At 71.2% G+C, this 115,343-nt stretch carries 97 protein-coding genes, 4 pseudogenes and 2 riboswitches (1 of these 103 running past the window's edge); of the genes and pseudogenes, 68 read left to right on the top strand and 33 right to left on the bottom strand.

Annotated elements, in window-relative coordinates:
* On the bottom strand, positions 1-497 hold the start of the coding sequence (locus ABTY98_RS24150) for a THUMP-like domain-containing protein (RefSeq protein WP_352223036.1). Its footprint begins 694 nt before the window's first position; the window shows 497 of its 1,191 coding nt (coding positions 1-497); the start codon lies at positions 495-497; its stop codon lies off the left edge, out of view.
* Positions 498-632: 135 nt separating this feature from the next.
* On the opposite strand from ABTY98_RS24150, the gene ABTY98_RS24145 reads away from it, so the two are divergent.
* From ABTY98_RS24145 to groL, 4 genes are all read left to right on the top strand, one after another.
* Positions 633-1,478, top strand: coding sequence for a polysaccharide deacetylase family protein (locus ABTY98_RS24145; RefSeq protein WP_352223035.1), 846 nt, complete (start codon positions 633-635; stop codon positions 1,476-1,478).
* Positions 1,475-2,278, top strand: a complete 804-nt coding sequence (locus ABTY98_RS24140; protein ID WP_352223034.1) for a polysaccharide deacetylase family protein — start codon at positions 1,475-1,477, stop codon at positions 2,276-2,278. The genes ABTY98_RS24145 and ABTY98_RS24140 overlap by 4 nt, the downstream gene beginning before the upstream one ends.
* A gap of 283 nt (positions 2,279-2,561) precedes the next feature.
* Entirely contained in the window at positions 2,562-2,870 is a 309-nt protein-coding gene (groES, locus tag ABTY98_RS24135; protein WP_330459340.1) for a co-chaperone GroES, read from the top strand.
* A 118-nt stretch (positions 2,871-2,988) separates the two neighbouring features.
* A complete protein-coding gene (gene groL, locus ABTY98_RS24130) occupies positions 2,989-4,614 on the top strand; it encodes a chaperonin GroEL (protein WP_352223033.1) in 1,626 nt (541 codons plus the stop codon).
* A gap of 845 nt (positions 4,615-5,459) precedes the next feature.
* Here the strand turns inward: groL and ABTY98_RS24125 are convergent.
* The 3 genes from ABTY98_RS24125 to ABTY98_RS24115 all read right to left on the bottom strand — a co-directional run bounded on the left by ABTY98_RS24125 (position 5,460) and on the right by ABTY98_RS24115 (position 7,805).
* Complete coding sequence (locus ABTY98_RS24125; RefSeq protein ID WP_352223032.1) at positions 5,460-6,167, bottom strand: ester cyclase; 708 nt, start codon at positions 6,165-6,167, stop codon at positions 5,460-5,462.
* Between the two features lie 75 nt (positions 6,168-6,242).
* Positions 6,243-7,016: an SDR family NAD(P)-dependent oxidoreductase gene (locus ABTY98_RS24120; RefSeq protein ID WP_352223031.1), complete on the bottom strand. Its 774-nt coding sequence runs from the start codon at positions 7,014-7,016 to the stop codon at positions 6,243-6,245.
* A 120-nt stretch (positions 7,017-7,136) separates the two neighbouring features.
* On the bottom strand, positions 7,137-7,805 hold the full coding sequence (locus tag ABTY98_RS24115; RefSeq protein ID WP_352223030.1) for an MOSC domain-containing protein: 669 nt from the start codon (positions 7,803-7,805) through the stop codon (positions 7,137-7,139).
* Between the two features lie 79 nt (positions 7,806-7,884).
* Here ABTY98_RS24115 and ABTY98_RS24110 point away from each other — a divergent pair, with 79 nt between their 5' ends.
* Entirely contained in the window at positions 7,885-8,784 is a 900-nt protein-coding gene (locus ABTY98_RS24110; protein ID WP_352223029.1) for a LysR family transcriptional regulator, read from the top strand.
* Positions 8,785-8,855: 71 nt separating this feature from the next.
* Here the strand turns inward: ABTY98_RS24110 and ABTY98_RS24105 are convergent, their stop codons facing one another.
* Positions 8,856-9,185: a WhiB family transcriptional regulator gene (locus ABTY98_RS24105; RefSeq protein ID WP_352223028.1), complete on the bottom strand. Its 330-nt coding sequence runs from the start codon at positions 9,183-9,185 to the stop codon at positions 8,856-8,858.
* Positions 9,186-9,566: 381 nt separating this feature from the next.
* Here ABTY98_RS24105 and ABTY98_RS24100 point away from each other — a divergent pair, with 381 nt between their 5' ends.
* The 4 genes from ABTY98_RS24100 (at position 9,567) to ABTY98_RS24085 (ending at position 13,929) form a co-directional block, all read left to right on the top strand.
* On the top strand, positions 9,567-10,178 hold the full coding sequence (locus ABTY98_RS24100) for a response regulator transcription factor (protein ID WP_003948568.1): 612 nt from the start codon (positions 9,567-9,569) through the stop codon (positions 10,176-10,178).
* A 277-nt stretch (positions 10,179-10,455) separates the two neighbouring features.
* On the top strand, positions 10,456-11,043 hold the full coding sequence (locus ABTY98_RS24095; RefSeq protein WP_089099378.1) for a sigma-70 family RNA polymerase sigma factor: 588 nt from the start codon (positions 10,456-10,458) through the stop codon (positions 11,041-11,043).
* A 153-nt stretch (positions 11,044-11,196) separates the two neighbouring features.
* The gene (gene guaB / locus ABTY98_RS24090) at positions 11,197-12,699 is read left to right on the top strand and encodes an IMP dehydrogenase (RefSeq protein WP_352223027.1); all 1,503 of its coding nucleotides are present in this window, start codon (positions 11,197-11,199) and stop codon (positions 12,697-12,699) included.
* Positions 12,700-12,804: 105 nt separating this feature from the next.
* Positions 12,805-13,929 carry a GuaB3 family IMP dehydrogenase-related protein gene (locus ABTY98_RS24085; RefSeq protein ID WP_352223026.1) on the top strand — a complete coding sequence of 375 codons (1,125 nt, stop codon included), beginning with the start codon at positions 12,805-12,807 and terminating at the stop codon, positions 13,927-13,929.
* Between the two features lie 198 nt (positions 13,930-14,127).
* Here the strand turns inward: ABTY98_RS24085 and ABTY98_RS24080 are convergent, their stop codons facing one another.
* Complete coding sequence (locus ABTY98_RS24080; RefSeq protein WP_352223025.1) at positions 14,128-15,336, bottom strand: nucleotide sugar dehydrogenase; 1,209 nt, start codon at positions 15,334-15,336, stop codon at positions 14,128-14,130.
* A gap of 290 nt (positions 15,337-15,626) precedes the next feature.
* On the opposite strand from ABTY98_RS24080, the gene ABTY98_RS24075 reads away from it, so the two are divergent.
* Positions 15,627-17,333: a glycerol-3-phosphate dehydrogenase/oxidase gene (locus tag ABTY98_RS24075; RefSeq protein WP_352223024.1), complete on the top strand. Its 1,707-nt coding sequence runs from the start codon at positions 15,627-15,629 to the stop codon at positions 17,331-17,333.
* A gap of 67 nt (positions 17,334-17,400) precedes the next feature.
* Here the strand turns inward: ABTY98_RS24075 and ABTY98_RS24070 are convergent.
* Positions 17,401-18,443 (bottom strand): annotated as a pseudogene (locus ABTY98_RS24070) (serine hydrolase domain-containing protein).
* A gap of 180 nt (positions 18,444-18,623) precedes the next feature.
* Here ABTY98_RS24070 and ABTY98_RS24065 point away from each other — a divergent pair.
* The 4 genes from ABTY98_RS24065 to ABTY98_RS24050 all read left to right on the top strand — a co-directional run bounded on the left by ABTY98_RS24065 (position 18,624) and on the right by ABTY98_RS24050 (position 27,179).
* Positions 18,624-20,726 (top strand): serine/threonine-protein kinase, encoded by a 2,103-nt coding sequence (locus ABTY98_RS24065; RefSeq protein ID WP_352223103.1) that lies wholly within the window; start codon positions 18,624-18,626, stop codon positions 20,724-20,726.
* A gap of 136 nt (positions 20,727-20,862) precedes the next feature.
* Positions 20,863-23,574 carry a serine/threonine kinase C-terminal domain-containing protein gene (locus ABTY98_RS24060; RefSeq protein WP_352223023.1) on the top strand — a complete coding sequence of 904 codons (2,712 nt, stop codon included), beginning with the start codon at positions 20,863-20,865 and terminating at the stop codon, positions 23,572-23,574.
* Positions 23,575-23,752: 178 nt separating this feature from the next.
* Positions 23,753-25,474, top strand: a complete 1,722-nt coding sequence (locus ABTY98_RS24055; protein WP_352223022.1) for a serine/threonine-protein kinase — start codon at positions 23,753-23,755, stop codon at positions 25,472-25,474.
* An 88-nt stretch (positions 25,475-25,562) separates the two neighbouring features.
* Positions 25,563-27,179: a serine/threonine-protein kinase gene (locus tag ABTY98_RS24050; protein WP_352223021.1), complete on the top strand. Its 1,617-nt coding sequence runs from the start codon at positions 25,563-25,565 to the stop codon at positions 27,177-27,179.
* Between the two features lie 57 nt (positions 27,180-27,236).
* Here ABTY98_RS24050 and ABTY98_RS24045 read toward each other — a convergent pair whose 3' ends face one another.
* Entirely contained in the window at positions 27,237-29,123 is a 1,887-nt protein-coding gene (locus tag ABTY98_RS24045) for a glycosyltransferase family 2 protein (RefSeq protein WP_352223020.1), read from the bottom strand.
* A gap of 137 nt (positions 29,124-29,260) precedes the next feature.
* On the opposite strand from ABTY98_RS24045, the gene ABTY98_RS24040 reads away from it, so the two are divergent.
* From ABTY98_RS24040 to ABTY98_RS24030, 3 genes are all read left to right on the top strand, one after another.
* The gene (locus ABTY98_RS24040; protein WP_352223019.1) at positions 29,261-30,145 is read left to right on the top strand and encodes a serine/threonine-protein kinase; all 885 of its coding nucleotides are present in this window, start codon (positions 29,261-29,263) and stop codon (positions 30,143-30,145) included.
* 124 nt (positions 30,146-30,269) lie between these two features.
* Entirely contained in the window at positions 30,270-31,895 is a 1,626-nt protein-coding gene (locus tag ABTY98_RS24035; RefSeq protein ID WP_352223018.1) for a succinic semialdehyde dehydrogenase, read from the top strand.
* A gap of 96 nt (positions 31,896-31,991) precedes the next feature.
* Positions 31,992-33,767 (top strand): GMC family oxidoreductase N-terminal domain-containing protein, encoded by a 1,776-nt coding sequence (locus ABTY98_RS24030; protein WP_352223017.1) that lies wholly within the window; start codon positions 31,992-31,994, stop codon positions 33,765-33,767.
* Between the two features lie 123 nt (positions 33,768-33,890).
* Here ABTY98_RS24030 and ABTY98_RS24025 read toward each other — a convergent pair whose 3' ends face one another.
* The gene (locus tag ABTY98_RS24025; protein WP_352223016.1) at positions 33,891-34,910 is read right to left on the bottom strand and encodes an LAETG motif-containing sortase-dependent surface protein; all 1,020 of its coding nucleotides are present in this window, start codon (positions 34,908-34,910) and stop codon (positions 33,891-33,893) included.
* A gap of 284 nt (positions 34,911-35,194) precedes the next feature.
* Between ABTY98_RS24025 and ABTY98_RS24020 the strand changes: the two genes are divergently transcribed.
* Positions 35,195-36,352: a hypothetical protein gene (locus ABTY98_RS24020; RefSeq protein WP_352223015.1), complete on the top strand. Its 1,158-nt coding sequence runs from the start codon at positions 35,195-35,197 to the stop codon at positions 36,350-36,352.
* 652 nt (positions 36,353-37,004) lie between these two features.
* Here the strand turns inward: ABTY98_RS24020 and ABTY98_RS24015 are convergent.
* Positions 37,005-37,292 (bottom strand): chorismate mutase, encoded by a 288-nt coding sequence (locus ABTY98_RS24015; protein WP_352223014.1) that lies wholly within the window; start codon positions 37,290-37,292, stop codon positions 37,005-37,007.
* Between the two features lie 287 nt (positions 37,293-37,579).
* Between ABTY98_RS24015 and guaA the strand changes: the two genes are divergently transcribed.
* The gene (guaA, locus tag ABTY98_RS24010; protein WP_352223013.1) at positions 37,580-39,160 is read left to right on the top strand and encodes a glutamine-hydrolyzing GMP synthase; all 1,581 of its coding nucleotides are present in this window, start codon (positions 37,580-37,582) and stop codon (positions 39,158-39,160) included.
* Between the two features lie 12 nt (positions 39,161-39,172).
* Here guaA and ABTY98_RS24005 read toward each other — a convergent pair whose 3' ends face one another.
* Positions 39,173-39,676 (bottom strand): pyridoxamine 5'-phosphate oxidase family protein, encoded by a 504-nt coding sequence (locus tag ABTY98_RS24005; protein ID WP_352223012.1) that lies wholly within the window; start codon positions 39,674-39,676, stop codon positions 39,173-39,175.
* 139 nt (positions 39,677-39,815) lie between these two features.
* Between ABTY98_RS24005 and ABTY98_RS24000 the strand changes: the two genes are divergently transcribed.
* On the top strand, positions 39,816-40,610 hold the full coding sequence (locus ABTY98_RS24000; RefSeq protein WP_352223011.1) for a class II aldolase/adducin family protein: 795 nt from the start codon (positions 39,816-39,818) through the stop codon (positions 40,608-40,610).
* A 5-nt stretch (positions 40,611-40,615) separates the two neighbouring features.
* Here ABTY98_RS24000 and ABTY98_RS23995 read toward each other — a convergent pair whose 3' ends face one another.
* Complete coding sequence (locus ABTY98_RS23995) at positions 40,616-41,503, bottom strand: DUF4429 domain-containing protein (protein ID WP_352223010.1); 888 nt, start codon at positions 41,501-41,503, stop codon at positions 40,616-40,618.
* Between the two features lie 188 nt (positions 41,504-41,691).
* Here ABTY98_RS23995 and ABTY98_RS23990 point away from each other — a divergent pair, with 188 nt between their 5' ends.
* Both ABTY98_RS23990 and ABTY98_RS23985 read left to right on the top strand, forming a co-directional pair.
* The gene (locus ABTY98_RS23990) at positions 41,692-42,969 is read left to right on the top strand and encodes a hypothetical protein (RefSeq protein WP_352223009.1); all 1,278 of its coding nucleotides are present in this window, start codon (positions 41,692-41,694) and stop codon (positions 42,967-42,969) included.
* 153 nt (positions 42,970-43,122) lie between these two features.
* Positions 43,123-43,653 (top strand): DoxX family protein, encoded by a 531-nt coding sequence (locus ABTY98_RS23985; protein WP_352223008.1) that lies wholly within the window; start codon positions 43,123-43,125, stop codon positions 43,651-43,653.
* Positions 43,654-43,672: 19 nt separating this feature from the next.
* Here the strand turns inward: ABTY98_RS23985 and ABTY98_RS23980 are convergent, their stop codons facing one another.
* Both ABTY98_RS23980 and ABTY98_RS23975 read right to left on the bottom strand, forming a co-directional pair.
* Entirely contained in the window at positions 43,673-43,882 is a 210-nt protein-coding gene (locus ABTY98_RS23980; protein WP_352223007.1) for a hypothetical protein, read from the bottom strand.
* Positions 43,869-45,293, bottom strand: a complete 1,425-nt coding sequence (locus ABTY98_RS23975; RefSeq protein WP_352223006.1) for a PspC domain-containing protein — start codon at positions 45,291-45,293, stop codon at positions 43,869-43,871. Before ABTY98_RS23975 ends, ABTY98_RS23980 begins: the two co-directional genes overlap by 14 nt.
* Positions 45,294-45,556: 263 nt before the next feature.
* Between ABTY98_RS23975 and ABTY98_RS23970 the strand changes: the two genes are divergently transcribed.
* From ABTY98_RS23970 to ABTY98_RS23960, 3 genes are all read left to right on the top strand, one after another.
* A complete protein-coding gene (locus ABTY98_RS23970; protein WP_352223005.1) occupies positions 45,557-46,849 on the top strand; it encodes an ATP-binding protein in 1,293 nt (430 codons plus the stop codon).
* Positions 46,846-47,559: a LuxR C-terminal-related transcriptional regulator gene (locus ABTY98_RS23965; RefSeq protein WP_352223004.1), complete on the top strand. Its 714-nt coding sequence runs from the start codon at positions 46,846-46,848 to the stop codon at positions 47,557-47,559. Before ABTY98_RS23970 ends, ABTY98_RS23965 begins: the two co-directional genes overlap by 4 nt.
* Before the next feature lie 62 nt (positions 47,560-47,621).
* Positions 47,622-48,494, top strand: coding sequence for an AAA family ATPase (locus ABTY98_RS23960; protein WP_352223003.1), 873 nt, complete (start codon positions 47,622-47,624; stop codon positions 48,492-48,494).
* A 20-nt stretch (positions 48,495-48,514) separates the two neighbouring features.
* Here the strand turns inward: ABTY98_RS23960 and ABTY98_RS23955 are convergent, their stop codons facing one another.
* Complete coding sequence (locus ABTY98_RS23955) at positions 48,515-48,964, bottom strand: ATP-binding protein (protein ID WP_352223002.1); 450 nt, start codon at positions 48,962-48,964, stop codon at positions 48,515-48,517.
* 131 nt (positions 48,965-49,095) lie between these two features.
* Here ABTY98_RS23955 and ABTY98_RS23950 point away from each other — a divergent pair, with 131 nt between their 5' ends.
* Both ABTY98_RS23950 and ABTY98_RS23945 read left to right on the top strand, forming a co-directional pair.
* Entirely contained in the window at positions 49,096-49,908 is an 813-nt protein-coding gene (locus ABTY98_RS23950; RefSeq protein WP_352223001.1) for a helix-turn-helix domain-containing protein, read from the top strand.
* Positions 49,905-50,135, top strand: coding sequence for a DUF397 domain-containing protein (locus ABTY98_RS23945; RefSeq protein ID WP_352223000.1), 231 nt, complete (start codon positions 49,905-49,907; stop codon positions 50,133-50,135). Before ABTY98_RS23950 ends, ABTY98_RS23945 begins: the two co-directional genes overlap by 4 nt.
* A 510-nt stretch (positions 50,136-50,645) precedes the next feature.
* Here ABTY98_RS23945 and ABTY98_RS23940 read toward each other — a convergent pair.
* Positions 50,646-51,704 carry a C40 family peptidase gene (locus tag ABTY98_RS23940; RefSeq protein ID WP_352222999.1) on the bottom strand — a complete coding sequence of 353 codons (1,059 nt, stop codon included), beginning with the start codon at positions 51,702-51,704 and terminating at the stop codon, positions 50,646-50,648.
* Positions 51,705-52,177: 473 nt separating this feature from the next.
* Between ABTY98_RS23940 and ABTY98_RS23935 the strand changes: the two genes are divergently transcribed.
* Positions 52,178-52,531, top strand: coding sequence for a hypothetical protein (locus ABTY98_RS23935; RefSeq protein WP_352222998.1), 354 nt, complete (start codon positions 52,178-52,180; stop codon positions 52,529-52,531).
* A gap of 3 nt (positions 52,532-52,534) precedes the next feature.
* Here the strand turns inward: ABTY98_RS23935 and ABTY98_RS23930 are convergent, their stop codons facing one another.
* Both ABTY98_RS23930 and ABTY98_RS23925 read right to left on the bottom strand, forming a co-directional pair.
* Positions 52,535-53,503 carry a tellurite resistance/C4-dicarboxylate transporter family protein gene (locus ABTY98_RS23930; RefSeq protein ID WP_352222997.1) on the bottom strand — a complete coding sequence of 323 codons (969 nt, stop codon included), beginning with the start codon at positions 53,501-53,503 and terminating at the stop codon, positions 52,535-52,537.
* A 248-nt stretch (positions 53,504-53,751) separates the two neighbouring features.
* Entirely contained in the window at positions 53,752-54,909 is a 1,158-nt protein-coding gene (locus tag ABTY98_RS23925; RefSeq protein WP_352222996.1) for a C40 family peptidase, read from the bottom strand.
* An 8-nt stretch (positions 54,910-54,917) separates the two neighbouring features.
* Positions 54,918-55,089: riboswitch (cyclic di-AMP (ydaO/yuaA leader) on the bottom strand.
* Between the two features lie 322 nt (positions 55,090-55,411).
* Here ABTY98_RS23925 and pcrA point away from each other — a divergent pair.
* Positions 55,412-57,898, top strand: a complete 2,487-nt coding sequence (pcrA, locus tag ABTY98_RS23920) for a DNA helicase PcrA (RefSeq protein ID WP_352222995.1) — start codon at positions 55,412-55,414, stop codon at positions 57,896-57,898.
* Between the two features lie 52 nt (positions 57,899-57,950).
* Here the strand turns inward: pcrA and ABTY98_RS23915 are convergent, their stop codons facing one another.
* Both ABTY98_RS23915 and ABTY98_RS23910 read right to left on the bottom strand, forming a co-directional pair.
* Positions 57,951-59,423 carry a M23 family metallopeptidase gene (locus ABTY98_RS23915; protein WP_352222994.1) on the bottom strand — a complete coding sequence of 491 codons (1,473 nt, stop codon included), beginning with the start codon at positions 59,421-59,423 and terminating at the stop codon, positions 57,951-57,953.
* Between the two features lie 267 nt (positions 59,424-59,690).
* A complete protein-coding gene (locus ABTY98_RS23910) occupies positions 59,691-60,545 on the bottom strand; it encodes an esterase/lipase family protein (protein WP_352222993.1) in 855 nt (284 codons plus the stop codon).
* A gap of 316 nt (positions 60,546-60,861) precedes the next feature.
* Between ABTY98_RS23910 and icmB the strand changes: the two genes are divergently transcribed.
* Positions 60,862-61,278, top strand: a complete 417-nt coding sequence (gene icmB / locus ABTY98_RS23905; RefSeq protein ID WP_352222992.1) for a coenzyme B12-dependent isobutyryl CoA mutase small subunit — start codon at positions 60,862-60,864, stop codon at positions 61,276-61,278.
* Between the two features lie 169 nt (positions 61,279-61,447).
* On the opposite strand, the gene ABTY98_RS23900 is transcribed toward icmB, so the two are convergent.
* Both ABTY98_RS23900 and ABTY98_RS23895 read right to left on the bottom strand, forming a co-directional pair.
* Entirely contained in the window at positions 61,448-63,040 is a 1,593-nt protein-coding gene (locus ABTY98_RS23900) for a DUF5691 domain-containing protein (RefSeq protein WP_352222991.1), read from the bottom strand.
* Positions 63,041-63,212: 172 nt separating this feature from the next.
* Positions 63,213-64,568: an SWIM zinc finger family protein gene (locus ABTY98_RS23895; RefSeq protein ID WP_352222990.1), complete on the bottom strand. Its 1,356-nt coding sequence runs from the start codon at positions 64,566-64,568 to the stop codon at positions 63,213-63,215.
* 132 nt (positions 64,569-64,700) lie between these two features.
* Between ABTY98_RS23895 and ABTY98_RS23890 the strand changes: the two genes are divergently transcribed.
* The 7 genes from ABTY98_RS23890 to sucD all read left to right on the top strand — a co-directional run bounded on the left by ABTY98_RS23890 (position 64,701) and on the right by sucD (position 73,838).
* Entirely contained in the window at positions 64,701-65,882 is a 1,182-nt protein-coding gene (locus ABTY98_RS23890; protein WP_352222989.1) for an ATP-binding protein, read from the top strand.
* Complete coding sequence (locus ABTY98_RS23885; protein ID WP_352222987.1) at positions 65,879-68,440, top strand: DUF5682 family protein; 2,562 nt, start codon at positions 65,879-65,881, stop codon at positions 68,438-68,440. The genes ABTY98_RS23890 and ABTY98_RS23885 overlap by 4 nt, the downstream gene beginning before the upstream one ends.
* Entirely contained in the window at positions 68,437-69,630 is a 1,194-nt protein-coding gene (locus ABTY98_RS23880; protein WP_352222986.1) for a VWA domain-containing protein, read from the top strand. The genes ABTY98_RS23885 and ABTY98_RS23880 overlap by 4 nt, the downstream gene beginning before the upstream one ends.
* Before the next feature lie 158 nt (positions 69,631-69,788).
* Positions 69,789-70,769: a hypothetical protein gene (locus ABTY98_RS23875; RefSeq protein ID WP_352222984.1), complete on the top strand. Its 981-nt coding sequence runs from the start codon at positions 69,789-69,791 to the stop codon at positions 70,767-70,769.
* 256 nt (positions 70,770-71,025) lie between these two features.
* Positions 71,026-71,331 carry a hypothetical protein gene (locus ABTY98_RS23870; RefSeq protein ID WP_352222982.1) on the top strand — a complete coding sequence of 102 codons (306 nt, stop codon included), beginning with the start codon at positions 71,026-71,028 and terminating at the stop codon, positions 71,329-71,331.
* A gap of 416 nt (positions 71,332-71,747) precedes the next feature.
* Positions 71,748-72,926 (top strand): ADP-forming succinate--CoA ligase subunit beta, encoded by a 1,179-nt coding sequence (gene sucC / locus ABTY98_RS23865; protein WP_352222981.1) that lies wholly within the window; start codon positions 71,748-71,750, stop codon positions 72,924-72,926.
* Positions 72,927-72,953: 27 nt separating this feature from the next.
* A complete protein-coding gene (sucD, locus tag ABTY98_RS23860; protein ID WP_352222980.1) occupies positions 72,954-73,838 on the top strand; it encodes a succinate--CoA ligase subunit alpha in 885 nt (294 codons plus the stop codon).
* A 111-nt stretch (positions 73,839-73,949) separates the two neighbouring features.
* Here sucD and ABTY98_RS23855 read toward each other — a convergent pair whose 3' ends face one another.
* Positions 73,950-74,801 carry an RNA polymerase sigma factor gene (locus tag ABTY98_RS23855; protein ID WP_502994331.1) on the bottom strand — a complete coding sequence of 284 codons (852 nt, stop codon included), beginning with the start codon at positions 74,799-74,801 and terminating at the stop codon, positions 73,950-73,952.
* Positions 74,802-74,888: 87 nt separating this feature from the next.
* On the opposite strand from ABTY98_RS23855, the gene ABTY98_RS23850 reads away from it, so the two are divergent.
* A complete protein-coding gene (locus ABTY98_RS23850) occupies positions 74,889-76,502 on the top strand; it encodes a cell division protein PerM (RefSeq protein WP_502994330.1) in 1,614 nt (537 codons plus the stop codon).
* Positions 76,503-76,532: 30 nt separating this feature from the next.
* Here the strand turns inward: ABTY98_RS23850 and ABTY98_RS23845 are convergent, their stop codons facing one another.
* Complete coding sequence (locus ABTY98_RS23845) at positions 76,533-77,273, bottom strand: hypothetical protein (protein WP_352222978.1); 741 nt, start codon at positions 77,271-77,273, stop codon at positions 76,533-76,535.
* A 371-nt stretch (positions 77,274-77,644) separates the two neighbouring features.
* Here ABTY98_RS23845 and purN point away from each other — a divergent pair, with 371 nt between their 5' ends.
* Together purN and purH are read left to right on the top strand one after the other, a co-directional pair.
* Positions 77,645-78,274 carry a phosphoribosylglycinamide formyltransferase gene (gene purN, locus ABTY98_RS23840; RefSeq protein WP_352222977.1) on the top strand — a complete coding sequence of 210 codons (630 nt, stop codon included), beginning with the start codon at positions 77,645-77,647 and terminating at the stop codon, positions 78,272-78,274.
* Positions 78,271-79,836 carry a bifunctional phosphoribosylaminoimidazolecarboxamide formyltransferase/IMP cyclohydrolase gene (gene purH, locus ABTY98_RS23835; RefSeq protein WP_352222976.1) on the top strand — a complete coding sequence of 522 codons (1,566 nt, stop codon included), beginning with the start codon at positions 78,271-78,273 and terminating at the stop codon, positions 79,834-79,836. Before purN ends, purH begins: the two co-directional genes overlap by 4 nt.
* A gap of 82 nt (positions 79,837-79,918) precedes the next feature.
* On the opposite strand, the gene ABTY98_RS23830 is transcribed toward purH, so the two are convergent.
* Positions 79,919-80,521, bottom strand: coding sequence for an RDD family protein (locus ABTY98_RS23830; RefSeq protein ID WP_352222975.1), 603 nt, complete (start codon positions 80,519-80,521; stop codon positions 79,919-79,921).
* A 230-nt stretch (positions 80,522-80,751) separates the two neighbouring features.
* Between ABTY98_RS23830 and ABTY98_RS23825 the strand changes: the two genes are divergently transcribed.
* The 5 genes and pseudogenes from ABTY98_RS23825 (at position 80,752) to ABTY98_RS23805 (ending at position 85,563) form a co-directional block, all read left to right on the top strand.
* On the top strand, positions 80,752-81,606 hold the full coding sequence (locus ABTY98_RS23825) for a bifunctional methylenetetrahydrofolate dehydrogenase/methenyltetrahydrofolate cyclohydrolase (protein WP_352222973.1): 855 nt from the start codon (positions 80,752-80,754) through the stop codon (positions 81,604-81,606).
* Positions 81,596-82,024: a DUF3017 domain-containing protein gene (locus tag ABTY98_RS23820; protein ID WP_352222972.1), complete on the top strand. Its 429-nt coding sequence runs from the start codon at positions 81,596-81,598 to the stop codon at positions 82,022-82,024. The genes ABTY98_RS23825 and ABTY98_RS23820 overlap by 11 nt, the downstream gene beginning before the upstream one ends.
* A 378-nt stretch (positions 82,025-82,402) precedes the next feature.
* Positions 82,403-82,851 (top strand): annotated as a pseudogene (locus tag ABTY98_RS23815) (helix-turn-helix domain-containing protein).
* A gap of 346 nt (positions 82,852-83,197) precedes the next feature.
* Positions 83,198-84,247: a helix-turn-helix domain-containing protein gene (locus tag ABTY98_RS23810; protein WP_352222971.1), complete on the top strand. Its 1,050-nt coding sequence runs from the start codon at positions 83,198-83,200 to the stop codon at positions 84,245-84,247.
* A gap of 326 nt (positions 84,248-84,573) precedes the next feature.
* Positions 84,574-85,563, top strand: a complete 990-nt coding sequence (locus ABTY98_RS23805) for a malate dehydrogenase (protein WP_352222970.1) — start codon at positions 84,574-84,576, stop codon at positions 85,561-85,563.
* Between the two features lie 65 nt (positions 85,564-85,628).
* On the opposite strand, the gene ABTY98_RS23800 is transcribed toward ABTY98_RS23805, so the two are convergent.
* Both ABTY98_RS23800 and ABTY98_RS23795 read right to left on the bottom strand, forming a co-directional pair.
* Entirely contained in the window at positions 85,629-85,985 is a 357-nt protein-coding gene (locus ABTY98_RS23800; RefSeq protein WP_352222969.1) for a hypothetical protein, read from the bottom strand.
* A 140-nt stretch (positions 85,986-86,125) separates the two neighbouring features.
* On the bottom strand, positions 86,126-86,812 hold the full coding sequence (locus tag ABTY98_RS23795; protein WP_352222968.1) for a siderophore-interacting protein: 687 nt from the start codon (positions 86,810-86,812) through the stop codon (positions 86,126-86,128).
* 92 nt (positions 86,813-86,904) lie between these two features.
* Here ABTY98_RS23795 and ABTY98_RS23790 point away from each other — a divergent pair.
* The 16 genes and pseudogenes from ABTY98_RS23790 to ABTY98_RS23715 all read left to right on the top strand — a co-directional run.
* Positions 86,905-87,396 (top strand): annotated as a pseudogene (locus tag ABTY98_RS23790) (LysR substrate-binding domain-containing protein); the annotation flags it as partial.
* Positions 87,397-87,574: 178 nt separating this feature from the next.
* Positions 87,575-89,334, top strand: a pseudogene (locus tag ABTY98_RS23785) (AbeC-like domain-containing protein).
* A complete protein-coding gene (locus ABTY98_RS23780; protein WP_352222967.1) occupies positions 89,324-89,674 on the top strand; it encodes a hypothetical protein in 351 nt (116 codons plus the stop codon). The pseudogene ABTY98_RS23785 and the gene ABTY98_RS23780 overlap by 11 nt, the downstream one beginning before the upstream one ends.
* A gap of 394 nt (positions 89,675-90,068) precedes the next feature.
* Positions 90,069-91,250: a serine/threonine kinase C-terminal domain-containing protein gene (locus ABTY98_RS23775; protein ID WP_352222966.1), complete on the top strand. Its 1,182-nt coding sequence runs from the start codon at positions 90,069-90,071 to the stop codon at positions 91,248-91,250.
* 201 nt (positions 91,251-91,451) lie between these two features.
* Positions 91,452-91,616, top strand: coding sequence for a hypothetical protein (locus tag ABTY98_RS23770; protein ID WP_352222965.1), 165 nt, complete (start codon positions 91,452-91,454; stop codon positions 91,614-91,616).
* Between the two features lie 23 nt (positions 91,617-91,639).
* On the top strand, positions 91,640-92,362 hold the full coding sequence (locus ABTY98_RS23765) for a DUF2637 domain-containing protein (RefSeq protein WP_352222964.1): 723 nt from the start codon (positions 91,640-91,642) through the stop codon (positions 92,360-92,362).
* 163 nt (positions 92,363-92,525) lie between these two features.
* The gene (locus tag ABTY98_RS23760; protein ID WP_352222963.1) at positions 92,526-94,037 is read left to right on the top strand and encodes an aldehyde dehydrogenase family protein; all 1,512 of its coding nucleotides are present in this window, start codon (positions 92,526-92,528) and stop codon (positions 94,035-94,037) included.
* Between the two features lie 84 nt (positions 94,038-94,121).
* Positions 94,122-95,648, top strand: a complete 1,527-nt coding sequence (locus tag ABTY98_RS23755) for a GMC family oxidoreductase (RefSeq protein ID WP_352222961.1) — start codon at positions 94,122-94,124, stop codon at positions 95,646-95,648.
* Positions 95,648-96,847 carry a quaternary amine ABC transporter ATP-binding protein gene (locus ABTY98_RS23750; protein WP_352222960.1) on the top strand — a complete coding sequence of 400 codons (1,200 nt, stop codon included), beginning with the start codon at positions 95,648-95,650 and terminating at the stop codon, positions 96,845-96,847. Before ABTY98_RS23755 ends, ABTY98_RS23750 begins: the two co-directional genes overlap by 1 nt.
* Positions 96,847-98,781, top strand: coding sequence for an ABC transporter permease (locus ABTY98_RS23745; protein WP_352222959.1), 1,935 nt, complete (start codon positions 96,847-96,849; stop codon positions 98,779-98,781). Before ABTY98_RS23750 ends, ABTY98_RS23745 begins: the two co-directional genes overlap by 1 nt.
* Before the next feature lie 2 nt (positions 98,782-98,783).
* Positions 98,784-99,734, top strand: a complete 951-nt coding sequence (locus tag ABTY98_RS23740) for an ABC transporter substrate-binding protein (protein WP_352223101.1) — start codon at positions 98,784-98,786, stop codon at positions 99,732-99,734.
* A gap of 124 nt (positions 99,735-99,858) precedes the next feature.
* On the top strand, positions 99,859-101,271 hold the full coding sequence (locus tag ABTY98_RS23735) for a condensation domain-containing protein (protein WP_352222958.1): 1,413 nt from the start codon (positions 99,859-99,861) through the stop codon (positions 101,269-101,271).
* Between the two features lie 229 nt (positions 101,272-101,500).
* Positions 101,501-101,749 (top strand): hypothetical protein, encoded by a 249-nt coding sequence (locus ABTY98_RS23730; RefSeq protein WP_352222957.1) that lies wholly within the window; start codon positions 101,501-101,503, stop codon positions 101,747-101,749.
* 7 nt (positions 101,750-101,756) lie between these two features.
* Positions 101,757-102,116 (top strand): hypothetical protein, encoded by a 360-nt coding sequence (locus ABTY98_RS23725; RefSeq protein ID WP_352222956.1) that lies wholly within the window; start codon positions 101,757-101,759, stop codon positions 102,114-102,116.
* 96 nt (positions 102,117-102,212) lie between these two features.
* Positions 102,213-102,530 carry a hypothetical protein gene (locus ABTY98_RS23720; protein ID WP_352222955.1) on the top strand — a complete coding sequence of 106 codons (318 nt, stop codon included), beginning with the start codon at positions 102,213-102,215 and terminating at the stop codon, positions 102,528-102,530.
* Positions 102,531-102,827: 297 nt separating this feature from the next.
* On the top strand, positions 102,828-103,175 hold the full coding sequence (locus ABTY98_RS23715) for a hypothetical protein (protein ID WP_352222954.1): 348 nt from the start codon (positions 102,828-102,830) through the stop codon (positions 103,173-103,175).
* 65 nt (positions 103,176-103,240) lie between these two features.
* Here the strand turns inward: ABTY98_RS23715 and ABTY98_RS23710 are convergent, their stop codons facing one another.
* From ABTY98_RS23710 to ABTY98_RS23700, 3 genes are all read right to left on the bottom strand, one after another.
* Positions 103,241-103,522 (bottom strand): hypothetical protein, encoded by a 282-nt coding sequence (locus ABTY98_RS23710; RefSeq protein WP_352222953.1) that lies wholly within the window; start codon positions 103,520-103,522, stop codon positions 103,241-103,243.
* Positions 103,523-103,742: 220 nt separating this feature from the next.
* Positions 103,743-104,033 carry a hypothetical protein gene (locus tag ABTY98_RS23705; RefSeq protein ID WP_352222952.1) on the bottom strand — a complete coding sequence of 97 codons (291 nt, stop codon included), beginning with the start codon at positions 104,031-104,033 and terminating at the stop codon, positions 103,743-103,745.
* A gap of 206 nt (positions 104,034-104,239) precedes the next feature.
* Complete coding sequence (locus ABTY98_RS23700) at positions 104,240-104,725, bottom strand: hypothetical protein (protein WP_352222951.1); 486 nt, start codon at positions 104,723-104,725, stop codon at positions 104,240-104,242.
* 464 nt (positions 104,726-105,189) lie between these two features.
* Between ABTY98_RS23700 and ABTY98_RS23695 the strand changes: the two genes are divergently transcribed.
* The 3 genes from ABTY98_RS23695 (at position 105,190) to ABTY98_RS23685 (ending at position 107,037) form a co-directional block, all read left to right on the top strand.
* The gene (locus ABTY98_RS23695) at positions 105,190-105,855 is read left to right on the top strand and encodes a hypothetical protein (RefSeq protein ID WP_352222950.1); all 666 of its coding nucleotides are present in this window, start codon (positions 105,190-105,192) and stop codon (positions 105,853-105,855) included.
* A gap of 82 nt (positions 105,856-105,937) precedes the next feature.
* Entirely contained in the window at positions 105,938-106,213 is a 276-nt protein-coding gene (locus ABTY98_RS23690) for a hypothetical protein (protein WP_352222949.1), read from the top strand.
* A gap of 170 nt (positions 106,214-106,383) precedes the next feature.
* Positions 106,384-107,037, top strand: a complete 654-nt coding sequence (locus ABTY98_RS23685; protein ID WP_502994329.1) for a chaplin — start codon at positions 106,384-106,386, stop codon at positions 107,035-107,037.
* Positions 107,038-107,134: 97 nt separating this feature from the next.
* Here ABTY98_RS23685 and ABTY98_RS23680 read toward each other — a convergent pair whose 3' ends face one another.
* Entirely contained in the window at positions 107,135-107,632 is a 498-nt protein-coding gene (locus ABTY98_RS23680; RefSeq protein WP_352222947.1) for a carboxymuconolactone decarboxylase family protein, read from the bottom strand.
* A gap of 46 nt (positions 107,633-107,678) precedes the next feature.
* Here ABTY98_RS23680 and pdxR point away from each other — a divergent pair, with 46 nt between their 5' ends.
* Positions 107,679-109,106 carry a MocR-like pyridoxine biosynthesis transcription factor PdxR gene (gene pdxR / locus ABTY98_RS23675; RefSeq protein WP_352222946.1) on the top strand — a complete coding sequence of 476 codons (1,428 nt, stop codon included), beginning with the start codon at positions 107,679-107,681 and terminating at the stop codon, positions 109,104-109,106.
* A gap of 208 nt (positions 109,107-109,314) precedes the next feature.
* Here the strand turns inward: pdxR and ABTY98_RS23670 are convergent, their stop codons facing one another.
* Both ABTY98_RS23670 and rocD read right to left on the bottom strand, forming a co-directional pair.
* Positions 109,315-110,181: a DMT family transporter gene (locus ABTY98_RS23670; RefSeq protein ID WP_352223100.1), complete on the bottom strand. Its 867-nt coding sequence runs from the start codon at positions 110,179-110,181 to the stop codon at positions 109,315-109,317.
* 101 nt (positions 110,182-110,282) lie between these two features.
* Entirely contained in the window at positions 110,283-111,488 is a 1,206-nt protein-coding gene (rocD, locus tag ABTY98_RS23665) for an ornithine--oxo-acid transaminase (RefSeq protein WP_352222945.1), read from the bottom strand.
* A 103-nt stretch (positions 111,489-111,591) separates the two neighbouring features.
* Positions 111,592-111,681, top strand: a riboswitch (ZMP/ZTP riboswitch).
* On the opposite strand from rocD, the gene ABTY98_RS23660 reads away from it, so the two are divergent.
* The 3 genes from ABTY98_RS23660 to ABTY98_RS23650 all read left to right on the top strand — a co-directional run bounded on the left by ABTY98_RS23660 (position 111,663) and on the right by ABTY98_RS23650 (position 115,072).
* The gene (locus tag ABTY98_RS23660; RefSeq protein ID WP_502994328.1) at positions 111,663-113,159 is read left to right on the top strand and encodes a glycine hydroxymethyltransferase; all 1,497 of its coding nucleotides are present in this window, start codon (positions 111,663-111,665) and stop codon (positions 113,157-113,159) included. It overlaps the preceding riboswitch by 19 nt.
* A 143-nt stretch (positions 113,160-113,302) precedes the next feature.
* The gene (gene trpS / locus ABTY98_RS23655) at positions 113,303-114,316 is read left to right on the top strand and encodes a tryptophan--tRNA ligase (RefSeq protein WP_352222943.1); all 1,014 of its coding nucleotides are present in this window, start codon (positions 113,303-113,305) and stop codon (positions 114,314-114,316) included.
* A gap of 177 nt (positions 114,317-114,493) precedes the next feature.
* Positions 114,494-115,072 (top strand): 2'-5' RNA ligase family protein, encoded by a 579-nt coding sequence (locus ABTY98_RS23650; protein ID WP_352222942.1) that lies wholly within the window; start codon positions 114,494-114,496, stop codon positions 115,070-115,072.
* Positions 115,073-115,343: the final 271 nt, after the last annotated feature.

Raw genomic sequence — 115,343 nt, 5'->3', positions numbered from 1 at the left:
AACACGGCGTCGAAGCCGTCCGTGTCCACCTCCGTCACGTCCGCCTCCCGTACCTCGATCAGGCCGGCGAGCCCCAGCGCGTCGGCGTTCGCCCGCGCCGCGGCCGCCGTCACCGGGTCCCGGTCCACGGCCAGCACCCGGATCCCCGCCCGTGCGAGGGCGATCGCGTCGCCCCCGATCCCGCAGCACAGGTCGGCGACCGAGGTCACCCCGAGCGCCTTCAGCCGCTGAGCCCGGTACGAGGCGACGCTCGCCCGCGTCGACTGCTCGACCCCGTTCGGCGTGAAGAACATGCGGTCCGCGTCCGCGTCCCCGAACTTCGCCGCCGCCCGCTGCCGCAGCCGGGCCTGGGCGAGCGCCGCCGACACCAGCTCGGCGGGGTGCTCGCGGCGCAACCGGGTGGCCACGGCGAGTTCGTCGGCGGGCGCGGTGCCGCGCACCTCGGCGAGGAGGGCGCGGCCTTCGGGGCTGAGGAGGGGGGCGAGGAGGTCGTTCACCGGGTCATTGTCGGCCAGTCGGTGGATGGTTCGCCTCCGGCGGCGGTGTCGGCGCCGGTTCCGGGGCCGGGCCTGGAAGGATCCGACGCCATGCGAGTAGTCGTACAAAATGACAAAAAAGGGTTGAAGGTGGGCATGACGGGCCTGCTGGCCGTGGCCGCCCTGATGTCCGGCTGCGCGGGGCCGGACTCCGGCTCCACCGCCCCTCCCGCCGCCGGCCAGCAGCCGCACCGGGCGGCGGCCCCCGCCCCCGGCTCCCACGCGGCCCTGGTCGCCGCCGCCAGGCGCTGGGGCCTGGACGCGGTCCCGCTGCGGCCCCCGGCCCCGCCGAAGGTGAAGCCGAGGATCACCGCGCGCGACGGCTTCGAGGTGGACGGGCAGGAGGAGGACGACCTCCCCCCGGTCTTCACCACGATCCCGACCAAGCAACGGGTCGTCTTCCTCACCATCGACGACGGCTGGAACAAGGACCCCCGGTTCCTCCGGATGATGAGCGACCTGCGAATCCCCTACACCGCGTTCCTCAGCAACTACCTGATCAAGGACGACTACGGCTTCTTCCGCACGATGCAGTCCGAGGGCCACACCCTCAACAACCACACCCTGACCCACCCCTATCTGCCGGGCCTGTCCTACGACGAGCAGAAGGACGAGATCTGCGGCATGCAGGCGATCATGAAGAAGCAGTTCGGCAAGGCGCCGACGGTCTTCCGGCCGCCCTACGGCAACTACAACGGCGACACCCTGCGCGCCGCCAAGGCCTGCGGCATCAAGTACGCGCCGATCTGGGACGAGGAGGTGTTCGTCGACCACTGGGAGTACCGCGAGTGGGACCGCGGCCTGCACCCCGGTGACATCGTGCTCACGCACTTCCGCGGTCGGGACGACTGGGACGGCACGATGATCGACGACATGCGGCGCTTTCTGAACAAGGTCACGCGCGAGGGCTATGCGGTGGCGCGCCTGGAGGACTACCTGTGAGCCGGCCGAGGGCGACGGCCGCGCTGCTGGCCGCCGCCCTCCTCCTGTCGGGCTGCGCCCAGTCCGTCGACCCGATCGAACGACTGGGCAAGAAGGCGGCCGACCGGGTACGACCGCACGGCCCGGCCGCCGAACAGCCGTACCGCCACTGGGGCCTGAACGCGCCCCTGCTCCCGGCGCCGCACCCCCCATCCCACCCGCTCTCCCTCCGTGCGACCCTCCCCCCGGTCGTCGACCACATCCCCACCGCCGACAAGGTCGTCTTCCTCACCTACGACGACGGCGCCGAGAAGGACCCCCGGTTCGTGGACATGGTCCGGGAACTGCGGCTCCCGGTGACCATGTTCCTCACGGACAGCGTCGTCGGCCCCGGCTACGGCCACTTCGCCCGCCTCCAGGAGGTCGGTGCGAGCGTCCAGAACCACACCCTCGACCACCCGGCCATGTCCGGCCTGCCGTACGCCGGCCAGCGCGCCGAGATCTGCGGCCAGCAGGACAAACTGAAGTCCCGCTTCGGCATCCGCCCCCGCCTCTTCAGCCCGCCCTACGGCAGGTACGACACCACCACCCTCCGCGCGGCGGCCGACTGCGGAGTGACGGCGGTGGTCCTGTGGCGCGCGGCGATGACCCCGGACGGCATCACCTACCGAAACGGCGAGAAGCAACTCCTCCCCGGCGACATCGTCCTGGTCGGCCTGGACGAGGCCACCGGCCCGACCCTGAGAGAACGCACGGCCCGCCTCCTCCGCCGCGTCCAGAAGAGCGGCCTGACGGTGGGCCGCCTGGAGGACTACCTGTAGCCGAAGGCCGACCGGACCGGGAACCAGCGCGCCGGCCGTTCGGGAGCGGCAGCCCCGCGGGGGCGGTCACCGGCTCCGGGCAACCATTTTCCACGCCGCGCCGCGGGTAATTGGCACTCCGCTTGACCGAGTGCTAATCGCGGTCATAGTCTCGGGTCTGGCACTCACCACAGGAGAGTGCCAACAACGCGACGGGCAGGTCCGGCACCCGCGACGACGGATCCACCTGGTCGCCACCTCAGACAGTTAACCCCGTGAGATCTCCGAAGGGGGAGGTCGGATCGTGACGACCACCAGCTCCAAGGTTGCCATCAAGCCGCTTGAGGACCGCATCGTGGTCCAGCCGCTCGACGCAGAGCAGACCACCGCCTCTGGCCTGGTCATCCCGGACACCGCGAAGGAGAAGCCCCAGGAGGGCGCCGTCCTCGCCGTGGGTCCGGGCCGTTTCGAGAACGGCGAGCGCCTGCCGCTCGACGTCAAGGTCGGCGACATCGTGCTGTACAGCAAGTACGGCGGCACCGAGGTGAAGTACAACGGCGACGAGTACCTCGTCCTCTCGGCTCGCGACGTGCTCGCGATCATCGAGAAGTAGTTCACCCGAAGCACAATCTGCTTTGAGCTGCGCCCCTGGCCCCCGCGATCTTATGAAGCCGGGCGTCGGGGGCGCGGTTCGTTTCACTCACGTTTTCCGAGAGGGCTGAACCGCTCCCATGGCGAAGATCCTGAAGTTCGACGAGGACGCCCGTCGCGCCCTTGAGCGCGGCGTCAACAAGCTTGCCGACACCGTCAAGGTGACGATCGGCCCCAAGGGCCGCAACGTCGTCATCGACAAGAAGTTCGGCGCCCCCACCATCACCAACGACGGTGTCACGATCGCCCGCGAGGTCGAGATCGAGGACCCGTACGAGAACCTCGGCGCCCAGTTGGTGAAGGAGGTGGCGACCAAGACCAACGACATCGCGGGTGACGGTACGACCACCGCCACCGTGCTGGCCCAGGCGCTCGTCCGCGAGGGCCTCAAGAACGTCGCCGCCGGCGCCTCCCCGGCCGCCCTGAAGAAGGGCATCGACGCCGCGGTCGCCGCAGTCTCCGAGGAACTCCTCGCGTCGGCCCGCCCGATCGACGAGAAGTCCGACATCGCCGCCGTCGCCGCGCTGTCCGCCCAGGACCAGCAGGTCGGCGAGCTCATCGCCGAGGCGATGGACAAGGTCGGCAAGGACGGTGTCATCACCGTCGAGGAGTCCAACACCTTCGGTCTGGAGCTGGACTTCACCGAGGGCATGGCCTTCGACAAGGGCTACCTGTCGCCGTACTTCGTGACGGACCAGGAGCGCATGGAGGCCGTCCTGGAGGACCCCTACATCCTCATCAACCAGGGCAAGATCTCCTCCATCGCGGACCTGCTCCCGCTGCTCGAGAAGATCATCCAGACCAACTCGTCCAAGCCGCTGCTGATCATCGCCGAGGACGTCGAGGGCGAGGCCCTCTCCACCCTCGTCGTCAACAAGATCCGCGGCACCTTCAACGCGGTCGCGGTCAAGGCCCCCGGCTTCGGCGACCGCCGCAAGGCGATGCTGGAGGACCTGGCGATCCTCACCGGCGCCACGGTCATCTCCGAGGAGGTCGGTCTCAAGCTCGACCAGGTCGGCCTGGACGTACTGGGCTCCGCCCGCCGTGTCACGGTCACCAAGGACGACACCACGGTCGTCGACGGCGCCGGTGACTCCGGTGCCGTCACCGGTCGCGTCGCCCAGATCAAGGCCGAGATCGAGAACACCGACTCCGACTGGGACCGCGAGAAGCTCCAGGAGCGCCTCGCGAAGCTGGCCGGCGGCGTGTGCGTGATCAAGGTCGGCGCCGCCACCGAGGTGGAGCTGAAGGAGAAGAAGCACCGTCTGGAGGACGCCATCTCCGCGACCCGCGCCGCGGTCGAGGAGGGCATCGTCTCCGGCGGTGGCTCCGCGCTCGTCCACGCCGCGAAGGTCCTCGAGGGCGGCCTCGGCAAGACCGGCGACGAGGCCACCGGTGTCGCCGTGGTCCGCCGCGCGGTCGTCGAGCCGCTGCGCTGGATCGCCGAGAACGCCGGCCTGGAGGGCTACGTCATCACCTCCAAGGTCGCCGAGCTCGAGAAGGGCCAGGGCTTCAACGCCGCGACCGGCGAGTACGGCGACCTGGTGAAGGCCGGCGTCATCGACCCGGTCAAGGTCACCCGCTCCGCCCTGGAGAACGCCGCCTCCATCGCCTCCCTGCTCCTGACGACCGAGACCCTGGTCGTCGAGAAGAAGGAAGAGGAAGAGCCGGCGGCCGCTGGTCACTCCCACGGCCACTCCCACTGAGGCACGCCGGCAACGCCGGTAAGCAGGAGGGTGCTTTGCCCCGCCGCTCTGCGGCGGGGCAAAGCACCCTCACAGCGCTGCTGGGGCGTGTCCGGGACCCAGCAGCCCTGTGAGGGTGGGCGGTGATCCGGACGGTTCCGAAGGACGCCGTGGTCATGCCCTTGGGGAGCGTCTCGCCCGCCGTCAGGTGTCCTGCCACACCAGGAACCGGACGGGCCCCGCGAGCGCGACCAGCGCCCCCCTCCTTGTCTGCCATCCGCGCGGCGAGAGTGGCCTGAGCAGGCCGCTGCGGCAGTGCCTCCGCGAACTTCAGGCCACGCACGGCACCGGCGTCCACCTCGGGCAGTGTCAGGCCTGCCCCCGCATCCGCCACCGCCGCCCGCCACGATTGAGGGGACTGCGGAGCGTTCGCACACGGTAGCCGTGGAAACTGCACCAGGTGTCACCATGGTTCACGACCCGGCCGGGGTGCCCCTTCAGTTCCAGCAGATAGAGGCCGCCAGGCACGGCGATCAGCACATCGCACTCGTTGGTCCGGCCGGATGCTGCGGTGAACTGGAACGTCGCCCATGGTCGAGCCCCTTCTGTTCCCAGCGAAACCCGGATCGCCGCGGTTGGAACCAACGTTCCCGCGGGGCGGGAGCCGTCGGCTTGGGGGGCAGCGGGCACCGAGCACCTCCGGAACGGCGGACCTTCTGGCAGCGTTCCCGCGACCGTTGGCTGAGGGAAGGAATACGACGGGTGCTGATGCTCCTGCTCGGAGACCAGCGACAGAAGAAGCCCCCGTCCCCGGTCGTCCGCCGGGAACGGGGGCTTCGCCCCTCGCGGGTACTTCGATCGTCTGCCTAGTTCTCCAGCTCGTCCAGCGCTCCGAGCCGGTCCATCAGCCCGAGCCGGTCGTACTGCCACCAGGCCTCGGCGATCTTCCCGTCGCCGTCGAAGCGGTGGATCGTCGTCCCGGTCGTGGTGGCCTGCCGTCCGGTGTTCGGCAGCCCCAGGAACTCCGCCTTCTGCACCCCCGTCCAGGTCCATCTGGTGCACACCCGGTCGCCCTGGGCGATCTGGTCCTCGACGAGGAACGTGAAGTCGAAGGCGGCCCGCCACATCCCGATCTCGCGCCGTATCGCGTCCATGCCGATGGTGGCCTGCTCGTTGCCCGGATCGTGGTCGTGGCAGTCCTCGGCGATCAGGCCGTCCAGCGGAGCCAGCGGGCCAGGCGCGGCGATCGTCTCGAAGAACCGCCGCGCGGTGTCGGCGTAGAACCGCTCGTCGCGTTCCACGTCCAGATCGGTGAACGTCGGCATACCGTCGCAGAGGGCCAGCATCTCGTGGAGGACCTGGTCGGTCTCCGGCAGGTTCGAGTTCCGCATCGCCTCCTCGTACGACGGGAACTCCACGATCTCGACGACGTGCGACGCGTCGGAGCGGTCCTTTCCGACCACCGCGTGCGTCGCCGTCCGCTTTCCCTTGGTCTGCTCGACCCACCTGTCCATCAGCCGGTCCATCTCGTCCAGCCGGCTGGTCCTGCACTCGATGAGCTGTACGAACGTCATGCCGCCGCCTCCGGCCCCCCTGGGTCCGGTACCGTCACGCCCATTTTCCCACCGGGGGAAGCGGCACCACAGCCGTCACTGCGGCCCGTACCTGCGTCCCGTCTTCGAGCTGATGCCGCCCACCAGCCCGCGCGGGGCCACCTTCGCCAGGCCCGTCAGCACCTTGTAGCGGGGATCCGGGATCGACAGCGTCTTCCCACGCGCGAGGTCGGCGAGCGCCGCCGCGACCAGCTTGTCGGCGTCCAGCCACATCCAGTCCGGGATGTTGTCCGTGCCCATCCCGGCCCGCTGGTGGAACTCGGTGCGGACGAAACCGGGCGCCAGCGCCATGAGACGGACGCCGGTCCCGGCCAGATCGCGCGCCGCCCCCTGGGTGAACTGCACGACCCACGCCTTCGACGCGCCGTAGGTGCCCCGGGGCACGAAGGCCGCCACCGAGGCCACGTTGACGACACCGCCGCGCCCGCGCTCCCGCATCGCCTCGGCCGCCGCCGAGGTCAGCCGCAGCACAGCCTCGCAGTGGACCTTGAGCATCCTCAGCTCGTCGGCCATCGAGACGTCCAGATAGCGGCCCTTGTTGCCGAAGCCGGCGTTGTTGATCAGCAGGTCGACCGGGTTCTTGCGGTCGCCGAGGCGGGCGGCGACCGACTCGATGCCGGTGTCCTCGGCGAGGTCGGCGGTGAGCACCTCCGCCTCGATGCCGTGCCGGTCGTGCAACTCGGTCGCCTGCTCGCGCAGCCGTTTGGTGTCCCGCGCCACCAGGACGAGGTTGTGCCCGTCAGCCGCCAGGCGCCGCGCGAACGCGGCGCCGATCCCCGCGGTCGATCCCGTAATCAGAGCCGTTGTCATGGCCCAAGGGTAGTTACCCGGACTGACAGCGTCCGCTGCGTGCACCAGCTCTCCCCAAGCGTGCGCACCAGCTCTCCGGAAGGGTGAAGCGCCGGTGAACGGCTCGCGGGTGACGGCCGTTCAGTCCTGCCGCGCCGCCACGTACTTCCGGGCCTGCGCCAGCGCCTCCGGGTGCAGCGCCTCGCCCGCCGCCAGAATCCGCGGCAGCAGCTCCCGCTCGGTGGTGACCGCGCGGAACTGCATCGCCGCCGTCACCCCGTGCGCCGGCCGGTGCACGATCTCGATCGGGTCACCGGCCCTGATCTCACCCGGTTCGATCACCCGGAGGTAGGCACCGGTCGCACCCTTCCGCGTGAACCTCTTCACCCATCCCCGCTCGCCCAGATGGCCCTGAAAGGTGCGGCACGGGATGCGCCCGGAGGTGACCTCCAGTACGACCCCGGAACCGATCCGCCAGCGCTCGCCGATCAGCGCATCCGACACGTTCAGCCCGTTTGTCGTGAGGTTCTCACCGAAACAGCCGTTCGGCAGCGGCTGGCCGAGCTCCTTCTCCCAGACGTCGAGGTCCTCGCGCGCGTAGGCGTACACCGCCTGGTCGTCGCCGCCGTGGTGGCGCAGCTCGCACACCGCGTCCCCGGCGAGACCGCTGCCCGCGACCCCCTTCGGCCCGGGCGCCTGCACCCGCACCAGGCCGTCCGCGGGCCGCTTGTCGATGGCGGTCACGCCGTCCTTCTGGTCCGTGTGGGGCGACGGCGTCGGGCGTCCGAGGTTCACCGAGAGAAGCTCCATGCCCCGACGGTACGGGACCAGACCCAAAGCGGCGACGCATTATTGGGTCTCCTGCCCAAGTCAGCCTTATGCTCGAAGGGTGATAGAGGCCCGCCATCTCCGCGTCCTGCGCGCCGTCGCCACCACCGGCTCCTTCTCGGCGGCGGGGCGCGAACTGGGCTGCACCCAGCCCGCCGTCAGCCAGCAGATGAAGGCCCTGGAGACCTCCGTCGGCACGCCGCTGCTGGTGCGCAACGGCCGGGAGATGCGCCTGACCCAGGCCGGCGAGGCCCTCGTGCGGCACGCCTCCGGGATCCTCGCCGGGCTCACCGCCGCCGAGGAGGAGGTCGCCGCGATCGCCGGCCTGCGCGCCGGCCGGGTCCGTCTGGTCTCCTTCCCGAGCGGCAGCTCCACCCTGGTCCCGACGGCACTGGCCGCCCTGCGCGCGGCCCACCCCGGCACCCGGGTCTCCCTGGAGGAGGCGGAGCCACCGAAGTCCGTGGAACTGCTGCGCGCGGGCGACTGCGACATCGCGCTGGCCTTCCGCTACGAGGGCGCGGCGGGCGCCGAGGAGTGGGACGACCTGGTGGTACGACCGCTGCTGACCGACCGTCTCGTCGGCCTGCTGCCCGAACGGCACCGGCTCGCGCGCGCGGAGTCGGTCGCCCTCGGGGAACTCGCCGACGAACCGTGGATCGCGGGCTGCCCGCGCTGCCGGGGACAGCTCATCCAGGCGTGTGAGAACGCGGGCTTCACGCCCCGCATCGACTTCGCCACCGACGACTACCCGGCCGTGGTCGGCCTGGTCGGCGCGGGTCTCGGCGTGGCCGTTCTGCCCCAGCTGGCGATCGAGTCGGTACGCCCGAGAGGCGCGCGCACGGTGGCGCTGGAACCCGCGGTGGTGCGGGAGATCGTCGCCCTCACCCTGCCCGACCTGGCACAGGTACCGGCCGTGGCGGCGACGCTGGAACAGCTGGGCCGGACGGCCCGGCGGGCCTAGGGCGACGGGCGGCCCGCTCGGAAGTGCTTTGAAGAAACGTTCTTTCAGATGGGCCGGAGGAATCGGCTCTTTCAGGTGTGCGGGAGGGAGTCGCCGCTGGTCGTCGATGCCGACACCAGCCTGTTGCGCGCCCGCCCCATGAGCTCTTCGCGCTCGTCCTCGGTCAGGCCGCCCCACACGCCGTACGGCTCGCGGACCGCCAGCGCGTGCGCCGCGCACTCCGCGCGGACCGGGCACCTCATGCAGACTTCCTTGGCCGAGTTCTCACGGGCACTCCGAGCCGCCCCGCGCTCGCCCTCGGGATGGAAGAAGAGCGAGCTGTCGACCCCACGGCAGGCAGCCAGGAGCTGCCAGTCCCACAGGTCCGCGTTCGGTCCGGGAAGGCGGGAGAAATCTGCCATTACGTGACCCCTTGTAGCCGTGCTGGGCGGATACGGTGCCAACGACCGTACATCTCCGGTCTAGAGAGATGAAAATATGACTCATTGCGAATCTAGCCCCAGACACCGTGAAACGGGAAGAAAAAGGTCTAAATGGGGCATTGGATGTGATGAAAAGTTGAGAGTCTGACGTTCATGTCTGCACCGTGTCCGCGCCCTCACGTAGAGTGCCGAAGACGGCACGCAGCCCCGTAACTCTTTCGAGTGACCGTCGTTGAGAGTGCGGAGGCGGTTGAAACAACAAGCGCTCGGGCAGGCGTCCGAGACGGTCGACCGCACAGGTGACGATTCCGTACCAGCCTGGAGGCTCAAGGTGACGCGCATCAGCTGCGGAGGGCGGTCATGACATCCGTCCTCGTCTGCGACGACTCCCCGCTTGCCCGAGAGGCGCTGCGCCGCGCGGTCGCGACCGTGCCCGGCGTCGAGCGTGTGACGACGGCGGCCAACGGCGAGGAAGTCCTCCGCCGCTGGGGCGCCGACCGCTCCGACCTGATTCTGATGGACGTGCGCATGCCCGGACTGGGCGGTGTCGAGACCGTGCGCCGGCTGCTGTCGGCCGACCCCGGCGCGCGCATCATCATGCTCACGGTCGCCGAGGACCTGGACGGCGTGGCCCTGGCCGTCGCCGCCGGTGCCCGCGGCTACCTGCACAAGGACGCCTCGCGCGCGGAGCTGCGCGCGACCGTCACCCAGGCGCTCGCGGACCCCACCTGGCGGCTGGCGCCCCGCCGTCTCCGCTCGGCCGAGATGGGCGCCGCGCCCACCCTCACCGCGCGCGAGATCCAGGTCCTGGAGGGCATGAGCCACGGCCGTTCCAACGCCGAGATCGGCCGTGAGCTGTTCCTCTCCGAGGACACCGTGAAGACCCACGCCCGGCGCCTGTTCAAGAAGCTCGGCGCCTCCGACCGCGCCCACGCGGTGGCCCTGGGCTTCCGCTGGGGACTGGTCCGTTAGCGGGGCGGTGAGCTGCGCCGCAGCGGGACCGCGGGCCGACCGGACGCCCCCGCCTACCCCACGGTGGGCGGGGTCCGCAAGGCGGAGCGCCGGAGTCCCGCTGCTCGTTTCGGCGCCGATGCCGCATCCTTGAGGTGTGGAGTCTCTCGGGGACGAGTCGTTCGAGCGGAAGGGGAGGGCGCAAGGGATGAGTTCCGGCGCACCTGCTCATAACGCTTCGGTGCACAACGACGGACGCGGTGCCACGCCGCCGACGGCGGCAGGGCACGATGGAGCGATGCGCGACGACGAGGCGGTCACCGCCGTAGGGACGATCGGCGCTCTCGTCCACCGCGCCGTCGACGGGGACGAGCAGGCCACGCATGACCTGCTCGCCCATGTCCACCCGCTCGCGCTGCGCTACTGCCGCACGCGTCTGTCCCGCCTCCCGGGCGATGCCCGGCACTTCGTGGAGGATCTGGCCCAGGAGGTCTGCGTAGCGGTTCTCCTCGCGCTGCCCCGCTACCGCGACACCGGCCGTCCCTTCGAGGCCTTCGTCTTCGCCATCGCCTCCCACAAGGTCGCCGACCTGCAGCGAGCCGCGATGCGCCATCCGGGCTCCACGGCGGTCCCCTCGGACGAGATGCCGGAACGCCCCGACGACTCCCTCGGCCCCGAGGAGCGGGCACTGCTCAGCAGTGACGCCGAATGGGCCAAGAAACTCCTGGCCAACCTCCCCGAGAACCAGCGCGAGCTTCTTCTCCTGCGCATCGCGGTGGGCCTCACCGCCGAGGAGACGGGCCAGATGTTGGGAATGTCACCGGGTGCGGTGCGGGTCGCCCAGCACCGGGCCCTGAGCCGGCTGCGCGCGCTGGCGGAGCAGTAGCCGCACGGTCCCCCCGCCCCTGATGAACAGGTGTGCGCGTATTTCCGTACGAACATACGAAGCCCGCAGCTGAGTCGTACCGTGGAATTTGGGGCCTGTGCTTCCCGTTAGCATGGACATCCGCACCGTTCAAGGCCATTTGGGGAAGGTGTCATGACTGCCAACGTCGACGGAGTGCCCGGAAAATTCGCGACACTCGGGCTTACCTACGACGACGTGCTGCTGCTGCCGGGCGCATCCGAGGTGCTCCCGAACGCGGTCGACACCTCGTCCCGCATCTCCCGTAACGTCCGGGTCAACATCCCGCTCCTGTCGGCGGCGATGGACAAGGTGACCGAGTCCCGCATGGCGATCGCGATGGCCCGCCTCGGCGGCGTCGGCGTGCTGCACCGCAACCTGTCGGTCGAGGACCAGGTCAACCAGGTCGACCTGGTCAAGCGGTCCGAGTCCGGCATGGTCACCGACCCCATCACGGTGCGCCCGGAGGCGACGCTCGCGGAGGCCGACGCCCTGTGCGCGAAGTTCCGCATCAGCGGTGTGCCCGTCACCGACCCGGCCGGCAAGCTGCTCGGCATCGTCACCAACCGTGACATGGCCTTCGAGAGCGACCGCTCCCGCCGGGTGCACGAGGTCATGACTCCGATGCCGCTGGTCACCGGCAAGGTGGGCATCTCCGGCACCGAGGCCATGCAGCTGCTGCGCAAGCACAAGATCGAGAAACTGCCGCTGGTCGACGACGAGGGCGTCCTCAAGGGCCTGATCACGGTCAAAGACTTCGTCAAGGCCGAGAAGTACCCGAACGCCGCCAAGGACGCGGAGGGCCGCCTTCTCGTCGGCGCCGCCGTGGGGGCCAGTCCCGAGGCCATGGAGCGGGCCCAGGCGCTCGCCGAGGCCGGTGCGGACTTCCTGGTCGTCGACACCTCGCACGGCCACAACAGCAACGCCCTCAGCTGGATGTCGAAGATCAAGTCGAGTGTGGACGTCGACGTGATCGGCGGCAACGTCGCCACCCGTGACGGCGCCCAGGCGCTCATCGACGCCGGTGTCGACGGCATCAAGGTGGGTGTGGGCCCCGGCTCCATCTGCACCACGCGCGTGGTCGCCGGTATCGGCGTCCCGCAGGTCACCGCCATCTACGAGGCCTCCCTCGCCGCCCGTCCCGCCGGCATCCCGCTGATCGGCGACGGCGGTCTGCAGTACTCCGGCGACATCGGCAAGGCGCTCGCCGCCGGCGCCGACACGGTGATGCTGGGCAGCCTCCTCGCGGGCTGCGAGGAGTCGCCCGGCGAGCTCCTCTTCATCAACGGCAAGCAGTTCAAGTCGTACCGAGGCATGGGATCGCTCGGTGCGATGCAGTCCCGCGGCCAGGCCAGGTCGTACTCGAAGGACCGGTACTTCCAGGCCGGGGTGGCCTCCGACGACAAGCTCGTGCCCGAGGGCGTCGAGGGCCAGGTGCCCTACCGCGGCCCGCTCTCCAACGTGCTGCACCAGCTCGTCGGCGGCCTCCGCCAGACCATGGGTTACGTGGGCGCCGCGACCATCGGGGAGATGGAGTCCAAGGGCCAGTTCGTCCGCATCACCTCGGCGGGTCTCAAGGAGAGCCACCCGCACGACATCCAGATGACGGTCGAGGCGCCGAACTACAGCCGCAAGTAGTCACCACGGCCTCTTCAGGGCGGCCCCGGGTGCACCGGGGCCGCCCTTGTCGTACCCGTCGGCGATACTGGAAGACGCTGAAACGCAGAGGGAAAGGCCACAGACGTGACTGAGATCGAGATCGGGCGCGGCAAGCGCGGCCGCCGGGCGTACGCCTTCGACGACATCGCCGTCGTCCCCAGCCGCCGTACGCGGGACCCGAAGGAGGTCTCGATCACCTGGCAGATCGACGCCTACCGCTTCGACCTGCCGTTCCTGGCCGCCCCCATGGACTCGGTCGTCTCCCCGGCCACCGCGATCCGTATCGGTGAGCTCGGCGGCCTCGGCGTGCTCAACCTCGAGGGCCTCTGGACGCGGCACGAGGACCCGCAGCCGCTGCTCGACGAGATCACCGAGCTGCCCGCCGAGCAGGCCACCCGCCGCCTCCAGGAGATCTACGCGGCCCCCATCAAGGAGGAGCTGATCGGCGCGCGCATCAAGGAGGTGCGCGACTCCGGCGTGGTCACGGCGGCCGCGCTCTCCCCGCAGCGCACCGCCCAGTTCTCCAAGGCGGTCGTGGACGCGGGCGTGGACATCTTCGTCATCCGCGGTACGACGGTCTCTGCGGAGCACGTCTCGTCCTCGCACGAGCCGCTGAACCTGAAGCAGTTCATCTACGAGCTCGACGTCCCGGTGATCGTCGGCGGCTGCGCCACCTACACGGCGGCCCTGCACCTGATGCGCACGGGCGCCGCGGGCGTGCTCGTCGGCTTCGGCGGCGGCGCCGCGCACACCACGCGCAACGTGCTGGGCATCCAGGTCCCGATGGCGACCGCGGTCGCGGACGTGGCGGCGGCCCGCCGTGACTACATGGACGAGTCCGGCGGCCGGTACGTCCACGTGATCGCCGACGGCGGTGTCGGCTGGTCCGGCGACCTCCCCAAGGCGATCGCCTGCGGCGCGGACGCGGTCATGATGGGCTCTCCGCTGGCCCGCGCGACCGACGGCCCGGGCAAGGGCCACCACTGGGGCATGGAGGCGGTCAACGAGGAACTCCCGCGCGGCAAGAAGGTCGACCTCGGCACGGTCGGCACCATCGAGGAGATCCTCACCGGCCCGTCCCACACCCCCGACGGCTCGATGAACCTCTTCGGCGCCCTGCGGCGGGCGATGGCCACGACCGGCTACAGCGAGCTGAAGGAGTTCCAGCGCGTCGAGGTGACGGTGGCGGACTCGCAGCACAAGCGGTAGGACTCGCCGGCTCGAACCGAGGGCCGGCTTCGACGTCACCGGCAAGACCGTGGGCAAGGGGACGGCCCGCAAGGCGATCGGCTACCGCTACGAGCACTCTGCCAGGTGGTTTCACCTGCTCGATCGAACGGCCTACCGGTCCGACCGGTGGGCCGTTTCGTCGTGAGGCTCCCACCGCCGGGGCCTCGCGCCGCGTGCTCAGAGCCGGTGCGCCGCCCCCGTCGGTGTCGCCCCCCGGGTGTCCAGCAGCAGTTGTGCCTTCACCGACAGGCCCTGGAGGTCGTACGTCCGGTGCTGCTGGACCAGGATCGTCAGATCGGCGTCGGCGGCCGCCTCGTAGAGGGAGTCGGCGCGCGGGACCGGGCGCTCCAGGACGCTCCAGGACGCGATGTGCGGGTCGTGGTAGCTGACCGAGGCGCCCAGTTCCATGAGCCGGATCGCGATCTCGCGGGCGGGCGTGGCCTGCTGGTCGGCGAGGTCGGCCTTGTAGGTGACGCCGAGCAGCAGCACGCGCGCGCCGCGGGCCGACTTGCCGTGCTCGTTGAGAAGGGCGGCGGCGCGCTGGACGACGTAACCGGGCATCCGGTGGTTGACCTGCTGGGCCAGTTCCACCAGGCGCAGGCCGCGGCCGGCGACGCCGGACAGGTCCTGGGCGACGCCGTGGCCGCCGACACCGGGGCCGGGCCGGAAGGCCTGGAAGCCGAACGGCTTGGTCTCCGCGCAGCGGATGACGTCCCACAGATCGACGCCCAGGCCGTGGCAGAGAACGGCCATTTCGTTGACGAGGGCGATGTTGACGTGCCGGAAGTTGGTCTCCAGCAGCTGCACGGTCTCGGCTTCGCGCGGGCCACGCGCGCGTACCACCTTGTCGGTGAGCCGGCCGTAGAACGCGGCGGCCGACTCGATGCACGCGGACGTCAGACCGCCGATGACCTTCGGGGTGTTGGCCGGGGTGAAGTCGCGGTTGCCGGGATCCACCCGGCTGGGCGAGTAGGCGAGGTGGAAGTCGCGCCCCGCGCGCAGGCCCGAGCCCTTCTCCAGCAGGGGCCGCAGGAAGTCCTCCGTCGTCCCCGGGTGGACCGGCGACTCCAGGATCACCGTGGTGTGCGGGCGCAGCCGCTCGGCCAGGGCGTGGGCCGCCGCCTCCACCTGGCTCAGGTCGAGCCCGCCGTCGTCGCCGCGCGAGGTCGGCGCGCAGATCACCGCCGTCCGCACCCGCCCCAGCTCGGCCGGGTCCTTTGCCACCCGGAAGCCCCCCGAGAGCATCCGGCGCAGCTCGGCGGGGCTGAGCGAGCCCGCCTCGGGACCGGTGGCGTACCCGATCGTGGGGATGCCGGCGGCCACCGCGGCCTGGGCGAGGGGCAGGCCGTAGGGACCGAGTCCCATGACGGCGAGGTCTGCGGGCATGGCGTGGGCCGTCCTTCCCAATAACCGAAGCGGGACAGGTGCGCAAGCCCTGTGGACAGGATGAGCGAAGCGCAATGTCAGACTAGGAGTAAATATGAACGTTATGTGGGATTGTGTACGTGTGTCTTCCGGGGGTTCGGTGCGCGTTGTCCACAGGCTGGGGGCGCGTGGTGGCTGAAGTCGCGCAACGCGGTCAGACTTTGGGCATGGGCCTCGCCTGCCGGGTGTGGCCGGCGCGACCGATGACCGACGACCAGCCATGACCGATGGCGGCAGAGCGGGAGGCAGCGGTGAGGACAGCGACACTGGGGCCGAAGCAGCGGGCGGAGTCCTTGGCGGCCATGGCCGAGCGCGAGCTGGACGTGCTGGTCGTGGGCGGGGGAGTGGTCGGCGCGGGCACCGCGCTCGACGCGGCCACCCGGGGCCTGAACACCGGCATCGTCGAGGCCCGTGACTGGGCCTCCGGTACCTCCAGCAGGTCCAGCAAGCTGATCCACGGAGGCCTGCGCTATCTGGAGATGCTCGACTTCGCCCTGGTCCGCGAAGCCCTCAAGGAGCGCGGCCTGCTCCTGGAACGCCTCGCCCCGCACCTGGTCAAGCCGGTGGCGTTCCTCTACCCGCTCCAGCACCAGGGCTGGGAGCGCCTCTACGCGGGCTCGGGTGTCGCGCTCTACGACGCGATGTCGATGGCCCGCGGGCACGGCCGGGGCCTTCCCGCCCACCGCCACCTGACCCGCCGTCACGCCCTGCGTGTCGCGCCCGCCCTGCGCAAGGACGCCCTGGTCGGCGCCCTCCAGTACTACGACGCCCAGATGGACGACGCCCGCTATGTGGCGACCCTGGTGCGCACGGCGGTGTCCTACGGCGCGAAGGCCGCCAACCGCGCGCGTGTGACCGGGTTTCTGCGCGAGGGCGAGCGGGTCGTCGGCGCCCGGGTGCAGGACGTGGAGGGCGGCGGGGAGTACGAGATCCGCGCGAAGCAGGTGGTCAACGCCACCGGTGTGTGGACCGACGACACCCAGGCGATGGTCGGCGAGCGCGGCCAGTTCCACGTCCGTGCCTCCAAGGGCATCCACCTGGTCGTCCCCAAGGACCGCATCCACTCCACGACCGGCCTGATCCTGCGCACCGAGAAGTCGGTCCTGTTCGTCATCCCCTGGGGCCGGCACTGGATCATCGGTACGACCGACACCGACTGGGACCTCGACAAGGCCCACCCGGCCGCCTCCAGCGCCGACATCGACTACCTGCTGAACCACGTCAACTCGGTGCTCGCGGTGCCGCTCTCGCGCGACGACGTCCAGGGCGTGTACGCGGGGCTGCGCCCGCTGCTGGCCGGCGAGTCCGACGCCACCAGCAAGCTGTCGCGCGAGCACACGGTCGCGCATCCGGTGCCGGGGCTCGTGGTCGTCGCCGGCGGCAAGTACACGACGTACCGGGTGATGGCCAAGGACGCCGTCGACGAGGCGGTGCACGGGCTCGACATGCGGGTCGCGGAGTGCGTCACCGAGGACGTCCCGCTGCTCGGCGCGGAGGGCTACCGGGCGATGTGGAACGCGCGGGCGCGGATCGCCGCCCGCACCGGCATCCACGTGGTCCGGGTCGAGCACCTGCTGAACCGGTACGGCTCGATGGCTGACGAACTCCTCGACCTCATCGCCGCCGACCCGGGCCTCGGCGAGCCGCTCTCGGCCGCCGACGACTATCTGCGCGCCGAGGTCGTCTACGCCGCCTCCCACGAGGGCGCCCGCCACCTCGACGACGTCCTCACCCGCCGCACCCGCATCTCCATCGAGACCTTCGACCGGGGCACCCGCAGCGCCCGCGAGGCCGCCGAGCTGATGGCGCCGGTCCTCGGCTGGGACAAGGACCAGATCGAGCGGGAGGTCGAGCACTACGAGAAGCGGGTGGAGGCGGAACGGGAGTCCCAACTCCAGCCGGACGACCTGACGGCGGACGCGGCCCGGCTGGGAGCACCGGACATCGTGCCGCTCTGAAGCCGACCTCCGACATCACCCGATCGGGCGACCGGGCGTCGGGATCTTCCCTCGGCCCTGGGCCGTTCTACCGACTGCGAGGGCAGAACTCGGCCGCGAGCAGTGCGGGTTCGAGGTCCGGGTCCGCGATCGAGGTCGTGTTCACACGGAACGTAAGGACATGCCGGCCGCCGATCGAGGCAGCACTCCGCACATAGCTGCCCGCGATCCGTCCGTTGTGGCCCCACACCGTGGTCCCGCACGGCAGCGTCACAGGAAAGATCCCAGGCCGAACACCCCATGTGCGGCACGGGTGCTGAGCATCCCGCGCAGCCGGTGCGAGGGCAGCAGCTCGCCGTCCGGCAGCGCCGCGTAGAAGCGGTCCAGGTCGTCGAGCGTGGTCACCAGCTCACCCGCGGCGCCGGCCACGCGCGGGTCGAGCTCGGTGACGTCGGAGCCGTCGGCCGCGTAGGCGCGACCGTGCGGAACGGGCAGCGAGGTGCGGGCACCCGGGAAGGACGTGCCCGTCAGGCGGAGGGGAGTGATGATGCGGCGCCGCGCCTCGGTGGCGTACGAGTGACCGGTGACCCGGCGGATGACCATGCCGAGGACGACGTAGTCGGTGCTGGAGTACGAGTAGCGGCCGAGGCCGGTGGAAGGGAGGGCGAGCGAGATGCGTACGGCCTGAAGCGGGGTCAGGGGGGCGGTTCCTCGGGTGACGTTGGTGAAGTCGGCGAGCCCGCTGGTGTGGCTGAGCAGGGCGCGCAGGGTGATTCTCCGCCCGTCGGTGCCGCGTCCGCGCAGCAGCCCCGGCAGGTACCGCTCCACGGGATCGGACAGGGACAGCCGGTGTTCCGTGGCCAGTTGCAGGACGACGGTGGCGACGAAGGTCTTGGTGATGCTGCCGGCGCGGAAGTGGTCGGCGCGGGTGATGCCCCGGCCGGCGGCCGCGTAGTGGACGTCGTCGCCGTCGCGGTCGAGGAGGGCGGCGGCGGGCGCCCGGCCTTTGGTGACGAACTGTGACAGGAGAGGGTCCGTCGCCTCCGCCGAGGACGCGGAACCGGCCGTCACCGGAGCGAGCAGCAGGGCAAGGGCGACCGGTATGGCCGCCAGTGTCCGAAGCGACGGCATCCGGGTTCCTCCCTTGTCGCGGGCCATCATCCCGGCCGGTGTGACGCCCTCGTCACCGGGGGTTCCGGTCGACCGGCCCCAGCGGGTTCCGATGCGCGGTCAGGGGCACCCGGGGCGTTGGGCACTTGTCGGGTGAGGGACAATGAAGGCTCTGTCAGGGCGGGTTGCATGAGGGGACGCATGTCGGAGGCGGAGCGGGCGGGTACTTCTCGTCAGGAGACTCGTCAGGACAACAGTGAGCGTCTTCTCGCCGGGCGATACCGGCTGGGAAGGGTGCTCGGCCGCGGCGGCATGGGCACGGTGTGGCGGGCCGAGGACGAGACCCTCGGCCGGACGGTCGCCGTCAAGGAGCTGCGGTTCCCGTCGAACATCGATGAGGAGGAGAAGCGGCGCCTGATCACGCGCACCCTGCGCGAGGCCAAGGCGATCGCCCGGATCCGCAACAACAGCGCGGTGACGGTCTTCGACGTGGTCGAGGAGGACGACCGGCCCTGGATCGTGATGGAGCTGGTCGAGGGCAAGTCGCTGGCCGAGGTGATCCGGGAGGACGGCCTGCTCAAGCCCCGGCGCGCGGCCGAGGTCGGGCTCGCGATCCTGGACGTGCTGCGGTCGGCGCACCGCGAGGGCATCCTGCACCGGGACGTGAAGCCGTCCAATGTGCTGATCTCCGAGGGCGACGGCCGGGTCGTGCTCACCGACTTCGGTATCGCCCAGGTCGAGGGCGACCCGTCCATCACCTCCACCGGCATGCTCGTCGGCGCCCCCTCCTACATCTCCCCGGAGCGGGCCCGCGGCCACAAGCCCGGCCCGGCGGCCGACCTGTGGTCGCTCGGCGGCCTCCTGTACGCGGCGGTCGAGGGCGCCCCGCCGTACGACAAGGGGTCGGCGATCGCCACGCTGACCGCGGTGATGACCGAGCCGTTGGAGGAGCCCAAGAACGCGGGGCCGCTCAGGGACGTCATCTACGGCCTGCTCACCAAGGATCCGGCCAAGCGGTTGGACGACGCCGGCGCGCGGGCGATGCTCAACGCGGTGCTCAGCGCGCCGGAGGGCCTGCCGGTGGACGCCACGCGGGTCGTGCCGCTGCCGCCGCAGCCGGACGCACCGCAGCAGGAGAAGGTCGCCGGGGCCAGGCGGGGCGAGGAGGCCGGGGAGAAGCTGCGCGGGGCGCTGCGGTCGGTGCGGAAGGCCGCGGGAGCGGCGAGTGTCGCCTCCGCGACCCGGCCGAAGAGCACCGCTGCCGAGGCCGGCGGCGCCAAGGGATCGGTCGCTTCGGGCTCGGGCTCGGTCGCTTCCGGTTCGGGGCCGGTTTCCGGCTCGGCCGGCGGTGCGCGTCCCGCCGCCGGTCCGGCCGCCGGTCCCGCTGCCGGTCCCGCTGTCGGCGGGGCCGGTGCGGGCAGTGGATCTGCCGGGACCAAGCCCTCCGTCGGCAAGGCGAGTTCGGGGTGGCCCGTGGTGCCGCCGCCGGATCTGGACCTGGCGCCCCGGACCGTGCCCCGGGCTCCGCTCACGGACGTGGTGCCGAAGCGGACCCTGGTGATCATCGCCGTGGTGGTGGTGCTCGCGGTGCTCGGTACCGTGCTCGCCCTCACGCTGGGCGGCGACGGGGACGGCAAGGGGAGCGGCAAGAGCGGCGGTTCCAAGGCGGTGGCCACCTCGGGCGCGAGCGCGAGTGCGAGTTCCGGTTCGGGGTCCGGCGGCGGATCCTCCACCAAGGAGGACGCGAGCGGCGGTACGCAGACGGACGGTTCCTCCGCGGCGACCGCGACCTCGGGTAGTGCCGGGGACTCGGACGAGTCGGACAACGACGGTTCCTCGGCGTCGAACTCCAGTGGCAGTAACGGTGACAACACCTCGGCGGTGCAGACGTACAACGGAGGCCAGGGGTACTCGATCGGGCTGCCCAAGGGCTGGAAGTTCCAGACGAGCAGCTCCGCAGGGGACCGGTTCACCGGGCCCGACGGCCAGAAGCTGCTGATCGCCTGGACCAGCACGCCCAAGGGCGACCCGGTGGCGGACTGGGAGAACCAGGAGCGTTACATGGTGCGCTCCCAGTACCAGAAGATCCGCATAGCGAAGGTGAGCTATCGCAGCTGGAACACGGCTGACTGGGAGTTCACTTACGTGGAGAGCGGCACCGAGTACCGGAGCATCGACCGCGGGTTCGTCGTCAGCTCGAAGCAGGGGTACGCGCTGATGTACACCGCGAAGGCGGCCCACTGGAGCAGTGAGCTGCGCAAGGACACCTGGAAGACGCTGACGGCGAGCTTCGAGCCGAAGTGACAAATTCGCATCCCCACAATGCGAATTGCCTCCGGCACGTATCGTGAGTGGTTGCGGACCGTACGCATTCAGGTATGCATGCAGAACGGGCCGCGAAACGAACGGATTTGACCACCGGGCGGCCGGGGGAGGCAACGTGGACGACTACGCGGGTCGGGTACTCGCCGACCGCTACCGCCTGCCCCTGCCCCCCTCCGACGAGTACGAACACACCGAGACCCGGGCCTTCGACACCTACAGCGGCCAGGAGGTGTACGTCCGGCAGGTGCCGTTGCCGGAGGTCGTCGAGGCGGAGGTGCTCGACGCGGAGGGACTGCCCGACGGGTTCACGGCCCGTGACCGTGGCGCACGTCGGCCACCGGCCGCCCGTTCCGCGACACGCCGGCCCAGCGATCCCGCGGTGCGCCGCGCCGTCGAGGCCGCGCAGGCTGCCGCCCGGATCCCCGACCATCCCCGGCTCGATCAGGTCTTCGACGTGTTCGCCGAGGGCGGTTCGCTGTGGATCGTCAGCGAGTTCGTGGCCGCGCGGTCGCTGGCGACGCTGCTCGCCGAGCGGCCGCTGACGCCGTACCGGGCGGCCGAGGTCGCCTCCGACGTGCTGATGGCGCTCAGGGTGCTGCACGCGCACGGCTGGGTGCACCGCAACATCACCGCCCGCACGGTCCTCGTCTGCGACGACGGCCGGGTGATGCTGACCGGTCTCGCGGTCGGGGCGGCGGAAGAGGCGCTGTGCGGGTACGACCCGGTGCCGCTGCCGGAGGGAGAAGGCGGCGCGGAGGCGGACGGCCGTCGGCGGGTCGGGGGGGCGGAAGGTTCCGGCACACCCGGCGGTCCGGCCGGTCCCGCAGGCTCAGGCGCCCTCGCTGTCGGGGGCATCGGGAGCGTCGGGGGTGCGTCGGGTGGTACAGCAGGCGCGCGGACGGCGCCCGGCGTGCCGGAGGCGGATCCCGAGGCGGCCCGGCGCGCCGCCATTCAGGCACGGGCCGCCGGCGGGTTGCCGGGGGCCGGACCGGACGAGGGCGCGGGCGGTGCCGGTAAGGGCGCGGTGGAGCGGCGGGCGTTGGAGACCGGGGCGGACATCCGGGCCGCGCGGGCCGGGGCGATCGCGGCGTACCGGGCGGGGGCGAGGGCCGCGGCCCGGGTCCAGGAGGCCCAGCAGAACGGCCGGGCCGCGCTGCCCGGCGCCCGGCCGCCGGTCGACGCCGACACCGGAACGCCCGCACCGCAGCAGCCGTATGCGAACGGGGCGGCTCCATCGCCGTATGTCCCGGGCCAGGCCAACGGCGCCGCGCAGCCGCCGTATGCCCCGGGGCACGCCAACGGAGCGGCCCAACCGCCTTACGCCAATGGGCAGGCGCAGGTGCAGGCGCCCGGCGGTGAGCAGCGGGCCGCCGGCAGTGTGCCGCCCGGTCGCATCGCCGACCCGTACGGGGTGAGCGGTGCCCCCTCGCCCTGGCACGGGGCCGTGCCCCGCCCCCACCCCGGCACGCCTCCCGCGGAGCGCACCGCACTCCCGGCCGTCGGCCCCGGCCCCGGCCTCCCGCAGCCGGTCGTACCCGCGCAGGCCCCCCGGTGGGGCGAGGCGGAGGCCGCCGTGGCCGGGCGGCGGGGACCCGCCACCGCGCTGGCCGCCGAGCGGGCGCGGCAGGTGCGGATGACCGTGGTCGGGCCGGTGACCGAGCGCTGGGCGCCGGAACAGGCCGGCCCCGTGCACGAGAACTGGCAGCTGGCGGCACCCATCGGGCCGGCCACCGACCTGTGGGCGCTCGGCGCGCTGCTGTTCCGGGCCGTGCAGGGGCACGCACCGTACCCGGAGGAGTCCACGGGCGAGCTGGTGCAACTGGTGTGCTCGGAGCCGCCCGCCTTCGCGGAGGAGTGCGGTTCGCTCAGGCCGGTCGTGGAGTCGTTGCTGCGTCAGGACCCCACCGAGCGGCTGGACTTCGAGGAGCTGCGCGGCTGGCTGCGCTCGCTGGTGCGTTCCGCGCCCGAGCCGGACGCCGGCGCGCATGTCGTCACCGCCCCGCCCGCCGCCGACCCGGCCCGGCTGCCGATCGTCCGCAGGCGCGGGCAACTGGTGCGCTGGCGCCGGGCAGGGCTGCCGGCGACCAGTCCGCACGGCCGGCACAAGCGAGCCCGCCAGGAGGCCAAGTCCCCGCGCCGACTGGGCCGCACGCTGCTTCTGCTGGTGCTGCTCCTGCTGGCCGCCGTGGTCGCGTACGCCATGCTGTTCCTGCCGAAGAAGGACAGCGCGGACAACGGCGGCGCGACGAGCGGTGACCGGACGGGCGCGGCCGGCGAGGCCGGTCCCGCGAGCCCGACGCCGACACCGTCGCCGACGTCGACCCCGTCCACCGAGACGCAGACCACCGCCGGTTCGACGGGCGGCGCCACGGCCGCCGACGGCTTCACTGTGCGCAACGACCCGGACGGCTTCCAGATCGCCGTGGCCAAGGGCTGGAGCCGCACACCGCGGAACGGCAGCGGCCAGGTGATCTACTCGCACGGGAAGTTCGAGCTGATCGTCGTGGCCGGGCGGGACAGCGCGGCGACCTACGGCAACGACCCGATGACGTACCAGCGGGACAAGGAGCGGGAGTTGCAGCCGTACCGGGACTCCAGCTGGGCCACGGCGGGCGGGCTGCGGACCATCACGGTGGGCCAGCAGGTGTCGGCCGAGGGGCAGTTCACCTGGACGGACGGCCAGGAGGGCGACCTGTTCGTGCGGAACATGGTCTTCCTGATCAACGGGCGATACCACATCGTGCAGGTCCGCGGCCCCGAGTCGGAACGGGACGAGGTCACACGGCTGTACGAGCAGGCGTCGGCGACATACAAGTACACCGGCTGAGCATCGACGCCGGTGCGAGCCGAATGGTTCCCGTTCCGATGGGCGGATTCCGTTCACCTTCCGTGGCGAAAGCGAAAACCGTCACAGTGCTGTCTCCGTGGGACCCCACCGGTTCCATGACCGCAGGGTGGTCCTTAGTCTGACCCTGACAAGAGCATTGCGGGGCAACGTGAATCAGATGCAGGGCCTGCTCATCGCGGGCCGCTACCGGCTGGCCGACACCATCGGCAGCGGCGGCATGGGCCGGGTGTGGCGCGCCCACGACGAAGTGCTGCACCGGGCGGTCGCCATCAAGGAGTTGACGGCCGCGCTCTACGTCTCCGAGAGCGACCAGGCGGTCCTGCTGGCCCGCACCCGGGCGGAGGCCCGGGCCGCGGCACGCATCAACCACTCCGCCGTCGTCACCGTCCACGACGTCCTCGAACACGACGGCCGGCCGTGGATCGTCATGGAGCTGGTCGAGGGCCGCTCGCTGGCCGACGAGGTCAAGGAACGCGGGCGCGTCGAGCCGCGGGAGGCCGCGCGGATCGGGCTGTGGGTGCTGCGCGCGCTGCGCGCCGCGCACAGCGCCGGCGTGCTGCACCGGGACGTCAAGCCCGGCAACGTCCTGCTCGGCCGGGACGGCCGGGTCCTCCTCACCGACTTCGGCATCGCGCAGATCGAGGGCGACACCACGATCACCCGTACCGGGGAAGTCGTCGGATCCGTCGACTATCTCGCGCCGGAGCGCGTGCGCGGGCACGATCCGGGGCCGTCCTCCGACCTGTGGGCGCTGGGCGCGACGCTGTACACGGCGGTGGAGGGGCGCTCGCCGTTCCGCCGCACCTCGCCGCTGACCACCATGCAGGCCGTCGTCGAGGAGGAGGCCGCCGAGCCGCGCAACGCGGGCCCGCTGGAGCCGGTCATCACCGCGCTGCTGCGCAAGGAACCCGACCAGCGGCCCGGCCCCGAGGAGACCGAGCAGATGCTCGCCGAGGCGGCGGAGGGCCGGCGGCCGAGCGGGGCACAGGCGTACGTACCGACCCGGTCCCAGGTCACCGAGGTGTTCCGGCCGGACTCCGGTACGCCGTACGAGGGTTCGTACGGCAGCTCACGGGACTCGGCGTCGTACGGCAGCCCGTACGGCGGCTCGCAGGGCGGTTCCTACGACGGCTCGTACGAGGGCCGGAGCCCCTCGGGCGGCTCCAACAGCACGCCGACGACCATCGGCCCGCCGTCTTCCTCCGGTGCCGTCCGGCCCAGGCGGCGTCGGCTGCGTACGCTCGCGATCGTCGTCGCCGTGGCCGCGCTGCTCGGCGGGGGTGCGGCGGTCGCCCTGCAGAAGTGGGACTCCGGGCAGCAGGACGGCGCCGGCAGCGTGGCCGCGCCGGCCACGTCCGGCTCCTCCTCCGCCGGTTCGACCTCGGCGCCGGACGGCGCGGTCCCGGCCGACTGGCAGTCCGTGAACGACCCGTTGGGCTTCAAGCTCTCCCTGCCCAAGGGCTGGAAGCGGAGCGTGTACGGCATCGACGGCGACCTCAAGCAGATCGACTACACACCCGACAACGGCCGGCACTTCGTCCGTATCGCCATCGACAGCTCGCCCGACTTCTCCGACGCACTCGCCCACCAGCTGGACCTGGAGCAGCAGTTGCAGCGGCTGGTCGACTACCAGCGCGTGACCATGAAGAAGAACCTGTATCGGGACCGGGACGGGTCGCTGTGGGAGTACACCTGGACCGCGCTGAAGAAGGACGGCGCGAACGCCGCCGGGCCGCGGCGCGCGATCGAGGAGACGTACTACTCACGGGCGGGCGTCGAGTACGCGATCTACATGTCGTCGCCGGCGAAGGACTGGGCCACCGCGAGCAAACAGTTCAAGTGGGTGCTGCAGAGCTGGAACCCCGGAACGTCCGGGTGACGCCGCGCGCTCCCGCGCGCAGCCTCGGGCGCGTTACTTGGCCTGTCACCGCCCGGAACGTGGGCGTCCGGTGCGGCATCATGGGGCCATGGGGACCGACGGGGAAGCCGTCCGTCTGATCGCGGGGCGTTATCGCCTGGAAACGCGGCTCGGGCGGGGCGGGATGGGTGTCGTATGGCGCGCGACCGATCAGTTACTCGGTCGGCAGGTCGCCGTGAAGGAACTCACCGTCGACGACTCCCTCCCGGACGACGACGCCCGGCTACGCCGCGACCGCACCCTGCGTGAGGCGCAGGCCGTCGCGCAGCTGCACCACCCGCACATCATCGTCGTGCACGACGTGGTGGAGGAGGGCGAACGGCCCTACATCGTCATGGAGCTGATCGACGGCGGCTCGCTCGCCGACCGCATCGCGCGGAACGGTCCGGTGGACGTCGGCGAGGCCGCGCGGATCGGGATCGCCCTGCTGAGCGCGTTGCGGACGGCGCACACGGCCGGGGTGCTGCACCGGGACATCAAGCCGGCGAACGTGCTCGTCGAGGCGGGCACCGGGCGTGTCGTGCTCACCGACTTCGGGATCGCCCAGGTCGCGGGCGCCACCACGCTCACCGAGAGCGGTTCCTTCGTCGGATCGCCCGAGTACACCGCGCCCGAGCGGATGTCCGGCTCCCGGTCCGGTCCCGCCTCCGACCTGTGGTCGCTCGGTGCACTGCTGTGCGCGGCGCTCAGCGGTGAGTCGCCGTTCCGGCGCGACTCGCTCGGCGGGATCCTGCACGCCGTGGTCTCCGACGAGATCCGGCCACCGGCCCAGGCGGAGCCGCTGCTGCCGGTCGTACGAGGGCTGCTGGAGCGGGATCCCGAACGGCGGCTGGGCGCGGCGGAGGCCGAGCGGATGCTGCGCGGGTTCCTGGAGACGGGGTCCGTGGCGGCCACGAGTACGACGGAGAGCGTCGGTGTCTCCGCGTACACGCCGACCCAGCGGGACGTGCCGTGGCCACCGGCCCCGGCACCGGAAGGGTCACCCCGGTACTCGCCCCGTGGGGTGCTGATCGCCGCCCTGCTCGTCGCCGCGATGGCCGGCGCCGGGGTGTCGGCGGCCGCGCTGCTGTTCAACGGCGGCGGAGGCGGCGGCACCCCGGGCCCCGGGGGTACGACGACCGTCACCGCGTCACACACGACGGCCACGACCCCGCCGTCGTCCCCGTCGTCCCCGTCGTCCCTCTCGTCCCCGTCGCCCTCGTTCCCGGCCGCCACCTCCCGCACCGCACCCTCCGGTTACCGCCTCGCGCAGGACCCGGCCGGTTTCTCCCTCGCCGTACCGGAGCACTTCACCCGCGACCCGCAGGGCGAGCGCGTCTTCTACCTGTCGCCGGGGCAGACCTTCCGGCTCGGCATCAAGGTCTCCGAGCCGCAGACCGGCGGACCGGGGACGGCGATACGGCGGGCGGCGGCCGACGGGCCGAGCACGAACCCCGGCTACCACGACGGCCGGGTCACCGACACCACTCACTCCGGACACCCCGCCGCCTTCTGGGAGTTCACCTGGAAGGGCATCAGCGCGTCGGAGGGCCCCCGGCACACCTACGACCTCTGCTGGGAGGCGGACGGCCGGTTGTACGACGTGTGGGTCTCGGCACCGGTAGGGAAGGTGCGGGAGGCACGGGAGTACTTCGACGTCGCGGTGGACACGTTCGCGGGGAAGTGAGGGCGGGATGCGACATGGATCCGTGCCCGGTACGTCCTGTCTACAGGGGGGCGCCCTTCACCTGCCCAGTCTGTCCAGCCAGCGGCGCGCCGTACCCGGCCGGTACGCCGGGCCCTCCAGTCGTAGCACCACGCCGTCCCGGACGACCGCGTACGCCACCGGGGTCGACGTCTCCGGGAGAGTGACGGGGTGACGGCCGGACGGGAGCTCGAGGCGGCCGGGGAGACGAAGGCGGGCCCCCGCCGCCTCGGGCACCAGCTCCGCCTCCACCGTCACCGTCGACACGGTCACCTTGACGGGTGCCGGAGCCGATCCGGCCGTCGCCGAGATGTACGGCAAGGGGAGCCCGCGATCGTCACGCCCGGCGTTCTTCTCGGCGGCCTCCGCCGTGTCAACGCCCAGCCTGCGCTGACGCTGGTCGATGTCCAGGGCCAGTTGGCCGCTGCCCGTCCAGTAGGGGAGGGCCAGGCGCCCGCCGGTCAGTGCCGGGGCGGCGGCCGGGGCGCCGTGGGTGCCGTCTCCCGTCATACGGGCCATCCGGTCGATGCCCAGCAGTTGCACGAACGCCCACACGTCGTGCACCCCGCGCTCCAGCGGACGGCCGCCCGCCAGCCGTTCCGGGTCCAAGCGCAGTCGGCCGGACGCGACGAGCTGAGACCGTCCTTCCCCCAGGGACTTCAGCCGTACCTCCAGGTCGCCCTCCGGGTACCACCAGTCCTCCCGATCCCGGTCCTTGACCACCAGCTCGGCGTAGGCCAGCCGGAACGGATCGCGGACCTCCCAGCCGTCCTCGATCCCGGGCACGCCGATCAGCAGCTCGGGGTCCAGCCACTGCCTCCTGTCGCGCTCGACGAGGACCAGCGGTTCGCCGTCCCCGCGCAGCAGGCTCAGCGTGATGTCGGCGACCAGGCGGCCGTCCTCCCACCTCGGATCACCGACCTCGGTGCGGGCCTTCACCTCGCGGACGCGCTCGGCCAGCGCCACCGCGCCGTCGAAGTCGCCGCGTTCGAGGAGTTCGGCGCGCAGCCGGGAGACGGCCGGGAGGCCCTCGCGCACGGCCGCCGGGAACTCCGTCAGCGCCAGTTCCCGGCCCGATTCGAAGCGCGGTCGCTGCTCGGCGGGGTCCTCGCGGAGGATCTCGGGCTCGCGGGTGCGGGAGAGGATCTCCACGTGGTAGAGGCGGTGGAGAAGGCGGTTCTGGAGGGCGTCGACGTCGTCGGAGGGGGGCGTGCCGTCCTTGATCTGCCCGACGATGGTGCGGACGTTGGTCCAGAACCCGTACCGGGGGTCGAACCGGTGCCGGGTGTTGTTGCCGCCGTCGTCCCGCTTCATCCAGTAGTAGCAGGGGTAGTCCGCGAGGACGGAGATCCGCTCGGCCTTGAGGTAGGCGGCGCTGACGAAGAGCAGGTCCTCCAGGATCCAGGGCCCCTCCGGGAACCGCAGGCCATGCTCCTCGACGAAGGCGCGCCGGAACATCTTGTGCGGCGACATGCTCTGCATCAGCTCGTCGTTCTCGATGGTGCAGGCGTCCACCGTGTACCGGAACAGCCGCCTGGGCCGAACCATGGTGCTGGACATCTTGCCGAGTACGACGTCGGCGTCGTTGCGCTTGGCGTGGTCGTACAGCCGCTCCAGGGCCTCGGGCCCGAGCGTGTCGTCGTGATCGACGAACTGGACGTACTCGCCCCTGGCATGCCGCATGCCGAGGTTGCGCGGTGCACCGGGCCAGCCCGAGTTCGCCTGGGTGTGCACCTGGACGTTCGGATGGGCGGCGGCGATCTTCTCCAGCCGAGCCAGGGTGTCGTCGGTCGACCCGTCGTCGACGTAGATCACTTCGTACTCGTCGGCGGGTAGGCTCTGCCCCAGCAGCGACGGCGCGCACTCGTCGACGTACTTCCCGGTGTTGTAGACGGGAACGATGACGCTGACCTTGACTCTCGGCATTCCACGGACCTTACCTGCCCGGCCAAGAAGGGCGGCGGCACCGCCCGGGGCACTGCCCTCGCGGACTCAGCGCATGTCCAAGGCGCTCTGACCGCGCCGCTTCGACAAGGGTGTGGTGCGCAGGGTACTCATGTGCCATGAACGCAGACGGCGAACAGCCGCCCGACGGACGTCTGATCGGTGGCCGTTACCGGCTCGTCGAGCGCATCGGGGCCGGCCCCACCGGCACCGTGTGGCGCGCCCACGACGAACAGGACGGGCGGTACGTCGCCGTCAAGGAGCCCCGCCTGACCGGCGATCCGGCGGACGAGGAACGGCAGCGGGCCGCGCACCGCCTGCTGCACGAGGCCCGGGCCGCCGCCCGCGTCGACCACCCCTCAGCCGTCGCCATTCACGACGTACTCCTCGATGACGAACTCCCCTGGGTCGTCATGGAGTTGGTGGAAGGCGAGTCTCTCCAGGAAGCCCTCGTCTCCCGTGGGCCCCTGTCGCCCGCCGAGGCCGCCCGGATCGGCCTCGCCGTCCTGGGTGCCCTGCATGCGGCGCACGGCGTCGGCATCGTCCACCGTGACCTCAAGCCGTCCAACGTCCTTCTCGGAGTCGGCGGCGACCGTGTCGTCCTCACCGACTTCGGCATCGGCGCGGGGCAGCAGGGGCAGGGGTACGGCGGCTTCGTCGCCCCCGAGTGCGCCGAGGGGCGCGGCGCCGGTCCCACCTCCGACCTCTGGGCCCTGGGCGCGCTGCTCAGCACGGTCATGGACGCCGCGGAAGGCCCTCTTGGCCCCCTTCTCGAGGGGCTCCGCGCCTCCGAACCCGAGGCCCGTCCGGACGCCCCGGCCGTCGCCGAGGTGCTGGCCTCCGTCGCCGGGGTGAGCCCGCCGCGGTGGGCCGTGGAACCCGCGCCATCGGTCCCGTCCGCCCCGCCGTCCCCGGCCCCGCCGTCCCCGGACCCCGAGCCGCGGCGCCTCACCCCCCTCGCCGCCCTCGGCCTCCTCCTCGCCAAAAAACCGGAACGCGGCTGATCGTCCGCCCCACGTCCTGATCAGCGCATTCCCCGCCAGTGATCACTGGCGGCATGTGTGTACTCCGTGAATCCGAGTTACCCACGGGTACCCAAAGGCCCCACTCCCGAATACCCTGCGGCACATGACGGACTCGCAGGCCCCGGCACACGCACCGGCCCACACCGGCACGAACCCCCTCGCCCCCGCCCCCGCAGGGGCCAGAACGGCCGCCGACGTGGTCACGCCCGAGCTGGTCGCCCAGCTCACCAAGGGTGTCGTCGGTTCCGGACGCACGGCCAACCACACGCCCTTCACCGGCGAGAAGCTGGCCGACCTGCCCGAGTCCACCCCCGAGGACGTGGCGAAGGCCTTCGACGCGGCCCGCGCCGCACAGGCCGTGTGGGCGAAGGTGCCGGTGCGGCAGCGCGCGGCCGTCCTGCTGCGCTTCCACGACCTGGTCCTGGCCCGCCAGGCGGAGGTCCTCGACCTCATCCAGCTGGAGACCGGCAAGGCCCGCCTGCACGCGCACGAGGAGGTGCAGGCCGTAGCCGTCGCCGCCCGCCACTACGGCCGCAAGGCGCCCTCCTATCTCCGGCCCAAGCGGCACGCGGGCGCCATGCCCACCCTCACCAAGGTCACCGAACTGCGTCACCCGCGGGGCGTGGTCGGCCAGATCGCCCCCTGGAACTACCCCCTCGAACTCTCCGTCGGCGACGCCCTCCCCGCCTTCGTCGCGGGCAACGCGGTCGTCATGAAGCCGGACACGGAGACCTGCCTGACCGCCCTGTGGGCGCGCGATCTGCTGATCGAGGCGGGACTTCCCGCCGGTGTCTTCCAGGTCGTCCTCGGCGACGGCCCGGTCGTCGGCCCCGAACTCGTCAAGCACGCCGACTACGTCTCCTTCACCGGCTCCACCCGCACAGGGCGCGAGGTCGCCCAAGGAGCGGCGGCCCGCCTTGTCGGCGTCTCCCTCGAACTCGGCGGCAAGAACGCCATGCTGGTCCTGGAGGACGCCGACATCGAGAAGGCGGCCGCCGGCGCCGTCCGCGCCTGCTTCTCCTCGGCCGGCCAGCTCTGCATCTCCATCGAGCGGCTGTACGTCCACGAGTCGATAGCCGACGCCTTCGTCGAGCGCTTCGCCGCCCGCACCAAGGCGATGCGCCTCGGCAGGTCCCTCGCGTACGGCGCGGACATGGGATCCCTGGTCGGGGAGCGCCAGTTGGCGACCGTCACGCGGCATGTGGAGGAGGCCGTGGAGAAGGGCGCGACCGTCATCGCCGGCGGCACCGCCCGCCCCGACATCGGCCCCTACTTCTACGAGCCGACCATCCTCGACGGCGTCGAGGACGCGATGGCCGTCTGCACGGAGGAGACCTTCGGCCCGGTCGTCTCCCTCTACCGCTTCAAGACGGAGGAGGAGGCCATCGAGCACGCCAACGCGACGCCGTACGGCCTCAACTCGTCCGTCTGGACGAAGAACGGCGGTCACGGCCGCGAGGTCGCCGCCCGCCTGCGCACCGGCACGGTCAACGTCAACGAGGGCTACGCCCCCGCCTACGGCAGCGTCCAGTCCCCGATGGGCGGCATGAAGGACTCGGGCCTGGGCCGCAGGCACGGCTCGGAGGGCATCCTCAAGTACACGGAGGCACAGACGGTGGCCCAGCAGAGGCTGCTGCCGATGGCCCCGGCGCTGGGCATGGACGACGAGAAGTACGCCCAGTTCATGAGCACGAGCCTGAAGGTGATGAAGGCACTGGGGCTGCGCTGACTTACCCGGGGCGAGGGCCGTGTCGACACGCGGCTCCGCCGCGTCGGCGCGACCGATCACGAACCACCCGCACGCGAAACTCAACGAGGAGCACCCGTGCCCCAGGACACCTACGATTACGACGTCATAGTCGTCGGCTCCGGCTTCGGCGGCTCGGTGACTGCCCTTCGCCTGACGGAGAAGGGTTATCGCGTCGGCGTCCTGGAAGCCGGCCGCCGCTTCACCCGCACCACCCTCCCCAAGAACTCCTGGGACATCAAGAACTACCTCTGGGCCCCCGCACTCGGCTGCTACGGCATCCAGCGCATCCATCTCCTCGGCAACGTCATGGTGTTGGCGGGGGCGGGCGTCGGCGGCGGCTCCCTCAACTACGCCAACACCCTCTACGTCCCGCCGAAGGCCTTCTTCGACGACCCCCAGTGGCGTGACATCACGGACTGGCAGGAGGAGCTGCGGCCGTACTACGACCAGGCGCGGCGCATGCTCGGCGTACGGCTCAACCCGACGATGACCCCCTCCGACGTCCACCTGAAGGCGGCGGCGGAGAAACTCGGCGTCGGCGACACCTTCCATCTCGCCCCCGTCGGCGTGTTCTTCGGCGACGGCAAGGACGCCGACGGCGAGGCGAAGGCCGCGCCCGGCGACCAGGTCGCCGACCCCTACTTCGGCGGCGCCGGCCCCGCCCGCAACGCCTGCACCGAGTGCGGCGAGTGCATGACCGGCTGCCGGCACGGCGCGAAGAACACCCTCAACGAGAACTACCTCCATCTCGCCGAGCAGGCGGGCGCGGTCGTCCACGCCATGACCACCGTCGTCTCCGTCACCGACGACTCCCGGGGCGGCTACGCGATCGCGACCCTCCCCACCGACGACAAGAAGGCGAAGGGCCGGATCTTCAAGGCGCGCCGGGTCGTCATCGCGGCCGGCACCTACGGCACCCAGACCCTGCTGCACCGGATGAAGGCCGGCGGCCGGCTGCCGTACCTCTCCGACCGGCTCGGCGACCTCACCCGTACCAACTCCGAGGCCCTGGTCGGCGCCCAGACCGACAACCGCCGTTATCGCAAGGCGCACGGCACCCCGCAGGCCGACTTCACCCGGGGCGTGGCGATCACGTCCTCGATCCATCCGGACGAGAACACGCACATCGAGCCGGTCCGTTACGGCAAGGGCTCCAACGCGATGGGCGGCCTGTCCATCCTCCAGGTGCCGTACGCGGAAGGCTCCTCCCGCGTCCTCGGCTGGCTGGCGAACGCGGCCCGCCACCCCCTCCTGGTGCTGCGCTCGCTCTCCAACCGGCGCTGGTCGGAACGGACCATCATCGGCCTGGTGATGCAGTCGCTGGACAACTCCCTGACGACCTACCTGAAACCGGACGGCGTCGGCAAGGGCCTGCTGACCGCCCGGCAGGGCCACGGCGCCCCCAACCCCAAGCAGATCAAGGCCGCTTCGGAGGCGGCCACCGTGCTCGCCGCCGAGATCAACGGCTTCGCCGGCAGCAACGTCGGCGAGCTGATGGGCACCCCGCTCACCGCACACTTCCTCGGCGGCTGCCCGATCGGCGACTCACGCGAGACCGGGGTCATCGACCCTTACCACCGGCTCTACGGCCACCCGGGCATCTCGGTCGTGGACGGCGCCGCCGTCTCCGCGAACCTGGGCGTGAACCCGTCCCTCACCATCACCGCGCAGGCCGAGCGCGCGATGTCGTACTGGCCCAACAAGGGCGAGGCGGACCCGCGTCCGCGGCAGGGCGAGGCGTACGAGCGCCTCCGGCCGGTCGAGCCGCACAGCCCCGCGGTCCCGGCGGAGGCCTTCGGCGCGCTACGGCTGCCGCTGCTGGACATCCCGGCCGTACCCCCGAGGAAATGACCGGGGCGTAAGCCAGGGCGTCCGGACGTCGAAGAGGGACCTGTGCCCCCCTCCGAGCCCAGGTCCCTCTTCATCCGGTGCGCGCGGCCGCCGTACGACGGCCGCGCGACCTCGTTCATATGGCTATGCGTCCGCCCCGGCCTTCCGGCGCCGCACCACGAACACCGCACCGGCACCGGCCACGACGGCGACCCCGCCGATCAGGCCGATGGCCGGGAGCGCCGAGCTGGAGCCGGTGTCGGCGAGGTTGCCGGTGGGCAGGTCGGAGACATCGCCCTGCGGCTTCTTCACCGAGTCCTTGCTGTCGTCGTCGCTCGGCGTGGCCGTCCCCGGGTCCGGGTTGGACGAGCCGGCCTTGAGGACCGTGAAGTCGTACTGGGCCCAGCCCTCGGCGATGCAGTCCTGGCCGTCGACCTTGTCGAGGTAGGCGCCGGAGCCGAAGGAGTAGGCGTCACCGGCGGGCGCCTTGGCGTCGATGGAGACGCGCAGGTCGACCGACTCGCTGGCGCCGGACTTGAGCTTCTCGACGTAGAAGAAGTAGTCGCCGGCCCAGTCGTCGCTGCCGATCCGGTCCCAGGAACCGCTGTCGGGGTTCTTGAACTCCAGGTCGACGTAAGGGCTGAGGTACTTCGCCTCGCTTAGCTCGTAGTTCTCGACCTCGGCGTAGAAGGCGACGTCCTGGACGTCGGTCTTGGACTCATTGGTCACGACCAGCTTGAAGCCGTGGAAGCCGTCACCCGCGACGATCTTGCCGGGCAGGCCCTTGATGTCGGCGGACAGCTTGGCGTCGGTGAAGTCCTTGTCGAGGTCCTCGCAGTACGGGACGTCCGGGTCGGACGGGTCCTCGCTGGGCCCCGCCGACTCGGACGGCTCGGCCGAGGCGGAGGCAGACGCGCTCGCGCTGGGGCTCGCAGTGTCGCTGGGCGAGGCGGAGGCCGAGGCGGACGCGGACGCGCTGTCGCTCGCCGAGGCGGAGTCCGACGGGGAGGCCGAGGCGGACTCGCTCGGGATCTCGCTGGGTGCGCTCTCGGACGCGGACGCGGACGGCGTGTCCTCCGCGAACGCGGTCGGCGCGGACAGCAGGGCGACTGGCGCGATGACAGCCGTGGCGGCTGCCGCGGCCATGGCGCGGCGAAGCTTCATCAGGACCCCCGTGATTCAGGTGCGGCAGACGGATGTAACCGCTGGTTCTGGTGATGTGACCCGCGAATCCCGTGAATGGTTGCCTCCGCATTGACCGGATTCTTATGTGACGGTCGTCACTTCATCCCGGTCTGCCGAGTGGCCGCCTCGTGCTTTACAGCGCCGGAGACGCGCTGTGGCCCACCCCGGGGCGGCTGATCGAAGCCGACCGCGAAGGCGGGCATGTGCACAACCGGTTCCAAGGTTATTCTCGCCCCCGTCGATCGGCCGAGCGAGAGAGTGTCATGTCTGACAGACGGTCCGAGCAGTCGTCGGGGGACGAACCGTCGTCGTCCTCCTCCATGCCCGATGAGGTGTGGGAGCAGTTCATTCGCGACACCGAGCGCGACATCCGCAAGTCCGCTCCGAAGGAGCCCTCCGCACGGGCCCGTGAGGTGACCGAGCGGCTCAAGGGGCAGCAGGAGCCCGAGGGTTGGCGGACCGGGCCCGCCTGGCAGGAAATGAACGGGCGGGCCGCCCGGCGCCGTAAGATCTGGACGGTCGTCGGCCTGCCGCTGGCGGTCGCCGTGGCCGTCGTGGCCATGCGGCCCTCACTGATCCCCGGCGATCCCTTCGGCTCGTCGTCCGGTGCCTCCTCCGGTACCGACACCGCGACCTCGCCGCTCCCCGCCGAGACCGCCGCCCCGACCGCGCCGCCCTCCGCGGTCGCCGCCGACACCCCCACCCTCGACCATCCGTTCGCCGGTTCCCCGGCGCTGCGCTGGGCCGACGGCGCGGCCGGCATCGTGCTGCCGAAGGCCACCGCGCTCGGCTCGATACCCAAGGACCGCGTCGAACTGGCCCTCCACCAGACCAAGAAGCTCCTGGTCGACGCCAACCTCGACCCCGAGGTCGTGGCCGGCGCCCACCCCGATGCCGCCCTCGCGGTGCTCGACCCCCGGCAGCCCGGCCTGCTCGACGAGCTCAACACCGCGCTGCACACCCCGAGCAAGACCCATGACCCGCTGTCCCTCTTCAGCCGCTTCGACCCCGAGGACGTGCACCTGGCCGGCCAGGTCGTCAAGACGCGCGGCCGGATCACCTTCGCCAAGGGCAAGTACGAGGGCGTGGCCGTGCACGCCGACTTCACCTTCGTGTACCCGGTCGTCCGTGCCGACGGCTCCGACGAGGTCACCCGCACCATCGTGCGCCGCATCATCGACACCGAACTCTCCGACCCCGCGCACTACCGGGTCACCCCCGGCCGCCTGACCCTCCTGGGCTACGACGAGGACGCCGGCAACTCGGCCTGCGACATCGACGACGGCTATCTGCACCCGCAGTTCCCGTCCCAGGCGCCCACGGGCAGCGCCGCCCCGACCGGCCCGTCGATCGACCCGTACGACCGCAGCAGGAAACTCGGGAACGAGCCGGAGGGGTGCGGCACGGTGAGCCGTACATAGCTCCACGTAACTCTGAGCCGCTCTGCGCTCTGCGGCGCTCTGTGTGCGGGCAGGCGAAGGGCCCCGCGGGACGGAGCCGCGGGGCCCTTCTTCCGTCAGCACCGACGTCAGGGCAGCGTCGGTGCCGGGGAGCGGCGCCGGGGGGTTGCGCCGCTGGTCTCTGTGCCCTGCACCACCGTCCGTGCCCCGGGTCGCCGCCCCGCGCACTCGGGACGTACGGCAGGTCTCGACCTTGACGGACGGTCGGCACACGGCAATTCCGTTGCCTGAACTGGGACTTGGGAGCTGAGAAGGCCATGGGAGCCTTCTAGGCATCGTGCTGGATGCACGCGGCCTCCGCAACCGTTTGACCCAGCCCTTGTGCATTTTTGCAATTTTCCGCCGGTCGGCCCCGGGCGTCCCCGGAGCCGACCGTCTCTGGTGTGACCGGGCTGCTGTCCCCTGCCGTCCGGTCACGTGACTGGAGCGAGGTCCCACGACGCACAGCACGATCCGTACGTCTCGTCGCCCCAGTGAGCCACGCGTGGTTCTTTCGGGCCCGCCCCTGGCTGACACGGACACCCCATCCAACGAAGCGGTTCGCGTGCCGGTCACGCGCCGTACGGGTGAGAAGGCCCCGAACTCAGGTCCACCCGACTCAGGTCCACCCGACTCAGATCCGGCCGCGGCACAGTTCGAGGAGGGTCATGGCGAGGGAGGTGCCCGGCCTGCCGAGCGCCTCGCTGTAGTGGCCGAGGACCTCCATCTCCCGGGACAGGTTCACCCGACGGCCGCCGGAGGTGATCCGGGCCTCCTGGATGACGGCGGAGACCGCCATCCGTTCATGGATCAGGCCGATGATCCGGTCGTCGAGCGTGTCGATGCGCTCCCGCGCGCCGGTGATCACATCGGCGGCCTCGGTGGTACGGGCGCCGGTCCTCTCGGCGGGGCTGACGGTCATGTCGGGGCTCCTCGTTCTCGGAAGGCGGGAGGCCCCGGACCGGCACGATCCGGAGAAACACCAGGCGCCCCGGACCTTGTCGGCCCGGGGCGCCTGGGGAAGTCGCTTGTCAGTTGCTCAAGCGGCACGACCATGGCAGCCGGCGGACCGGGTGCCATAGGTAAAGAAGAAGGTCGTCTGCGTGAGCATGGCGGCGAGTATGCCACATCACCTCGTCGGGGCGTCCCGCGCCCGCCCCGTTAGAATTGGTAACCACAGACCCCCGCCCCACCGCCGGAAGGCACCCCGTGTCATCAGCGACTCCCGCTGCCGCCACCCCCGACACCGTCCTGGTCGTCGACTTCGGCGCGCAGTACGCCCAGCTCATCGCCCGTCGCGTCCGCGAGGCCCGGGTCTACAGCGAGATCGTGCCGAGCACCACGCCGGTCGCCGAGATGCTCGCCAAGAACCCGGCGGCGATCATCCTCTCCGGCGGCCCCTCGTCCGTGTACGAGGAGGGCGCCCCCCGCCTGGACCGCGCGCTCTTCGAGGCCGGCGTCCCCGTCTTCGGCATGTGCTACGGCTTCCAGCTGATGGCACAGTCCCTCGGCGGCACGGTGGACAACACCGGCGCCCGTGAGTACGGCCGTACCGACCTGCATGTCGCCAAGCCGGCCTCCACCCTCTTCGAGGGCACCCCGGCCGAGCAGCATGTGTGGATGTCGCACGGCGACGCCTGCTCCGCCGCCCCCGAGGGCTTCGCCGTCACCGCGTCCACGGACGTCGTCCCGGTCGCCGCCTTCGAGAACGACGAGAAGAAGCTCTACGGCGTCCAGTACCACCCCGAGGTCATGCACTCCACGCACGGCCAGCAGGTCCTGGAGCACTTCCTGTACCGGGGCGCGGGCCTGCAGCCGAACTGGACCACCGGCAACGTCATCGAGGAGCAGGTCACCGCGATCCGCGAGCTGGTCGGCGACAAGCGCGCCATCTGCGGTCTGTCCGGCGGCGTCGACTCCGCCGTGGCCGCCGCCCTCGTCCAGAAGGCCATCGGCTCCCAGCTGACCTGCGTGTACGTCGACCACGGCCTGATGCGCAAGGGCGAGACCGAGCAGGTCGAGAAGGACTTCGTGGCCGCGACCGGAGTCCAGCTCAAGGTCGTCGACGCCGAGGCGCGCTTCCTGGATGCCCTCGCCGGCGTCTCCGACCCCGAGGAGAAGCGGAAGATCATCGGCCGCGAGTTCATCCGGGTCTTCGAGCAGGCCCAGGCGGAGATCATCGCGGACGCGGGCCCGGCCGTGGAGTTCCTGGTCCAGGGCACCCTCTACCCGGATGTCGTCGAGTCCGGCGGCGGCACCGGCACCGCGAACATCAAGTCCCACCACAACGTCGGCGGCCTCCCCGAGGACCTGGAGTTCGAGCTCGTCGAGCCGCTGCGCAAGCTGTTCAAGGACGAGGTCCGGATGGTCGGCCAGGAGCTCGGCCTGCCGGAGGAGATCGTCCAGCGCCAGCCGTTCCCCGGCCCCGGCCTCGGTATCCGGATCGTCGGCGAGGTGACCAAGGAGCGGCTCGACCTGCTCCGCGAGGCCGACGCGATCGCCCGCGAGGAGCTGACCGTGGCCGGCCTCGACCGCGACATCTGGCAGTGCCCGGTGGTCCTGCTCGCGGACGTCCGCTCGGTCGGCGTCCAGGGCGACGGCCGCACCTACGGTCACCCGATCGTGCTGCGCCCTGTCTCCTCGGAGGACGCCATGACGGCCGACTGGTCGCGCCTGCCGTACGACGTCCTCGCGAAGATCTCCACCCGGATCACCAACGAGGTCCGTGACGTCAACCGGGTCGTCCTCGACGTCACCTCGAAGCCCCCGGGCACGATCGAGTGGGAGTAGGGCGAGTAGGCCCTATCTGCGCCTGACGGTGCGCAGGGGTTCACCGGGCTGCCAGAACTCGACGACCAGATACGTGTTGTCCTCGACGCGGGTGCGGACGACCTCCGTCAGCTCGGTACGGAAGAGGTGGAACGGCTCCGGCGGTTCCACCTCTTCCCTGTAGGCCCCCTTCACCGCCGTGTCCACGACCTCGTACGCCCGTCCGGCGATCCGTACGTCCCCGTCGCCCATGTCGGTGCCGTCCCCCGGATCGGCCTGGAGCGCGAACCGCGGGTCGCGCAGCAGGTCGAGCGCCTTCACCGAGCCCGGCATCATGCCGAGCCAGAGCCCGCCGTCCAGGAAACGGACCTCCAGGCCCGAGGTGCGAGGGGAGCCGTCCTTGCGGAGGGTGGCCAGGACGTGGTGGCGGTGCGCGGCGAAGCGTTCCTCGACGGTCCGCGCCAGGTCGGGCGCGGCGACGGCGAAGGCCGCCCAGTCGGCACCGGCTGTTCCGCCCGTAGGAGCTGTACGTGTCATACCGGCCAGGGTGCTGCCGATACCCGACATCTTCTGTCGTGATTTGCTCGCGTGCGTCATCTTTACAGAACAGCTCTGTTTTCCTGCGCTGACCGACGGTAACTTCCGCCCGTAACACAAACCCAGTGCTGGAGGACCTATGCACGGGCCGACTCCGCCCCTGCCGCTGCCCACCGATCAGCTCCGGTTCGCGATGCCGCCGATGCACGACTCGCTCGACGACGAGCGTCGGCATCGCAGGGAACGGCTCGCGGGCGCGCTGCGGATCTTCGGCCGGGCCGGATTCGAGGACGGGGTGTCCGGGCACATCACCGCCCGCGACCCCGAGTACTCGAACTGCTTCTGGGTCAACCCGTTCGGCATGCCGTTCAAGCACGTCACCGTCAGCGATCTCGTCCTGGCCAACCAGGACGGCCAGGTGATCGAGGGCCGCTACCACGTCAACCAGGCCGCCTTCACCGTCCACGCCCAGGTGCACGCGGCCCGCCCGGACGTCGTCGCCGTCGCCCACTGCCACTCCGTGCACGGCCGCGCCCTGTCCGCCCTCGGCGACCTGCTCGACCCGATCAGCCAGGAGAGCTGCGCCTTCTACGAGGACCACGCCCTCTACGACGCCTACACCGGTGTCGCCGTCGACGCCGAGGAGGGCCGCCGGATCGCCGGCGCCCTCGGCTCCCACAAGGCACTGGTACTGCGCAACCACGGGCTGCTGACCGTCGGCGACTCGGTGGACGCGGCCGCCTGGTGGTTCCTGTCCATGGAGCGGTCCGCGCAGGTCCAGCTGACCGCGAAGGCGGCCGGCCGGCCGCTGCTCATCGACCACAAGATGGCCGTCGCCACCCGCGAACAGCTCGGCGGCGACCTGGTGGCCTGGATCAACTACCAGCCCCTGTGGCAGGACATCAGCCGCGCCGAACCGGACCTGCTGAGCTAGAAGCCTCAGAAGCTCCTGAGCACGGCCGCCTTCGTCATCGCGAACTCCTCGTCCGTGAGCACCCCGTCCCGGTGCAGCTCGCCCAACTCCCGCAGCCTGCGCAGCAGTGTGTCGTGATGGTCGGCCGACTGGCGTGGCACGGCCGCCGGGGCGCGGTCCCGGTCGGTGTACTCCGCGCCCGCGCGGGTCGAGGGATGCGGCAGCCTGGCCGTGACCGCCGCCGCGACCAGCGCCGTCAGCAGATCGCGGCGGACACTGCCCCACAGGTCCAGGGCATAGGGGTCCCGCTCCGCCGGCAGCTTCGAGAACACCGTGTCCCGGGACACGAACCGCAGAAAGCCGTCCTCGTAGCCCGAGTTGGGCAGCCACTCCACCTGCACCAGATCGCCGACGCCGATGATCCGCGGCCCGGTCGCCCGCTTGACCCGGTCGGAGGTGTCGGCCCAGTCGATCCGCACCTGCGTACCGTCGAACGACACTGTGCCGTCCGAGGACCGCACCGACACCGGCACAGGGGGCCCCGGCAGCAGGTACGCCTTCGTCGGCTCCGTGGGGATCTGGTCCAGCAGCAGCGACTGCCGGATCTCCGCCACGACGTACTCCGCCACCCCGGAACGGTCCCCGTCCACCGTCAGCCGATACGGATCCGCCGCCTCCGGCAGCCGCCCGCCCGTCGCCTGCAGCAACGGATCCGCGCCCTCGCGCAGCCGCATCCGCAGCCGCCCCCGCTTGCCCTCCGGCTCGTACACCACCCCCGACACCGCCTCCAGGGGTACGGCGATCTCCCCGTACGTCTGCCGGAACAGCGGTACGGAGCGGTGGCGTCCCGGCGTGATCCGGACCGTGCTGCCGTCGAAGGCCCAGGTCCCGTCCCGCTGGATGATCTCGGCCATGGGGGAATTCTCGCAGCCGGGTCAATCTGTCGGCCGTACCTTCACCCGTCGTGACCAACCTGCTGAACGCGAACACCGTGGCGTAGGGCACAATTCGCTCTCGACACAAGGGAGTTGCACGGCGTCGTCCGGCCCCGGGGAGGGCCCTGCGCGTCGTGCCCCGGGCGTGGGGAAGGCGGGCGTCGGGCGTGGCGGTGCAGGAGGCGAGGCAGGGCGCCGGTTCGGGTGTCCACAGGGGCGGCTGCGCGTGCGGGGACTGTCCGCACGGCGCACGCGAGGGGCACCGGCGGGCGGTCGCCGAATTCCTCCTCAAACGGGACGAGTTCGCGGCCGGGCAGGGGCTGCCCGCGGCGGTGGCCCACTCCGCCTCCGCCTCCCGGCAGTGGGTCTCCGAGGAACTCACCCAGTCAGCCGACGTGGTCGCCGTACGCGGCCGCGCCGAGGGCGAGGCCTGGCTCGCCCGCCTCTGGCTGCGCACCGCGTACACGGTCTGGGCAACCGTGGTGATCCTCCTCCTCGCCCAGTCCCTCACCGCGATCGGCGCGGGCTGGACCGGCGCCCGCACCGCCGGACTGGTCGCCGCCGTGGTCGTGGCCCTGGCGCTGACCGCCGCCTCCTGGTTCCACCGCTCGCGCGGCGGAGTGCTCGCCCCCGTGATCGGCGAGGACAACCGCATGTCCACCTCCCGCACCGTGGCCGCCTCCTGGGTCCTCTTCGTCGTCTACGCCGTGCTCGTCCTGGCCGGCCGCCTGGCCGCCGCCTCCTCTCCCGCCGACCGGGACGCCCTCATCTCCGGCCTCGATCTCGCCCGCGGCGCCGGTGTGGTGACCGTCCTCGCCGTGGTCTGCGGCATCGCCGTCCTGGTGCGCCGGGTGGTCGGCCTGCGCATCCTCGGCCAGCGCCTGCAGAAATTGCGCGCCGACCGCCCCCGCGCGGCCGACCTGCTCACCGACGACTCCGGCCGGGGCACCTTCGCCGACATCCAGTACGTCCTGATCAGCGCCGTCGCCCTCGTCTTCGCCGCCGTACGCCTCGCCCGCCGCCCCGACCAGCTCCCCGACCTCCCCTGGGGCCTCGCGACGGTGGTCCTGATCTCCGCCGCGACCTACCTCGCCGGCAAGTACGCCGAGGGCGGCCGCCCGGTCATCCTCTCCGTCGTCCGCGCCCGCGAGGCCGGTGACCTGGACGCCCCCATCCGCACGGGCGACGACATCGAGATCCGCGGCACCGGCTTCGTGCCGCCCGGCGCCCAGAGCACCGACCGCCTCTCCCGCATGGTCGTCCGCGTCGGCGCGGTCAACGTCCACGTGCCCCTGGTCCCCGTCACCGGCGGCTTCAGCAACCCCACGGACAACGTCCTCACCGTCCCCGTACCCGCCGAGGTGGAACCCGGCTGGGTGGAGATCCAGGTGGTGACAGCGGCCGGGGCGGCCACGAACCGGTGCGTGGTCGAGGTGACCGAGTAAGGGGGCCTGAGGAGGCGGGGGAGCCCGCGGTCGGGTGACCAAGACCGGCCGAAATTCGGAAAAACCTCCGGAGGAGGATTGAGCGGGTCGCGGTTGTCGTACGTATCGTCTGTTGAGGGGCCTGGGTACAGCGGCGAGAGGCGGCTACTGGCGATGACTCACGGCATTCGTACGGACACACACTCCCCTTATCTCGATGGCGATCGCGGTCTGCGGGACACCGCCACCCGATATGCCCTCCTTCCGTTGCGGATCTTCCTCGGTGTCACCTTCATCTACGCCGGCCTGGACAAACTGACCGACAGCGCCTTCCTGAAGTCCGGCGGCTCCGGGTCGATCGGTGACACCATGCGCGCGGTTCACGACTCCGCGGCGATCCCGGCCCTGGTCGACCTGGCCCTGAAGAACCCCGTCGCCTTCGGCACCGCCATCGCCATCGGCGAGCTCGCAGTCGGCCTCGGCACCCTCTTCGGCCTGCTGGCCCGCCTGGCCGCCCTCGGCGGCGCGCTGATCTCGCTCAGCTTCTGGCTGACCGTGAGCTGGGCCACCTCCCCGTACTACTTCGGCAACGACCTCGCCTACCTGATGGCCTGGCTGCCCCTGGTCCTCGCCGGCGCCCCCTACCTCTCCCTGGACGCGATGTGGCGTGCCCGACGGCGACACCGGTCCGGGGGCCTGCGCTAGCTCCCCTCTTGGCTCTGCTCTAGCTTCCCGATGCGCGGCGGCGCCTGCGTATCGCCCGGGTCAGGGTCGCGGTCACGCCCGCCAGGAAGAGACCGACCACCATCAGCGGGATGACCGCGAACCACTCGGTGTCCCACCAGCCGCCCGCGTCACCGGCGTAGGCGATTCCCGCCGCCGTCAGGAAGACGCCCATCACCAGCCGTCCGGGCTGGAACTCATGCCGCAGCACGACTTACCTCCACCTGTCCCGCGCCGACCTGGAGATCCAGGTCGAGCGTGCCCGTGTTCTTCGCGCCGCTCGTCGGCGGCAGCGTCACGTCCTTGTGCTTGCCCGGCTCCACGTCCACGTCCTTCTTGTTGTCACCGGGCAACTGGATGTCGCCCACCCCCACGTCGATACTCATCCGCACGGTCACGTCCGCCGGCACGACGATCTTCAGCCGGCCCGCCCCCACCTCGGCGGCCGTCGACACCGTCTGCCCCTTGGCGATGCGTATGTGCCTCAGGTCCAGGGTGGCGACGCCCGTACCCAGGTCGTACCCCGACTGCACCTGGGCCGCCGTCGCCGGGGTCCAGGACGCGCGCGTCCAGTGGGTGCTGATGTCGGACGGCAGCGCCGTCGCCGCGGCGAGCAGGGCCGCCGTGACGAGCGCCAGGAACAGTGAGCCGGCCCCCGTGCGTCCCAGGAACGAGCTGACCGCCGTACCCAGGCCGAACACGATCAGCGCGCCCGCCAGACCGGCCTGGAGGCTGGTGCCCAGCGGGTGCGTGTCCCACGTCAGGCCCGTGCCCAGGCCACCCGCCAGCAGGGCGAACAGGAAGATCCAGCCGCCGATCCAGCGCGGTCCGCGCGGCCTCGGGGGCGTGCTCTGCCGGGCGCGTACGTCCTGTCCATGGACCCACGGGGTACTCAGACGGAAGTCGAGTCCCGGGACGTCCCGGCCGCGGGCGTCGGCAGGGCCCCACAGATAGCCGGTGCCCCCGACATGCGTGCCGTCCTTGACGATCGGGTCGCGCCACCACGACGGGTAGGTGATCGAGATCGGCGGTGCCTGGGCCTCGGGAGGGGCGTCGGCGACCGCCTGCGCGGCCAGCGGATCGGGGTCGGGGGCGCCCCGCCGCCGTGACCAGTACCCGGCGCCCGCCAGCAGAACGGAGAGGACGACGGCGAACGCCAGCACCCCGCCGTTCCTGATCATCGTCAGCAGCACTCCGCAGCCGACCAGCGCGAACAGCACGGCCGCCAGGGCCTGCCCGTCGACCCGACCGGTCAGCAGCTTGCGGACCTCGTTCTCCTCCTCGTCCTCGTACGGTACGAAGAGCCAGGCGAAGCCGTAGAAGAGGAGACCGATGCCGCCGGTCGCGGCCAGCACGGCCAGGGTGATGCGGAAGATCACCGGGTCCAGGTCGGTGTGACGCCCGAGCCCCGCGCACACGCCCGCGATCATCTTGTGCCGGCGGTCGCGCCGGAACCGGGGGAGCGCCTCGGCGGCCGCTTCCGCGCCGGCGCCGGGGGTGTCGGCCCCCGTCCCGGGCGCCCCCGTCGCGGCGGGCGCGGCACCCGACGGCCCGGGGCCCGGGGCGGGCCGCGGGCCGGGGCCGGGTCCCGGACCCGTCGCGGCGTGCTCGTGATCAGTCATGAGTCAATGGTGACGGCCGAGCCGCCGCAACGGCAGTCGGGATGACCCTGGCCGAACCCTGAAATCGGCCCGGAGACCGGGCCGGGAAGCGTTCGAACCGCGCGTTGGCCTTGGACTCCGGTCACTCGCTGCCGAAGGCCGGGCCGGGGATGGCCCTCGCTGTCCGAAGGTCCGGCTCTCGCCGCGGGGAAATCCGAAGATCAGGGGAGTCTCGGGGGCCGACCCTGATGCTCGGGGACTCGCGGCGTGTGAACATCGGTGGCATGCCGGAAGCCGCAGCAGTGCCCCTCGACGACCCGCGGCCGCCGCGCAAGCTCTACCGCAGCAGCGACGGCCGTTGGCTCGGTGGGGTGGCGCGGGGCCTCGCGGGGCATCTCGGCCTGCCCGTCGTGTGGGTGCGGCTCGTCTTCGTCGGCCTGTTCATGGCCAACGGCCTCGGCGCGCTGCTGTATGCCGCGTTCTGGTTCTTCGTACCCCTCGGCGTGGGCGGTGTCGGCGGCCAGAAGCCGCCCTCCCTGGTCACCACCGAGACCTCGGCGGACGGCCGCCGCAGACTCATCGCCCGTAAGCCCGACAGAGGCCAGATCGTCGCGCTGCTCCTCATGGTCGTCGTGTCCATGGTTTTCGTGGGCAGCGTCAACCTCACCAGCGGCGCCAAGGCCTACCTCCTGCCCGCGGTCCTGGTCGCCGCCGGTGTGGCGCTGGTCTGGCGCCAGGCGGACAACGCACGCCGGGCCCGCTGGGTCGAGGTCGGCAGCCGGCGTCGTACGCTCTCGCTGCTGCGCGCGGGCGTCGGCGTCCTGCTCGTCACCGCGGGCGTCTCGGGCGTCTTCGTCATGCAGGGCTCCGCCGCGCACATCGGGGCGGTGCTCCAGGCATCGCTCGCCGTTCTCGTCGGCATCACGCTGCTCGCCGGGCCGTATCTCGTGCGGATGACCCAGGACCTCTCCGAGGAACGGCTGATGCGTATCCGCGCGCAGGAGCGCGCCGAGGTCGCCGCCCATGTCCACGACTCGGTGCTGCACACCCTGACCCTGATCCAGCGCAACGCGGAGAGCGCGAACGAGGTGCGCCGCCTCGCCCGCGCCCAGGAGCGCGACCTGCGCACCTGGCTCTACAAGCCCGAGGGCACCGGCGAGGACGAGGCCGACGAGCCCGCCACCCTCGCCGAAGCGGTCCGGCGCAACGCCGCGGAGGTGGAGGACAAGCACGGCGTCCCCATCGAGGTCGTCGTGGTCGGCGACTGCCCGCTCGACGAGCGGACGGGCGCGCAGATGCAGGCCGCGCGTGAGGCTATGGTCAACGCCGCCAAGTACGGTGGCGAGGGCGGCGCCGTCCAGGTCTACGCCGAAGCCGAGGGCAAGACGGTCTTCGTGTCCGTCCGCGACCGCGGTCCCGGCTTCGACCTCGACTCGATACCCGCCGACCGCATGGGCGTCAGAGAATCGATCATCGGCCGTATGGAGCGCCACGGCGGCACGGCACGGTTGCGGTCCGTGCCGGGCGGCGGCACGGAGGTCGAACTGGAGATGGAGAGGGCGGAGAAGACGTCATGAGCGACGCGACCGAGGCGAACGGCCCGGCGGAAGGCACGGAGAAGGCCGGGCGTCGGGTGCGCGTGGTCCTCGTCGACGACCACCGGATGTTCCGTACCGGTGTGCAGGCCGAGATCGGCCAGACCGAGCAGACCGGTGTCGAGGTGGTCGGAGAGGCCGCCGACGTCGACCAGGCGGTCTCGGTGATCACCGCGACCCGGCCCGAGGTGGTCCTCCTCGATGTGCATCTGCCGGGCGGCGGCGGGGTCGAAGTGCTGCGCCGGTGCGCCCCGTTGACGGCGGACGCCGAACGGCCGGTGCGCTTCCTCGCGCTCTCCGTGTCGGACGCGGCCGAGGACGTCATCGGGGTGATCCGCGGCGGTGCCCGCGGCTATGTCACCAAGACGATCACCGGCACCGACCTGGTCGACTCGATCTTCCGTGTGCAGGAGGGCGACGCTGTCTTCTCCCCGCGGCTGGCCGGGTTCGTCCTGGACGCCTTCGCCTCCACCGACGCCCCGCCGGTGGACGAGGACCTCGACCGCCTCACCCAGCGCGAGCGCGAGGTCCTGCGCCTGATCGCGCGCGGCTACGCCTACAAGGAGATCGCCAAGCAGCTGTTCATCTCCGTCAAGACGGTCGAGTCCCATGTGTCGGCGGTGCTGCGGAAGCTGCAGCTGTCGAACCGGCATGAGCTGACCCGTTGGGCGACGGCGCGCCGCCTGGTCTGACCATCCCGTAGGCGTGCCAACGATCACACCGTTACGCTGTGCCCGACGGGAGGAGGGCTCACATGCTGCTGCGTTTCCGTACGGCGAACGTCCGGTCACTACGCGATGAGCAGGAGCTGTCCTTCACGGTTCCACCCGACGAGGAATCCGACGCTGCGCGGGCGGTCCGGCTCTCCGACGGCAGGCAACTGGACGTCTATCCCGTTCTGGGGGTCTTCGGAGCCAACGCTTCCGGCAAGTCCAATGTCATCACCGCCTTGAAGAAGATGAGAAGCGCGGTGCTGGACTCCTACGGACCATGGACCTCCTACACCGGCGTCCCCGAACGCGAACCCTTCGCGCTCGACGTCGAGTCCGAGGGACAGAGCACCTTCTACGAAGCCGACTTTGTCCTGGAAGACGGCGTGCGCTGGACCTACGGCTTCGAGCTGGGGGACCGGCGGGTCGAGGCGGAATGGCTCCACTCCTATCCGAAGGGCCGGCGGCAGGTGTGGCTGGACCGGGACGCGACGCGGACCCGCGCGTACGAATTCCCGGGAGAGCGTGTTCATGACCGTGCCCGCCTGGCACGCACCACACGCCCCAACGCCCTTCTCCTCAGCCGCGCCGCGAGCGACAACCATCCCCAGCTGTCTCGTATCTACGACTGGTTCCGGTCGAATCTCTGGGACATCACTCCCGAGACCGAACTGAGAGACCACGAGAACTACACGGCCGAACAACTCCTCGACGCCGAGAAGAGCGAACGGGTCCGGGACCTGCTGCGAGTGGCGGACCTGGGCATTCAGGGTGCGGAGGTGGAACGCCAGCCAGGGGGCAGAGCCCCCGTCGTACGGCTGCTGCACGGAGCCGACCACGACAGCGCGGTGGCCCTGGACTGGGCGAAGGAGTCCTACGGCACCCGCTGGCAGAGAGGGCGAAGCTCGGAGCTTTGAAGGCCGGTCTCTCCAGCGACCTACTGCCCGTGGTTTGACGGAGTTGTAGCGAGCTCGAACCACAGCTCCTTCCCGATCCCGCACCCCCTCCTCTCTGCACACCAGTCATCCGCCAGTGCCGCCACCAACGCCAGTCCCCGGCCCGACTCGGCGTCCGGGGAAGCCGTGCCCGGTGTCGGGAGCGTGTCGTTCGCGTCGGTCACCGTCACGCGGACCCGCTCGTTCGTGACCACGCAACGGGCCCAGATCTCGCGACCGGCTGGGACCTTCGCGTGGCGGTACGCGTTTGTCATCAACTCGCTCAGGAGGAGTTCCGCAGTAGCGGTCACCTCCTGCGGCAGGCCCCAGGACGCCGCCTGCTCGCGGAACAACTCGCGTGCTCTGCCCACGCTTCGGGCGTGACGCGGCAGGCGCCACTCGATGTCCTTGGGGGCGGTCGTCGTGGGCAGTGGGGGGTGTGGGGGCTGCATGCGCTGTTCATCCCTTGCGGCTGACATTTGGCGTTCGGCCTGATCAAGGTCCCCGTTGGCGCGTAGCCTCGCGAGTAACGGCGCGGGTACAGCGGGTGGTTGTACCCGGCGTGGACCCGGCGGAGGTGTGCGTGTCGACCGAGGTGAACTCCCAGCCGCCGATCGCCTGGCGGTACTGCGGCAGCCAGATCAAGATGTGGCGCACGGATGCCGGTGTCGGTCGGGAGGCGCTGGCCAAGGAAGCCGGGTACGACTACGAGTACGTCAAGTCGATGGAGAACGGTCGGCGGCGGCCAACGCTGCGGCTGTTGCAGGTCGCCGACCAGGTGTGCGGGGCGGGTGGGAAGCTTGTGGCTGCGCAGGAGTATCTGAAGCCGGAGCCGTTTCCGACGTTCTCGCAGGACTTCATTCGGTACGAGTCCGAGGCCATCGCGCTGAGTTCGTACGAGCCGCTGCTCATCCCGGGGCTTTTGCAGACGGAGGAGACTGCCCGCGCGCTGCTCAAAGCTCACTGGCCACCACTGGACGACGAAACGGTCGAAGAACGTGTGTCGGCCCGGCTCAATCGGCAGGTTCTTCTGGCCACGCAGACCAGATCGTTCAGCTTCGTCATTGGCGAATCGGCGTTGCGGAACCAGGTCGGCGGAGCCGAAGCGCACTCGCGCCAACTACGTCACTTGCTAGGCGCGGCCGAGCAGCGGAACGTAACTGTGCAGGTGCTGCCAACCGTCGGTGCTCATCCGGGACTCAACGGACCGCTCCTCTTGCTGGAGACGCCGGAGCATGAGCACCTTGGGTACGAAGAAGGCCAGACGACAGGGGTGCTGTACTCGGACCCGGATCGCGTCAGCATCGCCACGCAACGCCATGCGATGATCCTTCGGCAGGCGTTGGGTCTTTCGGAGTCCGCGCGATTCATCGGCAAGGTGGCGGAGGGGCAATGAACGGGGACCTGTGGTGGTTCAAGTCCAGTCACAGCGGCACTGAAGGCGGCAACTGCCTCGAAGTAGCCCTTGCCTGGCGTAAGTCCACCCACAGCGACTTCGAGGACGCCTCCTGCTCCCACACCATTCACGTCCGGGACTCGAAGCTCGGCTCTCGAAGCCCCCGCTTCGCCGTCACCCCGGCCTCCTGGACCGCCTTCCTCGCCCACGCCCGTACCGGCGCTTGAGCTTCGAGCCTCAAGGCTCGGGAGTCGAGATCCGTTTGTGAGGAATGGGTGGTTGGGTTGAACCCACCACCCGCCCTCCCTGCCGGTCAACGGCGGCCAAACTGCCTCGCTGCCAGTCGACATGACTTTTCGTGACCGACTTGCGACACGCCGTCGTCGCCCTCTAGCGTTCGCGACAACAAACAACCCCGGTCGGGTGTTAGCAGCACCCGCCGGGGTCTCACCTCAAGATCGAAAGACGGACGATCTCGTGGCTTGCGAAAACTCTAACGCTGCCCTGCCCGCCCCCGCACACCCCATGGCCAACCCGGGCACGGGAACCGTCGACGGTCACACAGCCGTTGGCCCGTCAGCAGCGAAGCGCAACGTGGCGCGGCGCACGGGGGAGGGCAAGCAGTCTTCGTGAACGGCATCCCTCTCGTCGTCGGGTGCAAGGCACCGGACGTCGAAGGCGCCGTCGGCGAGGCCATCCGTGACCTGCGGGGCTACGCGGGTCAGGCCCACGAGCTGTCACACCACCCGTGTCGCCCCCGCGAACGGCATCTCGTCGATGGGTGCGATCCGTACCGGCGCCGACGGGTTGGGGGCGTGGATCATCTGGCCGTCGCCGATGTAGATGCCGACGTGACTGATCCCCGAGTAGAAGAACACCAGGTCGCCCGGCTGGAGTTCGGAGCGGGAGACACGGTGGCCGGCGTCGATCTGGGCGTAGGTGGTGCGGGGGATGGAGACGCCGGCGGAGCGGTAGGCGGCCTGGGCGAGTCCCGAGCAGTCGAAGGCGTGGGGGCCGGTCGCGCCCCAGACATAGGGGCTGCCGAGCTTGGTGTAGGCGTACGCCACGGCGGCCGCGGCACGGGAGTCGGGGGCGGCGATGCTGCCCGGGGCCAGGGTGGCGCGGGCGCCGGAGGCCGAGCGGGAGGCGCGGGAGGAGGCGCCGTCCGCCGTGACCACGGCCCGCTGCTGGGGCGAGAGTTGGTCCAGCAGTTGCCGGGCCTCGCCGAGCTTGCCGTTGACGGCGGTCTTCTGCCGCTTCAGTTCGGCCTGCCGGGACCGCAGCGACGTCAGCTCGATGTGCGCCGCGCCGCGCAGCTGCTCGATCTCCCGCAGTTGCCGACGCACCCGCGCCACCGCGCCGGCCTGCCGGGCACCGGCCCGTTCGGCGAACGCGGCATCGTCCAGGTATTGGTCGGGGTCGCTGGAGAGCGCCAGTTGCCACGCCGGATCGATACCGCCGTCGCGGTACTGCGCGGCGGCTGCCGAACCGAGCGCGTCCCGCGCGGAGTTGAGCTTCTCCTGCTTGCGGGCGGTCTCGTCCTGCAGCGCCTTGAGCCGCCGCTGGGCCGCGTCGACCTTCTCCCTCGCCCCGTCGTACTTCTCCGTGGCCGCCTCGGCCTCCTGGTACAGCTGGTCCACCTTGGCCTTCACCTGCGCCGGTGTCAGCTGCGGCTCGGCGTGTCCGGTCCCGTCGAAGCCCGTCGCGGTGGCCGCGCCCGCCAGGGCGAGGGTGGCGGCCGTGCGGGCCGTATTGCCGCTGAGCGAGCGCTGTCGGGGCTTGCGGTGCGCTGCCACCTGGACTGGTCACGTCCTTTCGTACGACCGCCGTGTCGCCCGTACGCACACCAGGAGGAGCGCACATACGGCCGCAGGGGTGCGGATTACGCGTCCGGCGGCGGCCCGCACAGGGGGAGCGGGCCGCCGCCGGACTTTCTCGGCGGTGGTGTCCGACTGCCGCCCCTGGCCCGGGCGGCGGTGGGGAGTCGGTCACCTGGGGGAGGACGCTAGGCCGGAGTGTGTCGGCTCGGTAACGCGATGCACGGAATTGGTGTGGCCGGATCGTTACCCGACGGTATGTGACCAGGATTCCGGTCCGGAGTCGTCGGCTTCGCGGGGTGGGATGACCGAAGCGGCGGTTCGGGGGCGCGCGGGAGACACGGAGTGCTATGGGGTGCATATATGCGATGCCGTGGGAGTGAGTAGCGGCGGGCGCCGAGGGAGGGGCCGGTGCCCGGGGCCCCAAGGGGCCCTGGTTAGGCTCCGGGGCCATGGACGTACTCATCCATCTCTTCGTCGGCCTGCACATCATCGGCATCGCCGCGCTCCTCGGCGGCTTCCTCACCCAGATGAAGGCGATGGGCCAGGGCACGGCCCGGTTCGTCCCCGGGATGCTGCACGGCGCGTTCACCATGCTCGCGACCGGTGTGATCCTGGTCGGCCTCAACGAGGCCGACGACCACCACGTCAACACGATCAAGATCGGCGTGAAGCTCGCGCTGCTGATCGTCATCCTCGGGCTCGTCTATGTGAAACGGGACGACGAGAAGGTGGAGAAGGGCGCCTTCGGCCTGGTGGGCCTGCTGACCATGGCGAACATCTTCATCGCCGTGCTGTGGACGTGACCCTCAGGAAGCCCTCCTGAGGGTGGCGCGGGTGGCCGCCACCGCGCCGACGGCCACCGTCACCCAGGCCGCCACCGCCACCCACACCAGCACCCGCCCCGGCCACTTCAGCCACGGGATGCCGACGGCGGCCCCGACCGACAGCGTCGCCGCCGCGGTCATCCCCAGCGGGAACACCGTCGCCCAGCGGCGCACGTCGTAACGCAGCCGGGGCCGTGCCACCTCGGCGGCCAGCAGGACGACGTACCAGGCCAGGGCCAGGACGAGCAGCGCCACCGTCACCGTGCGCAGGACGCCCCGGTCGTCGTTGTTCCACAGGTACAGCCGGGCGCTGTCGGCGGCCAGCAGTTCCGCCCCGGCCAGCGCGGAGGTCGCGAGTGCGCCGCCCGCGACCCAGTGGTCGCCGGGCCCCTCGACGACCTGCCGCCACTCGAAACAGGTCACAGCGAGCCCGTACAGCACCAGCCCCACCCAGAACAGCGCCAGCGCCGTGTGGGCGAGCCAGGCGGTCGTCACGGCCGCCGCCAGCGCCGCCCCCAGTACGGCAGGCCCCTGCGTGGCCACGCAGACCAGGAACACCGCGCCGGGCATGTGCCGCTTCCAGTGCCGTACGACGAGGGTCAGCAACGGCGGCCACAGCGCCGCCGACAGCGCCAGCAGGGCCTCGGCGAGGGTCTGCCACCCAAGCGCCGAGAACCGCGTCCCCAGTACCGTCGTAGCCGCCACAGCGGTGAGCGAGCCCGGCGCCTCCGCCTCCGTCACCCACCGCCGAGGGTCCTCCAGCAGCCGTACGGCGAACTCCCCGGCCAGCCCTGCCCACGCCACGCAGGCCAGTGCCAGCGCGACCCGGGACACGGTCTCCGCCCCCGCCAGATGCAATCCCACCGACACGACGGCGGTGGCCATCACAGCGGCCCCGGCCGCCGGCGGCCGCTGCGCCCACCAGGCGCGAAGGGGTGAAACAGCGGGCATGCCGCTGATGCTATGGACCCTCACCCGCCGCGCGAGCGGGGCACGCGCGCGTGCAGCACGAAATGCGCACCGTGCGGGCTCGCGCCTCGCGCCGACGTCCGAGCAAACGTCAAGCGCCCGCGCCCAGCGCCCGCGCCCAGCGCCCGCGCCCAGCGCCCGCGCCCAGCGCCCGCGCCCAGCGCCCGCGCCCAGCGCCCGCGCTCGGCGCTTGCGCCCGGCGCCCGCGGTCGGCGTGCGCGCCCGCGTCCTCAGGCCGGTCGAACCACGCTATGGATGATCGACTCGCCCCCGTAGTAGATCGACTCCTCCCGGACGTACGCGCCGGGCTTCGGGGCGTGGATCATCATGCCGTTGCCGACGTAGATGCCGACGTGGGTGACGTCGTCGTAGAAGAAGACCAGGTCACCGGGCTGGGCGTCGGCGAGGGAGACCGTCGTGCCGGCGTTCACCTGGTCGTACGTGGTGCGCGGCAGGGAGACGCCCGCGGCCTTCCAGGCGGCCTGGGAGAGGCCGGAGCAGTCGTAGGAGCCGGGGCCGGTGGCGCCCCAGACGTACGGCTTGCCGATCTGCGCGCGGGCGAAGGCGATCGCCTTGGCCGCCTTTGTCGCATAGGAGGCGTCGGAGGAGGAAGAGGAGGACGAAGAGGAGGGGCTGCCGGAGGACGACGTCGATGACGACGAACCTTCCTGCTTCGCGGCCGCCGCCTGCTGCTTCGCGAGCTCCGCCGCCTTGCGCGCCGCCTCCGCCTGCTGCCTCTTCTCGATCTCCGCCAGCCGTGCCTTCTCCTGGGCCGTCAGCTGCGACAGCAGCTCCCGCGCGGAGGCCAGCTTCGCCTGGACGGTGGTCTTGGCGGTCTTGAGGTCGTCCTGGGTCTCGGTGAGCGTCTCCAGGCTCCTGGCGGCCTCCTGCCGCTTCTTCATGGTCGCGGACTGCTGTGTGGCGTAGTCGTCGACCGCGTCCTTCTGGCGCGAGGTCAGCCGGCTCATCAGCTGCGTCTGGTCGAAGTAGTCCTGCGGGCTGTCCGCGAGCAGGAAGGTCGCCGTGTCGGGCGCACTGGCCCCGGTCCGGTACTGGGCCGCGGCGAACGAACCCAGTTCCTCACGCGCCTTGTTGAGCCGGTCCGTGCGCTCGGCGACGTCGTCGAGCAGGGTGTCGACCTGCTTGCGCTGCCTGCCGGTCTTCTCCTTGGCCGCGTTGTACTTCTCGGTCGCCGACTCCGCCTGCCGGTAGAGGGCGTCGACCTTCTTCTCGACCTCCTCCAGGCTGGGCTTGCCGTCCTCGGAGGGCGCGGCGTTGGCCGTCTGGGAGAGCAGGGCCACGGAGGTGAGGGCGGCGGTGGCCAGAGCGGGGGTGCGTATGCCTGCTACGCGCGTTGCGGACGGACGCGACTTGCGGTGCGACGCCAACGGGGGCGACTCCTTCCATGCTCCGCCTACCGAGTTAGCTGTCGGGTTCGGGCGGGTGGTTCGGAAGGGTTGCCCTACGGTCCGCTCCCGGTGGGAAGTCGGGACCGATTCACCCCAAGGCCGGAGTGGGTCCCCGGCTCCGGGTGCGCGGTGGCACCCTGGACTCGGCGGAGGCCGTGCGGCCCGGCGACGTTCGCCGGTGGGGGTCGTACGGCCTGGTCGGCACGCTAGCCAACTCGTGTGCCATGTGTGAAGGTTGATGTGCGATATGCCCGATACATTTTCGTGACCTTGGTGTTGCGGCCCGGCCGGATCGGTTGATCAAGGGGGTATGGGGCGACTTGTCCAGAGTGGTCGAGCGGCCCGCGCTCCCGGTGGGTGGGCGCGCGCATGCTCACGGCGTGTGATCGCAGACCGTGAGGGGTCGATTCTGGTGGGTGACCGGGGCGAGTTTCCGGGGTGGGGACCGGTTGTCGGTGGGGCGCCCTAGACTCGGAGAGCGATGAGCAGCCTCTTTGACGACAGCTTCCTGGCGAGCCTCCAGCCCCCGCGCGGCCACGAGGAGGAGTCCCCGCCGCCGCCCGAGGACGAGCACGTACCGGAGCCGATTCCGGACGATCTGTTCGGCGGGAAGTTCGACGCGCCTCCGGACCGTGACGCCTACTACCGCGACGGCGCCGCCCGCCCGGCCCTGGACGCGGCCGCGCTGCTGGAGGGGCTGAACGACAACCAGCGGGCGGCGGTCGTGCACGCCGGCTCCCCGCTGCTCATCGTGGCCGGTGCCGGTTCCGGCAAGACGCGCGTGCTCACGCACCGCATCGCGCACCTGCTCGGCGCGCGGAGTGTGCACCCGGGCCAGATCCTCGCGATCACCTTCACCAACAAGGCCGCGGGCGAGATGAAGGAGCGCGTCGAGCACCTCGTCGGCCCGCGCGCGAACGCGATGTGGGTGATGACCTTCCACAGCGCGTGCGTGCGGATCCTGCGCAGGGAGAGCAAGAAGCTCGGCTTCACCTCCTCCTTCTCGATCTACGACGCAGCCGACTCCAAGCGCCTGATGGCCCTGGTCTGCCGCGACCTGGACCTCGACCCCAAGCGCTTCCCGCCCAAGTCCTTCAGCGCCAAGATCAGCAACCTCAAGAACGAGCTGATCGACGAGGAGGACTTCGCCGCCCAGGCGAGCGACGGATTCGAGAAGACCCTCGCCCAGGCCTACGTCCTCTACCAGTCGCGGCTGCGCGAGGCGAACGCCCTGGACTTCGACGACCTGATCATGACGACGGTCAACCTGCTGCGCGCCTTCCCGGACGTCGCCGAGCACTACCGCCGCCGCTTCCGGCATGTCCTGGTCGACGAGTACCAGGACACCAACCACGCCCAGTACGCACTCGTGCGCGAGCTCGTCGGCACCTCCGAGCACCCCGTCGACGTGCCGCCGGGCGAGCACGACCTCCAGCCCGCCGAACTGTGCGTGGTGGGCGACGCCGACCAGTCGATCTACGCCTTCCGGGGCGCGACGATCCGCAACATCCTCCAGTTCGAGGAGGACTACCCGAACGCGACGACGATCCTCCTGGAGCAGAACTACCGCTCCACGCAGACGATCCTCTCCGCCGCCAACGCGGTCATCGAGCGCAACGAGTCCCGCCGCCCGAAGAACCTGTGGACCAACGCCGGCGCGGGCGCGCAGATCACCGGCTATGTCGCCGACACCGAGCACGACGAGGCGCAGTTCGTCGCCGACGAGATAGACCGTCTGACGGACGCGGGCGAGGCGAAGGCGGGCGATGTCGCCGTCTTCTACCGCACCAACGCTCAGTCCCGTGTCTTCGAGGAGATCTTCATCCGCGTCGGCCTGCCCTACAAGGTCGTCGGCGGCGTCCGCTTCTACGAGCGCAAGGAGGTCCGGGACGTCCTGGCGTATCTGCGTGTACTGGCCAACCCGGAGGACTCCGTCCCGCTGCGCCGGATCCTCAACGTCCCCAAGCGCGGTATCGGCGACCGCGCGGAGGCGATGATCGACGCCCTCGCCCAGCGCGAGAAGATCAGCTTCCCGCAGGCGCTCAAGCGTGTCGACGAGGCGTACGGCATGGCCGCGCGGTCGACCAACGCGGTCAAGCGGTTCAACACGCTGATGGAGGACCTGCGTACGGTCGTGGAGTCCGGCGCCGGACCGGCCACCGTGCTCGAAGCGATCCTCGAACGGACCGGCTATCTCGCCGAGTTGCAGGCCTCCACCGACCCGCAGGACGAGACCCGGATCGAGAACCTCCAGGAACTTGCCTCCGTGGCGCTGGAGTTCGAGCAGGAGTCCGGGGAGGGCGAGACGTCGGGCGGGCTGTCCGACTTCCTGGAGCGGGTGGCGCTGGTCGCCGACTCCGACCAGATCCCCGACGAGGACGAGGACGGCTCCGGCGTCATCACCCTGATGACCCTGCACACCGCCAAGGGCCTCGAATTCCCGGTGGTCTTCCTGACCGGCATGGAGGACGGCGTCTTCCCGCACATGCGCGCCCTCGGCCAGACCAAGGAGCTGGAGGAGGAGCGGCGCCTGGCGTACGTCGGCATCACGCGCGCGCGGGAGCGGCTGTATCTCACCCGGTCGGCGATGCGCAGCGCCTGGGGGCAGCCGTCGTACAACCCGCCCTCGCGCTTCCTGGAGGAGATCCCGGCCGGGTACCTGGAGTGGAAGCGGACCGGGGCGATGGCGCCGGTGTCCTCCGGGCCCGCGTCGGGCGTGGCGGCCTCGCTCTCCTCGACCCGCTCGCGGTCCTCGGCGTCGGGCGCGTCCGGCTTCGCCACCCGGCGGACCTCGGAGAAGCCGGTGGTCTCGCTGGCCGTCGGCGACCGGGTCACCCACGACCAGTTCGGCCTCGGCACGGTCGTCGCGGTGAAGGGCACGGGCGGGAACGAGGAGGCGACGATCGACTTCGGCGACGCCAAGCCGAAGCGGCTGCTGCTGCGGTACGCGCCGGTGGAGAAGCTCTAGCCGCACAGGGCTGAGCCCCGCTCCCACGAGCGGGGCTGGCTCACTTCACTGATCAGGTCGGGTCGAGCCCGTGGCTCCGCAGCCACGGCAGCGGGTCTATGGCGGAGCCCCCCGCAGGCCTGACCTCGAAGTGCAGATGCGGGCCGGTCGAGTTGCCGGAGTTCCCGGAGTACGCGATCGGATCCCCGGCCTTGACGGTCGTACCCGAGGCGACGCGGTACGACGAGAGGTGGCAGTACCAGGTCTCCGTGCCGTCCTTCGCCGTCACGATCATCATGTTGCCGTAGGCGCTGTTCCACTTGGTGGAGACGACGCCGTCGGTCGCCGCCATCACTGTCGTGCCGTAGGAGACGGGGAAGTCGATGCCCGTGTGGACGGACATCCAGTTCACGCCGGCCTGGCCGAAATAGGCGCTGAGCCCTCGCTGCGTGACCGGGAGGACGTACTTGGGGCGCAGCCGCTCCTTGCGGGCCGCCTCCGCCGCCGCCTTCTTCTTCTCGGTCTCTTGCTGGGCCTTGAGGTCGATGCGCTCCTGGGTCCGGCTGGCCCGGTCGGCGAAGTCGTCGGCGCCCGCCGAGAGCGTCTTCAGCTGGGCGTCCAGCTTGCTGTTGGCGGCGGACGGTTTCACCGACTGCGCGTCCGAGGCGGAGGCGGTGGTGTCCTGGCCGTCGCCGCCGGTCAGGGTGCCGACGGAGGCGGCCGCGATCCCGGCGACCCCCATCACACACGCCGAGGGCACGGCGACGGTGAGCAGTGCGGAGCGCTTGGGCGGCGTACGACGGCGGGAACGCGACCCCGCGCGGGCGCCGGCGCGTGTCGCGGCCGGAGCGGCCGGGGTGACCTCTTCCTGGTCCTCCAGCAGCGGCGTTACTGCAGGTAGCCCACCGGTCGCGGCCAAGTCCGCCGCGTCCGCGGAGTCCTCCGTGAACTCCTCGAACCCGTCGTAGGGAAGCTGCTCGAACATCTGGGTCGCCGACTGGTCGAAGGCGTCGGCGGGCTGTGGCTGTGGCTCGTGCTCGGGCTCCGCCGACTGTGCCGGGGTGCCGTCGGAGTTCCACTGCGTGGCGTCGTACGCGCCGGTGTCGAAGGCCTGGGTGCCCCACTCCCACTGCTGGGTCGCGCCGGCCATGCCCGACTGGTCGGGCTGGAGCCAGGCGTTCGCGTCCCAGTGGCCGCTGCCGTCGACGGCCGTCCCCTGTGCCGGGACGGTCCAGGCGGTGCTGTCGTAGGTGCCGGAGTCGTAGGCGGCGTGGTGCTGGGCCGCGTAGGGGTCGTAGTTCAGCGTCTGGTCGCCGACGGTCTGCCACTGCGTGGCGTCATACGTGCCGGTGGCCTGGCCCTCGCCCGGGAGGTGGCCGAAGAGGGGGTCGCTGTGGAAAGAGGTGCCGGTAGCGGTGTGGTCGCCGTACGTGGTGAAGTCGCCGTACTGGGCTTCCTGGGTGCCGTACGGCGCGTAGTGCGCCTGGTCGGCGTCGGAAGCCGGGGCCGGGGTGGTCATGGTCCCCGACGGGTGACGGTCGTTCACCAACTTCTCTTTCGCCTCGACAACAGGGGCTGCCAGAGCAGTGCGGCGACTGTACCCGGCGGTATGCGGGCGCGACAATCTTCAACAGGTTTCGTGGTTTCGGGAAACGGGCATTCGGCCGTGTTTCGGGGGACGACGGGCGCGGGTTTGGCCTTGCGTTCGAGGAGTGTTCGAGGTTTCAGGGGGCCAAGTCAGTGATGCCGGGAAGCCGTTGCCGGCCCGAACCGACCCGAATACCCCGACCCGCCCGGCTCACCCGGTTCGTCCTCAGGCCACCGTCAGGCCGCCCGCGATCCGCTCCTCCGGGTGCACCTCGTCGAGGGCCTGCCGTATGCCGGTCGCGACCGCCGGGTGGACGGGCAGGGCGAGGTGGCCGACCCCGGTCACCTGCACATTCGTCGCCATGAGGTCCGGGTGGTCGATACGGGCCGTCTCGACCGGCTCCATCAGCGAGTCGAGGTCGCTCCAGAAGCTGACGAACCGCGTACGGCAGCCGGGCGCGGGGAGGCCCAACTCCTCGATGACCTCCGAGCCGGGGCGCATCTGCCGCACGATCGGGTGCGCGTCCGCGAACGGCGCGACCCTGGTGCCGGAGTGCGGGGTGCCGAGTGTCACCAGGGTGCGGACGCGGTAGTCGCCGCCGAGGCGCTGGACGTAGTAGCGGGCGATCAGGCCGCCGAGGCTGTGCCCGACGATGTCGACCCGGCGGCTGCCGGTGCGCTGGCAGATCTCCTCTATGTGCCGGCCCAGCAGACCGGCGGCGGTGCGGATGTCGCAGGTCAGCGGCGAGTAGTTCAGCGACTCGACGCGCTGGCCGCCATGCTGGGCGAGGGTGCGGCGCAGCAGGACGAAGACCGAGCGGTTGTCGATGAACCCGTGCAGCAGCACGACCGGCGGGGTCGTCCGGACCGGCAGCCGGGCCGTGCCGTCACTGTGTGCGGGCTGCGTGGGGGAGCGGCGCTCCGGGGTGAGGCCGGTCGGATAGAGCAGCAGATGCCCGGCCAGGATCGCGGCTTCCAGCGCGGACGATTTCAGCAGGGCCAGCGACAGGCCGGCGAGTCTGCCGGGCAGGAGGCGACGGCAGAGCGGGAGAAAGGGCTCCAGTACCCCGGTGACCTTCATCGGCCGACCTCCTGTCGGCGCTCGGAGGACGGCTCTGTCCCCCGTGTGCCCTCATGGGAGGCCGAGCGGAGGTGGCGAGGGTACGACGACGGGCCGCGTCGCATGCCCCTGTTGCCCCCGCGGACCACGCTGCGGCTCCCTGACGTGTCCCACTGTGTGTGATTTCCCCCTCGGTAACCTCCGCGAAACTGCCGGTTGCGGGATGCTGGAGATAACGTTCGTTCACTGGAGACGGGTGGCGGAACGCGCCAAATGTGCGGTACTTGTCGGTACGCACAGATGCTGGCGTGTTCTTTTCATGGTCATGGAGGCAGTGATGGGTGTGGCAGCCGGCCCGATTCGTGTGGTGGTGGCCAAACCGGGGCTCGACGGCCACGACCGCGGGGCCAAGGTCATCGCGCGTGCGCTGCGCGACGCGGGCATGGAGGTCATCTACACCGGGCTCCACCAGACACCGGAGCAAATCGTGGACACGGCGATCCAGGAGGACGCCGACGCGATCGGCCTCTCCATCCTCTCCGGCGCCCACAACACCCTGTTCGCCGCGGTCATCGACCTCCTCAAGCAGCGTGACGCCGAGGACATCCTCGTCTTCGGCGGCGGCATCATCCCCGAGGGCGACATCGGCCCCCTCAAGGACAAGGGCGTCGCCGAGATCTTCACGCCGGGGGCGACGACGGCGTCGATCGTGGAATGGGTACGGGAGAACGTCCGGCAGCCCACGGAGGCGTAGCCCACGTTCGCGTCACGGTGGCCTGGCTTGACCCGACCCTCTCCGGCCGGCCGACCCGACCCCGGCGGCTGGGCCGGGGCGGCCGGAATGCGCCCGAGCAGGCGGCCGTTCGCATCACCGCGAGGGTTCTGCGGGCACAGCCCCCAGGAGCCGTCGCGGCACCGGACGCTCAGGCGCCGGCCGGCCCCAGCTCCTCCATCATCACCGCCCGCAGTCTCAATGTCGTCGCCAGCCGCTGGAACGCCTCCGCCCAGTACCCGCCGGCACCCGGTGACGCGTCCTCCCCTTCGTCCGGCACCGCCAGCAACGCGTCCAGCCGGCCTGCTTCCGCGGGATCCAGACAGCGTTCGGCCAGCCCCATCACCCCGCTGAAGCTCCAGGGGTAACTCCCCGCGTCCCGCGCGATGTTGAGGGCGTCCACCACGGCCCGGCCGAGCGGCGCGGACCACGGTACGGCGCAGACGCCGAGCAGCTGGAACGCCTCCGACAGGCCGTGTGCCGCGATGAACCCGGCCACCCACCCGGCCCGCTCCGCATCTTCCAGCGTGGCCAGCAGCTTTGCCCGCTCGGCCAGGGACACCGCGCCCGGACCGCCCGCCTCCGGCGCCGCCGGAACCCCGAGCAGCGCTCTCGCCCACTCGCCGTCCCCCTGTCGTACGGCGGCCCGGGACCAGGCCGCGTGCAGCTCGCCCTGCCAGCCGTCCGCGACCGGCAGCGCCACGATCTCCCCGGGCGTACGGCCGCCGAGCCGCGCCGACCAGATGCTGAGCGGGGCCGCCTCCACCAACTGCCCCAGCCACCAGGACCGTTCACCGCGTCCGGTAGGCGGTTTGGCCACCACCCCGTCCCGCTCCATGGCCGGGTCGCACTCCGGCGGCGCCTCCACCGCGATCACCGGGCCGTCCCCTGTGTGGTCGACGGCCACACACGCCCCGGCCCGTACCGCCATCCGCCCCGCCAGCGCCGAGCCCGGCAGCGCGGAGAGCAGTTCCGCCGCTGTCGTTCTCACGTTACGGCTCCGGTCCGACAACGCCTGCTCCAGGAACGGCTCGTCCCCGGCGGCCAGTCCCGTGCGCAGCGAGTCGAGGAACATCAGCCGGTCCTCCGCCCGCTCCGTCGCCCAGGTCCCGGCCAGCAGCTCGCGCGCCGCCTCGGGCGTACGGGCCCGCAGCGCCGCCAGCAGCGCGACCCGCTCGGCGAACAACCCCTCCTGCCACAACCGCCGTATCGCCTCCGCGTCCTCGGGGCCGGGCAGGCTCGCGCCGCCGCCCGGGGCCGCGCGCAGGGCGAACCGCCAGTCCTGGTTGAGCCAGGCCAGCCACAGGGCGCGCGGACCGGCGAAGGCCAGCGCGGCGGGCCGCAGGTCGGTACGGCCCCGGGCGGCGTCCAGCAGCGCGGGCAGCGTCTGCGGGGGCGCGGCGAACCCGTGCGCGTTGGCCGCCGCGAGCCACTGGGGCAGCAGCTCCATGAGGTCGGGCGAGGTGCCCCGGCGACCGCCGGTCCCGGCGCCGGGGCGGTCGGACAGCAGCATCGCCAGCCTGCGCGCAGCCGCGGCCGGCAGTGCGGGGCGCGGGTCCTCGGGAGCCGGTTCGGGGCGGTGCGCGGCCCGCGCGGGCCGCAGTCCGGCCCGTCGCCGTACGGTCGCCACGGCCGCCTCGTCCAGCAGGACCACCGGTGCCTCGCGCCCGGGGCCGCCGGTCGCGGGCGGACGCCGGTCCGTGCCCAGCAGGGCCGTGGTGACGAGGTCTTCCCAAGTGGTCACGGGGTTCCCTTTCCGCGAGTCCGCCGGGTTGTGTGAGTCGGTCGGGTTGTGTGAGTCGGTCGGGTTGTGTGAGCCGGTGCTGTTGCGTGAGCCGGTGGGGTTCTGCGAGTCGGTCGGGTTCCGTGAGGTGGTTGGGTTCCGTGAGGTGGTTGGGTTCCGTGAGGTGGTTGGGTCAGCACAGCGGTACCGCCTCGCCTGGTTGCTCCGGCCAGGCCGTCAGTGGTGTGAAGCCGAGGTGGCCGCACTCGCCGAAGACCGTGACCGGCGCTCCGCCGGAGAGTGCGACCAGCCGCCACAGACCGGGCCGGGAACGGGCTGCGGGGGAGACCGGAAGCGCCAATTCCTCATCCGCGTCCACCAGTTGCCAGGAGTCGCCGTCCGGGACGGGCACCACCCCGCCCAGTGTCACCGGCACCGACTCCAGCCACGGGTCCTCCCGCAGCGCCTCCCCGTACCGGGCCGCAGCCTGTGCCGTCGTCATGCCGGGCGGCCGTACAGAGAGGGGCGCGGGCGCGGCGAACCGCTCGCCCAGGGCCGCCCGGTGCCCGCCCGCGCCGGGGTGGGCGGACAGCTCCGCCTCCAGGGCGAGACCGACCGGCAGTGCCAGCTCGGGGGCGCGGCCGGCCGCGCCGTAGGAGAGGAGCAGTGCCGTACGGCCCGAGTCGGCCCCGTGCAGCCAGATCCGGCGGGTCGTCAGCTTCGCGTCCGCCGTGTCGTACTGGGCGAGGACCAGCCAGCGGTCTCGCACCGGCGGGCCGTCCGCCGAGGCGGGCAGGCCGATACGGGAGCGGACCGTGGCGGCGAGGTCCTCCGGGAGTCGGTCACGGCGCAGCCAGCCCTGGTCGAGGAGGTGCAGCAGCGCGCATTCCTCCAGCAGCCGCACCGGCCAGCCGGGCCCGGAGCCCGGTATCGCACCCAACTCCCTTACCCGGGCGGCCAGCCCGGGCGCCTGGGCGTCGACCATGCGGGCCGCCGTCTCCTCCCACAGCCCGTACCCCGTCTGCTCGGCCGCGGCCAGGCCGCCGCGCAGCAGGTCGGTCAGCCGCTGCTCCAGCTCCGTGGCGCCCGCCGTGACCCGCTCGGCCCGCCGCTCCGCCCGCCGCCGGGCCGCCTCGGGATCAGCGGCGGCCGGGGAACTCCGGCCGCCCGCCGGGCGTTTGTCCTCTGCGCGCTTGCGCCGGCCCGCGATCCACTGCTCGGCCCAGTCCGGCGGCTCTGCCACCGTCGGCACCGTGTCGTCCTCGCCCGCCCACAGCAAGAGCAGCCCGAGGGCGTGCTTGCAGGGGAACTTCCGGCTGGGACAACTGCACTTGTACGCGGGCCCGGCCGGGTCCGCGATGTCCACGATCGTCTGGTACGGCTTGCTGCCGCTGCCCTTGCACAGTCCCCATACCGTCCCCTCCCTACAACTCCCCGCCTCGGACCACGGCCCCGCCGCGCCGAGCTTGCTTCCCGCCTTGCGTGACGCGGAGTCAGGTGCCAGCGCCAGCACCTGGTTCGCACTCCAGCGCACCCCCTGCTGAGTCATGCCATCGAAGGTAGATCCCACCACTGACAATCGACTCCGCGGACGCGTTTGTGCAGGTCAGGGCGATTGTCAGTGGCGTGGTGCACGGTGGACACCAGATCCGAACCGGCCGAGCTGGAGGGGGCCTCAGCCATGACTGTGTCCGTGGAACCGACTGATCCGACGATCGCCGTACCGAGTCAGAACGACTCCGCGAGTGGGGGTGGGGACGTGACCGAGGGCGCCGCAGCGGCTCCGGAAGCCCTGCGACCGCACGCCGAGCACGCCTTCGCCGCCGAACTCGCCGCGCTGGCAGGGCAGGACGACCGGCCGCGTCCGGCCCGATGGAAGATGTCGCCCTGGGCGGTGGCCACCTATCTTCTGGGTGGCACCCTGCCGGACGGCACGGTGATCACACCGAAGTACGTCGGCCCGCGCCGTATCGTCGAGGTCGCCGTCACCACCCTCGCCACCGACCGCGCCCTGCTCCTGCTCGGCGTGCCCGGCACCGCCAAGACCTGGGTCTCCGAGCACCTGGCCGCCGCCGTCAGCGGCGACTCGACCCTGCTGGTGCAGGGCACGGCCGGCACCCCGGAGGAGGCGATCCGCTACGGCTGGAACTACGCACAGCTGCTGGCCAACGGCCCGAGCCGGGACGCTCTCGTGCCGAGCCCGGTCATGCGGGCCATGGCGGAGGGGATGACGGCGAGAGTCGAGGAGCTGACCCGGATCCCGGCCGATGTGCAGGACACGCTGATCACGATCCTGTCCGAGAAGACCCTGCCGATCCCGGAGCTGGGACAGGAGGTGCAGGCGGTCCGCGGCTTCAACCTGATCGCCACCGCCAACGACCGCGACCGGGGGGTCAACGACCTCTCCAGCGCCCTGCGCCGCCGCTTCAACACCGTGGTGCTGCCGCTGCCGGAGAGCGCCGACGCCGAGGTCGACATCGTCTCGCGCCGCGTCGACCAACTCGGCCGCTCGCTGGACCTGCCGGCCGTGCCCGAGGGGATCGAGGAGATCCGCCGGGTCGTCACCGTCTTCCGTGAGCTGCGCGACGGCATCACCACCGACGGCCGTACCAAGCTGAAGCCACCGAGCGGCACGCTCTCCACGGCCGAGGCGATCTCCGTCGTCACGAGCGGCCTCGCCCTGGCCGCCCACTTCGGGGACGGAGTGCTGCGGGCCGGCGATGTCGCGGCCGGCATCCTCGGCGCGGTCGTTCGCGACCCGGCCGCCGACCGGGTCATCTGGCAGGAGTACCTGGAGACGGTCGTCCGCGAGCGGGACGGCTGGAAGGACTTCTACCGCGCCTGCCGGGAGGTGAGCGCGTGAGCGACTCCGCGCGGCAGCGCACCGGGCCGCTGCTCCTGGGAGTACGGCACCACGGGCCCGGCTCCGCGCGGGCGGTGCGGGCCGCCCTGGAGGCCGCGCAACCGAAGGCCGTGCTGATCGAGGGGCCGCCCGAGGCCGATGCGCTGATCCCGCTGGCCGCCGACCCGCAGATGCGGCCCCCGGTAGCCCTCCTCGCGCACGCCGTGGACGAGCCCGGCCGCTCTGCCTTCTGGCCGTTGGCCGACTTCAGCCCCGAGTGGGTGGCCATCCGCTGCTCCCTGGAGCACGAGGTCCCGGCCCGCTTCATCGACCTGCCGGCCTCGCACACGCTGGCGTGGGGGAAGACGGAGGAGGAAGCGGCGGCGCCGTCCGACACAGAGGCCGCAGAGGCCGGTGAACCCGGCGCCGAGCCCGGCGCATCGGACGCCGAGCAGCGGATGCGGGTCGACCCCCTCGCCGCCCTCGCCGAGGCCGCCGGTTACGAGGACGCCGAGCGCTGGTGGGAGGACGTCGTCGAGCACCGGGGCGTGACCGGGGAGCAGGAGCGGGACGTGCTCGCACCGTTCACCGCGGTGGCGGAGGCGATGGAGGTGCTGCGGGAGACGTACGGGGTCGGCGGGCGCGACCGGGACCCGGTGCGGGAGGCGTATATGCGACTCCAGCTACGGTCGGCTCAAAGGGACTTCGGCGAGGATGTCGCGGTGGTGTGCGGGGCGTGGCATGTGCCGGCGCTGCGCGCCCGGAGCACGGTCGGGGCCGACAAGGAGCTGCTGAAGGGGCTGCCCAAGGTCAAGACGGACATGACCTGGGTGCCGTGGACCAACCGCCGGCTGGCGCGGGCCGGCGGATACGGCGCGGGCATCGACTCACCGGGCTGGTACGGCCACCTGTTCCGGGCCCCGGACCGGCCGGTGGAGCGGTGGCTCACCAAAGTGGCCGGGCTGCTGCGCGAGGAGGACCGGTTGGTCTCCTCGGCCCATGTCATCGAGGCGGTACGGCTGGCCGAGACGCTCGCCGTGATGCGTGGCCGCCCGCTGCCCGGCCTGGGCGAGACGACCGACGCGGTGCGGGCGGTGCTCTGCGAGGGCTCGGACGTTCCGCTGGCGCTGGTGCACGACCGGCTGGTGGTCGGGGACGTGCTGGGGGAGGTGCCGGAGGCGGCGCCCGCGGTGCCGTTGCAGCGCGACCTGGCCAGGGAACAGCGCCGGCTCAGGCTCAAGCCCGAGGCACTGGAGCGGGAGTTGGAGCTCGACCTGCGCAAGGAGAACGACACCGGGCGCAGCCGGCTGCTGCACCGGCTGCGGCTGCTCGGCGTCGGGTGGGGCGAGCCGGTGCAGTCGCGGGGGAGCACGGGCACGTTCCGGGAGACCTGGCGGCTGCGCTGGGAGCCGGAACTGGCGGTGCGGATCGCCGAGGCCGGGGTGTGGGGGACGACCGTCGAGGGCGCGGCGACGGCCAAGGCCGAGGCCGACGCGGTGCACGCGACCGCCCTCGCCGAAGTCACCGCGCTCGCCGAACACTGCCTGCTCGCGGGGCTCCCGGACGCGCTGCCCGTGGTGATGCGGGCGCTCGCCGACCGGGCCGCACTGGACGCGGACGTCGGCCATCTCGCCCAGGCCCTGCCTGCCCTGGTCCGTTCCCTGCGCTACGGCGATGTACGGGGCACCGACACCCGGGCGCTCGCCGAGCTGGCCGCGGGCCTCGCCGAGCGGGTCTTCGTCGGGCTCCCACCGGCCTGCACCGCCCTCGACGCGGACGCGGCGGAGGAGATGCGGGGCCATGTGGACGCGGTGCACACGGCGGTCGGGCTGCTCGGCGAGACGACGACGGGTGCGGAGGCCGTGACGGCGACAGGCGCGGAGGCCGTGACGGTGACGGGTGCGAAGACCGCGACGGCGACAGACACGGAGACCGGCTCTGGCTCCGACTCCGCCCCCGGTGCCGGTGCCGGTCCTCGCGTCAACCGCACCCCCACCCCCACCCGCACCTCCACCCCCGGCCCCCGCGACCTCCGTGGCCGCTGGCGGGCGGTGCTGCGCACGCTCTCGGGGCGGGACACCGTGCCCGGGGTGTTGCGGGGGCGGGCCATGAGGATTCTGCTGGACGAGGGGGAACTGGGGGCGGAGGAGGCGGCCCGGCTGATGGGGCTGGTGCTCTCGCCGGGGACCCCGCCGGCGGACGCGGCGGCCTGGATCGAGGGGTTCGTCGGCGGGAGCGGCGGGGGCGGGATGCTGCTCGTGCACGACGAGCGGCTGCTCGGGCTGGTCGACGCCTGGCTGACCGGGGTGCCGGCGGAGGCGTTCACGGACGTACTGCCGCTGCTGCGGCGGACGTTCTCGGCGTACGAGCCGGGGGTGCGCAGAACGCTGGGCGAGCTGGTGAGGCGGGGCCTGGGGGAGCGGACCCAACGGGCCGGACAGGCCGGCGGGACACCGGGGTTCGGCGCCGAAGCGGACGCCGAGCGTGCCGATGCCGTACTGCCGGTGCTGCGGCTGCTGCTCGGCCTGGACGACACGACGGCGGTTGACGACAACGACCTTGTGGGGGCGGGGAGATGACAGCGGATCTGACGGACGGCGGCACCGGAGTCGACGACCCGACGCGGGAGGCGCAGGAACGGCTGCGGCGCTGGCGGCTGGTGCTCGGGGGCGAGGCCGCCGACGGGACCGGCTGCACGCTGTCCGGGCGGGACGCGGCGATGGACGGAACGCTGGCCGCGCTCTACGGGAAGGGGGACAGACCGCGGTCGGGGCGGGAGCGGTCGGCGGGGCTGGGGGCGTCGGCGCCGTCGGTGGCGCGCTGGCTGGGCGACATCCGGACGTACTTCCCGTCCTCCGTCGTCCAGGTCATGCAGCGGGACGCCATCGACCGGCTGGGGCTGGCCGCGCTGCTGCTCGAACCGGAGATGCTGGAGGCGGTCGAGGCCGATGTGCACCTGGTCGGCACGCTGCTCTCGCTCAACAGGGCGATGCCGGAGACCACGAAGGAGACGGCACGGGCGGTCGTACGCAAGGTCGTCGAGGACCTGGAGAAGCGGCTGGCCACCCGCACCCGGGCCACCCTCACCGGCGCCCTCGACCGCAGCGCCCGGATCAGCCGGCCACGCCACCACGACATCGACTGGAACCGCACGATCGCGGCCAACCTCAAGCACTACCTGCCCGAGTACCGGACGATCGTGCCTGAGCGGCTCATCGGGTACGGGCGGGCGTCACAGTCGGTGAAGAAGGAAGTGGTCCTCTGTATCGACCAGTCCGGGTCGATGGCCGCTTCGGTCGTGTATGCCTCGGTGTTCGGGGCGGTGCTGGCGTCCATGCGCTCCATCGACACCCGGCTCGTCGTCTTCGACACGGCGGTCGTCGATCTCACCGACCAGCTCGACGACCCGGTGGACGTCCTGTTCGGCACCCAGCTCGGCGGCGGTACGGACATCAACCGGGCGCTCGCGTACTGCCAGTCGCAGATCACCCGTCCGGCCGAGACCGTCGTCGTGCTCATCAGCGACCTCTACGAGGGCGGGATACGGAACGAGATGCTGAAGCGGGTGGCGGCGATGAAGGCGTCGGGGGTGCAGTTCGTGGCGCTGCTCGCGCTGTCGGACGAGGGGGCGCCGGCCTACGACCGTGAGCACGCGGCCGCGCTCGCCGCGCTGGGCGCACCGGCGTTCGCGTGCACGCCTGATCTCTTCCCCGAGGTGATGGCGGCGGCGATCGAGAAGCGGCCGATTCCGGTGCCGGAGGCCGTGTGAAGGAGATCGCATCAAGTCAAAGAGGTCCTGTGAACAGGACATGAGTGGCCGTCGGTAAGAGGCACTTGCGCAACCGTGGGCAGGGCGTGCGAGGATCGACGCCGCGCTTCCTGCTTCCTCGCGTCCTCGTGCCGCCGCACCGAAGGAACTTCGCCGTCTTGACCTCGTCAGCAGTGCTGCCCGGTGTCGCCGTGCGCGTGTCGCACACGGTGGCGGGGCGGCGTGCGCTGCAACTGGCGCTGCTGGTCGGCGGACTGCTCGCGCTCGGCCTCCTCTGCGGAGGACGGGCGCAGGCGGCCGAGGGGACGCAAACGGTGCCGCCGCCGTTGTTGACGTCCGTGGTGAGCCGACTGGACGTGGACAAGGTGGTGCCGCACAGCGAGCCGGTGCGGGACGAGAAGGCGACGCCCCGCGAGACGGCACGCCACCCGTGCGTCACCCACTCGGCGTCCACGACACCTGTGGCACCCGTGGCACACGCCGCACCCGCACTGCCCGCCGTGCCGGTGGCCCCGGTCGTGCCGGTGGTGGGGGAAACGGTTCGCTCGGTGACCGCGGCCGTGACTCAGGGGCTCGGTGACGTGGCGCAGCAGGTGTCGGAGTTGCCGGCGAAGCTGACCACGCGGCCCCTGCCCGTGCAGTTGCCCACGCTTCCGGCGCTGCCGGGTACATCCAGCACCCTGCCGGTGTCGGAACCGCCCGCTGAGTCGCCCCCGGTGCCGGTCACCTCGGCGCCCGGCACAACCGAGGCACGGCCCGCTGTGACGGACGGCGTACGGCAGCGGACCGCGCAGCAGACCGCCCGTACGAAGAAGCCGGCGACGACCGTGACGTCGTACGGGCCGCAGGGCACCACCGTCACCCCGGCCCCGGTCTCCGGGACGGCGGCGCACACGCACACCGGGGGCCACCGTGCCCCCCACGCCGTCGACGCTCCCGGTCACCCCGCGCCCACCGGTGAGCCGGACGGCGTGCTGGGCAAGCAGGCGGTCGACGGCGGTTCCTCGAGGCACGGTGACGCGTACGCCGTGACCTTCGACGACCGGGGGCCGCTGCGGCTGGTGCCCGGTGCCGCCGCGCGCGTGGACGCGGCCGGGACCCGGGACAGGTACCGGGACATCCCCGTCTTCCCAGGCTAGGACCGGCGACCCGCTTTCCCTGCTCCCCGCCCAGACCTGTCGCGCGGGGGCGGAACAGGTCTGCCCGTCTGTCCGGACCCCTGCGGATCCCGTGCTTCGGATCCCTCTCCGCGGCATCCCACTCGGCATCCCCGTGGATTCCCCTCCGACCGCTCCGGACGGCGATGTCCCCAGCCGCGCTTCCGGCCCACCGGAAGCCTCCCGGCTCCGCAGCTGCGTGACGTACGCACCGGAGCCCCTAAGGACTGACGTACGCATGAACAAGAACATCGGCAGCTCCCTCTTCATAGCCACCGACGACGCCGCACGCCGGCGGGAGGCGAGCCGAGCGGCCAGGATCCGCGCCGCGCAGGCCATCCAGGGGGCCCGGGCGGCACGGGCCGCACAGGCCACGGCCAAGGCCCAGGCCACCGCGAGGGCGCACGCCCAGGCCCTGCAGAGGCGGGCGGCGACCATGCTCGCGGCCACCGGCTCCGGTTCCGGCATCGACACCGGCATTGGCGCCGTGTCCCTGACCTCGGAGTGCGTCCCCGGGCCGCAGGCCAGGAGCTACTCCGTCTGACTCCGGGGGCGCCCGGCCCGGACGGCCGAATGCCGTCGGTCCGTCCGGTCGGAATCCCTCGGTCCGGGCCGCCCGGTCCCCATTGGGGCGGGGACCGGCCGCCCGCCCCCTGAGAAGGGGCCTGAGGCCTCACCGGGCCAACCCCAGCCCGGTGAGGCCTCGCACATTGTCCGCAAGGCGGCACGCGGTGCCACCAGAACCCGCAATACCCGGCATCATGTGACAGGTATCACCGCTCAGGTGTGACCCCTGATTTAGAGACCCCCCGCGAGCGGCGATAATCTGCGAGACGGACATGCCGCGCGCTCGGACACCGTGTGCGCCTCCCTTGTGACACATTGCGGACGTCACGTTGCCCTTCGCGGCACGCCCACGCATCCAACGAACCGCGAGATCACTGATAGGGACGGAAGCGCGTGGACCTGTTCGAGTACCAGGCGAGGGACCTCTTCGCCAAGCACGATGTACCGGTGCTGGCCGGTGAAGTCATCGACACGCCTGAGGCGGCGCGCGAGATCACCGAGCGTCTGGGCGGCAAGTCCGTCGTCAAGGCGCAGGTGAAGGTCGGTGGTCGCGGCAAGGCCGGTGGCGTCAAGCTGGCCGCCTCCGCGGACGAGGCCGTCGCCCGGGCGACGGACATTCTCGGCATGGACATCAAGGGCCACACGGTCCACAAGGTCATGATCGCCGAGACCGCCCCGGAGATCGTCGAGGAGTACTACGTCTCCTTCCTCCTCGACCGTGCCAACCGCACCTTCCTCTCCATCGCCTCCGTCGAGGGCGGCATGGAGATCGAGGAGGTGGCGGCCACCCGTCCGGAGGCCGTCGCCCAGACCCCGATCAACGCGATCGACGGTGTGGACCTGGCCAAGGCCAAGGAGATCGTCGCCGCGGCGAAGTTCCCGGCCGACGTCGCCGACCAGATCGCCGACATCCTGGTCAAGCTGTGGGACACCTTCATCAAGTCGGACGCCCTCCTCGTCGAGGTCAACCCGCTCGCGAAGGTCGTCTCCGGCGAGGTCCTGGCCCTGGACGGCAAGGTGTCGCTCGACGACAACGCCGAGTTCCGGCACGACTGGGACGAGCTGCACGACAAGGCCGCGGCCAACCCGCTCGAGGCCGCCGCCAAGGAGAAGAACCTCAACTACGTCAAGCTCGACGGCGAGGTCGGCATCATCGGCAACGGCGCGGGTCTCGTCATGAGCACCCTGGACGTCGTCGCGTACGCCGGTGAGAAGCACGGCGGCGTCAAGCCCGCCAACTTCCTCGACATCGGCGGTGGCGCCTCCGCCCAGGTGATGGCGAACGGCCTGGAGATCATCCTCGGTGACCCGGACGTCCGGTCCGTGTTCGTCAACGTCTTCGGTGGCATCACCGCCTGCGACGAGGTCGCAAACGGCATCGTGCAGGCCCTGAAGCTCCTGGAGGACCGCGGCGAGAACGTCTCCAAGCCGCTCGTCGTCCGCCTCGACGGCAACAACGCCGAACTGGGTCGCAAGATCCTCACCGACGCCAACCACCCGCTGGTGCAGCGCGTCGACACCATGGACGGCGCGGCCGACAAGGCCGCCGAGCTGGCCCACGCCGCCAAGTAAGCACTCAGGACGAGGACAGAACACACCATGGCTATCTGGCTCAACAAGGACAGCAAGGTCATCGTCCAGGGCATGACCGGCGCCACGGGCATGAAGCACACCAAGCTCATGCTGGGCGACGGCACCAACGTCGTGGGCGGCGTCAACCCGCGCAAGGCCGGTCAGAAGGTCGACTTCGACGGCACCGAGGTACCGGTCTTCGGCACCGTCAAGGAGGCCATCGAGGCCACCGGCGCCAACGTCTCCGTCATCTTCGTGCCGGAGAAGTTCACCAAGGCCGCGGTCGACGAGGCCATCGACGCCGAGATCCCGCTGGCGGTCGTGATCACCGAGGGCATCGCCGTGCACGACTCGGCGGCCTTCTGGGCGTACGCCGGCAAGAAGGGCAACAAGACCCGGATCATCGGCCCGAACTGCCCCGGCATCATCACCCCGGGCCAGTCGAACGTCGGCATCATCCCGGGCGACATCACCAAGCCGGGCCGTATCGGCCTGGTCTCGAAGTCCGGCACGCTGACGTACCAGATGATGTACGAGCTCCGTGACATCGGCTTCTCGACCGCCGTCGGCATCGGTGGCGACCCGATCATCGGCACCACGCACATCGACGCGCTCGCCGCGTTCCAGGACGACCCCGACACCGACCTGATCGTGATGATCGGTGAGATCGGTGGCGACGCCGAGGAGCGTGCGGCCGCGTTCATCAAGGAGAACGTGACCAAGCCGGTCGTCGGTTACGTCGCGGGCTTCACCGCGCCCGAGGGCAAGACCATGGGTCACGCCGGCGCCATCGTCTCCGGTTCGTCGGGCACCGCCCAGGCGAAGAAGGAGGCCCTGGAGGCCGCGGGCGTCAAGGTCGGCAAGACCCCGACCGAGACGGCGAAGCTGGCGCGCGAGATTCTCGCCGGCTGACGCCACGCAAGACAGCTGAGCGTCGGCAGGCCCGTCCCCGGGGTGGGGGCGGGCCTGCCGACGTTGCGGGAACCGCGCGACCAGCCCCCACCGGCCCGCGGCCGAACCCGCTCACCTCGCCGTCGGAACCAGCCGCTCCGGGCCGTTCGCCGCTTCCTTCCGCAGCTTCGCGCGCAGTGCACGCTCCCCTGCCGACAACGGCCCCAGCCCCACCTCCGCCGGTACCCCGCTGATCGCCTGTGCCGGGCCGACCGGCGCCTCGTAGTGCGTCGGTGCCGTCCGTAGCGTGAGCGTCGTCGCCGCGACGATCGTCGCCGTGAAGGCGAGGGCGGACCGGGTCCAGAAACGTGTCCGGCGTTCGGCGTAGGTCCGCACGGCGGTCGGCCGGCCCGCCCGCAGGCTTTCCGCCGAGGCCAGTTCGGCCATCCGGCGGTTCAACGCGGCGGGGTCCGCCAGCTCGGGAACCTCGTCGGCGACCGCCCGCCGCGCGTGGGTCAGCCGCCGCGCCGCCGCCGGCGTGCTCGCCTCCGTCTCCGCCGCCGTCTCCGGCAGGTCGAGGCCGACGCCGTCGTACAGCAGGAGCGTGCGGCGGTACGACGGCGGGAGTTTGAGGAGCGCGTCCAGCAGGGCGCGGTCGGCCGCGTCGGCCGGTGGGGACTCGGGCTGGCGGTAGCGCAGCCGGAGCCGGTGCCAGGGGGAGAGCGCGCACTCGTGCGCAACCGCCCGCACCCAGCCGGCCGGGTCCCGGTCGCGGGCCACCTGCGGCCAGTTCTGCCAGGCGAGTTGGAAGGCCCGCTCGACGGCTTCCCGCGCCAGCTCCCGGCGCCCGGTGAGCAGATAGGTCTGCCGTACCAGGGCCGGGGCGCAGAACGCGTACAGCGCGTCGAAGGCCTGAGTGGGCGTCAGGACAGCGGACGGTACGGCCTCGTCGGCGTGGACAGGGCTCTGCGTCACCGGGCGCACCTTCCCTCGAAAAAACACATAAACATATATTGGGCGACACTTCGGTGGTTTGCCTGTTACGACGGGAAAGCGCGTGTCGTTGGGAGCATGGCCGTCGTGATTCGGATGCCCGCACACCGACCGCCGTCGGCACCCCCGCCGCGCCCGTCGCTTCTGTCGCTCCTGCTCACCCGGTTGCGCGACCGTTCCCCCGGACTGGGCGCGAGCCTCCTGGGCGGCGCCATCGCGGCCGGGCTCGGACTCGGCTTCTTCTCCGTGCTGGTGATGGCGCTGTGGGTCAGTTCGCCGTATCCCGACAGCGGACCGGGCGGCGCGCTGCATCTCGCGGCGGCGCTGTGGCTCCTCGCCCACGGGGTCGAACTGGTCCGCACCGACACCCTGTCCGGGGCGCCGGCCCCGGTCGGGGTGACGCCGTTGCTGCTGCTCGTGCTGCCGGCGCTGCTGGTGTACCGGGGGGCGCGGGACGCGGTGGACGCCCCGGACGGCGACGGCGACGACATCGACGCACCGCCGCCGGTCCAGGCCCGTACGGCGTGGACCGGGGTCGTCGCCGGCTATCTCGGCGTCGGCGGCTGCGTCGCGCTGTACGCCTCCGGCGGCGAACTGCGGCCCGCCTGGGGATGGGTGGCGGTGTCCGTGCCGCTGCTCGCGACGGCCGCGGCGGGCGCCGGGGTGTGGACGGCGTACGGCCGTCCGCGCGAGCCACTGCTGAGTCTGGCGGTGGTGCTCCCGGGGCCGGTACGGCGACTGCTCGTCGGCCGGGACACCCGGGAGCGGTGGGGTACGGCCGTCCGTGCCTCCCTGGCCGGGGTGGCCGTGTTCTTCGGGGGCGGAACGCTGCTGCTCGCGGTGTCGCTGGTGGCGCACGGTGACACGGCCCGGGCGTCGTTCCTGCAACTGACGGAGGGGTGGACCGGCCGGTTCGCGGTCCTGCTCCTGTGCCTCTCGCTGATCCCGAACGCGGCGGTGTGGTCGGCGTCGTACGCGGTCGGCCCCGGCTTCGCGCTCGGCGCCGGTCATGTCGTGAACCCTTTTGCCGCCGACCCGGCCCCGCTCCTGCCGCCCTTGCCGCTGCTCGCGGCCGTGCCGGCGCACGGGCCCGGAACGCCGCTGAACCTGCTGGCCGGGGCGGTGCCGATGGCGGCCGGGGTGACGATGGCGTGGTTCGTGGTGGGCAGAGCGGCCAGGCGGAGCTGGTCCGCCGGGCGCACGGCCGGGGTGACGACGCTGGCGGCGCTGCTGTGCGCGCTGCTGCTTGCGGCCCTCGCCGAACTGGCGGGCGGCCCCCTCGGTGTCGCCACGCTCACCCGCTTCGGGCCGCTCTGGTGGCAGACGGGCCCGGCGACCTGCGCCTGGCTCCTCGTGGTGGGCGTACCGGCGGCCCTGGCGGTGCGGGCCTTGCGGGGGCTGAGCCCGGCCTCGTTGGCGGCCTGGCTCGGGTTCGGGAAACAGAAGTCCGGGGAGGAACCGGCCGCGGAGAAGGAGAGCGAGGCCCCGGCGAGCCCGGCCCCCGCCGTGGTGGTCTCGCTGCTGCCCGACCAGGGCGACGGCGACACGTACGAGGCGCTGCCCGCCGAGCCGTACGAGATGCTGCGGGCCGACCCACCGCCCGCCCCCTGGCAGGACGATGCGGCACGCAAGGCCCGGTGGGCGACGCTGCGAGAGGCAGCCGAGCCGCCGGACAGCCCCGACGGAACCTGATGGTGGGACTGACCCCTTCCGGCCGTCCCGTCAGCCGTTCGTGGTGCTCAGGAAGGTGCGCAGCTCCTGCGGCAGCAGATGGTCGCAGGACTGCTGGGCCTCGCTGGTGAGGGCGTCCGTGACGCACGTGTAGTAGTCGCGGTAGACCATCTGGGCCGTGAAGGTCGCCGCCACCAGGGCCAGGGCAAGCGAGGCCGTGACCAGGCCGCTGATCGCCGCCGTCGTCTGCGGGCGGCCGGTGGCGGCCGTGGCCTCCTCGGGGCTGCGCGGCTTGGCGCGGAGCGCGCTGACACCCCAGTAGATACCCAGGGCGCCCAGCAGCAGTGCCACGTACGGCCAGCCGAAGAGGGCGAAGAGGAAGGCCCACATCCCGCACAGCAGGGCATACCGCGCCCGGCGCTGTGCCGGGTCCGTCGGGTCGAAGCGCATACCCGGGCCACCGGGGCCGCCCTGACCGCCGTCGCCCGGACGCTCGTCGGGACGCTCGCCGAAGCCGCCGGACTGCCGGCCGGGCTGGCGGTCGCTCCACTGGCTGCCCCAGGGCGATCCCTTGTCGCCGTCACCGGCCGGGCGGCGGGGCTGCCACGGCTTGTCCGGCGTGCCCTCCGGCGGCGGGGCGAAGGGGTTGTCGTCCTGCTGGTCGCCCTTCGGCCGGTCCGAGGGCGCCTCCGGCGGCGAGGCCGGCCGCTCCCGCAACAGCACGGCGGAACGCGGCCCTCCCTGTACCGACTGCGGGGGGAGCATGCGAAGTCCCAGGCTGCGGTCCGGCATCAAAGTGAGCGTCTTCCCCTAGATCAAGATGAACAGAGCGGATGGCTGAGCTGACGGCTGTGACTGGCTTACGGATACGACCGCATGGATACAGCTGATGGATACGGCTGATCGATACAGCGGACGAAACGGCTGGTTACTTCGTGAACGCGTCGTATCCCGCACGCGTTCCCGCCTCGGTACCTCCCAGACGCTACCTTCCGGCCACGCCCCCGTCCCGTGGGGGCCGTCCGGTGTGCCGGTATCGTTGCTGACGGTCGCCCGCTTCGTAGACTTCCCCGTATCCCGGGGCGCGAAGCACTCGTACGAATGTACAAAGCGTGTGCGAGTCCGGCCGCCGTACCGACGCTCCCCCGAGAAAGGGCCAAACCGTGGCCGCCAAGCCCGTGGCCAAGCGCCTCGTCGTGCTGGTCTCCGGATCCGGCACCAACCTCCAGGCGCTCCTCGACGCGATCGCCGAGAGCGGCGTCGAGGCCTACGGCGCCGAGGTCGTCGCCGTAGGTGCCGACCGTGACGGCATCGAGGGGCTCGCGCGCGCCGAGCGCGCCGGGATCGCGACCTTCGTGACCAGGGTGAAGGACTTCGGGACGCGGCAGGAGTGGGACCGGGCGCTGACCGAGGCCGTGGCCGCGCACGAACCCGACCTGGTCGTCTCCGCCGGGTTCATGAAGATCCTCGGCAAGGAGTTTCTGGCACGGTTCGGCGGGCGGACGGTGAACACACACCCCGCCCTGCTGCCCAGTTTCGCCGGGGCCCACGGCGTACGGGACGCGCTCGCGTACGGCGTCAAGGTCACCGGCTGCACCGTCCACTTCGTCGACGACGGCGTCGACACCGGGCCGATCATCGCTCAGGGCGTGGTGGAGGTCCGGGACGAGGACGACGAGAGCGCTCTGCACGAGCGCATCAAGGAAGTCGAGCGAAGCCTGCTCGTCGAGGTCGTGGGGCGGATCGCCCGCAACGGCCATCGCATCGAGGGACGAAAGGTAGTTATCCAGTGACCGCCGAGAGCAACAAGCGGCCCATCCGACGGGCGCTCGTCAGCGTCTACGACAAGACGGGCCTCGAAGACCTCGCGCGCGGGCTGCACGGGGCGGGTGTCGAACTCGTCTCCACCGGCTCCACCGCCTCCCGTATCGCCGCCGCCGGTGTCCCCGTGACCAAGGTCGAGGAGCTCACCGGCTTCCCGGAGTGCCTGGACGGCCGGGTCAAGACCCTGCACCCCAAGGTGCACGCCGGCATCCTCGCCGACCTGCGCCTGGAGAGCCACCGGCAGCAGCTCGAAGAGCTCGGTGTCGAGCCGTTCGACCTCGTCGTGGTCAACCTCTACCCGTTCCGTGAGACCGTCGCCTCGGGTGCCTCGCCCGACGAGTGCGTCGAGCAGATCGACATCGGCGGCCCCTCGATGGTCCGCGCCGCCGCCAAGAACCACCCCTCGGTCGCCGTGGTCACCAGCCCCGAGCGGTACGCCGACGTCCTCGCCGCCGTCGCCGAGGGCGGCTTCGACCTCGCCACCCGCAAGCGGCTCGCCGCCGAGGCCTTCCAGCACACCGCGTCGTACGACGTGGCGGTCGCCTCCTGGTTCGCCTCCGAGTACGCCCCCGTGGACGACTCCCGGTTCCCCGACTTCCTCGGCGCCACCTGGGAGCGCGAGAACACCCTGCGCTACGGCGAGAACCCGCACCAGCCCGCCGCCCTCTACGTCGACGCCGACGGCGGCGGCCTCGCGAAGGCCGAGCAGCTGCACGGCAAGGAGATGTCGTACAACAACTACACGGACACGGACGCCGCGCGCCGTGCCGCGTACGACCACGACGAGCCCTGCGTCGCGATCATCAAGCACGCCAACCCCTGTGGCATCGCGATCGGTTCGGACGTCGCCGAGGCGCACCGCAAGGCGCACGCCTGCGACCCGCTGTCGGCGTTCGGCGGGGTCATCGCCGTGAACCGGCCGGTGAGCAAGGCGATGGCCGAGCAGGTCGCGGAGATCTTCACCGAGGTCATCGTCGCCCCGGACTACGAGGAGGGGGCCCTGGAGGCCCTCGCCAAGAAGAAGAACATCCGCGTGCTGAAGGCGCCGGGCGCCCCCGCCAACCCGGTCGAGGTCAAGCCCGTCGACGGCGGTGTGCTGCTCCAGGTCACCGACCGGCTCCAGGCGGAGGGCGACGACCCGGCCAACTGGACCCTGGCCACCGGCGAGGCGCTGAGCCCCGAGGAGCTCCGGGAACTCGCCTTCGCCTGGAAGGCCTGCCGGGCCGTGAAGTCCAACGCCATCCTGCTCGCCAAGGACGGCGCCTCGGTCGGCGTCGGCATGGGCCAGGTCAACCGCGTGGACTCCGCGAAGCTCGCCGTCGAGCGGGCGGGGGAGGAGCGGGCCCGCGGCTCCTATGCCGCCTCCGACGCCTTCTTCCCCTTCCCCGACGGCCTGGAGGTCCTCACCGCGGCCGGCGTCAAGGCCGTGGCGCAGCCGGGCGGTTCGATGCGCGACGAACTGAGCATCGAGGCCGCGAAGAAGGCGGGCGTGACGATGTACTTCACGGGGACGCGGCACTTCTTCCACTGACCCTCGCAAGAGCGGAAACGCCAGGGCCGTGTCCCCCCTGCGCGGGGGGACACGGCCCTTGGAGTGTGCGTGACCGGGTCGCTCAGTTGCTGCGGATCACGATCGTGCCGCACACCTTGTCGGCGAAGGTCTGGCGCTTGGAGTCCCACGCCGGCCACAGCCAGCCCAGGTAGCACGCGATGTTGTCCAGGGCGTGGGCGATACGGCGCACGAAGGCCATGCCGATGCCGATCGGCTGGCCGGTGGCCTCCTTCACCAGGCGGATGCCCAGCGCCTTCTTACCGACGGTCTGGCCGGTGCGGCCCTCCTGGACCAGTAGCCAGATCGCCACGGCGATGACGGCCAGGAAGCCGATCACGGACAGCGCCGACACCTTGGCGGCGCTGCCGATGATGACGAGGATGCCCGGCACCAGAAGGACCAGGAAGTCGACCAGGGTGCCGAGAAAACGCTGACCCCAGTTCGCGTACGGCGGCGTCGCGCCGTAACCCTGCTGCGGGTAGCCGTAGCCACCCTGCTGCGGGTAGCCGGGCTGCTGCTGCGGGTAGCCGTACCCCTGCTGCGGCGGCACGCCCTGCGGGGCCTGCTGGTAGCCGGGCTGCTGCTGCGGGTAGCCGTAGCCGGGCTGGCCCTGCTGCGGGTCCTGCGGCTGACCGTAGGGGTTGTTGGGCGCGCCGAAACTCATGACGGGATTCCTCCGTTTGACCTGCGGGGACGACGCGGACAAGGACGGAGGTACGTCATGATCTGAGCGGTTTGCCCCCCCACCGGACCGCGATACTGCGCCGCTCATCGTTTAGTAAGGGCGAGTTGTTGTCCAGTCCGATTCGCGAGGTGTTGTGCAAGTGCAACATCATTGATCATGACCGCACACCCGATTGGAACCGGGAGACCGGCATCCGCGAGGATGGAGCCATGACCGCCCAGATTCTCGATGGCAAGGCCACCGCAGCCGCGATCAAGTCCGATCTGACCGCCCGCGTGGCGGCGCTGAAGGAGAAGGGCGTCACGCCCGGCCTCGGCACGATCCTGGTCGGGGACGACCCCGGCAGCCAGAAGTACGTCGCCGGCAAGCACCGTGACTGTGCGCAGGTCGGCATCGCCTCCATCCAGCGCGAGCTGCCCGCCACCGCGACCCAGGAGGAGATCGAGGCCGTCGTCCGCGAACTCAACGACGACCCGGCCTGCACCGGCTACATCGTCCAGCTCCCGCTGCCCAAGGGCATCGACGAGAACCGCATCCTGGAGCTGATGGACCCGCACAAGGACGCGGACGGCCTGCACCCGACGAACCTCGGCCGCCTCGTCCTGAACGAGCCCGCGCCGCTGCCCTGCACCCCCAACGGCGTGCTGACCCTGCTGCGCCGCTACGGCGTCGAGATCAAGGGTGCCGAGGTCGTGGTCGTCGGCCGTGGCGTCACCATCGGGCGCCCGATGCCGCTGCTGCTCACCCGGCGCAGCGAGAACGCGACGGTGACCCAGTGCCATACCGGCACGCGCGATCTGTCCGCCCACCTCAGGCGCGCCGACATCATCGTCGCCGCGGCCGGCTCCCCGCACCTGATCCGCCCCGAGGACGTCAAGCCGGGCGCGGCCGTCCTCGACATCGGTGTCTCCCGCAACGCCGACGGCAAGATCGTCGGCGATGTGCATCCCGGCGTCGCCGAGATCGCCGGGTGGCTCTCCCCGAACCCCGGTGGTGTCGGGCCGATGACCCGGGCGCAGCTGCTCGTCAACGTGGTCGAGGCGGCGGAGCGCAGTGTCGGCTGACGGCGGTCACGGGCAGGATGCGGGGCGCCGCGCGACCCGGCGCTTCCCGCTGTTCACACGGGACACGGCGCGCCCCGAGGGGGGCGGCAGGGCCGCGTCGGGGGATCTGCCGGCGCCGGCCCGGCAGTGGCCGCTGCTGGTGGTGCTGGCGACCGTCGCGGTGGGGTTGCTGCTGACCTCGCTGGACCAGTTCCGCGTCGGTGCGCTGCTGATCGGGGCGGCGCTGCTCGCGGGGGCGGTGATGCGGTGGATACTGCCGAGCGTGGGGATGCTGGCGGTGCGGTCCCGGTTCACGGACATCGCGACGTACGGAGTGCTGGGGCTGGCGATCGTGCTGCTGGCGTTGATGGCGCAGCCGAAGCCGTGGCTGGTGATCCCGTATCTGAAGGACACGCTGCACTTCACGATGAAGAACTAGCTGAAGAACTGGCCGAAGAACTGGCCGCAGCCGGGCGCCGGCGGTGGTGGTGGCGTACGAGACGGGACTGGTGACACCGGGCGGCCCAGCCGACCGGTGAGCCGACCGGCGGACCGTTGTGCGGATCGGTGGGCCGTTCGCAAGGCCGCTGTCCGAAAGGCGGCCCGTCCCCTCCCCCGAGCAGGACGGACCGCCGTCGGGTTTCAGCCTTCCCACCGCGGGGCGGCTCTTCAACGGCTGTCCGTCGGCTGTGGCACAGGGGTGACAGTTCCGCTACGGACCGTCCGCACTGCCACAGCCTGCGGGAACCGTCGGACCGCCCACCGTCGTCACCCGGTCTGAACTGGCAACGAACTGGCAACGCGCGAAGCCGCGGAGGTGTGTGATGGCGGCTGGCAGCCGCTGCCGGAGGGGCTCCCGGCGGAGGTGCGGCACTTCGTGGAGCAGCTGCGGCTCCTCAAGGACGACACCGGCCTCAGCCTGGTCGCGCTGGGCGCCCGCACCGCGTACAGCAAGTCCTCCTGGCAGCGCTACCTCAACGCGGTACAGCCGCCGTCGCGCTGTGCCGGGTCGCGGACCTCACCGGCGCCGACGCCGAACGGCACACCGTGCGCTGGGAACTGGCCGTCCAGGCCTGGCCGCGCCCGGCGAACGTGCCGGAACGACTGCCCGGCGCCGGGGAGTACGAGGACGATCCCACCCTCCCCTGGTGGGACCGCCCGGAGGAGCCGGCGCCCCGCCCGCACGGCCGGCTGCTGCTTGCCGCGGTCCTGCTGCTGCTCGTACTGCTCCTTGTGGCGGTCGTCGGTGCCGTGGTTCTCGGGTGAGCTGAGTGCCCTGTGACCTGCGAGGTCACGGCCGGATGACCGGTGTGTCGATGTGTTGACAAGTTCGCGGATATGTCACGAAGCCGACTCACAAGCGGGCTAACGTGTCCAATCGGGGCGAGCCGAGGGCCCGTTGGACCGCGCCGCTGTCGGCGTGCGACGGTGCACGTCGGCCGGTCAGTGCTCCTGTGCGCCCCCTGCCCGGGGACTGGGTTCCGGGGGTGCCGCGGTCCGCTGGGTAGGCCAGAACGGGGACCGGCGCGGGGGCACCACGCGCAAGGGGAACGCGGGGGAAGACACGGCACCGAGCCGGGGGAAAGACGACCGGGGGAAGAGGGGGGAAGCAATGCCTCGTTGGAAGGCCCTGCCGGATGAACTCGATCCGCAGGTCAGGGAGTTCGCGACCCAGCTGCGGCGGCTCGTGGACCGCAGCGGGCTGAGTGTGGCGACACTGTCCGATCGCACCGGGTACAGCAAGACGTCCTGGGAGCGGTACCTGGGCGGGCGCCTGCTGGCGCCCAAGGGCGCGATCGTCGCGCTTGCCGAGGTCACCGGCGCCAATCCCGTCCATCTCACGACCATGTGGGAGCTGGCCGAACGGGCCTGGAGCCGTTCGGAGATGCGTCACGACATGACGATGGAGGCGATCCGGATCTCCCAGGCGCGCGCCGCGCTGGGGGAGTTCGGGGGGCCACCGGTCACGTCCACGTCCACGACCACGGCCGGGGGCAAGGCGCCGCGCCGGGCGGGCAGCGCCGTCGCGACATCGGGGATCGCCGGGCCGGCGGGTGTCTCGCCCACCATTCCGCCCCAGCCGACGGCACCCGACGCCGACCGCCGCGAGGGAACGGGGTCCCGTGGACCGGCCGCGCCCGGGGGACCGACGGCCCCCGGCGGCGGCAGGCGGCGGCTGACGATGTTCCTCGCGGGGGCCGTCGGCGTGGCCGTGATCGTCGCCGGCGTCATCTTCCTCACCGGCAAGGACGGCGGCGACGGGAAGAGGAACGGGAGTGCTGCCACCTCCTCCGCCCCGTCCACCAGCGCCGGCACCGAACTGCCGGCCGGCGTGAAGTGCGCGGGCGCCGGCTGCACCGGCAAGGACGCCGAGGCCATGGGGTGCAGCGGCGACCTCGTGACCACCGCCAGGACCGCCACGGTCGGTGCCACCACCCTGGAGGTCCGCTACAGCAGCACCTGCGGCGCCGCCTGGGGCCGGATCACGGGCGCCACCCAGGGCGACTCGGTGCGGGTCACGGCCGGCACCGCCTCGGAGACCGGCGACATCACGGCCGTCGGCGACACGATCGCCTACACGCCGATGGTGGCGGTACGGGACGCGGCTGAGGCCAAGGCCTGCGCGACGCTGGCCTCGGGGCAGACGGGATGCACGTCGTAGAAACACGTCGCAGAAACCCGGCGTGCCCAGGAAACGCCGCGGCGTTTCCTGGGCACGCGAACCGTACCCCCCACGGGAGTCCGGATTCCGGTTCCCCCGGTTGGCGGCCGCTCCGTCTCACCTCTCCCGGACGGGCGGCCGCCTCTTCTGTCGTGCCGCTTGTAGGGTCACGTCTGTGGGGTGAGCCACACACACCCCTCCCCGTCCGGCATCCGGAATGCGCGATAGCCTGACCGGTGGATCTCTTGATGCCGAGAGATCGATCATTTGTACGTCCGCACCCCAGGGCAAGGACGCCCACCGCCAGCTGTCATACGGAGAACGCCATGACCCGCACTCCCGTGAACGTCACCGTCACCGGCGCGGCCGGCCAGATCGGTTACGCCCTGCTCTTCCGCATCGCCTCCGGCCAGCTGCTCGGCGCGGACGTGCCGGTCCGGCTCCGCCTCCTGGAGATCACGCCCGCGCTGAAGGCCGCCGAGGGCACCGCCATGGAGCTCGACGACTGCGCCTTCCCGCTCCTCCAGGGCATCGACATCACCGACGACCCGAACGTCGCCTTCGACGGTGCCAACGTCGCTCTCCTCGTCGGCGCCCGCCCCCGCACCAAGGGCATGGAGCGCGGTGACCTCCTGGAGGCCAACGGCGGCATCTTCAAGCCGCAGGGCAAGGCCATCAACGACCACGCCGCGGACGACATCAAGGTCCTGGTCGTCGGCAACCCGGCCAACACCAACGCGCTCATCGCGCAGGCCGCCGCGCCGGACGTACCGGCCGAGCGTTTCACCGCGATGACCCGCCTCGACCACAACCGCGCGCTGACCCAGCTCGCGAAGAAGACGGGCTCCACGGTCGCCGACATCAAGCGCCTGACCATCTGGGGCAACCACTCCGCCACCCAGTACCCCGACATCTTCCACGCGACCGTCGCCGGCAAGAACGCCGCGGAGGTCGTGAACGACGAGAAGTGGCTGGCCGAGGAGTTCATCCCGACCGTTGCCAAGCGCGGTGCGGCCATCATCGAGGCCCGCGGCGCCTCCTCGGCCGCCTCCGCCGCCAACGCCGCCATCGACCACGTCCACACCTGGGTCAACGGCACCGCCGACGGCGACTGGACCTCCATGGGCATCCCGTCGGACGGCTCCTACGGCGTCCCGGAGGGCCTGATCTCCTCCTTCCCGGTCACCACCAAGGACGGCAAGTACGAGATCGTCCAGGGCCTGGAGATCAGCGACTTCTCCCGCGCCCGCATCGACGCCTCGGTGCAGGAGCTGGCGGAGGAGCGCGACGCGGTCCGCGCCCTCGGCCTCATCTGAGCCTCCCGCACCCACGGGCCCCACTCCGGTTTCGTCCGGAACGGGGCCCGTTCCCGTTTCCGCCGCTACCGTCGGAAGGAGTACGCGGTGGAGTGAATCGGGGGGTTCGCGATGAGCGACAGGAACGGCGGGAACGACGAGAACGGCTGGCCGGAGAACAACACGGGGAGCGAGCCGCCGGAGGGCTCACGACGGGCGGAAGAGCCGGGACACCAGGAGGAGTTGGCGGGCCCGCAGACGCAGAGATGGCCGACGGCGACCAGTCCCTCGACCTCGCCGAGAACGACCCCGGGTACGGATACGCGAAGCAACCCGGTTATCAGGCCGGCGACCGCACCTCCGGCGACACCTGGGCCGAACTGTCGTACCGATACGACGCCGACGGCAAGGGGGCCAAGGGTGCCCGCCAGGTCATCGACCACCGTTTCCAGGCCGCCGACGGCACCCTGTACGCGATCCGCTCCAGCGGGCCCGGGAGTCTCGCCGCCGGACTGGTCGGGGGCCGCTCACCACAGCGTTCGACTCCTTCTGCCCTATGGACGCCCGGTGCTCCTGAGCGCCGTCACTCCATCCCCTTCTTCCCCGGTGTCCAGAACGGCTTGGTGAGGACCGCCCGCCGGTCCCACCCCGCCTCCTGGACAAGCACCCTCCGTACCGCCTGCACGGTCCGCGCCTCGCCGGCGACATACGCGATCCCGCCGGGCTCGGGGGCGAGCCGGCGTACCGCCTCCGGCAGTTCGGTCTCGCCGCGGAGCACCCAGTCGAGCCGCTCCGCGTGCGCGAGGGGCAGCCGGTCCGCCGCGGTCTCCGTCTCCACACAGCCGGAGACCACGGCCTCCTCGGGCAGCGCCGCGAGCATCGCGCCGAAGGCGACCGAGGCCGTCTCGTCGCCGACGAAGACGTGGTGGGCGGCCTCGGGGCGCAGCGTGAACGTGCCTTCGGGCTTGCGCAGCCGCACCTGCTCGCCGGTGCCGACCGTGCGCCCCCACCGGGCCCCCGGCCCGTCCTCGTGATGGTCCAGCACACACAACTCGACGACGCCGGAGGTGTCGTAGTGCCAGACGGAGTAGGTGCGGAGGGTCAGGCCGGTGACCAGCACCCGGACCTGCTGGCCGGGGCGGACGTCGAGACCGGCGAGCTGGTCGCCGTCGATGCGCAGTCGGCGTATGCGGGCGGTGATCTGTTCGGCCTCCGTGACGGTACCGCGCAGGGTCAGCAGATCGAGGACGGGATTCAGCAGAGCGGGCACGGGTGGCTCCTCAGCGGGCCTTATGGTGAGGGGAGTCGTTCAGGCACCGATTGAACGCGATAGTACGCGTTTCCGGCCAGACGCGATAGTGCGTGTCGACTGGGGTGGTCGACACGTCCACGCCCGAGGTGCATGCGGAGCACCTCCACGAGGACCACATGCTCGGTGTCGTACGGGCCGGACACCCGCTCCTGGACGGGGAGCTGACGCCCGAGCGGTATGCGACCGTGGCCGGTCATCTGAACGTCTCGCGGCGCGGCAGGCTGCACGGCCCGGTGGACACCGCGCTGGCCGAACTCGGCCTGGAGCGCCGGGTGGTGGGCACCGTCGGCGCCTTCCCGGCCTCCCTGTTCGTGCTCCGCGGCTCCGACCTGATCGGTCTGATCGGCTCCTGGAGCGTGCCCCTGGCCACCGCCCTCGGCCTGGTCACCTTCGAGGTGCCGCTCGACCTCCCGCCGATCAGCATCGGGCTGGCCTGGCACCCACGCCATGACGCCGACCCGGCGCACGCCTGGTTCCGGCGCTGTGTACGGGAGTTGATGATCGGCGGGCGCGTGGGGGAGGACCCGCCGGCCGAGTTCTGACCAGCGGCGTCTTCGGGTAATTCCGGTTCACCGGTCACGGCCGTCCCCCTATGCTGATGGTTTGTCAACTGGAAGCTTGGCAAAGCACTTCAGCACGCACTTCCAGCACGCACTTGCAGCAACGCCGTACCGGTAACTCACGGCCGGCAACGCACTTCACACGCATCGGGGGATCGGCGTGAGCACTGCTTACGTGCCGCACCAACCACAGCCGGGGCCGCCCGCCGGGCCACCGCCCGCGCTGCCGCCCACACCGCCGTACGCCAGCGAGGCCACCCGGCTGCTGTGCGCGGGCACCTACCTGGATTCCGCGTACCGGGACCGGGTCATCGAGGAACTCCACCTCAACGAACAGCGGATCGCCGCGCCCTCGCTGGGCTTCGACGCCGCCCGGGTGCTCGCTCATGCCCTGCGCGCCCGCCGCCAGGAGCTGCTGTGGGCCGGGGCGATCCTCGGTCTGTGGGTGGTGGGGCTGCCGCTCAGCGGTGGGCTGCTCGTGTTCTTCCTGGTGCCGGGTATCGCGCTCGCCGTCGCACCGTGGATCAGGGGCCGCGCCGCCCGCCCGCCGCTGTACCGGGTGATCGCCGCCCTCATGGTCCGCTGGTGGGGCCGGTCCTTCTACGCGGTCGCCCTGATCGCGACCCTCGTCGTCGCGTTCGGCGGCGGCTCGGACAACGGCCCCTCGTACGACTCGTACGGCTCCTACGACGGCTCCTACGGCTACAGCTACTCCGACTCGACCAGCTTCGGCGATCTGCTCGCCCCGGGCGTCGGCGACTTCGGCGGCCTGGGGGAGGCCTGGCACGCCTGGTTCACACTCGCCGTGTTCGCCGGTGTCGCCCTGTGCGCGCACGCCCAGCGCACCCAGTTCAGCCGGGCCCTGGCCGGCGAACTCTCCCCGCAGCGTTTCCCGGACGCGGCGAGCGACCCCGCCGAGAAGGCGGAGAACCCCGCTTCCAGCGGCTCAAGCAGCGCATCCGGATCGAACAGCACGCACCGCTGATCATGTACAACGAGGCCGACCCGTTCTGCGGAGCGGGCGCCGCCTACGACACATGGGTGCTCGCCGTCGAACTCAAGCCCGACGAGCTGAAGAAGGAGCAGCAGCCGCTCAGCAATCGGGCGATCCTGGAGAAGGTCCGCCCGCTGCTCGAACAGCTCCGCGTCCCCGCCGAGTACGCCGGACCCGGCAACCGCGACCGGCTGCGCCAGCTGGAGATCGACGAGTGCGTGTTCCTGCCCGCCGAGGGGCTGCTCGCCCGGGACCAGGCGCCGTACACCCCGCAGGCCTTCGAGGAGCATCGGGCGCGGGCCGTAGAGGAGGGCGCCGAGAAGCGCAGGCACTTCCTGCGCATCCGCGTCGGCGGCTGGGAGGAGGAGGTGGTCGTCACGGTGTTCGTGCGCATCCACACCCAGGGCCGGATGCTCGTCCTGGAGATCGCCCCGCACGTACTGACCCCGGTCCGCGCGGACTTCAAGGGCGCCGACCGCGCCGCCCACCGGTTCCGGAACAACAACTGGGCCGGCAAGGCGGCCGTCGCGATCGCCCTGGTCCCCGGCTCGGTGGGCCGCTCCCTCGGCCGGCTCGGCCGGGGCGCGATGCATCTCTGGCGGCTGCTGACCGGTGGTCACGCGGGCGCGCTGCCCGAGGGGCCGGCGCTGTCCGTGCGCGAACTGGGTTCGGTGGACGTCGGCTCCCACTTCCAGGAGATGGACGTCGTCCGGTACCTGCGCAGCATCCAGGACCGGGTGGCGAACGGCGTACGGGCCGCGCTCGCCGAAGCCGGTTACGAGACCGGCGAGTTCGTCCAGAAGACCGTGAACAACAGCACCAACGTGAGCATCGACCGGGTCGAGGGTTCCACGTTCGCCTTCGGCAGCCATGCCACCGCCACCAGCCACACGACGCAGAAGGGGTCCGACAGCAATGGCAAGTGACGAGCCGCAGGTCACCCTGGGGAACATCTCCGGGAGCACGTTCGCCATCGGCAGCCACGCGCATGCCGAGAGCCATCACCACGGCGCCCCCGGCTCTGCGGCCGACGAGGAACTCCTCGCCGCGGTACGGGAGTTGCGCGCCGACCTGGAGCGGGTGCGGGGCACCGGGCAGACGGCGGCGCTGGGCACGGCGCTCGCCGAGACCGAGGAGGAGATCGCCCGCACCGGCCAGGCGGGCCCCACCCGCCGGGAGCGTCTGCGCGAGCTTCTCACCGACTCGCAGACGCTGCTGAGCGTGCTGGCCTCGGCGGGCACGCTGGCCGGGCTGCTGGGGATGTGAGAGGAAGCCGATGAGCAACGGGGGCAACGGGGGAGAACGGCACTGGAACGAGGACACGCAGCGGTGGGAGGCCGACGTCCGGCCCGCTACCGCGGCAGCCTCACCACACCCTCCGGCGGGACCGCAGGTCCAGCCGATGCCGATGCCGACGCCGGCACCGGTTCCGGAGCGGGAGTGGTGGTCGGACGGGGGCAGTGACTGGGCGGCTGCAGCGCTGCCGCCGACACCGACGCCGCCCCAGCCGCCCGGGCCGTCCGTGCCTGGTCAGCCAAGCGGGGTGTTCGTCCCCGGCCACGCGCCCGGCACGCCGACACCGACGCAGCCGCTCGGGGTGTCAGCGCCGACGCCCCAGCCGTCCGCAGCGTCGACGCCGGCGCAACCGCCCGTGGCGTCCGTGCCCGCTGAGCCGCCCGGGTCGGCGCCCACGACGCCGGTGCTGCCGGTGGCGGACGGTGGCACCGTCTGGCCGCCCACCCCGGGCCAGGCGCCCGCTTCCGGTCAGGTGCTCGCTGCGCCGGCGCGACCGTCCGTCGCGTCCGTGCCCGCTGAGCCGCCCGGGTCGGCGCCCACGACGCCGGTGCTGCCGGTGGCGGACGGTGGCACCGTCTGGCCGCCCACCCCGGGCCAGACGCCCGCTTCCGGTCAGGTGCTCGCTGCGCCGGCGCGACCGTCCGTCGCGTCCGTGCCCGCTGAGCCGCCCGGGTCGGCGCCCACGACGCCGGTGCTGCCGGTGGCGGACGGCGGCACCGCCTGGCCGCCCACCCCGGGCCAGACGCCCGCTTCCGGTCAGGTGCTCGCTGCGCCGGGCCAGGTGCCCGTCTCCGGCTGGTCGTTCGTCGAGCAGTTCCCGGCGCCCGTGCTCTCCCGGCGGCGGGACCGCAGACTCGTATGGTCCGTTGTCGTCGGGGCCGCTGTCGTAGGCGTGGCCACGAGCCTGGTTCTGACGCTGGTGGTCGGCAAGGGGGACGGCCCCAAGCCCGCCACGGCCGCCGCCTCCGTCACCCCGACCTCCTCCGCGCGGCCCGGGGTGGTGTCGGAGTCGCCCTCGGACACCGGCTCCCCGTCCCCGTCGGCCTCCGCGCCCCCGGTCGGATACGAGCTGCGCGACGACACCGAGGGCTTCCGGATCGCCGTTCCCGACGGCTGGTCGCGCTCCACCGTCGACTCCTCGTACGGCATGGCCGTGGTCAGCTACCGAAGCGCCGACCGCGAGCACCGGTTGCAGGTGTACCAGGTCGCGGAGGAGTCCCCGGCCGCCTCCCACGAGCTCTACCTCTCCGCCGAGACCCCCAAGCCGGACGGCTTCCGGGAACTCGGCCTGACCGACCTCGACGACGGCCGCTTCACCGGCTCCCGCCTGGAGTACCTGGCCGGCACGATCAGCGGCGAGCCGGACATCGGCACCTGGCATGTCTTCGACGAGCGGTTCGTCGCGCCGGACGGCAACATCTACGCCGTCGCGTCCTACGGCCCCGACTCCGACGGCCGTGGCGACGAGCTGGCCTACCTGACGACCGCGGTGGACTGGTTCTGCCCGCCGGACACGGTCTGCGACACGGATCCCGCCGCGGACTGAGCGCCGGTCTCCCCGCCGTCCCCGCCGGTCACATCGTCGTTCATTTAATTTCCGTATTCGCGGAATGTATCCGTGCGCCTGTCCGTAATTTCTTCAATTGCGTGCCGATGGGCATTCTATAGCTTCTCTTCCGGGTGACTGAATCCCCCGAATGCCCCAAGTCCCGCCGCGGGTCGCGGTCGTTAGGTCACCGTGATGCGATTGGACTGGCGTGCCGCAGAAGATCATCCGACGACCGTGCTCCGCTGGCCCGGCGGTATGGATATCACCTCATGCTCGGACCTGCTCGATGATTTCCTGAAGAGAATCAACGCGATGGAAAATGAATATCGGCGGACGATGGCAGATCTGTACGGAGCGTCCTGAGGCAGGGTGCGGAGGTTTTACCGATGGACGGGATGCAGCATGACGCCGGTCTCTATGACCACACCGGTCTCTACGACCACCCTGGTCTCTACGACCACACGGGTCTTTATGACCCCCACGCCGGTCTCTACGACCACGGCTGGGGCGCCCCGGAGCCGGGTGTCGCTCCGAACGACTGGGATCCGGTCGAGGAACTGGCGCAGATGCTGTCCACGCCGACCGGTGTGAGTACGGCTCCCACCCTGCTGGACGTGCCGGCCCAGCGCAGGGGCAGCCGTCGGCGGCCCCGCCAGGAACCCCATCTGCTCGACGGCGGCCGGCGCGTCACGCACATCACGTTCCTGATCGCGACGGTCTCGCTGTGCGCGGTGTGCATGCTGACCTGGTCCGTCTGCTACTCCTACGAGCAGCTGCGCGGGATCGCCTCGTCGGTACTGCCCGCGGGGCTGGCGCAGTACTGGCCGCTGACGGTGTACGGGCCCTGGTTCGTGGCGGCGCTCTCCGTGCTGCGGGCCACCGCTCAGCGCCGCAGTGCGCGCCGGTCCTGGTGCGTGGTGCTGGCCGCCTCCGTCCTGGCCGTGGCGCTGTGCGCCAGCCACTCGTCACATGCGCTGTTGTCGTTAGTGATCTTCGGGATTCCGCCGGTGACTGCCCTGGTGTGCTTCTGGGAACTCGTCGGTCAGATCTCGACCAAGAGCAGGCCGCGGCACGCCACGCGCACCGAACCGTCGAGTTCCACGCCGTGAGAATCCCTTTTGTCCCCTTTCGTCCGACTGTTCAGTGATGTAGCGCACTTTCGGCCATCGATTGCGCATGCAATCCGAGACCGAGGGCATGCGCTGACGGTCCCCGAGTGTGACTCCTCTGTCACACAGGGGCACCGAACAGGAACGGAAGGCAACACCGATCATGGCGGACCGAACGGCAGAAGCGACCATCCATGCCGGAGGCGAGTGGCTGGAAGCCGTCTCCGGCGCGACACGCGAGATCATCGACCCCGCGGACGGCCTGCCCTTCGCCGTGGCCGCCGAGGGTGACGAGAAGGACGCGGAGACGGCGGTGGCCGCCGCCCGGCGCGCCTTCGACACCGGCGACTGGCCCCGCACCCCCGTCGCCGAGCGGGCCGCCCTGCTCCGCCGGGTGGCCGACCTGCTCGTACGCGACCGTGAAGAGCTCGGCCTCCTGGAGAGCCGGGACGCGGGCAAGACCGTCGAGGAGGGCCGTGTCGACATCGACTGTGTCGCCGATGCCTTCCGCTACTTCGCCGACCTGGTGGCGGCGGAGGGCGCGGGCCGGGTGGTCGACGCGGGCTCGCCCGACATCCACAGCGTCGTCGTCCACGAGCCCGTCGGCGTCTGCGCCCTGATCACGCCCTGGAACTACCCCCTGCTCCAGGCGAGTTGGAAGATCGCCCCGGCGCTGGCGGCCGGCAACACCTTCGTGATCAAACCGAGTGAGATCACCCCGCTGACGACCGTCGCGCTGATCGAGCTGCTGGTCGAGGCCGGGCTGCCCGCCGGGGTCGCCAACCTCGTCACCGGCCCCGGGCACAGCGTGGGCGCCCGGCTCGCCGAGCACCCCGACGTCGACCTGGTCTCCTTCACCGGTGGCCTGGTCAGCGGCACCAAGGTCGCCCAGGCGGCCGCCGTGTCCGTCAAGAAGGTCGCCCTCGAACTCGGCGGCAAGAACCCCAACGTCGTCTTCGCCGACGCCTGCGCCACCGAAGAGGGCTTCGACACCGCCGTCGACCAGGCCCTCAACGCCGCCTTCATCCACAGCGGCCAGGTCTGCTCGGCCGGCGCCCGGCTGATCATCGAGGAGCCGCTCAGGGAACGGTTCGTCGCCGAACTCGCCCGGCGGGCCGCCCGGATCCGCCTCGGACGCGGTACCGCGGACGGCGTCGAGTGCGGCCCGCTGGTCTCCGAGCAGCAGCGCGCCAAGACCGAGGCGTATGTGGCGTCGGCGCTCGCGGAGGGCGCGGTGCTGCGCTCGGGCGGCAAGCGCCCGGAACCCTCCGCCGACCGGCCCGCCGCCGGCTACTTCTACGAGCCGACCGTCCTCGACCAGTGCCACCGGGAGATGAAGGTCGTACGCGAGGAGGTCTTCGGGCCGGTCCTCACCGTCGAGACCTTCCGCACCGAGGACGAGGCGGTCGCCCTCGCCAACGACACCGAGTACGGCCTGGCCGGGGCCGTCTGGACCGCCGACGCGGGGCGCGCCCGTCGGGTCGCGGGGCGGCTGCGGCACGGCACCGTCTGGATCAACGACTTCCACCCCTACCTCCCGCAGGCGGAGTGGGGAGGCTTCGGAAAGAGCGGCACCGGCCGCGAGCTGGGACCCGCCGGGCTCGCCGAGTACCGCGAGACCAAGCACGTCTACCAGAACCTCGCACCGCGCCCGGTGCGCTGGTTCGCCGGCTGAGCCCCGCCCGACCGCCGTCCGCGAGAAGCCGCTACGCGAGAAGCCTCAGAGCGGTCTTCGGAAGCCTTTTGGAGCACCCCCCTCATGTCCCACTCCCACACCTACGACTATGTCGTCATAGGCGGCGGAACCGCGGGTTCCGTCATAGCCTCCCGTCTCACCGAGAACCCCGATGTCACGGTCGCCGTGATCGAGGGCGGCCCCAGCGACGTCGGCCGCGACGACGTCCTCACCCTGCGCCGATGGATGGGTCTGCTCGGCGGCGAGCTGGACTACGACTACCCGACCACCGAGCAGCCACGCGGCAACTCGAACATCCGGCACAGCCGGGCCCGCGTCCTCGGCGGCTGCTCGTCCCACAACACGCTCATCGCCTTCAAGCCGCTGCCCTCCGACTGGGACGAGTGGGAGGCGGCCGGCGCCAAGGGCTGGGGCGCGGTCCCGATGGAGGCGTACTACGCCCGCCTCCTCAACAACATCGTCCCGGTCGACGAGAAGGACCGGAACGCCATCGCCCGCGACTTCGTCGACGCGGCGCGGGAGGCGCTGGGCGTCCCGCGCGTGGAGGGCTTCAACCGCAAGCCGTTCACCGAGGGCGTCGGCTTCTTCGACCTCGCCTACCACCCCGAGGACAACAAGCGGTCCAGCGCGTCGGTGGCCTACCTCCACCCGGTGATGGACGAGCGGTCCAATCTGACGATCCTGCTGGAGACCTGGGCGTACCGGCTGGAGCTGAACGGCACCCGCGCCGAGGGCGTCCATGTCCGCACCAAGGACGGCGAGGACCTGCTGATACGGGCCCGCAACGAGGTCGTGCTGAGCGCGGGCGCCGTCGACTCCCCGCGTCTGCTGCTCCACTCGGGCATAGGCCCGGCCCAGGATCTCGAAGCGCTCGGCATCCCGGTCGTGCTCGACCTCCCGGGCGTCGGCGAGAACCTCCTCGACCACCCCGAGTCGGTGATCGTCTGGGAGACGAACGGCCCGATCCCCGAGAACTCCGCGATGGACTCCGACGCGGGCCTGTTCGTGCGCCGCGACCCCGATCACGCGGGCCCGGACCTGATGTTCCACTTCTACCAGATCCCGTTCACGGACAACCCGGAGCGACTGGGCTACCGGCGGCCGGAGTTCGGCGTGTCGATGACCCCGAACATCCCCAAGCCCCACAGCCGCGGCCGCCTGTACCTCACGAGCGCCGACCCGTCCGCGAAGCCCGCGCTGGACTTCCGCTACTTCACCGACGAGGACGACTACGACGGCCGCACTCTCGTCGACGGCATCCGTATCGCCCGGGAGATCGCGAAGACCCAGCCGCTGGCCGGCTGGCTGAAGCGCGAGGTGTGCCCCGGGCCGGAGATCCTGGGCGACGCCGAGCTCAGCGAGTACGCCCGCAAGGTCGCGCACACCGTGTACCACCCGGCGGGCACCTGCCGGATGGGCTCGGCCGACGACCAACAGGCCGTGGTGGACCCCGAGTTGCGGATCCGCGGCCTGGACGGCATCCGTGTCGCAGACGCGTCCGTCTTCCCGACCATGCCGGCCGTGAACCCGATGATCGGAGTGCTCATGGTCGGCGAGAGGGCCGTGGACCTACTGAAGGGCGGTGCGTGATGAGTAGTACGACCCCTGTGACGACCTCTGCCGAGACCCCTGTCTTCTCCGTCGACGGTCTGTGGAAGGTCTTCGGTCCGAAGGCCGGACGCGTCCCCGCGGACCCCGAGCTGACCGGGCTCGCTCCCGCCGACCTGCGGTCCCGTACCGGCTGTACGGCCGCCGTCCGCGACGTCTCCTTCGACGTACGCAAGGGCGAGGTCTTCGTCGTGATGGGCCTGTCGGGTTCCGGGAAGTCGACGCTGGTCCGCTGCCTGACACGCCTCATCGAGCCCACTTCCGGCACGATCGCCATCGACGGCGAGGACGTCCGTGCGATGGACAAGGGCCGACTGCGTGAACTGCGCCGCCACCGTGCGGCGATGGTCTTCCAGCACTTCGGGCTCCTGCCGCACCGGTCCGTCCTCGACAACGTGGCGTACGGCCTGGAGATCCAGGGCGTCGGCAGGTCCGAGCGACGCAGGAGGGCCGCCGAAGGCGTCGCCAAGGTCGGCCTGGAGGGCATGGAGCAGCGTCGCCCCGGCCAGCTGTCCGGCGGCCAGCGCCAGCGGGTCGGCCTGGCGCGGGCGCTCGCCGTCGACCCCGAGGTCCTCCTCTTCGACGAGCCGTTCAGCGCGCTCGACCCGCTGATCAGGCGGGACATGCAGGAGGAGGTGGTCCGCCTGCATCAGGAGGAGGGCCGCACGATGGTCTTCATCACCCACGACCTGAACGAGGCGCTCAAGCTCGGCGACCGTATCGCGCTGATGCGGGACGGGCGGGTGGTGCAGCTGGGTACGCCGGAGGAGATCGTCGGCTCCCCGGCCGACGACTATGTCCGCGAGTTCGTGCGGGACGTGCCGCGCGAGCAGGTGCTGACGGTCGGCTCCGCGATGCGGGCGGTCGAGGAGGGCGACTCCGGGACGGGACCCGTGGTCAGCCCGCGGGCGACGGTCGCCGAGGCGATCGACGTGGTGGCGGGCTCCGGTGTCCCGGCACGGGTAGTGGAGGGGGAGCGGTGCGTCGGGGTCGTGGACGCGGACGCGTTGCTCGGTGTCGTGGCGAAGGCGGATGCGGGCGGTCGTTCGGCCGCGGGCGGTAGCGGGCCGGTCGCGCCCACGCGGGGGAGCCGCACATCTCAGAGCCCCGCGCCCCTGGGCGGAGATCAGCACCGTCCAGTGAAGCCCCCGGCCCCCCGTACCAGTTCGGAGGGCATCTGATGGCGACGATCACTGTCCCGGGCCCCCGCCGAACAGCCCTGCCCGCCAGCCAGGCCGTACGCAAGCTTCTGGTGCTGGCCATGGCCGCCGCGATCCTCGTCCCCCTCGCCAACTCCCACTGGACCACCGCCGCCTGGCCCCACAACCTCACCGTCGACCTGACCTCACCCCTGACCTCCGCCAGCAACTGGGTCATCGACAACCGCGACACCCACCCTCTCTTCCTGTACTTCCTCGGCTACATCAGCAACGCCGTCGTCCTCACCGTCCGCGCCGTCTACCTCACCCTCCTCGCCGCGGGCTGGCCCGGCGTCACCGTGCTCGCCGCCGTCGTCGCGCACCGCGTCGCCGGTGTCCGGCTCGCCGTCGGTACGGCCGCCGCCTTCCTCGCCTGCGGTGCCCTCGGCATGTGGGTGCCGACGATGCAGACCCTCGCGCTGATGGTCGTGGCCGTCCTCGCGTCCGTCGCCGTCGGCCTCGTCCTCGGCCTCGGTGCCGGTCTCTCCGACCGGCTGAACCGCGCCCTGCGCCCGGTCCTCGACACCATGCAGGTGCTTCCCGCCTTCGCCTATCTGCTCCCCGTCGTCCTGGTCTTCGGGATCGGCGTCCCCGCCGCCGTCCTCGCCACCGTCGTCTACGCGGCCCCGCCCATGGCCAGGCTCACCGCCCTCGGGCTGCGCGGCGCCGACCCCGAGGTCCTGGAGGCCGTGGAGTCACTGGGCGCCACCCGCGGGCAACGGCTGCTGACCGCCCGTATCCCGCTCGCCCGCAAGGAACTCCTGCTCGGCCTCAACCAGACGATCATGATGGCGTTGTCGATGGCGGTCATCGCCTCCGTCATCGGCGCCGGCGGCCTCGGTGACCGCGTCTACCAGGCCCTCGCCTCGGTCGACGTCGGCGCGGCCCTCGCGGCCGGCATCCCGATCGTGCTCCTTGCGGTCGTACTGGACCGCATCACCGCGGCGGCGGGTGACCGGGGCGACACCCGCCCGTCCCCGGTCGGCCTCCTGTACGCCCTCGCCGCCACCGTGGCCGTGGCCGTCGCCGCCCGTCTCCTCGGCGGCCTCGACTGGCCCGCCGGGTGGACCCTGAACTTCGCCGAACCGGTCAATCGTGCCGTCGACTGGATGACCGCCCATCTGTATTCGGGCGTCCCGGTCGTGGGCGGCACCGCCGACTGGGCGGCCCACTTCACCACCTGGATCCTGGACCCCGTCCGATCGGGCCTGCAGTGGCTGCCCTGGTGGTCGGTGCTGCTCATCGTCGCCGCCCTGGCCTGGCTGATCGGCACCTGGCGCACCGCGCTCACCGCCGTCCTCGCGATGGCCGCGATCGGTGTGCTGGGGGTGTGGGAACCGTCGCTGGACACGCTCTCGCAGGTCCTCGCTGCCGTCGCCGTCACCCTCGTGCTCGGCTTCGCGACCGGTATCGCGGCAGCCCGCAGCGACCGCGTCGAACGCGTCCTGCGCCCGGTCCTGGACGTGTTCCAGACCATGCCGCAGTTCGTGTACCTGATCCCGGTCGTCGCCCTGTTCGGCGTCGGCCGCGCCCCGGCCGTGGCGGCCGCCGTCGTCTACGCGTTGCCCGCCGTCGTACGGATCACCGCGCAGGGCCTGCGCCAGGTCGACCCGGCCGCCCTGGAGTCGGCGCGGTCGCTCGGCGCGACCGGCCGTCAGCAGCTCTGGCAGGTCCAACTGCCGCTCGCCCGTCCCGCGTTGCTGCTCGCCGTCAACCAGGGCGTGGTGCTGGTCCTCGCCGTCGTCATCATCGGCGGCCTGGTCGGCGGTGGCGCCCTCGGCTACGACGTCGCCTTCGGTCTCGCCCAGGGCGATCTGGCGACCGGACTGGTGGCCGGTGCCGCCATCGTCTGCCTGGGCCTGATGCTCGACCGGGTCACCCAGCCCACGGAGCGCCGTACGAGGAAGGGAGCATGACCATGCGTCGTACGACCCTGGTGGCCGCCGTCTCCGTGCTCGTCCTCGCGACCGGGTGCGGTGCCGCCGACATGACCAAGCAGGCCTCGCCCTTCGCCAACGCGCAGGGGTCCAGGACCGTGACCCTGTCCGTGCAGTCCTGGGTCGGCGCGCAGTCCAACGTCGCCGTCGCCCAGTACATCCTGGAGCACCGACTCGGCTACCGCGTCGACACCGTACAGGTGGACGAGGTGCCCGCCTGGGACGCGCTCAGCCAGGGACGCGTCGACGCGATCCTGGAGGACTGGGGGCACCCGGACCAGGAGAAGCGGTACGTCGACGACAAGAAGACCATCGGCCGTGCCGGGGACCTCGGAGTCACCGGGCACATCGGGTGGTTCGTGCCGACCTACCTGGTAAAGCAGCACCCCGACATCACGAACTGGAAGAACCTCAACAAGTACGCCTCGCTGTTCCGCACCGCGGAGAGCGGCGGCAAGGGGCAACTCCTCGACGGCTCACCGTCGTACGTCACCAACGACAAGGCGCTGGTGAACAACCTGAAGCTGGACTTCCAGGTCGTCTTCGCCGGTTCCGAGGCCGCGCAGATCACCCAGATCAAGCAGTTCGCCAAGGAGAAGAAGCCCTTCCTGACCTACTGGTACTCGCCCCAGTGGCTGTTCAAGAAGGTACCCATGACGGAGGTGAAGCTCCCGGCGTACAAGGAGGGTTGCGACGCCGACGCGGCCAAGGTCGCCTGCGCCTATCCGCACACACCGCTGCAGAAGTACCTCAACGCGGACTTCGCCAACAGCGGCGGCGAGGCGGCGGCCTTCCTCAAGAAGTTCAAGTGGACGACCGAGGACCAGGACCAGGTCTCGCTGATGATCGCCGACCAGAAGCTGAGCCCTCAGGAGGCCGCGAAGAGGTGGGTGGACAGCCACCCCTCGGTGTGGAAGAAGTGGCTGCCCTGAGCAGCTCCCGTCAACTCGTTCGAGGTGTCACCCGTCCCGCTGAAAAGCCGGCGACACAGCGGCCATCGCTCGCGCACGGCTCCGCCTTGATCAAGCTGGTGTCTTCTGTGAAGGAGACGCCCACGTGCGAATTTCTGACATTCAACGCTGCGAGGTCCGGCCCGGACGGCTAGTCGAGTGGACGTTCAGCCCGGCGGCCATCGCGGCCGCGACAGCGCTGCCGCCGGATCCGCGGCCGCCGGCGTACATCCAGGAGTCGCACATCAGAACGGCGCGGGCGGTGCGCGAGGGCGGCTTGTTCGTACCGACCTGGCTCGGCACGGCGTTCGACCTGCCGGGCCGGGCTGACCTCGACGCGCTGGAAGAGGCGTTGCGGGGCTGGACGTTGCGTCACGAGACGCTGCGCAGCGGCTTCAGGTGGGCCGGCGACGACATGCACCGGTTCACGCTCGACGAGAACGACGTGGCGCTGCACCGTGAGGTGGTCGGCGACTTCGCCGACGCGGAGGTGCTGAGCCGGTACCTGCAGGACCGGTTCGACGTCGCGGCGGACGCGCTCGGCTGGCCGAACCTCATCTACGCGGCGGTCGTCCGCGACGACTCCACCAGCGTGTACATGGCCTTCGACCACACCAATGTCGACGCCTACTCCCTCCAGGCGCTGCCCGCCGAGATCCACGGGCTGTACACGGCGGGCGTCACGGGGCGCCCCGTCACCGGTAGGCCGGTGGGAAGTTACGTCGACTTCTGCCGGCACGAGCGGGCGAACGCGGACGGGATCGACGACACACACGCGATCGTCGCGCGCTGGCGGGAGTTCATCGGCCGGTGCGACGGGAAGCTTCCGGAGTTCCCCGTCGACCTCGGTCTGCAACCCGGTGGCGCCCTGCCCGCACAGAAGCTGATCTGCGAGCCGCTCGTCGACGCGGACACCGCCGCCGCCTTCGAGGCGCACTGCCGGCCCTACGGCGGCAGCCTGGTGGGCGTCCTGGCCGCGACCAGTCTGATCGTCCACGAGATCGGCGGGGAGCCGGTCTACCGTACGGTCGTGCCGTTCCACACCCGACTGAAGTCCGAATGGTCGGACTCGGTGGGCTGGTACGTCGGCGGCGCACCGATCGAGGTGCCCGCGGCACGGGACTTCGAAGGCGCGCTCGCCGCGGTCCGCGCCGAGCTGCGGGCCAACCGGTCGCTGGCGCGTATTCCGCTGGCCCGCGTACTGCGTCTGCTCGGTGCGGACTTCCGCCCGACCTCGCCCGACATGTACTCGATCGTCTCGTACGTGGATGCCCGCGTCGCCCCCGGCTCGGCGGGCTGGACCGAGACGAAGACGTACGGGCTGATCCGGGTGTCGTACGGCGACCAGGTGTGTGCCTGGGTCAGCCGGTTGCACGAGGGACTGTGGTTCGCCTGCCGCTACCCGGACACCGAGGTCGCCTACAAGAACGTGCGGCGGTATGCCGAGGGACTGCGGGACCTGATTGTCTCCGTGCCGGCGAGCGACGGCATTCGGGCCGCACAGCCGGAATTCCTCTGACCCAACTTCCCTTCTGATACGACCGTATTGGTACCGGCGGCCACAAGTGGTGAACGGCAACCCATTGGCCAATACGGTCAATTGGCGTCCGCGTGGTGATTTCGTCGGCCTATATGCCGCATGGGAACACGGATCTCCCGTGCGGTAAGTCGCGTGCGGCTACTGCTAGTGTTTGCGCGGTCACGCTAGGCAATCGGTCTCGATATACAAGCAAAGAATCGAGGGTTCCATGCGCAAGCTTCAGAAGGTCGTGATCGCGGCGGTGGCGGCGGCCGGCGGCCTGTCCGCCATCGGTGCCGGCACCGCTGTCGCCGACAGCCCCGACAACAACGGGCTGCAGGTGTCCGACCTCTTCCGTCCCTACCAGGAATGCAGTCCGCAGACGGTGGCCGAGAACGACGTCCCGATCGGTGTGCTCGGTCTCGCGGGCACCACGGACACCACCTGCGGTCAGTACAACACCGCTTTCTCGGGGTGACCCTGACATGTTCAACAGGAAGAAGGTCGCGGCTCTCTCGGTGCTCGTCGGCGGCCTCGCCGTCACCTGCACCGGCATCAGCCAGGCGCATGCCGGAGGGGGCCCGGGGGCCTGCACCAAAGACATCCTGGGCAACCTCACCTGCACCCAGCGGTTCAAGGGTGAGCTCCCCGAAGGTGAACTCCCGCCCCATCGGGACACCTGCCAGACAGTGGAGCCCGTGACGGTGCCCGCCGTCCTGGGCAACGGCAGGGCGCGGCTCGGACCCGAGGTGACCTGTTCCCCTACGACATGGGGATCGAACGGCACCCGCGAGGACCGGCACGCGGCGCAGTGGAGGGCGACGTCCGAAGACGACGCGACATGACCGAGTGTAGATCCTGAATGACTACGAAATGTGTGTATATGCTCACATTGCGTAGTCGAGCCGGGCTGTCCTGCCCGGATAAGAAAGGGTCAAATCATGCGTAAGTTTCAGCGTGCCGCGGTCGTAGCGGTGGCGGTCGCCGGTCTGTCCATCGTCGGTGCCGGGGCCAGCTTCGCCGCCGGTGGCGAGGACGCGGGCCAGGGCGTCACCGCCGTGGCCAACTCGTCGGCCAACGCCGTGGCCGTCGGCAGCGGTTACTACGGCCCGCAGGCGCAGCCGCAGGGTCAGCCGGAGGAGCAGAAGGCCGGTCCCGAGCAGGGTCCCGAGCAGGGTCCCGAGCAGGGTCCCGAGCAGGGTCCCGACCAGGGCCCCGAGCAGGGTTACGGCCAGCAGCAGGGCGGCGAGGGCGAGTAAAGGCGTACCGAGAGCTCGTCCTCTCGGCGCCGGCACGGCGTAGAGACCTCCTCCGGAAGCCCGGGGAACATCGCACGAACTCAGAGGTCCGTTCAGCGGCTTGCTGAGCGAGACCCCGCGGCGAAGGCAGCCCGGACGCACCGCTCCCTCGGGGCATGCGTCCGGGCTGCCGCCATCCTGTCGTCGGCGGACGTCGGCAACGCGCCAGGCGCAGGATGTTCTGTTTCGACCTTCTCGGGCCCGGGCGCACGTCGGCAACGGCACGCGCCCGGGCCTCTTTTGCAAAGGAAGCAGCACATGATCACTCGGCAGAAGATTGCCACCGTCACGGGGCTCGTCGGGAGTCTCGCAGCGATCTGCGTCGGCGCCGGACACGCGTACGCAGACGGACACTCGAGCGACTGCAAGACCAGCGCGCAGGGTGACACTGTCTGCGTTCGCAAGTCGGAGATCCACACCGACAAGGACGGCACGCACATCATCAAGCAGACACAGGACTGCTCGACGACCGACCGGCCGAACGCGGTGTATCCGGAGGGCGGACTGGCCTTGGGCGGCGGATCCACGACCGCTGGGCCCGTTGTGGAGTGTTCCAACAGGGCGGAGCTGCCCAAGGGCTTCAAGAAGCCGCACATCGAGTTCTGAGTGCCATTGACAAAATCCCGGTGCCCCGGCCGACGGCCGGGGCACCGGGATTTTGTCGTTTCGCCTTACTGGAAGCTGTTGTTGCAGCCCATGTCCGACCCGAGGTGGCTCTGCTGCGCACCCGCGTTGCCCTCGCCGTTCAGCAAGTTGCCGCCCAGGCCGTTGAGGATGCCGACCTCGCCGAGGACATCGGCGTTCAGGTCGTGCGACCTGCAGGTGCTGCTCTGCCGGATGTCGAAGCTGTCGCCCTTGCCCCCGCCCTGGCCGGCGTGGGCGGCGCCGGCACCCAGGAGCCCGATGCTCCCGAGTGCGGCGAAGAGGACGGCGGCCGTGCGTACCTTGTGCATTTCATCTCCGGTGAGGTGAGGTGGAGGCGATCTGTGGAAGATCGGTATCCGTTGACCTGAAGATTGATACGAAATGACCGAGATAATCCGGCGGCGCGCCGAACTCGATTAAATTTCGATATCTCTGAGGTCTGTCGGCACACACAAATGGTCCCGGCGCCTGTCTGAAGCCCGGCACCGGGACCATTTGTCAACCGACGTCTCCGCGCCGATCAGATTTTCAGAACGCGCTGTTGTTGCAGCCCATGGTGGAGCCGATGTCGGTGGCCTGGGCGCCCGGGTTGCCCTCGCCGTTGAGCCCGTTGCCCAGGAGGCCGTTGAGGAGGCCGACCTCACCGAGGACGTCGAGGTTCAGGTCGTGCGACTTGCAGTGAGAGCTCTGTGTGATGTTGAACTTGTCTCCGTGCTCGCCGCCCTTGCCGCCGCCCTGGTCGGCATGGGCCGTGCCGCCGACGAGTCCGATGCTGCCGAGTGCGGCGACCAGGACGGCAACGTTGCGAAGCTTACGCATGTCATCTCCGGGGAGTGAGTGGGTGCGATCTGTGGGAGATCGACTTATTACAGTTACGGGAGATTAGTACGTAATACGCCAAAAACGGCAACGACGCGCCGCTTCCATGATCACGGGGTAAAAGCACCCGAAAGCCGTATCGCGTGTGAACGGACCCGTCGATCGTGACTCTCGGCAACTCCCTGCTGCGCCGCGAGGTTTGGCCGTCATCCCTGCTGCGCGTTGGCGAGCGAGTTCGACTGGCTGTTGGCCTGGGAGCAGTCGACACCCCGGGTCTGGGAGGCCGCGAGCAGGGCGATCGGGACGTTCGCGTCGAGCAGGTTCTGCGGGCTGCACTCCTGGGACGGACGGAACATGTTGGTCTGGTTCACCTGGGCGCCCTGTCCCTGCCCCGGCTGCGGGGCCGGCGAGGAAAGCTGCGGGTTGATCTGCGGGTTCAGCTGAGGGTTGATCTGCGGGGCGACCTCGGTGCCCCGCTCCGGGGGCGCCTGCTGCGGGGCCGGCGAGCCGTAGGACTGCGCGGTCGCCTGGGCGTGGGCGGCCGCGGCGGCCTGCGCGTCCGGCTGTGAAACGGGAGGCGGCACAGCCCCGTTGTAGGCGGCGGGAGTGACGGCGGAGCTTGGGCCGGCGCCGACGGCGGTGAGACCTCCGGCTGCTGCGACGACGAGCGCGACCCTACGAAGCTTGCGCATGGAATTCTCGGCCCTTCATTGACCTGTGCACGGAATCTGATGAAATGCTGATGAGGCAGCGCAGTTGTCGCTGTTCCTGCTGCCCGGTGCGGCTGCGATGACCCATCGTTCTTGCCCCGTGGGGAACGACATGCGAGCAGGCCCAGAAACGGTCGCCGGGTAGTGGTCACCCATTTGCCGCAGGTGTGTGTGGATGGTGAAGTCCGGCCCGCTGCACGGCAAATGGGTGACGGGCTTTTGGATGCCGTGACCGCGGCCTGGCAATCCTCGTTCCGACGGGGAGAAGGCAGCGACCGTGGACCTGAACAGGGCGAGGCAATCGCTGTCGGCTCGGATGCGAAGTCCGCGTGCTTCTCGGAACTACCGCTGCTGACGGTGCGGTACGAGTATCACACCGACTGCACGCGCGACCGCGCTGAATGCAATGGACTTCCCTATTCAGGTATCGAAGGGCCGAGGGTTTCATGCGCAAGCTTCACAAGGCCGCGCTCTTTGTAGTGGCGGCCAGCGGACTGTCCGCACTCGGCGGCGGCGTCAGTCATGCCGCTCCCATCGCACAGGGCAGTCCCGCCCCGGCGCCGGCTCCCGAGCAGTTCGCTCCCCAGGCGGCCCCGGCACCTCCTCCCCAGGCGGCCCCGGCACCCGCTCCCCAGCCGTACCCGCAGGCCGCCCCGGCACCCGCTCCCCAGCCCGCCCCGGCGCCGCCGCAGACCGGTGGTTACGCCTCCAGCACGGCTTCGTCGCAGGGAGTGGCCCAGGCCGACGCCGCGCCGTACCCGCAGCAGGCCGCCCCGCAGTACCCGCAGCAGGCTCCGCCTCCGTACCAGCAGCAGGCCGCTCCGCAGTACCCGCAGCAGGCCGCCCCGCCGCAACAACCGGCCCAGGTGGTGCCCCAGGTCATGCCGCAGGTGATGCCGCAGGTCGCCCCGCAGGTAGCCGTACCCCAGGGCTTCGCACCGCAGGCCCCGGCGATCGTCGCCCCGCAGGTGAACCCCCAGATCAATCCGCAGGTGAACCCGCTCCTCAACCCGGAGCTCGGGTCACCGGGCGTACCGCAGCTCTCCCCGGTCGGCCTCGGACAGCTCGCGGCACCTCCCGTCGGCCAGTTGGGGCTTCCCCGGCTCGGCTGACGGCCGCGCCGGTGAACCTTCGCACTCCCACTTGATCCGTCACAGATTCCAACCGCTGGACCACCAGACCAATGGAGAACCCATGCGCAAGTTCCAGAAGGCAGTCCTCGTGGGCGCCATGCTCGGCAGTGTCGGCTCCTTCGGCGGCAACACCGCCTTCGCGCACGACGACACCGGCCGCGACCTCGACATCACGCAGGCCACCGAGTGCCGTTCGCACGACATGAACATCGAAGTGATCGGCAGTGTCGGCGCGCTCACCGGTCTGGCGGGCAACCTGCTGAACGGCGAGGGCAACCCGGGTGCCCAGCAGAGCCACCTCGGTTCGGACATGGGCTGCAACAACCAGGCGCTCTGACACCTCCCGTCGCTGCTTGGCTGGTGCACCCATGTCGTCCTGGGACCGGCCAAGTGCCCGAAAAAAAATACTATTTCTTCAGTTCTGCTTGTATTTCGCCGATCGCGGGTGAGTGCCCGCGACGTGTCTGGAAGGGCAGGGAACCCATGAACCGGGCTACCCGAAACAGTGTGATCGCCTTCGCCGTCGCGTCTGGTGCGATGGCGGTTGCGGGCCCGGCATGGGCCGACTCCGCCGCGGACGGTTCCGCGTCCGGCTCGCCCGGGCTGGTCTCCGGCAACGACATCCAGTTGCCGGTGAACATCCCGGTGAACGTGTGCGGGAACACCGTCGACGTGATCGGGCTGCTCAACCCCGCGATGGGCAACCGCTGCGTCAACGGGGGTGGCAAGGACAAGGAGGCCAAGGAGAAGGACGGGGCCGCAGCGGTCGGCAGCGCCCACGACTCGCCGGGCGTCCTCTCCGGCAACGGCCTCCAGCTTCCGGTCGATGTTCCCCTGAACGTCATCGGCAACAGTGTGAACGCGGTGGGTATCGGCAATCCGGTGTTCGGCAACGAGGGCGTCAACACCCCGGACCACCCCGACGAGCCCGCCCGCTCCACACCTCCGCAGCCCGTTCGCCACCAGCCGTCACACCCGGCCAAGGCCCGGCCGATGCCGAAGCCGCCCGCCACCGTCGTGCGGCAGCGGATGACCGGCACACTCGCGCACACCGGAACGGGCAATCCCTGGGCGCCGGCCGCCGCGAGCCTGGCCTCGCTGACGGCGGGAGTGGTGCTGTACCGGCGCTTCCGCCCGAGGACGGTCAGCCACGTGGGGTGACCCCGGCCGCCCCGTTCGACGGAGCGCGGCGGCGATCCCCCCGGACCGCCGCCGCGGCTCACTGCCGGAGCCGCGCCCCGCAGGGCACCGGCCCTGTTCAGGCGTGCTGCCCCGGTGTGTAGTGCCCCGGCACCAGACGGCAGGTCACCCCGAACCGGTTCCACGCGTTGATCACCGTGATCGCGGCGATCAGCTGCGCCAGTTCCGCCTCATCGAAGTGCTTGGCGGCCCGCTCGTAGACGTCGTCGGGCACGAAGCCGTCCGTCAGGACGGTCACCGCCTCCGTCAGCGCCAGCGCGGCGAGTTCCTTCTCGGTGTAGAAGTGCCCGGACTCCTCCCAGGCGCCGAGCTGGATGATCCGCTCGACGCTCTCGCCCTGCGCGAGCGCGTCCTTGCTGTGCATGTCCAGGCAGAGCGCACAGCGGTTGAGCTGCGAGGCGCGGATCTTCACCAGCTCCAGGAGCTTCGGGTCGAGGCCCTTCCGGGCGGCGGTGTCCAGCCGGACCATCGCCTTGTACACGTCGGGCACCAGCTCCGACCAGGGCAGACGGGGGGAGTGTTCGGGTGCGTACTCTGTCGGGTGTTCTGTGGTCATATCTTGACCCTAGGAGCCAGGCAGCCCAGGGGTATGGTCCATTTCCATGGAGAAACCATGGGCCACTCTGGGTATCGACCTCCATCTGGAACCGGCCGGTCCGGGCCTGCGCCGGGGCCTGACCGACGCCCTGCGCGAGGCCGTCCGGGGCGGCCGGCTGGTCCCCGGCACCCGGCTGCCCTCGTCCCGGTCCCTCGCCGCCGACCTGGGTATCGCCCGGAACACCGTCGCCGACGCCTACGCCGACCTGGTCGCCGAGGGCTGGCTCACCGCACGCCAGGGCTCCGGCACCCGGGTCGCGGCCAGGGAGCCGGCGATGCCGCCGGGCCGGCGAAAGGCCACGGCGACCGCCGGTACGACCGCCGAGCGCCCCGCCTACGACCTGCGCGCCGGCCGGCCCGACCTCTCCGCCTTCCCACGCACCGAGTGGCTCAGGGCGGCCCGCCGCGCCCTCACCACCGCACCCAACGAGGCCTTCGGCTACGGCGATCCACGCGGCCGCGTCGAACTGCGCACCGCGCTCGCCACCTACCTCGCCCGCGCCCGGGGGGTGCGCGCCGACCCCGAACGGATCGTGATCTGCGCCGGGTTCGCGCACGGTCTGAGCCTGCTCGGCCGGCTGCTGCGGGCCCGCGGGGCGGACACGGTCGCCGTGGAGTCGTACGGCCTCGACGAGCACTGGCGGCTGCTGACGACGGCCGGACTCCGCACCTGCCCGCTGCCCTTCGACGAACTCGGCACGGACACCAGGGAGTTGGGGCAGGGTCCGGCCGCGGTGCTGCTGACCCCCTCGCACCAGTTCCCGATGGGCGCGCCGCTGCACCACGACCGGCGGGCGGCCGTCGTGGACTGGGCGCGACGCACCGGCGGCATGGTCCTGGAGGACGACTACGACGGCGAGTTCCGCTACGACCGCCGTCCCGTCGGCGCCCTCCAGGGCCTCGCCCCCGACGAGGTGGTCTACCTGGGCACGGCCAGCAAGTCCCTGGCGCCCGGCCTGCGGCTGGCATGGATGGTGCTGTCGCCGGGCGTTGCCCGGGAGGTGACGGCGGTCAAGGGTGACGTGGACACCTGCGGTGCGCCGGACCAGCTGACCCTCGCCGAGTTCATCACCTCCGGCGCCTACGACCGTCACGTCCGCGCGTCCCGCTCCCGCTACCGGCGCCGCCGGGACGCCCTGGTCGCGGCCTTGGCCGAGCGCGCCCCCGCGATCCGGGTCACCGGCATCGCGGCCGGTCTGCACGTGGTGCTGCGGCTCCCGCCCGGCACCCAGCGCCGGGTGATCAGGGCCGCCGCCGCCCACGGCCTCGCCCTCGACGGCCTCACCCCGCGCCACCGCCACCCCGACGCGGCCACCGCACCGCCGGACGCCCTCGTCCTCGGCTACGGCACCCCCGCCGACCACGCCTGGTCGGGGGCGCTGGACATCCTGTGCACGGTGCTGTCGGACCCGGCCGTGATCGGCGTCGAATGACTTCAGACCGTGTCCGCCGCAACCCCCGGCACGATGACACCCCGAGTTCAACGCCCGGCAACGCGCGGAGAGGTGTCCGCCAAGAGGAGCTCCACCTGGCAGTTCTCGATCCGCCCCGCCGGTCGCCGACCTGTGCGGCACCGACGAACAGCGCCGGGACGAGACCGTCGGCGTCGTCCTGAAGGGCAGGTCCCGCCTCGGGACGGGATCACGGCCGCGCTGGACCGACCGGCTCGGGCGCCCTGGGGCCCGCTTCATCCTGTGCCCCGGGCGCCTCCCCGAACCGGGCCAGTGCCAGCGCCCCCGCGACGGCCACGGTGAAACCGAGCACCCCGAGCCAGGCGAGCCCCTCGCGGGTACGGTCCCCGAGCCACACCACCCCGATGGCCGCCGGGCCGATCGTCTCGCCGATGACCATGCCCGCCGTCGCCGTGGTCACCGAGCCGCGCTGGAGCGCCGAGGTCAGCAGCAGAAAGGCGCCACCGCCCCCGACCAGCAGTGCGTAGGTCGCGGGGTTGGTGAGGAGTCCGGCCGGCCACAGGGTGTCGATGAGCCGCACCGACACCTCCACCACCCCGAACCCGAACCCCGCCCCCAGGCCCAGCAGCAGCGCCCGCCACCGCCCCGACAGCCGCCCGCCGACGAGCCCGAGCAGCAGCACGCCCACCGCGGTCGCGAGCATGGCGTACTTGAGCGCGTCGGACCCGGCCCGGTCGCCCTCCGGCCCGGACGCCAGCCCCAGCATCGCGAGCCCCGCGCACACCACCCCGACCGCACCCCACTCCAGCCCGCTCAGCCGTACCCGCAGCAGCCGCGCCGCGACCACCGCGGTCACCGCGAGGCTCGACGCCAGGGCCGCGCCCACCGCGTAGATGGGGATCGACCGCAGGGCCAGGATCTGGAACACGAAGCCGAGGCCGTCGAGCCCGAGCCCGACGATGTACCGCCACTGCCGCACGGCCCGGAGCAGCAGCGCCGCCTCCCCGCCCGTGCCGTCACCGGCCGCCCGCGCGGCCACCGCCTGCAGGACCGTCGCCGTACCGAAGCAGATCGCGGCCGCGAGGGCACACACCATTCCAAAGAGCACAGAGGGACTGTAGGTGAAGCCGCACTCATGCCGGCGCCGGACCTCCGGCCGGTCGCCTGTCCGGGGAGCGGGCTCCTGGTCGCACCCCTTCAGGCGCTCAGGACCCCCCACAACTGCTCAACTCCCCATTCCAGATCCTCCTCCTCGATCACCAACGGCGGAGCGATCCGCACCGTCGCCCGATGTGTGTCCTGCGCCAGCACCCCCCGCTCCATCAACCGTTCCGCCACCGCCCGCCCCGACCCCACCCCCGGATCGATGTCCACCCCCGCCCAGAGCCCCCGACCCCGCACCGCCGTCACCCGCCCGCTCCCGGTGAACTCCGAGAGCCGCCGATGCAGCACCTCCCCCAACTCGGCCGCCCGCTCCTGGAACTCCCCGGTCCGCAGCATCGCGATCACCTCCAGCGCCACCGCACAGGCCAGCGGATTCCCGCCGAAGGTGGACCCGTGCTCCCCGGGCCGGAAAACCCCCAGCACCTCGGCCCGTGCCACCACCGCCGACACCGGCAGCACCCCGCCCCCCAGCGCCTTCCCGAGGACGTACACATCCGGTACGACCCCCTCGTGCTCGCACGCGAAGGTCCGCCCGGTCCGCCCGAGCCCCGACTGGATCTCGTCCGCGATGAACAGCACATCCCGCTCGCGCGTCAGCTCCCGCACCCCCGCCAGATAACCCTCCGGCGGCACGATCACCCCGGCCTCGCCCTGGATCGGCTCCAGCAGCACCGCCACCGTGTTCTCGGTCAACGCGCCCCGCATCGCGGTCAGGTCGCCGTACGGCACGATCTCGAAACCGGGCGTGTACGGCCCGAAGTCCGCCCGCGCCTCCGCATCGGTCGAGAAGCTGATCACCGTCGTCGTACGGCCGTGGAAGTTACCGCCGGCGACCACCACCTTCGCCATCTCCGCCGGCACCCCCTTCACCCGGTACCCCCACTTCCGGGCGGTCTTCACGGCGGTCTCCACCGCCTCCACCCCCGTGTTCATCGGCAGCACCATCTCCATTCCGCACAGCTCCGCCAGCTCCGTGCAGAACGCGGCGAACCGGTCGTGGTGGAAGGCGCGTGACGTCAGCGTCACCCGTTCCAGCTGCGCCTTCGCCGCCGCGACCAGACGGGGGTGGCCGTGCCCGAAGTTGAGCGCCGAGTAGCCGGCCAGGAAGTCCAGGTACCGGCGGCCCTCGACGTCCGTCATCCAGGCCCCGTCGGCCGTGGCGATCACCACCGGCAGCGGGTGGTAGTTGTGCGCGCTGTACGTGTCGGCGGTGGCGATGAGGGCTTCCGTAGTGGTCACGGGGACTCCAGAGAACGCGGCGGGGTGCCCCCTTTACTACCCTCTGCCCCCGCCCGACCGGTGGACGTCAGGGCCCTCGGATCCGGCGTGCCGGGTAGGGTGACCAGCGGGCCGTGACTGGCGCGCTGGGATGGGACCGACCATCGGGGAGCGGCCCGTGCTGGATCGAGTGCCGTGCGCCTGGGCCGAACCGTGAATGCCGAACGCCATGTCCGGAGGTCCCGAATGTCCGAGCCCCTCTCCACCGAGTCCACCGCGTACCGCGCAGCCCTCGATGTGATCCGCGCGGTCGAGCCGCGGGTCGCCGACGCCATCGGCCAGGAGGTCGCCGACCAGCGCGAGATGCTCAAGCTGATCGCCTCCGAGAACTATGCCTCCCCGGCGACCCTGCTTGCGATGGGCAACTGGTTCAGCGACAAGTACGCCGAGGGCACGGTCGGCCGCCGCTTCTACGCCGGCTGCCGCAATGTCGACACCGTCGAGGCGCTCGCCGCCGAGCACGCCAAGGCGCTCTTCGGTGCCCGGCACGCCTACGTCCAGCCGCACTCCGGCATCGACGCCAACCTCGTCGCCTTCTGGGCCGTACTCGCCGACCGCGTCGAGGTCCCCTTCCTTCAGAAGGCGGGCGCCCGCCAGGTCAACGACCTCTCCGAGGCCGACTGGGCCGAGCTGCGGCAGGCCTTCGGCAACCAGCGGATGCTCGGCATGTCCCTGGACGCGGGCGGCCACCTCACCCACGGGTTCCGTCCGAACATCTCCGGCAAGATGTTCGACCAGCGCTCCTACGGCACGGACCCGGCGACCGGCCTGATCGACTACGACGCGCTGCGCGCCCAGGCCCGTGACTTCAAGCCGCTGATCATCGTCGCCGGCTACTCCGCCTACCCCCGTCTGGTGAACTTCCGGATCATGCGCGAGATCGCCGACGAGGTCGGCGCGACCCTGATGGTCGACATGGCGCACTTCGCGGGCCTGGTCGCCGGCAAGGTCCTGACCGGCGACTTCGACCCGGTCCCGCACGCCCAGATCGTGACGACCACCACCCACAAGTCGCTGCGCGGCCCGCGCGGCGGCATGGTCCTGTGCGACGACTCCCTCAAGGACCAGGTCGACCGCGGCTGCCCGATGGTCCTCGGCGGCCCCCTCCCGCACGTCATGGCCGCCAAGGCCGTCGCCCTGGCCGAGGCCCGGCAGCCCTCCTTCCAGGACTACGCCCAGCGGATCGTCGACAACTCCCGCGCGGTGGCCGAGGGCCTCATGCGCCGGGGCGCCACGCTCGTGACCGGCGGCACGGACAACCACCTCAACCTGATCGACGTCGAGACGTCCTACGGCCTCACGGGACGCCAGGCCGAGTCGGCCCTCCTCGACTCCGGCATCGTCACCAACCGGAACGCGATCCCGGCAGACCCGAACGGCGCCTGGTACACCTCCGGCATCCGCATCGGCACCCCCGCGCTGACCACGCGCGGCCTGGGCACGGCGGAGATGGACGAGGTGGCTGGCCTGATCGACCGCGTCCTGACGACGACGGAACCGGGCACGACGAAGTCGGGCGCGCCCAGCAAGGCCGCCCATGTCCTGGACGAGAAGGTGTCCCAGGAGATCGCCCAGCGGGCGACGGACCTGGTGGCGGGCTTCCCGCTGTATCCGGAGATCGACCTGGGCTGACCCCCCGGTCAGGGACAGCGCCCCCGCAGGGGCGCGGGGCTGGTTCCGATATGCGGCTACCGCCGCGTGGGCGCGACCAGCCCCGACGATCCCCGGTTCCCCGCGCACCGAAACCACCCGAGCTCTCTGAGACAATGGTGAACATGGCCTCAGATCGACCCCGCGTGCTGTCCGGCATCCAGCCCACCGCCGGCTCGTTCCACCTCGGCAACTACCTCGGCGCCGTCCGCCAGTGGGTTGCCCTCCAGGAGTCCCACGACGCCTTCTACATGGTCGTCGACCTGCACGCGATCACGATCCCGCAGGACCCCGCCGACCTGCGCGCCAACACCCGCCTCGCCGCGGCGCAGCTGCTCGCCGCCGGCCTGGACCCGGACCGCTGCACCCTCTTCGTGCAGAGCCACGTCCCGGAGCACGCCCAGCTCGCCTGGGTCATGAACTGCCTCACCGGCTTCGGCGAGGCCAGCCGGATGACCCAGTTCAAGGACAAGGCGGCGAAGCAGGGTGCGGACCGCGCGAGCGTCGGCCTGTTCACGTACCCGATCCTCCAGGTCGCCGACATCCTGCTCTACCAGGCCCACGAGGTGCCCGTCGGCGAGGACCAGCGCCAGCACGTCGAGCTCACCCGCGACCTCGCCGAGCGCTTCAACGCCCGCTTCGGCGAGACCTTCACCATCCCGAAGCCGTACATCCTCAAGGAGACGGCGAAGATCTACGACCTCCAGGACCCGGCGATCAAGATGAGCAAGTCGGCGTCCACGCCGAAGGGCCTCATCAACCTCCTCGACGAGCCGAAGGCGACGGCGAAGAAGGTCAAGAGCGCGGTCACCGACACCGACACGGTCATCCGCTACGACGTGGCGAACAAGCCGGGCGTCAGCAACCTCCTCACCATCTACTCCACCCTCACCGGCAAGTCGGTCGCCGAGCTGGAGCAGGAGTACGAGGACAAGATGTACGGCGCGCTCAAGACGGACCTCGCCGACATCATGGTCGACTTCGTGACCCCGTTCCGGGAGCGCACCCAGCAGTACCTGGACGACTCGGAGACGCTCGACTCGATCCTCGCCAAGGGCGCGGAGAAAGCCCGCGCCGTCGCCGCGGAGACGCTGGCCCAGGCCTACGACAGGGTGGGCTTCCTGCCCGCCAAGCACTGAGCGGAGCGCCGGGGGCGCTCAAGGCGCCCCGGGGAGCGCACGGGAGCGCTGCACATCACTTCGGCCACGGCTGCCCGGAAGGCGGCCGTGGCCGTACAGTCGATAGCCGGACGGCCGGGTATGAACCCGACACGTGTCCGACCACCACGACCGACCACCACGACGACAGGAGATGACGTGGGGACCGTAACGATCGGCGTGTCGATCGCGGTCCCGGAGCCTCATGGCAGCCTGCTCCAGGAGCGGCGCACGGGCTTCGGCGACGCCGCGGCCCACGGCATCCCCACCCACGTCACCCTGCTGCCGCCCACGGAGATCACCGACGGCCAGTTGGCTGCCGTTCAGGCACACCTCAGCGAGGTCGCCGCGGTGGGCCGGCCTTTCCCGATGCGGCTGTGCGGTACGGGCACGTTCCGGCCCCTGTCGCCGGTCGTCTACGTCCGGGTGGTCCAGGGGGCGGACGACTGCGCCTGGCTCCAGCAGCGGATCCGGGCCGCGTCCGGGCCGCTGGACCGCGAGCTGCAGTTCCCGTACCACCCGCATGTGACGGTCGCTCATGGGATCGACGAGGCGGCGATGGACCGGGCGTTCGCCGAGCTGGCGGGCTATGAGGCCGAGTGGTCCTGCATGGGGTTCGCGCTCTACGAGCAGGGTCGCGACGGCGTGTGGCGGAAGCTGCACGAGTACCCGTTCGGAGGCTCCGTCGTGCCGCCTCAGGTGGGGCACGTGGAGCGCGGGACCATCGCGAGTCGGTAGCCGGACAAGACCCAGTGCCGCGACAGGCAACGTTCGCCCCGTCGCGACGCCCGGCACGCCCTCTCGCCGCACCGGCCGAAAGCCCAAGTACGTCCAGTACGAGGACTTCCGGCCGGCACGCCGAGAGCACGCACCGGACGCCGCTCCTTGACGGGCAAACGTTGCCCGCCGCGGCACTAGTGTGATGCGCCGCAAATTGCGAGGGTAATTAAGTGCCTATTCTGGGGCCGTGTCTGGTGGGTTGATCTTGGTGAGGTAGTCGGCGAGGGAC

It is taken from the genome of Streptomyces sp. NPDC096040, assembly GCF_040303265.1.
Classification (GTDB): Bacteria; Actinomycetota; Actinomycetes; order Streptomycetales; family Streptomycetaceae; genus Streptomyces.
Note: the sequence above shows the minus strand (reverse complement) of the source record. Positions and strands in the feature narration are given on the sequence as shown.

Coding starts and splice junctions, on each gene's coding strand:
- ABTY98_RS24100 (WP_003948568.1), top strand. CDS start 9,567: ATGACATCCGTCCTCGTCTGCGACGACTCCCCGCTTGCCCGAGAGGCG.
- ABTY98_RS23760 (WP_352222963.1), top strand. CDS start 92,526: ATGGCGGACCGAACGGCAGAAGCGACCATCCATGCCGGAGGCGAGTGG.
- ABTY98_RS23930 (WP_352222997.1), bottom strand. CDS start 53,503: ATGCCCGCTGTTTCACCCCTTCGCGCCTGGTGGGCGCAGCGGCCGCCG.
- ABTY98_RS24035 (WP_352223018.1), top strand. CDS start 30,270: ATGACGGACTCGCAGGCCCCGGCACACGCACCGGCCCACACCGGCACG.
- ABTY98_RS23810 (WP_352222971.1), top strand. CDS start 83,198: ATGCCTCGTTGGAAGGCCCTGCCGGATGAACTCGATCCGCAGGTCAGG.
- ABTY98_RS23745 (WP_352222959.1), top strand. CDS start 96,847: ATGGCGACGATCACTGTCCCGGGCCCCCGCCGAACAGCCCTGCCCGCC.
- sucD (WP_352222980.1), top strand. CDS start 72,954: ATGGCTATCTGGCTCAACAAGGACAGCAAGGTCATCGTCCAGGGCATG.
- ABTY98_RS24015 (WP_352223014.1), bottom strand. CDS start 37,292: ATGACCGTCAGCCCCGCCGAGAGGACCGGCGCCCGTACCACCGAGGCC.
- ABTY98_RS24025 (WP_352223016.1), bottom strand. CDS start 34,910: ATGAAGCTTCGCCGCGCCATGGCCGCGGCAGCCGCCACGGCTGTCATC.
- groL (WP_352223033.1), top strand. CDS start 2,989: ATGGCGAAGATCCTGAAGTTCGACGAGGACGCCCGTCGCGCCCTTGAG.
- ABTY98_RS23700 (WP_352222951.1), bottom strand. CDS start 104,725: ATGCGCAAGCTTCGTAGGGTCGCGCTCGTCGTCGCAGCAGCCGGAGGT.
- ABTY98_RS24115 (WP_352223030.1), bottom strand. CDS start 7,805: ATGGAGCTTCTCTCGGTGAACCTCGGACGCCCGACGCCGTCGCCCCAC.
- ABTY98_RS23955 (WP_352223002.1), bottom strand. CDS start 48,964: ATGCAGCCCCCACACCCCCCACTGCCCACGACGACCGCCCCCAAGGAC.
- ABTY98_RS24080 (WP_352223025.1), bottom strand. CDS start 15,336: ATGCCCGCAGACCTCGCCGTCATGGGACTCGGTCCCTACGGCCTGCCC.
- guaB (WP_352223027.1), top strand. CDS start 11,197: ATGACTGCCAACGTCGACGGAGTGCCCGGAAAATTCGCGACACTCGGG.
- ABTY98_RS23725 (WP_352222956.1), top strand. CDS start 101,757: ATGTTCAACAGGAAGAAGGTCGCGGCTCTCTCGGTGCTCGTCGGCGGC.
- ABTY98_RS24145 (WP_352223035.1), top strand. CDS start 633: ATGACGGGCCTGCTGGCCGTGGCCGCCCTGATGTCCGGCTGCGCGGGG.
- ABTY98_RS23960 (WP_352223003.1), top strand. CDS start 47,622: ATGCTGCTGCGTTTCCGTACGGCGAACGTCCGGTCACTACGCGATGAG.
- ABTY98_RS23720 (WP_352222955.1), top strand. CDS start 102,213: ATGCGTAAGTTTCAGCGTGCCGCGGTCGTAGCGGTGGCGGTCGCCGGT.
- ABTY98_RS23690 (WP_352222949.1), top strand. CDS start 105,938: ATGCGCAAGTTCCAGAAGGCAGTCCTCGTGGGCGCCATGCTCGGCAGT.
- ABTY98_RS23715 (WP_352222954.1), top strand. CDS start 102,828: ATGATCACTCGGCAGAAGATTGCCACCGTCACGGGGCTCGTCGGGAGT.
- ABTY98_RS23970 (WP_352223005.1), top strand. CDS start 45,557: ATGCCGGAAGCCGCAGCAGTGCCCCTCGACGACCCGCGGCCGCCGCGC.
- pcrA (WP_352222995.1), top strand. CDS start 55,412: ATGAGCAGCCTCTTTGACGACAGCTTCCTGGCGAGCCTCCAGCCCCCG.
- ABTY98_RS24125 (WP_352223032.1), bottom strand. CDS start 6,167: ATGACGTTCGTACAGCTCATCGAGTGCAGGACCAGCCGGCTGGACGAG.
- ABTY98_RS24045 (WP_352223020.1), bottom strand. CDS start 29,123: ATGCCGAGAGTCAAGGTCAGCGTCATCGTTCCCGTCTACAACACCGGG.
- ABTY98_RS23695 (WP_352222950.1), top strand. CDS start 105,190: ATGCGCAAGCTTCACAAGGCCGCGCTCTTTGTAGTGGCGGCCAGCGGA.
- ABTY98_RS23890 (WP_352222989.1), top strand. CDS start 64,701: ATGACTGTGTCCGTGGAACCGACTGATCCGACGATCGCCGTACCGAGT.
- ABTY98_RS24120 (WP_352223031.1), bottom strand. CDS start 7,016: ATGACAACGGCTCTGATTACGGGATCGACCGCGGGGATCGGCGCCGCG.
- ABTY98_RS23710 (WP_352222953.1), bottom strand. CDS start 103,522: ATGCACAAGGTACGCACGGCCGCCGTCCTCTTCGCCGCACTCGGGAGC.
- ABTY98_RS23755 (WP_352222961.1), top strand. CDS start 94,122: ATGTCCCACTCCCACACCTACGACTATGTCGTCATAGGCGGCGGAACC.
- ABTY98_RS24000 (WP_352223011.1), top strand. CDS start 39,816: ATGCACGGGCCGACTCCGCCCCTGCCGCTGCCCACCGATCAGCTCCGG.
- icmB (WP_352222992.1), top strand. CDS start 60,862: ATGGGTGTGGCAGCCGGCCCGATTCGTGTGGTGGTGGCCAAACCGGGG.
- ABTY98_RS23825 (WP_352222973.1), top strand. CDS start 80,752: ATGACCGCCCAGATTCTCGATGGCAAGGCCACCGCAGCCGCGATCAAG.
- ABTY98_RS24095 (WP_089099378.1), top strand. CDS start 10,456: ATGCGCGACGACGAGGCGGTCACCGCCGTAGGGACGATCGGCGCTCTC.
- ABTY98_RS23880 (WP_352222986.1), top strand. CDS start 68,437: ATGACAGCGGATCTGACGGACGGCGGCACCGGAGTCGACGACCCGACG.
- ABTY98_RS23965 (WP_352223004.1), top strand. CDS start 46,846: ATGAGCGACGCGACCGAGGCGAACGGCCCGGCGGAAGGCACGGAGAAG.
- ABTY98_RS24105 (WP_352223028.1), bottom strand. CDS start 9,185: ATGGCAGATTTCTCCCGCCTTCCCGGACCGAACGCGGACCTGTGGGAC.
- ABTY98_RS23985 (WP_352223008.1), top strand. CDS start 43,123: ATGACTCACGGCATTCGTACGGACACACACTCCCCTTATCTCGATGGC.
- ABTY98_RS23740 (WP_352223101.1), top strand. CDS start 98,784: ATGCGTCGTACGACCCTGGTGGCCGCCGTCTCCGTGCTCGTCCTCGCG.
- ABTY98_RS23730 (WP_352222957.1), top strand. CDS start 101,501: ATGCGCAAGCTTCAGAAGGTCGTGATCGCGGCGGTGGCGGCGGCCGGC.
- ABTY98_RS24055 (WP_352223022.1), top strand. CDS start 23,753: ATGCAGGGCCTGCTCATCGCGGGCCGCTACCGGCTGGCCGACACCATC.
- ABTY98_RS23705 (WP_352222952.1), bottom strand. CDS start 104,033: ATGCGTAAGCTTCGCAACGTTGCCGTCCTGGTCGCCGCACTCGGCAGC.
- ABTY98_RS23845 (WP_352222978.1), bottom strand. CDS start 77,273: ATGCCGGACCGCAGCCTGGGACTTCGCATGCTCCCCCCGCAGTCGGTA.
- ABTY98_RS23935 (WP_352222998.1), top strand. CDS start 52,178: ATGGACGTACTCATCCATCTCTTCGTCGGCCTGCACATCATCGGCATC.
- ABTY98_RS23680 (WP_352222947.1), bottom strand. CDS start 107,632: ATGACCACAGAACACCCGACAGAGTACGCACCCGAACACTCCCCCCGT.
- ABTY98_RS23895 (WP_352222990.1), bottom strand. CDS start 64,568: ATGACTCAGCAGGGGGTGCGCTGGAGTGCGAACCAGGTGCTGGCGCTG.
- ABTY98_RS23995 (WP_352223010.1), bottom strand. CDS start 41,503: ATGGCCGAGATCATCCAGCGGGACGGGACCTGGGCCTTCGACGGCAGC.
- ABTY98_RS23765 (WP_352222964.1), top strand. CDS start 91,640: ATGGACGGGATGCAGCATGACGCCGGTCTCTATGACCACACCGGTCTC.
- ABTY98_RS23805 (WP_352222970.1), top strand. CDS start 84,574: ATGACCCGCACTCCCGTGAACGTCACCGTCACCGGCGCGGCCGGCCAG.
- ABTY98_RS24040 (WP_352223019.1), top strand. CDS start 29,261: ATGAACGCAGACGGCGAACAGCCGCCCGACGGACGTCTGATCGGTGGC.
- ABTY98_RS24020 (WP_352223015.1), top strand. CDS start 35,195: ATGTCTGACAGACGGTCCGAGCAGTCGTCGGGGGACGAACCGTCGTCG.
- ABTY98_RS23670 (WP_352223100.1), bottom strand. CDS start 110,181: ATGGTGTGTGCCCTCGCGGCCGCGATCTGCTTCGGTACGGCGACGGTC.
- ABTY98_RS23830 (WP_352222975.1), bottom strand. CDS start 80,521: ATGAGTTTCGGCGCGCCCAACAACCCCTACGGTCAGCCGCAGGACCCG.
- ABTY98_RS23780 (WP_352222967.1), top strand. CDS start 89,324: ATGGCAAGTGACGAGCCGCAGGTCACCCTGGGGAACATCTCCGGGAGC.
- ABTY98_RS23850 (WP_502994330.1), top strand. CDS start 74,889: ATGGCCGTCGTGATTCGGATGCCCGCACACCGACCGCCGTCGGCACCC.
- ABTY98_RS23750 (WP_352222960.1), top strand. CDS start 95,648: ATGAGTAGTACGACCCCTGTGACGACCTCTGCCGAGACCCCTGTCTTC.
- ABTY98_RS24050 (WP_352223021.1), top strand. CDS start 25,563: ATGGGGACCGACGGGGAAGCCGTCCGTCTGATCGCGGGGCGTTATCGC.
- ABTY98_RS23975 (WP_352223006.1), bottom strand. CDS start 45,293: ATGACTGATCACGAGCACGCCGCGACGGGTCCGGGACCCGGCCCCGGC.
- ABTY98_RS23870 (WP_352222982.1), top strand. CDS start 71,026: ATGAACAAGAACATCGGCAGCTCCCTCTTCATAGCCACCGACGACGCC.
- ABTY98_RS24065 (WP_352223103.1), top strand. CDS start 18,624: ATGTCGGAGGCGGAGCGGGCGGGTACTTCTCGTCAGGAGACTCGTCAG.
- pdxR (WP_352222946.1), top strand. CDS start 107,679: ATGGAGAAACCATGGGCCACTCTGGGTATCGACCTCCATCTGGAACCG.
- ABTY98_RS23910 (WP_352222993.1), bottom strand. CDS start 60,545: ATGAAGGTCACCGGGGTACTGGAGCCCTTTCTCCCGCTCTGCCGTCGC.
- ABTY98_RS23945 (WP_352223000.1), top strand. CDS start 49,905: ATGAACGGGGACCTGTGGTGGTTCAAGTCCAGTCACAGCGGCACTGAA.
- ABTY98_RS24005 (WP_352223012.1), bottom strand. CDS start 39,676: ATGACACGTACAGCTCCTACGGGCGGAACAGCCGGTGCCGACTGGGCG.
- trpS (WP_352222943.1), top strand. CDS start 113,303: ATGGCCTCAGATCGACCCCGCGTGCTGTCCGGCATCCAGCCCACCGCC.